The organism is Deinococcus malanensis, from assembly GCF_014647655.1.
GTDB classification, from domain to species: domain Bacteria; phylum Deinococcota; class Deinococci; order Deinococcales; family Deinococcaceae; genus Deinococcus; species Deinococcus malanensis.
Genome location: NZ_BMPP01000002.1, coordinates 113,066 through 227,266, shown reverse-complemented (window position 1 = coordinate 227,266; position 114,201 = coordinate 113,066). Strand labels below are relative to the sequence as shown.

Here is a 114,201-nt window from a genome sequence, read left to right as displayed (position 1 = left end):
ATGAACCGCGTGTTCTACGGTTGCCAGGGTGCGCGGCATGGCACGAGTCTACCCAATTTCCGGGTATTCCGGAAAACGACGTTGTGACAGCACTTGATCGGGAGGACGATGGGAACACCGATTCGACGGACCCACTTTTCCTCTCAGGAGACCTGCCATGACCCATACCGTGCCCGCCCTCGCCGAACCTGCTCCTGTCGTCCGTGCTCCCCGGGGGCCGCAGCGCACCGCCAAAGGCTGGATTCAGGAAGCTGCCAAACGTATGCTCATGAACAACCTTGACCCCGAGGTGGCCGAGCATCCCGAGACGCTGGTCGTGTACGGCGGACGCGGCAAGGCCGCGCGCAACTGGCCTGCGTTTCACAAGATCGTGGAGACCCTGGACCGCCTTGAAAACGACGAGACGCTGCTGATCCAGTCGGGCAAGCCGGTGGCTGTGCTGAAAACCAGCGAGTGGGCACCGCGTGTGCTGCTGGCCAACAGCAACCTCGTGCCGCACTGGGCGAACTGGGAAACCTTCGACAAGCTCGATCAGGCGGGTCTGATGATGTACGGCCAGATGACGGCTGGCAGCTGGATTTATATCGGCACGCAGGGCATTCTGCAGGGCACCTACGAGACCTTCGCCGGGGCGGCCCGCAAGCACTTCGGCGGCTCACTGAAGGGAACCATCACCGTCACCGCTGGGCTCGGCGGCATGGGGGGGGCGCAGCCACTGGCGGTCAAGCTGGCCGGCGGTGTGAGCATTACCATCGAGATCGACCCCACGCGCATTCAGAAGCGTCTGGAAACCCGCTATCTCGACGAGGTGGCCGCCAGTCTGGAAGACGCCATTGCCCGCGCCGAGGCGTATAAGGCAGCGGGCGAGGCCCGCTCCATCGGTGTGCAGGGCAACGCGGCGCAACTGGTTCCGCAGCTCGTGGCCATGAACTGGACCCCGGACCTGATTACCGACCAGACCAGCGCTCACGACCCGATGTGGGGCTACATCCCGGTCCTGACCCCCGACGAGGACGCCGCACTGCTGCGAGAGGCGCATCCGGAGCAGTACCGTGCCCGGGCCTACGAGGCCATGGCCGCTCATGTCCGCGCCATCCTCGACCTTCAGCGGCGCGGCGCTGTGGCCTTCGATTACGGCAACAACCTGCGCCACCGCGCCCAGGAGGCCGGGGTGGAGAACGCCTTCGACTACCCGGGCTTCGTGCCGGCCTTTATCCGGGATTCCTTCTGCGAGGGTCGGGGGCCATTCCGCTGGGTGGCGCTCTCCGGGGACCCGGAGGATATCCGCGCCACCGACCGGGCGCTCCTCGACCTGTTCCCGGACGACGAGCGACTGCAGAGCTGGCTGACCTACGCCGCTGAGCAGATCGCCTTCCAGGGGCTGCCGGCGCGCATATGCTGGCTGGGCTACAAGGAACGCGACCGGGCCGCGAAGCTGTTCAACGAGATGGTGGCCGACGGCCGCCTGAGAGCGCCTATCGTGATTGGCCGTGACCACCTCGACGCCGGCAGTGTCGCCAGTCCCTACCGCGAGACCGAGGCGATGAAGGACGGCAGTGACGCCGTTTCCGACTGGGCTCTGCTGAACTTCGGGGTGGGTATCGCGTCTGGTGCGGCCTGGATGAGCTTTCACCACGGGGGCGGCGTGGGTCTGGGCTTCTCCCAGCACAGCGGCCTGGTGGCGCTGGCCGACGGCACCCCCGAGGCTGCCGCACGCCTGAGCCGCTGCCTGGTCAACGACCCCGGCATGGGGGTGATCCGTCACGCGGACGCCGGCTATGACCTGGCCCTCGACGTGGCGCGCGACCGCGGCCTGGACCTGCCCAGCCTGGAGATCGCTGACCTTACCAAAGGCCAGCAGTGAACACTCCGGCCCACCTCCCCTACGGGGGAATTCCTACCTTCGCCCGCGCGCCTCAGGTTGAACCCGGGGGTAGCTGGCGCGCGGATGTGGCGGTGCTGGGGGTGCCGTACGACATTGCCCTGGGCTTCCGCCCGGGGGCGCGCTTTGCACCGCGGGCCCTGCGCGAGGCCAGTCTGCGCAGCGTGCCGCCGTTTACCGGCCTCGATGGCCGGACCCGTCTGGTGGGGGTGACCTTCGCGGATGCCGGCGACGTGGTTCTGCCCAGCCTGGAGCCCGAGCTGATGCAGTCGCGCACTACCACGGCGGCCCGGTCGCTGCGGGAGCGCTGCACTCTGCCGGTCTTCCTTGGGGGAGATCACAGTGTCTCCTTCCCGCTGCTGCGTGCCTTTGCGGACGTGCCCGATCTGCACGTGGTGCAGCTCGACGCCCACCTGGATTTCACCGATGTGCGCAATGACACCCGCTGGAGCAACTCCAGCCCCTTTCGCCGGGCGGTGGAGGCCCTGCCCAACCTCGTACACATCACCACCATCGGGCTGCGCGGACTGCGCTTCGACCCCGAGGCCGTGGGCGCTGCCCGTGCCCGCGGACACACCCTGATTCCCATGACGGACATTCAGGACGGTCTGGCCGGGGCCATGCAACAGCTGCCGCGCGGTCAGAATGTGTACATCAGCGTGGATGTGGACGGGCTGGACCCCTCGGTCATTCCGGGGACGAGCAGCCCCGAACCGGACGGCTTTACCTACGCCCAGGCCATGGCGGTGCTGGTGGCCACAGCCCGGCACAACCGCGTGGTGGGTCTGGACCTCGTGGAACTCGCTCCGAACCTGGACCCCACCGGGCGCAGTGAACTGCTGTGCGCCCGGCTGATCATGGAGACCGTGTGCGAGGTCTTTGAGGCGGCCGGCAATGGCTGAGACGCTCTTTACAGGGATTTCTGAACTCGTGACCCCGGCTACCAGTGTGCAGCGCGGAGCGGCCATGCGGAACCTGAGCCGGCTGAACGACGCGGCGATGCTGGTCAGAGACGGCGTGATTACGTGGGTCGGCACGCGTCGGCAGGCGCCTGCGGCCGCCAGCGTTCATGATCTGGGCGACGTGGCCGTGGTGCCTGGACTGGTGGACCCGCATACCCACGCGGTCTGGGCAGGAGACCGCCTGGCCGACTTCGAGGCCCGCATTTCAGGTGTGCCCTACGAGGAGATCCTGGCGCAGGGTGGAGGTATCCGGTCAACCATGCGGGCGACGGCGGCCAGTTCCGTGCAAGTCCTGGTGGAGCTGGCCCGGCCACGCCTGGCAGCGTTGCGGGCCTCCGGGGCGACCACCGTTGAAGTGAAGAGCGGCTACGGCCTGGACTTTGAGGCCGAACTGCGGATGTTGCAGGCGGTGCGGGTGCTGCAGGCTGAATTTGACCTGATGCCCACGCTGCTTATTCATGTTCCACCGCAGGACAACCGTGCGGCGTACGTGCAGGGTGTATGCGGGGACCTGATTCCGCAGGTGGCAGCAGAACACCTAGCAGCTGCCGTGGACGTGTTCTGTGAGAAGGAAGCGTTCAGCGTAGAGGAGACCCGGCAGATTCTTGCGGCGGCGCAGGCTCATGGGCTCCGGGTCAAGGTTCACGCCGACCAGTTTCACGCGATTGGCGGCACCGAACTCGCATGCCAGCTTGGAGCGCTCAGCGTAGACCACCTGGAGGCCAGCGGGCCAGCCCAGATCGGGGCTCTGGCCGCCTCGGACACGGTGGCCACGATTCTGCCCGGCGTCACCCTGCACCTGGGGCTGCCGGCGGCGCCCGGCCGCGACCTGATCGACTCGGGCGCTGCGGTGGCTGTCGGCACCGATCTCAATCCCGGCTCCTCGCCGGTGTTCAGCACCCAGCTGGCCCTGGCGTTGGCCGTGCGGCTGTGTGGCCTGACCCCGCCCGAGGCGCTGTGTGCCTGTACCGTCAATGCTGCCCACGCCCTGGGCCTGCGGGACCGGGGAGCGCTCGCACCCGGACAGCGGGCCGATTTTCTGGCCTTGCACAGTCCGGACTGGCGGGACCTGGCCTACACCCTGGGGGCCAGCCCGGTCCGTGATGTGTGGCGGGCCGGGATACAGGCCTGAACTCTGCCGAGCTCTATTCGCAATTTTTTTAAGGAGTTTCTGACGTGATACTGGACACCACCCTTTCTCTGGAGCAGTTCATGGCGGTGGTCCGTCACCACGAGCCGGTCGAGCTGTCTGACGCGGCACGCGGCCGGATCATGCGCGCCCGCGCGGTCATCGAGCAAATCGTCGATGGCGATCAGGCCGTGTACGGCGTGAATACTGGTTTTGGCAAGTTCGCCTCGGTGCGCGTGGACCGCACCCAGCTGGCGCAGCTGCAGCACAATCTGATCGTCTCGCACGCCATTGGCGTCGGTGAGCCGCTGCCAGCCGAGGTCGTACGCGGCATGCTGCTGCTGCGCGCCCAGTCTCTGTCCCTGGGGCATTCGGGGGTGCGGCCCGAGGTCGTGGACCTGCTGCTGGCCCTGCTCAACGCCGGGGCACACCCGGTCATTCCGGTGCAGGGCAGCGTGGGCGCCTCCGGCGATCTGGCGCCGCTGGCACACCTTGCGCTGAGCCTGATCGGGCTGGGACAGATCGACCTCGGGGGTCAGGTCCGTCCGTCCGCCGAGGTTCTGAGTGAGCTTGGGTGGCAGCCGTTGCAGCTCCAGGCCAAGGAAGGCCTTGCCCTGATCAACGGCACGCAGCTGATGGGCAGCCTGCTGGCGCTGGCCCTGCACGACGCCTGGACTCTGCTGGGCACTGCCAACCTCGCGGCGGCCATGACGGTTGAGGCGCTGTCCGGCTCGCACCGGCCGTTCGGGGCGGAGGTCGTGGGCCTGCGGCCGCACCCGGGAGCGGTGCACACAGCTGAAGAACTGCGCCGTTTTCTGCGGAAGTCCCAGATCGCACCGAGCCACGCGACCTGCGGCAAGGTGCAGGATGCCTACAGCCTGCGCGCGGTGCCGCAGGTTCACGGCGCCACCCACGACGCCCTGAGCCAGGCGGCCCGGGTGCTGGCGGTCGAGTTCGCGTCCGTGACCGACAACCCACTGATCTTTCCGGAGACCGGTGAGGTCGTGTCGGGCGGCAATTTTCATGGGCAGCCGCTGGCGGTGACCGCCGACGCGCTGAAAGTAGCCGTTGCGGAACTGGCCAGTATCAGCGAGCGGCGCTGCGAGCAGCTGCTCAACCCCGCGCTGTCCGGTCTGCCGGGCTTCCTCGCGCCCGAGGGCGGCCTCAACAGCGGCTTCATGATCGCGCAGTACACCGCGGCGGCCCTGGTCAGCGAGAACAAGGTGCTCGCGCATCCGGCCAGTGTGGACAGCATTCCGACCAGCGCCAACCAGGAAGACCACGTCAGCATGGGCGCGCACGGTGCCCGGCAGCTCCGGCAGATTCTGGACCATGCCCAGACGGTGGTCAGCATCGAGCTGATGTGTGCGGCCCAGGCACTGGATTTTGCCCGGTTTCCCGCCGGTCTCGGGGTCCAGGCCGCCTATGAGCTCATCCGGTCAACCGTACCCACCATGCAGGTGGATCGCTATTTCCAGCCGGATCTGCTGAAGCTGCGTGAGCTGGTGATGTCCGGCGAACTGCTGCGCCTTGCTCGGGAAGCCTGATATGCCGGGGAGAATGCGACAGGATAAGGACAGTCCTACCGGCAGTTTCACCACTTCGGTCCCGCTTTCCTGGACACTGTTGGTGAGGTCCAGCCCCGGTTTTTTACTGTATACGGGGTAAAATTCCGCCGATCCCCACTCTCTGCCCGCAGGTCTTTAGGCAGTCCGGAGCGGGCGGCCAAGGAGCGCCCATGACCCTCGAAGAACTGATGAATGCCCCTGCTCCAGCCAGTCAGTGGGTACTGGACCGTGACTGCCAGGAAACCGGCCTGGACCCCGAAGATATCCGTGCGGAGATGCTGCGCCGCATCGGAGAGATGCGTGACAGCATTCAGCGTGGCCTGCAAAGCGAGGCCAGGAGCATCACCGGCATGGTGGGCTGGAATGCCAAAGGTCTGTGGGACGCGCCGGATGTGCTGAACGCCCCACTGATCCGCCGCGTGCAGGCCTACGCCATGGCCGTCAACGAAGAAAACGCCCGTATGGGACGCATCGTGGCCGCGCCCACGGCCGGGTCGGCCGGTACCATTCCAGGTGCACTGCTGGGCGTGGCCGATCACCTGGGCATTCCCGATGAGAAGCTCGTGGATCCCATGATCCTGGCGGCCGGGGTGGGGAAGGCCATCAGCAAACGCATGTTTATCAGTGGCGCTGCCGGGGGCTGTCAGGCAGAGATCGGCTCCAGCGCTGCCATGGCTGCCGCCGCTGTTACCGAGCTTCTGGGCGGTACGCCTCGCGCTGCCGTTCACGCCGCGTCCCTGGCCCTGATGAATACCATCGGACTGGTGTGCGACCCGGTAGGCGGCTACGTGGAAGTGCCCTGCGTCAGTCGCAACGCGTTCTATGCCGTGCACGCGGTGAGTGCGGCCCAGCTGGCTCTGGCACAACTCGAAAGCTTCATTCCGCCCGACGAAGTGCTGGGAGCCATGGCCTCGGTCGGACGCATGATGCCGGCAGCCCTGCGTGAAACGGCCGACGGCGGGCTGGCCCAGACCCCCACCGGGCTGGCCGTAACCGCCCGCATGGAAGGCAAGGACGACAGTGACCTGCCGGGTGGAATGGTCGAACTTCCGATGGCCTGAGGGAGCCGTCAGAACCGCTGGAGAACAATTCCGGCGGCTCTTGCCGTCGCTCCGGCAGCAGGAATTTCCTCGCTGATTTTAGCGTGTTCTCTGAGAAATCAGGTTCTTGTCTGGAACCCGGACAGTGACAGCCCGGGCAACGTGATTGGTGGCGCCGAAGTCATCATGCTCACTCAGGCCAGTGCACGTAGCCCCAGCGCCGCGCGCAGTTCGGCGTGCGAACGCAGCACCCGCGCCGCGCCGAGGTCCAGCAACTGCGCCTCGTCGTCTGGCAGGATGTGACTGCCAGCCAGCAGGGCCCAGACGGTGGCCCCGGCGGCCACGCCAGCCTGGGCACCCGGCACGCTGTCCTCGACCACCAGACAGCGCTGGGGTGCTGCGCCAAGCTGCGCAGCGGCATACACGTACAGGTCCGGCGCGGGCTTGCCACGGCCATTGACCAGGGAAGGGTCGTAGGCATGCGGCTCGACCAGCTCCGCGAGTCCACCGCCACGCAGCTTCATGTGCAGGCGCCCCTTCTCGCTGTTGCTGGCCACAGCGAAGGGAATCCCCGCCGCTCGCAGCGCACGCAGCGTGTCTGCGGCACCCGCAATCGCCGGAACATGCGAGAACGCACCGTTGAAGCGCTGGTCAAGCATGGGCAGAAAGTCTTCTGGCGCCTTCCAGCCGCGCTGCTGCTCCAGGGCCTGCATGACACCCTCAAAGCGCTGGCCTGAGGTCAGGCGGGTGATCTCGGCCGGGGTCAGGTCCAGGCCCCGCTCACTGAAAATGGCGGCCCACAGCTCTCCAATAATGGTCTCAGTGTCCACTAGCACGCCGTCGAGATCGAACAGCACGGCGCTGAACTGGTCCGGCATCAGGCGCTGCCCGTGTCGTTATCGGGCCCGTGTTCCCAGCCGGCCAGGATGTGAACGTGGGTATGGAAAATCACCTGACCGCCGCCCCTGCCGGCGTTCACCAGCAGGCGGTAATCGTCCGCGTGCTGCCGGGCGACCTTGACGGCGGTCAGCCACAGTTCGCCCATCTCCCGGGCATCGGTAATCTCATCTACCCGCGCAGAGACGCGTTTGGGAATCACCAGCAGGTGAACCGGGGCCTTGGGAGCGATGTCGCGGATGGCGATGTAGTGCTCGTCCTCGTACACGATATCGCTGGGAATTTCGCGGGCGATGATGCGCTCGAAAAGAGTGGGCTGCGCGGTCATGCCTTCACTGTAGCCTCCGGCGGGCCTGTTCTTAGCCGTTCCCTTAGATGCCCCGCTGACCCGTCGGGCTGGGCGGCACACTGCAGCTATGGGACTTCCGAAACGATTGCTGCTCGCCGCCGGCATCGGAGCGGTCGCTGCGCGCCGTGCCTTCAACACGCCCTATGACCTTCAGGGCCGCTCGGTGCTGATCACCGGCGGATCTCGTGGCCTGGGCCTGATGCTGGCCCGGGAACTGAGTGACCGGGGCGCGGCCATGACGCTCATGGCCCGGCACGCCGACGCCCTGGAGCGAGCCGCGGCCGATCTGCGCTCGCGTGGCGCCCGGGTCCACACGGTGGCGGGCGACGTGACGGTGCAGTCGGACGTGGACCGCGCCGTTCAGGAAGCCGTGAACGCCCATGGAGGGCTGGACGTGCTGGTCAGCAACGCCAGCATTATCCAGGTGGGTCCGCTAGCCAACCTGACCGACGATGACTTTCACGAGATCATGGAGATCAACGCTTTTGCCACCCTGCGCCTGACACGCGCCGCCCTGCCGCACCTGCGGACCCGCAGGGGGCGGATTCTGATCGTGGGCTCGGTGGGGAGCAAGGTCGCTGTGCCGCACCTGACCTCGTACTGCATGAGCAAGTTCGCAGTAGGCGGTCTGGCGCAGGCCCTGCGGGCTGAGTTGGCGCGCGAGGGTGTGATCGTCACGGCCGTCCATCCCAGCCTGATGCGCACGGGCAGCCCCCGCCACGCCCATGTCAAGGGCCAGCATGCGAAGGAATACGCCCTGTTTGCCACCCTGGATAACCTGCCGGTGCTGTCGCTGGACGCGCCCACTGCCGCGCGCCGAATGGTCGCTGCGCTGGTTCGTGGAGACGCAGAAGCCATGATTGGCGGTCCGGCGCTGATGCTGCGCTATGCCCAGGCTTTGGCCCCGCAACTCACCGCCGACATCCTGGCCCTGAGCAACCGTCTGCTGCCGGCACCGGCTCCTCATGACCATATGGTCCCCGGCGCACACGCCGAGTCGGACCTGACGCGGCACAATCCCATCAAGCGCCGCGCAGAGGCCGAATTCAACGAGCTGTGAGGCCTTCTTCCCTCCACCAGGTGTCATAGGGTGTCGCGGGGAGCTGGCGTTTGTGCCGGGTGTTGAGAAACATCCCTTCCAGCCGCCGGGCTGCTTCCTCACTGACCTCGCGGCCTTCCAGATAGGCATCAATCTGCTCATAGGTAACGCCCAGCGCGACTTCGTCAGGTAAGCCAGGGCGGTCGTCTTCCAGATCGGCGGTCGGTACCTTGCGCCAGGTCGATTCAGGGGCGCCCAGGTGCTGCAGCAGCGCCGCTCCCTGTCGCTTGGTCAGACCGGTCAGCGGCGTCAGGTCCACGCCGCCGTCTCCGTACTTGGTGAAAAAGCCGGTCACCGCCTCGGCGGCGTGGTCGGTCCCCACGACCAGCAGCCCCTCCTGACCGGCCACGGCATACTGCGCGACCATGCGTTCACGCGCCTTGATGTTGCCCCGTACAAAATCGCGCAGCTCAAAGCCAAGTGCAGCGTGGGCGGCGGAAGCACTTGCGTCAGCAGCCGGTTGAATATTCAGGGTGAGGGTGCGGTCCGGTCCGATAAAAGCCAGCGCCGCCTGAGCGTCGGCCTCATCCGCCTGCAGGCCATAGGGCAGGCGCATGGCCACGAACGTCACCTCACGGCCCCGAGTCCGTAAGCGCTCGGCGGCCAGCTGGCAGAGCCGCCCGGCCAGGGTGCTGTCCTGGCCCCCACTGATGCCCAGCACGAAACCCCGGGCCGGGGTGCTGCTGAGGTAGTCGCACAGGAAGGTGACGCGGCATTCGATTTCGCCTTCGGGGTCGATGGCACTCTGCACGTGCAATTCGCGCTGAATTCGTTCACGCAGGCCTGCTGTCATGTCCCGGAGTATTCCATGTGCTCTGCACTCAGGAGCACGGGGTCAGGTGCGCTAGCCTCGGCGGAGCATGACAGCGCACCTGACCCCGGCGGCCTTGCGGGCAGCGGCCTTTTCTACCTTCGGACTCCGTGGAACGCTGCAGGGCGCGCTTGACCGGATGGGCTTCGTGCAGGCCGACCCGATCCGTGCTCCCGCCCGCGCCCAGGACCTCACCTTGATGCAGCGGGTGCGCGGCTACCGTGCCGGAGACCTGGAACAGCTCTATCCACAGCTGAACGCCGAGGAGGACATGCTGCCCAACTACGGCTTCGTGCCGAGGCAGGTGCAGGCCCTGCTGCATCCACGTGAGCCAACCCAGAGCCGGGTAGAACGTCAGTACCCGGAACTGCTTGCGCAGGTGCGCGCGCTGCTGCGTGAACGCGGCGAGCTGCATCCGCGTGAGGTCTCGGCGGCCCTGGGGTCCAGCCGGGTCATGAATGCCTGGGGAGGACAGTCCAGTGCCACCACCCGGGCCCTGGAAGCCCTGCATTACCAGGGAGGGGCCCGTGTGACCCGCCGCGCCGGCGGCGTTCGCCTGTACGCTCCTGCTCCGCACCTCCAGGCGCTGCGTGAAGTTCCCTGGCCGGAGGAGCAACGGCTGCGGGGCGCTGTTCATCTTCTGGCCCGCCTCTACGGTCCTTTGCCGGAAGCCAGCCTGGGTTATCTGATCAGCCTGTCCCGGTTCGGCTTCCCACACCTGCACAGCACGTTGCGTGCGGTCAGCAGGCAAATCGTGCGTGAGGAGCTGCATATGGCCGTTGTGGATGGCCTGCGCTACGTCTGGTTGCCCGAACAGCAGCTGGAAGGCGCCAGTGCGCCACGAGGTGTTCGCATCGTGGGACCTTTCGATCCACTCGTCTGGGACCGTCGCCGCTTCACGCACCTGCACGGGTGGACCTACCGCTTCGAGGCCTACACGCCCCCGGCGAAACGCAGCATGGGCTACTACGCCCTGCCGGTGTTCCAGGCTGAACGGGCTGTCGGCTGGGCCAACCTGCGCGTGGAGGCCGGTGGGCTACAAGCTGATTTCGGATTCGTACCGGGTGTGCGCCAGACTGCAGCGCTGCGCCGTGGGCTGGAGGCAGAGCTCGGCCGCTATGAGATTTTCCTGGGCCTGGGCGGGTAAACGCTCAGCTCTGTTCCACCCAGGCCTGGGCCACGTTGGACAGCGCCTCCTGGACCCCGCTGCCTGAAGACTGCCGCGCCTGCCGTGCCGTGGACAGCAGGTTCAGCGCCGTACCGGCCCGCTCCTGGGCTGCCAGGGCAGCAGGGGAAAGGACAAGGCCCTGATCTGCCAGGGTTTCCTGGTAGGTCGCTCTGAGTGCGGGACCAAGCCGCAGGCGTTCCACAGCGCTGAGGCGCACACTCAGCAGATGTGCCAAGTCCTCGCCAGGAAGCGAGGTGTGGACCTGCCCGTAATCAATCAGCACCGGGTGGCGGTCCGGCACACGCCACAGCACCTGTCCGGAGTGAATGTCACCGTGCACCAGCGTGATTTGGGGCGCTGCCTCCAGCAGGGCAGGCAGGGCCTCGGCAGTCGCCTGCACGGTCACCCATGCCGGATGATGAGGTGGAAAGTCCGAAGCGATGCGCCCCGCCTGGGCCAGCACATCCTGAGGGGTCCAGGCCCACCGCCCGGTCAGCAGTCCAGACCCTGGTCCGGCCCAGAAGGCATGAAGGCGGGCGAGCAGCCGCACGATTTCGTGCAGCGCGTCTTCCCGCTGCTCATCCGTGCTCAACGCTCCCCACCCTGTGGTCTGGTCCGTGAGATCGGGGGTCAGCAGGTGTGCGCGCAGTCGCGCACGGTCAAGCGCACCATGCAGCAGTGGCGCGTGGTCCACCGGCATCGCTGGTGCGAGGTCTCGCAGAAACCTGACCTCACGTTCCAGCCGGCGGTAGGCATTCCGGTCCCTCCAGCCGGCGGGCAGATATTTCAGAAACAGCGGCCCCTCGGCCGTGGCGTAGCGCGCGAAAGCGGCTCCTTCACCTGTCCAGGTTTCCACGAGCCGGCGCCGGCCGGGGAAAGCTGCACGCAATACCGGAGGCCACAGACGGGCCGCGCCTGCGGGACCGGTACCGTGTACCAGCGTCCAGGCGTCGTGCAGCGCGGCCAGCGGTGGATCCAGGATCAAGCGATCAGCGACACCAGGCCCAGCACCCCGGCTCCGGCCAGCCCGGCCATGACCAGAAAGGCGCCCAGGCATCCGCCAGAGCGGCGCCGTTTCACCTGACGGTAGTGGCCGCCCTGGGCATAGTGGCCGCGCCGCCCGCTGCTGTGGCTGTGGCCCATCAGGCCGCCGACCATCCCGCGGCGGTGGCCGCTGGAGCGTGAATGGGCGAAAAAGCCTCCGCGACCACGACCGCTGCGGCTGAACGAGAATCCTCCTCCAGAAAATCCACTCATGCCTCAGGGTACGCCCTGAAGGCCCAAGAAGTTGCGGCAAGATTGATCGGGAACTCGGGCAGTGAAGGATGCGTCAGCTACTCACGTCACTCATGGGCGTATGATGCGCGCAGCATGAGTGAACGCAAGTATTTCGGCACCGATGGGGTGCGGGCCGTGGCCGGAGAATTTCCCCTGACATCCGCCTGGGTCATGAGCCTGGGTGCCGCTGCCGGTGAGGTGTTGCGCCGCGTCAATCCGCAGGCCCGCGTCGTGATTGGCAAGGACACCCGCCAGAGCGGTGACATGCTCGAAGCCGCGCTCGCTGCCGGCCTGACCAGCCGGGGCGTCACCGTGATTCACGTCGGAGTGTTGCCTACCCCCGGCGTCAGTTACCTGACCCGGCACCTGAAAGCGGATGCCGGGGTTGTCATCAGCGCCTCCCACAACCCCTACGAGGACAACGGCATCAAGTTCTTCGGGGCAGATGGCCAGAAGCTCAGTGACGCCACCGAGCATCAGATCGAGGCCGCCATCGATGAGGTTCCTGGCTTCGAGCCGCTGACGGGAACGGCGATGGGCAGCGTGACCAACTACACCGAGGCTGAGCGCCTGTACACCGACTTCCTGAAAAGCCACGCTCCGGACCTGCGCGGCCTGAAAATCGCACTGGACTGTGCCAACGGCGCGGCCTACCGGGTCGCGCCCAAGGTGTTCCAGGCCGCAGGGGCTGACGTCTTTGCGGTCTACACCACGCCCGACGGGCGCAACATCAACCGGGGCTGCGGCAGCACCCATATGGACCATCTGCGCCAGATCGTACGCGAGGGCGAGTATGACCTCGGGGTGGCTTTCGATGGTGACGCCGACCGCGCGCTGTTCGTGGATTCACGTGGTCAGGTAGTGCATGGGGACCATATGCTGCTGCTCAACGCCCGTGCCCGTGGCGAGCAGGCGGTGGTGGCCACGATCATGACGAACATGGCCCTGGAGGCCAAGCTGCAGGACGCCGGAATACCGCTGGAGCGCACTGCGGTCGGCGACCGCTACGTGCACGAGCGCCTGCACGAGAAAGGGCTGAGTCTGGGCGGCGAGCAGAGCGGCCACGTGCTTTTCCTGGACATCTCGCCGACCGGTGACGGCGTGCTGACTGCGCTGCTCACGCTGGCCAGCATGAAGAAGCTGGGCACCACGCTCGACGCCCTGCACGACGACCTTGTGATGTACCCCCAGACCCTGGTCAACGTGCGTGTGCAGGACAAGAAGGCCATCGCCATGGACGATCAGGTCCAGCAGGCGGTGCAGCAGGCTCAGGAGCGCCTCTCGGGGAGAGGACGCGTCAACCTGCGCCCCAGCGGCACAGAAAACCTGATCCGCGTCATGGTCGAGGGCCAGGACGCCACCGAGATCCACGAGGTGGCCCGCGTCCTGGCCAGCGTGGTCGAGGCGCGCGGTCAGGCCTGAGCCGCGGCTACATCGCTTCGTTCCGGGACAGGGTACTTCCTGTCCCGGTTGCGTTCTGTTCTCAGAAGAATGCGGCGGCCCGGTAGAATGCCCGGTATGACCACGTCCCCCATCCCCGACACGCTGGTGCTGATTGACGGTCACGCGCTGGCGTTCCGTTCGTACTTTGCGCTGCCGCCCCTGACCAACAGCCGGGGCGAGGCGACGAACGCGATTCTGGGGTTCCTGCGCATGACCCTGCGTCTGGCCAGGCAGCGCACCAATCAGGTGATCGTGGTGTTCGACCCGCCGGTCAAGACCTTCCGACACGAACAGTTCGACGGCTACAAGTCCGGCCGCGCCGAGACCCCGGCGGACCTGCCGGGGCAGATCAACCGCATCCGGGCGCTGGTCGACGCCCTGGGTTTTCCCCGGCTGGAGGAACCTGGATACGAGGCGGACGATGTGATCGCCTCCCTGACCCGCAAGGCCGAGGGCAGCGGCATGCAGGTGCGCATCGTGACCAGTGACCGCGACGCCTACCAGCTGCTTGACGATCACGTCAAGGTGATTGCCAACGACTTTTCTCTGATCGGACCGGATCAGGTGCTCGAAAAGTATGGGGTCACCGTACGTCAGTGGGTGGACTACCGCGCGCTGACCGGTGATGCCAGTGACAACATTCCCGGCGCCAAAGGCATCGGACCCAAGACGGCGGCCAAGCTGCTCCAGGAATACGGCAGCCTGACAGGCATCTACGAGGCCGCCAGGGCCGGCACCCTGAAGCCCGACGGAACCCGTCAGAAACTGCTGGAGTCCGAACAAGCGGTTAAATTCAGCCACGAGCTGTCGTGCATGGTCACGAACCTGCCGCTGGAGGTGGATTTCGGTGTGGGCCGCCTCCCGGGTGACCCGGCCCGCCTCGACGAACTGCTGACCGAGCTGGAATTGCACTCGGTGAGGCGCGACATACTGGCCCTCAACTCGGCTTCCGGCGCCGATCTGAAGGTTCCGGACAGCATCCACGACGCAGAAGCTGTCGCGCGCCCCGAACCCGCCGGCCCGCTGGAAACTCCGGTCGAGGCTCCGTGGCGCACCCCAGCGGCAGGCGTGGTCTGGGGGTACGTGCTGTCGCGTGAAGATGACCTGACCGCTGACCTGACCGCCGCCGCGACGTTTGAGACCACAGAGGCCGAGGGGGCAGGTGTGGTACGCGTGGCGCCGGTCCTGAAGCAGGATCAACGTCAGACCGGTTCAGGTGCGGCGCAAGAGTCGCTGTTTGACGGCATGCTGGCCCCCGAAGGTGCCGCGCCTCCCACCAAGGCGCAGCTCAAGGCCCAGGAAAAGGCCCGGCGCGAGGCGGAAAAGGCCGCCGCGAAGCTGGCCGCAAGGTATCCCGACACCGTCAGCGAGGCCGAATTCATCGGGCAGCGGGCGGTCACGGCCGCCGGGGCCAAGGCGCTCGCTGCTCACCTCAGCGTTCGGGGAACCGCGGTGGATCCGGGGGACGACCCGCTGCTGCACGCCTACCTGCTCGACCCCGCGAACACCACCATGGCCACGGTCACGCCCCGGTATCTGGGGATGCCCTGGCCTGCGGACGCTGCCGGTCGGGCGACGGTTGCGGCGCGGCTGCTCCGGGACCTGCCTCCTCAGCTTGACGAGGCGCGCACGAAGCTCTATTCCGAAATGGAAAAGCCGCTCGCGGCGGTCCTAACCCGGATGGAAGTGCGGGGCGTGCGCCTGGACAGCGAGTATATCCAGGGCCTGGCAGGCGCCGCTGCTGCCCGCCTGGCGGCGCTGGAAGCCGAGATCTACCAGCACGTGGGGCATGAATTCAGCGTGCGCAGCCCATCTCAGCTCGAAACGGTGCTGTACGACGAACTCGGGCTGGCCAGTGGTCGCAAGACCAAGCTGACCGGTAAGCGGTCCACGGCCGTAGCGGCCCTCGAGCCTCTGCGTGATGAGCACCCGGTCATTCCACTGATTCTGGAATTCCGCGAGCTGGATAAACTGCGAGGCACCTACCTTGACCCTCTGCCCAGTCTGGTCAATCCGCGCACCGGACGGCTGCATACCACCTTCGCACAGACGGCCGTGGCCACTGGACGCCTGAGCAGCCTCAACCCCAACCTGCAGAACATCCCGATCCGAAGCGATATCGGCCGCGAGATCCGCAAGGGCTTTATCGCTGACCGGGGGTACTGCCTGATCAGTGCCGACTACTCGCAGATCGAGCTCAGACTGCTGGCCCATATCGCCGACGATCCCCTGATGCAGCAGGCCTTCCGTGAGGGCGCGGACATTCACCGCCGCACGGCCGCGCAGGTCCTGGGGCTGGAGGAACACAGCATTACCTCCAATCAGCGCCGCGCAGCGAAAACGGTCAACTTCGGCGTGCTGTACGGCATGAGTGCCCACCGCCTCAGCAATGAGCTCGGCATCCCATACGCCGAAGCTGCCGGCTTTATCGAGACGTATTTCAGTACCTACCCCGGCATTCGCGGCTATATCGACCGGACGCTGGAATTCGGGCGCACCCAGGGCTACGTCGAAACGCTGTATGGCCGGAGGCGCTACGTTCCGGAACTGGCGGCGACCAACCGGAATGTCCGCGAGGCTGGCGAGCGGCTGGCCTACAACATGCCCATCCAGGGCACGGCCGCGGACATCATCAAGCACGCCATGATCCGACTGGACCGCGAACTGGAGGCGCTGGGTGGGCGATTGCTGCTGCAGGTCCACGACGAACTGCTGATTGAGGCCCCCGAACACCGCGCCGAGGACGTGGCCCGGGTGACCCGCGAGGTCATGGAGGGCGCCGCGAAGCTCAGCGTGCCGCTGGCGGTAGAGGTGGGCGTGGGGCCCAACTGGTTCGACACGAAATAACACCCAGAACAGGACCAGGAAATCAGACGCGGCCGGGGCTCCATACAGCAGCCGGCCGCGCTTAGCTGGCTGTCTCAGACCTTGACGAACTCAGCGACATCCATCACGAACATCACGGCGCCTCCCACCGGAACCTCGACCGGGTCGCTGGCCAGCCCTTCATGCTGTTCGCCCATCGGTACGCTGGGGGCCACCAGCCGGGTGCGGGAGCGGCAGGTCTGCTGAACCCGGCGTTTGAGTTCGCCCAGGCGTTCTTCGGTCACCCCGATCATCAGGGTGGTGTTGCCCTCACGCAGGAACCCGCCGGTGCTGGCGAGCTTGGTGACCTCAAAGGCGTTTTCGGACAGGACACGCACCAGGGCGGTGGCGTCGGCGTCTTGAATCACGGCCAGCACAAGCTTCATGCCCCAGAGCATACCAGAGCGGTAGAAAGTGTCACAGGCTTCATTCCTTCTGGGCAAGGCAGAATATCCAGCCGCACTGTAGTCCGGGTAGGTTTTGGAAGCGCTACAATTCTGGATATATGAAAAAACTGGCGACCCTTCTGACGGTCGTGCTGGCAGCTTCGGCTGCGGCGCAAACCTCTTTGCCCGCCAATGTGGCCCGGGTGCATTACCAGCGCGCCGACAACGCGTATGCCGGTTGGGGACTGCATGCCTGGGAGGACACGGCGGTGACTGTCGATTGGGCCAAGCCTCTTGCGCCGGTCGGCCAGGACGACTGGGGTGCCTATTTCGATATCCCACTGAAAGCCGGGGCCCAGAAAGTCGGGTTCATCGTCCACAAGGGTGACCAGAAAGACCATAACGTGGACCTCTGGATCGACGTGACCAAGGGCCGCGAACTGTTTGTCAAATCCGGCAGCACGCTGGTCGCCTATGCCAAGGGCGCGCCACTGAACGTGGACGCTTCCAAGACGCCGGTGGCTCAGGCGGCGCCAGCGAAGGCAGCGGCCACGGCTCCGGCCCAGGGAGTGCCCCAGGGCGTCTTGCGGGTGCGCTACCTGCGCCCGGACGGCAAGTACGAGGGCTGGGGACTGCATGCCTGGGAAGACACCACCGCCACCGTCGAATGGACCAAACCCCTGGTGCCGACCGGCGTGGACGCTGGCGGCGCGTACTGGGACGTGCCTCTCAAGGCCGGCGCCGCCAGGGTGGGCTTTATTGTGCACAAGGGCGACGAAAAGGACCCCGGTGCTGATATGTTCGCCGACCTGACCAAGGGCCGCGAGGTACTGGTGACCAGTGGCAAGGCCGACTTTGCCTATGTCAGCGCCGACCCGCCTGTACCGGCCGGCATGACCCGCATCAACTACTACCGTCCCGACGGCAAATACGAGGGCTGGGGACTGCACGCCTGGGAAGACACCACCGCCACCGTCGAATGGACCAAGCCCCTCAACCAGACTGGCCGCAGCAGCTTTGGAGTGTACTGGGACGTGCCAATGAAAACCGACTGGAAGAAGCTGGGATTCATTATCCACAAGGGCGACGAGAAGGACCCGGGTCCAGACCTGTTCCTCAACCGCGAACAGGGGCAGCAGGCCTGGATTGTCAGCGGTCAGCCGACGCTTCACACCACCCGCCCGGATACCACCGTTCGCCGTGTGGGTGACCTGATGCGCCAGCAGGCGATCATGCTGTCACGCGACCTGATTGCCGTGAAGCCTGAGCTGGTGCAGCCCGGGGCCCTGCTGACCTTGCATGCCGCCCCGAATGCCGGACTGAGCCTCACTCCGGCCGGCATCCAGGGGGGCAGCACCCTGACTCTGGAGGAGGTGCCTGGAGGGCTCACCGCTGCACAGCGCACCCGCACGCCACATCTGGCGAATTACAAGCTGCTGCAGGTGCGGGCTGAGGACCGCGCCCGGCTGCCCGAGGCGCTGCGTGGTCAGCTCGCCGTGTCCTCGGTGATGCCGGACGGCATCGTGCTGGACGCCACCAGCGTGCAGACGGCGCGGGCGCTGGATGACCTTTACGCCTATAATGGGCCGCTGGGCGTGACCTGGCAGGGCGGGAAGCCCACGGTTCACCTCTGGGCTCCCACCGCTCAGAACGTGGCCCTGCGCGTCTCGAAGGCCGACGGCACGGGTGAGCGCACGGTGCCCATGACACGCAGCGCCCAGGGCGTCTGGACCGCCACCGGAGACGCGGGCTGGAAAGGCATGGGCTACCGCTTCGAGGTCAAGGTGTTTGCCCCGAGTACCGGGAAGGTCGAGACGAATCTGGTCACCGACCCTTATTCCGTGGGCCTGAGCCTCAACAGCACCCGCAGCCTGTTCGTGGATCTCAGCGACGCGGCGCATACGCCGGCCGGGTGGGCCGCGCTGCGCAAACCTGCGCTGCGTTCGGTTTCCGACCTCAGCTTCTACGAACTGCACCTGCGTGACTTCAGCGCGGCCGATGCCAGTGTTCCGGCGGCCCAGCGCGGCACCTACCTGGCCTTCACGCAGGCCGGCAGCAACGGCATGAAGCACCTCAAGTCCCTGGCCGATGCGGGGCTCAAGGCCGTGCATCTACTGCCCACCTTCGATATCGCCACCATTAACGAGGACAAGGGACAGTGGAAGTTCACCCCGGACCTCAGCCGGCTGGCGCCCAATAGCGAGGAGCAGCAGAAGACTATCACGTCCATAAAGGACGCCGACCCCTACAACTGGGGCTACGACCCCTACCACTTCATGGTGCCGGAAGGCAGCTACGCCGTTCGCCCGGACCAGCGCATCCTGGAGTACCGCCAGATGGTCATGGCACTTAACAACGCCGGGCTGCGGGTGGTGCAGGACGTGGTATTCAACCACACCAACGCCAGCGGGCAGGCCGAGCGCAGCGTGCTCGACCGGATCGTGCCGGGGTACTACCACCGCCTCAACGCGGACGGCGCCGTGGAGACCTCCACCTGCTGCGCCAACACCGCCACCGAGCACACCATGATGCGCAGGCTCATGGTCGACACGCTGGTTCTGATGGCCCGCGCCTACAAGGTCGACGGCTTCCGCTTTGACCTGATGGGCCACCACATGCTCGCGGACATGCAGGCCGCCCGACAGGCCCTGGACGCCCTGACCGTGCAGAAAGACGGCGTGGACGGCCGGCAGATCTACCTGTACGGTGAGGGCTGGGATTTTGGGGAAGTGGAGAAGAACCGACGCGGCGTCAATGCCACGCAGCTCAACGTGTACGGTCAGGGCATCGGCACCTTCAACGACCGTATCCGCGACGCCATCCGGGGCGGCAACCCCTTCGGCGGCCTGCGTGACCAGGGCTTCGCGACCGGGCTGTTCACCCTGCCCAACGGCCTGCCCCAGAACACCAACCGTGACGCGGCCCTGCGGCTGGCCGATCATATCCGCGTGGGCCTCAGCGGCAACCTGCGCGACTACCGCTTCACGAATGCCTCCGGCCAGACCATCAAGGGTGCGGACCTGGCCTACGGTGCCGCGCCGGTCGGGTACGCCTCCTCACCGCGCGAGACCATCAACTACGCCAGCGCGCACGACAACCAGACACTCTGGGATGCCGTGCTGCTCAAGGCTCCCGCTGCTGCCAACAGCGCCCAGCGTGTGCGCATGCAGAACCTGGCCCACAGCCTGATTCTGCTGGGCCAGGGTCTGCCCTTCAGCTACGCGGGCGACGAGATCCTGCGCAGCAAATCCTTCGACACCGACAGCTACAACAGTGGCGACTGGTTTAACACGCTGGATTTCACCCGCCAGACCAACGGCTTTGGCAAGGGCCTGCCGCCCGCCGAGAAGAACGCTGCGAACTGGGACCTGTACCGCCCATTGCTCGCCAACGCAGCTCTGAAGGTCACCCCAGCCGACATCACCCGGGCAGCAGACCACTACCGCGAGATGCTGCGCGTGCGTTACTCCTCCACGCTGTTTCGCATGGCGACCACCCAGGAGGTTCAGCAGAACCTGACCTTCCTGAACGTCGGTCCGCAGCAGACGCCGGGCCTGATCGTCATGAAGCTCAGCGGCGCCGTGTCGGCGACCAATCCCTACCCACACGTCGTGGTGGTCTTCAACGCCAGTGGGAAGGCCGTGACCTACACGGACGCGAAGCTCACCGGCCTGAATCTGCGCCTGCATCCGGTACTGGCGGCCAGCACGGACGCGACCGTCAAGAGCAGTCAGTCCTCAGGCAACAGTGTGACGGTGCCAGCGCTGACCACGGCAGTGTTTGTAGGACGCTAAACCCAGCAGAGAACCAGCCCGCCCGGTTGATTGGGCGGGCTGGTTCTCTATCTAGGCTATCCGAAAGGACCGCTCAGGCAACCTGTTTTTTCTTGGTGGCCTTCTCGGGAGCGCTCTGCTCCTGACCCAGCGCCTGGGTTTCCTTCAGGCGGAAAATCACCAGGCTGCCCACGAAGGTGCAGGTGATCATTCCGTGCGCGTTGAGCAGGCTCAGCGCGGTCATGATGTCCTCGCGGCTCATGCGCAGCTGCTCACTCATGTACAGCGCGCTGTCGGCACGGCCTTCCAGGTAGTCACGAATCCGCTTGGCATCAGCCGTCAGCGGGGTGGCGGGCACGTCGGCCAGACCAGGGTCAGCCAGACCATAGACCGCGCGCGTGCCGGTTCCCGGCAGGCGGCGTACACGGCCCTGGTCCAGCAGGCTGGCCAGTGCGGCGCGCAGGTGCGACAGGGCCAGACCAGTCGTCTTGGCCAGTTCGGTCTCAACCCATTCGGGTTTGCTTTCCAGCGCCTTGAGAACCAGTTTCTCATTGGCGCGACGGGTTTCTTGCAGGTCTTCCAGGGTAGGGGGGTTAAACATGAAAGCCTCCGGGGGACTACAGACCAGGCCACTGGAACTCGGCCCGGACGCAGAAAAAGGGGAAAAGAGAAGCGGGGACGCCGCGGGCTCCGGGAGTGGGGCCCGTGTGTGCAACTTTCCTATTATATTCAGGTTTTTTCTCATTTTGCATGAGGCGACGACAAGGACCGTCATCCAGATGCTCATGTAGTCGCCACATCCTGCGTCACCTTACTGAAACCTTCAGGGTGTCTGGCACGTAAAGGAAGAGGACGCAGATTACGATTTGTCTTCGCGCAAGGAGCCTCATGCTGGATATTCAGGACGTTACCAAGACCTACGGAAAGTTCACGGCCCTCAAGGAGGTGTCGTTCTCGGCCGGCGAAGGCGAGGTGTTTGGCCTGCTGGGTCCCAACGGGGCCGGAAAAACCACGCTGTTACGTATCCTCGCAACTCTTCTGAGCCCGACCTCAGGGCATGTCTGGGTGGGGGAGCACGATGTGGCCCGGCAGCCCGAAGCGGTCCGGCGCATGATCGGGGTGGTCAACGGGGGGATGGGCCTGCCTGCCCGGCTCACCGGCCGGGAGGTGCTACGCTCGTTTGCGGGACTGTACGGGCTGAACGGGAACACTGCCGAGGCGCGCATTGCCCAGCTGGACGACCAGCTGGAGTTGGGCCGCACGCTGGATGTGCGCGCCGGCGAGTACAGCACCGGCATGAAGCAGAAAGTGGTGATTGCCCGCGCGGTGATTCACGACCCGACGGTCCTGATTCTGGACGAGGCGGCCAGCGGACTGGATATCTTCGCCAGACGCACCCTGCTCGACTTCGTGCACGCCACACGGGCCCCCGGCCGGCTCACGCTGTATTCCACCCACGTCATGAGCGAGGCCGAGGAGGTGTGCGACCGGGTGGCCATCCTGCACCAGGGTCAGCTGCTGACGCTTGGAACCATTTCCGAGATTCTGGCCCGCACGGGCCAGAACAACCTGGAGCAGGCCTTTTTCACGCTGGTCAGGAGGGAGGATGCCTGTGCGGTCTGAGGCCCTGCGCTGGCCGATGGTCTGGCGGATTGCCCTGCGTGACCTGCTGTCCACCCTGCGCGACCGACGCACGTTGAACGCGACCATCCTGATGCCCCTGATCCTGATCCCGCTGTTCACCCTGGGGCTGCCCCTGATGCTGGGCAGTTTCATCGGCGGTCAGCAGCAGGAGCGGCAGAAGGTCGGGGTGGTCGGCGTCTTGCCACCGGGCCTGCGGGCCGAACTGGTGCGCGATGAGAAAGCTCCCGACGGTCAGGTAGTGCGTGCGGGCGTGACCCTGGTGCCGGTCAAGAACGCCCGACTGGCCGTGCAGGATGGCGATGTCGAGGCTGCCCTGCGTGCTCCGGCACCCCTGCCAACCCGGGCTGGAGAAAGCAGCGGTACGCTGGAGGTGTATGCCAAGCTGGGCAGCATCCGCGCACAGTCCGGCGCCCTAATCAAGGTGACTCAGGTGGTTGACCGGTACAACCGTCGGCTGACGCTGGAGCGCTTAAAGCCTCTGGGCCTGAGCGAGCAGGCCCTGACACCGGTCACGGTGCGGCCGGTAGACGCCAGTCTTGAGCAGGCACAGCGCAGTGGGCAACTGGCCTTTCTGGTGCCCATGCTGATGCTTCAGTTCATCCTGGCTGGGGCCATGGCGACTGCTGTAGATGCCACCGCCGGTGAAAAGGAAAGAGGCACCCTCGAAAGCCTGCTGGTGGCTCCGGTCCGCCGCTCCGAGGTGGTGGCGGGCAAGCTGCTGGCCACGACGATCACCGCGCTGACCAGTGCGTGCTTCAGTGTGGTGGGCTTTTTGCTGAGCGGTCTGGCGGTGCGGGCTTTTACCGGTCGTCAGGAAGGTGCAGGCGCTGAGATTGCACAGTCCATGGGGGGTCAGCTGTCCCTGACGCTGGGCTCCGCCGTGGCGCTGCTGGGAGTCGGCATCAGCGCCGCGCTCCTGATCAGTGCTGCCCTTATCGCCATCGGGATCTACGCCCGCAGCTTCAAAGAGGCGCAGACCTACATCGCTCCCCTGAGCATGGCGATCGTGATTCCCGCCGTCATGCTGCAGTTCAGCGAATTTCTGGACCTGCAAAGCGGGCTGTATGCCCTCCCGCTGTTTGGAGGCATGCTGGCCATCCTGGATACCGTTCGGGGGGCAGTCACAGCTCCGCACGTCCTGCTGGCCATGCTGGCCAACCTGCTGGGCGCCCTGATCCTGAGTGTGCTGGCGCTGCGCAGCTTTAACCGGGAAGAGGTCATTTTCCGCAACTGATCGGGGCTCCTGGCTGGCGCGCGGACCAGCGCACCATGGGGCGGACAGGAAAGGAGTCCGCGCTGGACGTAGAGCCCACTCATGGGCGTGTTGCCGTGGAGCCACCGAGATACTCCCGGCCTTTATGACAGTTCGGGTGAGGGTGGGGGCGCCGGTGTAGGTTTCCCCACCCTCTAGGCCCATTGTCTGCTCTTTGAGCCTGCTACCTTCAGCTGAGATGCGGCTGGCGATCATTGCAGACATTCATGGCAACGCCGACGCCCTGGGCGCCGTGCTGGCTGATCTCCGGCAGCACGGCGCTGACCGCCTGATCGTGAATGGCGATGTGGTCAACCGTGGACCGGATTCGGTCGAGGTCATGGAAACTCTCCTGGGGCAGCCGGGCGTGTCCTTCAGTCTGGGCAACCACGACGACCTCTTGCGCCTGTGGGAGCAGCGCAGCGAGACGCTGCCTTCAGACTGGTTCGCCGATCCCTTCTGGGGAGCCACCGACTGGAGTGCCCGTCAGCTGGACCGTGCAGGCTTGCTGCACGTGCCAGCAGACTGGCCGATGGCCCTGACCGTGTCTCACCCTGAGCTGCCCGACGTGCGGATCGCCCACGGCACGGCCGACCATTACCGCGAAAGCCTCAGTGAGAAGACCCCGGTGGACCGCGTTCAGGCTCTGCGGTCACAGGGGAAAAACGAAGCCGCAGTGCTGGTGGGTTCTCATATTCACCGCCCGGCGCAGGCTACGATCGACGGCACTCTGGTGCTGAACACCGGTGCGGTGGGCGCGCCGGCCAACCGTGACCCCCGCGCGCAGTACCTGCTGCTGAGCGTCACAGCGCAGGGCTGGGTGCCGGAGCTCAGAGCGGTGCCGTATGACCGCCAGGGGGTGCTGCGCCGGTTTGAGACCAGCGGCCTGCTGCGCACTGGACTCAGCGCACAGATTTTCCGGGACGAGGTGATTACCGCCCGCAGTCTGTACACCCCGTTCTGGCAGTGGACCGAGGAGGGTGACCTGCCGCGTACGCCATCGACCTGGGCCACGTTTTTGCAACTTTTTCAGTGAGCAGGCACAGCAAATGGTGCCCAGGCGCGCAATGCGTCTGGGCACCATTTGCTTTAGGGTTTAGCGGGGCATCAACACGGTGTCGATGCTGTAGATCGGGCCGTTGCTGGTTTCGATGGCACCAGTCATCAGCAGCGTGGCGTCGCCGATCCGGGTCACCGCGGGGGTTCCTCCGCGCTGGACCGTCAGGGTCGCGCCTCCGGAGGTCCTGAGCTCAGTGACGGTGCCCATGGCCGTGCCGGTCACGCGGCTGGGGATGATGTGGCCCATCAGCACCTGACGCAGGCGGGTGGGGTTGGCCCGCAGCGCCGTCAGGTCAGCAGCAGGAATACGGCCGAACGCCTCGTTGGTGGGTGCCAGGATGGTGTAGTCACCGCTGCTCAGCATCTGCTCGAGGCCGGCGGCACGCAGCAGGTCAACCAGGGTGGTGTACAGCGGGTTGGCCACCAGGCTCGCGAAAATGGGCTGGGTGCTGGTGGTGAAGGTGATGGTCGACGTGGTGGCCGTGGTCGTCGCAGGCGCCGTGGCCGTGGTGGCGGGGGCAGCTGGAGTGGTAGTAGTGGTCGTCGTCGCGGTGGTCGTGGTGGCCGTGGTCGCCTCGCCAGCCGGTGCCGTGGGGATAACCAGGCCCTGGGGCAGGAACACGCGGTTAACCACGTAGATGGTGCCGTTGCTGGCGGTCAGAGGCTGACCGCTGACGCCCTGAGCGGGGGTCAGGGTGGCGCCCTGCACGGTGGTCAGTGCCTGGTTGCCGGAGAGCTGCTCAGCGGTCACGCGGCCCTGGACCACGTGGTACTGCAGCACCAGGCGCAGGGTTTCGGGGTTGCTGGCGATCAGGGCCAGCTGATCCTGATCCAGAGCCTCAAACGCTTCGTTGGTCGGAGCGAAGATGGTGAACTCACCACTGGTCAGCATCTCGGTCAGTTCAGCGTCGCTGAGCAGGTCGCGCAGAGTGCTGAAGCGGTCGTCAGAGACGATCACGTCATACAGGGTGTCACCGGCCACGGCCGTTTCAGTGGTTTCGGTCGTTTCCGTGGTGGTTTCCGTCGTGGCGGTCTCGGTGGTCGTGGTTTCCGTCGTGGCGGTCTCGGTGGTCGTGGTGGCCGTCGTGGCCGTTCCGGTGGTGCTGACGGTTGCGCCACTCAGAGGCGTGGCGGGAATCTTGGTGATATCAAACGCCATCGGAGCCGTGGTCGTCACGGTCGTGGTCGTCGTAGTGGTGGTCGCAGGCGCAGCGGTGACAGGAGCTGCAGCAGGAGCAGCGGCCATGGGAGGCATCAGCACGGTGTCGATCACGTGGATGATGCCGTTGCAGGCCATGACATCAGCGCGAGTGACGGTGGCGCCACCAACCATCACACGGTTGCCGCTGGTCATGATGCTGACGTTGGCGCCCTGAACCGTTTTGCCGGCTTTCATGCCCATGACCTGCTTGGCGGTGACCTTGCCTGCCACAACGTGGTAGGTCAGGACACTGCGCAGCATCTCGGGGTCGTTCAGAACGGCAGCCAGTCGGTCACTGGGCAACTTCGCGAACGCGGCGTTGGTTGGCGCGAACACAGTGAACTGACCGCCCATCAGCGTCTGGGACAGACCAGCAGCTTCGACAGCGGTGGCCAGGGTGCTGAAGTTCGGGTCCGTCATGACAATCTGGGCAATGCTGCGGCACGCGGGCGCAGCGGCCTTGGTCGCTGGTGCACCGCCACCGCCGGCCAGGGCAGGCGTGACGAGCATCAGACCAAGAGTAATTAGGCTAGTTTGCTTTTTCATGAACTCACCTCGTGTAAAGACTGAATTGAAATGCCGGTCCTTAATCTTGCCTATGGTCCGTGGAATTGCAACATCAACCAGATTTCAGACAGATCTGCTAAATAAAAAGCCCCCCTAAGTTAGGGGGTAACTCATTCGATACTCATTTTAAGACAGGTCCGACGGTGCTGGATGCTACCGCCCGAAGTACTCTGCGAGGTCGGCTTCCGCAACCAGGATGTCGCGGGGCTTGCTGCCCTGATGTTTGCTCACGATGCCCATGGCCTCCAGCATGTCCATCAGCTTGCCGGCGCGGGCATGTCCCACACTGAGACGCCGCTGCAGCCTGGAAACACTGCCCTGGCCTTCCTCGATACAGATCTGGGCTGCCTGTCGCAGCAGTGGATCGCTGAAATCCATGTTGGTCTTGTCGGCGGTGGGCCCGCTGGCCTCGATGCCGCCCTCGAAGTCCGACCCGTACGCCTCGACGAACGCATCTTCAAAGACCTGGCGCCGCAGCTCATCGGTGATGCGGGCCGATTCCACCTCAGAGATGTATGGTCCCTGCAAACGGACCGGTTTGATCAGTCCAGGCTGATAGAACAGCATGTCGCCCATGCCGGTCAGCCGTTCGGCCCCCATGGTGTCGAGAATGGTCCGTGAGTCGTGGCTGCTGCTCACCGCGAACGCAATGCGCGCCGGCACGTTGACCTTGATCAGGCTGGTCAGAATATCCACACTGGGCCGCTGGGTGGCCAGGACCAGATGCATGCCGGTAGCGCGCGCCATCTGGGCCAGACGCATGATGGCCGACTCCACCTCCTTGGGAGAGGTGATCATCAGGTCAGCCAACTCGTCAATGATGATCACCAGATGCGGCAACTCGGTTTCGCCGGTCTGGCGCATCTTGGCGTTAAATTGCTCCAGGTTCTTGGCACCCACCTGCGACATCATCTTGTAGCGCCGTTCCATGTGGGCCACAGCGCCCAGCAGCACGCCTGCCGCATCCACCGGATTGGTCACGACACTGCGCACCAGGTGCGGAATTCCGTCATATGGCGTCAGCTCCACCATTTTCGGGTCGATCATCAGGAAGCGCAGTTCGGTGGGCAGGTACTTGAACAGCAGTGAGGTGATCAGCGTGTTGACACACACCGACTTGCCGCTGCCGGTGCTGCCGGCCACCAGCAGGTGGGGCATCTTGGCCAGATCGCCCACCATCAGTTCTCCGTCGATGCTCTTGCCCAGAATGATCGGCAGCTTGGCCCGGGTGGCGCGGAAACTGGGCGCTGCGGCTGCCTGGTGAAAGGTGACCGGCTCGCGCTCGGCATTCGGCACTTCCAGGCCGATCACGCTCTTGCCCGGCACCGGGGCCTCCACGCGCACGCCCCCGACGGCCAGGGCGCGTGCCAGATCGTTGCTGAGCCCGGAAATACGGCTGATTTTCTCGCCGGGGGCCGGCTCGATCTCATAGCGGGTCACGGTCGGTCCCCGGGCAAAGTCCACCACCCGCGCCTGCAGGTTGAAGTGCCGCAGGGTCTCGTCGATCAGCCCCGCCCGCTGCCGCGCAGAGCTATCAAGCTGTGCGGTGTTCAGGGCGGCGGCCGGCACGGGGTCGAGCAGGGAATATCCCGGCAGGGCCAGGTCTATGGCGCCGACCCTGGCGCGCGACTCGGGCTCGGTGCTGGCCCAGGGAGCGTCGCTGGTGGCCGGGCCATGGGCTGGCGCGCGCTGTACTGCCGCGCCCGTCGTGTCGGCCTCTGTAACGCTGGGCTGCACATTGCTGAGCTGCGCGGTGCGGGTCAGGGCCTCTACGGCCAGATGGGGAGCAGCCTGTGGGCGGGGTGGAGGAGAGCCCGACGGCCCGAATGGCAGGTCCTCGTCCTCGTCCAGGTCGGCGAACGGATCAAAGCCGGTGGACGGCTCGGTGACGGCGGTGCGGGTCTGGGCTGGTGGGGTCCAGGGAGCCAGCGGCACAGCTGCCATGGCGGCCACCCCGGGCAGGGCGGCCTCGGACACCGGCATGGCTGTGGCCAGTTCCGAACCTGTGGGGTCGCTGAAATCAAAGTCCAGGGTGGGCGGCGCGGGCACCGAAGCGGCCACGCTTGGCTGCGAAATCATGGCCTCGGCGCGCCGACGTGCCTCGTCCTGCGCGCGTGCCAGCCGGGCGCGCCATTCTTCCGGCTGTGACAGGGTGCCGTCCGGGTCAGCCGCGATGGCCTCTGCCAGCTGGGCGGCCACCTCGGTAGGGGCGCGGTCAAAGGCCGCGCTGAGGTCCGGCCAGCCGGGATAATCCTGGGCACGCGAGCGCCAGCTGGTGAAGTCCTCCGCCAGTTCCTGCCACGCCCGGACACGGTCGCGGTGGGCTGGATCCTCCCGGATCAGGATGGCAATATCGGGGTTCTGTAAAGCCTTTTCGGCCGCCTTGCGCTCGCGTTCCAGCTTGCCTGCGCGCTGCGCGAGCCTCTGGATATCCAGCACCATCGAGCGGCGTAGGCGTTCCAGAGCGGCACTGGCCATGGTGCTGGGCAGTTCGACGCTCAGCTCGTGTCGTCCGGCCCGTAACTCGTTGGCGACCGCTTCCGCGTCGGCACCGGCGTCGGGGGCCTCAGCGCTGACCTGTTCGCGCAGGTCGCGGGCCGCATTGCCCACGAAGGTCGTGGTGACCTCACGCCAGCCGGCCAGATCGCGTTCCAGATTTTTCAGTCCGGCCTCGTCCAGGGTGCGCAGGTCCCGCTGCGCGGCCTTGACCTCCTGGGCCTGGTCGCGCAGTTCGCGGGCCAGCGGATAGTGACGGCGCAGGGCCTCCAGGTCCCGGGCATATGCCGCGAGTCCCTGACGTACCCCGCCACGCGCGCGTGCCGACTCGCGGCCTTCCTGACGGGATTCGATGGCGCCCTGCACATTGGCGCTCGCGCCGCCCAGCAGCACACTGACCGCGCGGAAAAAGCCCTTGAGCATACTCAGAGGCGTCATGCGCAGCATGACTTCCAGACCCAGCGTGAGGGTCGCCAGCGGCAGCAGCGCCGCCGCGTAGCTCAGGGCGCGGAACAGCGGGGCCATCGCCTGGGCAGCCAGCTGACCCGCTGCACCCGGCTGCGCCAGTTCATGCAGCGCCAGCAGGGAGAACACCACCACCGCACCGCCCAGAACCCGCCGGGTCAGATTGCGCAGATCCCGGCCCAGAAACACCAGCACGCCAAACGCCACCGGCACGACCGGCAGCAGAAACGCTGCCCAGCCCAGTTGACCGGTCAGCATCTGGTTGGCCTGCGTCATGAACCCGCCTGCCTCACCCTGAGGCAGCAGCAGCGTTACTCCTAGAAAAATACCCAGCGCAAACAGCACCAGGCCCAGCGCTTCTCCATCAAATCTATTTACCGGAGGAGCCGCTTTTGTACGAGCCTTCGCCATGGGGCGCAGTGTACCTTATTGGCCGCCGCGCATCGGCCAGCACGAGGTTTCTCACGTTCGCCGGGCCGGGCGCGGCATACTGAGCGTGCACCTATGCTGGCTTTGAACCTGCCCGCCGCTCTGGCCGACGCCCTGTGGGCCCAGGCGCGTCAGGCGTGGCCGCACGAATGCGTGGGAGCTCTGGGCGGCAGGGTCGATACCGGGGTGGCCCACGCGAAAACCCTGTACCCGCTGGCCAACATTGCCGCGGACCCTGAACGCGAGTATCTGGCGGACCCGGGACAGCTGCTGCGAGCCCTGCGGGCCATGCAGGGAGAAGGCTTGAGTCTGGTGGCCCTGTACCACAGCCATCCGCGTGGCCCGGCTTCGCCCAGCCTGAGCGATACCCGGCTCGCGGCCTATCCGGTGCCCTACCTGATTGCAGACGTGGCCGGACAGGTACTGTGTGCCTACCTGCTGCCGGAAGGCAGGCGGGTGCCGCTGCATGTGGGCGGCGAGGAGGCAGCCGGTGGAAAGGCCATTCCCGAGCGGCCCTCCTAGAAACGCGAGAGCCGCTCGAGCAGCCGACTGAAAAAGGTCGGGTCATCCACGCCGACAGCCACACGGGCATTGGCGGGCTTTCCCGTCACGCCATACAGGTCGCACACGGTGCGGCCCAGGTCTGCGCCCTCGTGGGTATCCACTTCCACGTGCATGGCCTGCCAGGTCAGCAGGTCAGGCCACAACACAGCCGCCACTGCCAGCGGATCATGCAGGGCGCCGCCGCTCAGGTTGTAGCGACGTCGGTAGGCTGCCGCGTAGAACGTCAGCATCTCGGCGCAGGCAAGACCCACCGGCGTGCCGAGCTGACGCAGGGCCTCGACCCGGTCTGGCGTGGCCACGCACTGCATGGTGACGTTCAGTCCGACCATTCGCAGGGCTGCTCCTGACCTGAACACGACATCTGCGGCATGTGGATCGGCCAGCACATTGAATTCGGCTGCCGGGGTGCGGTTGCCATGGGCCGTGCTGCCGCCCATCCACATCACCTCACGCAGAAGCTGCGGCAAGGCAGGCTCCATGCGGAAGGCCAGCGCCACATTGGTCAGTGGCCCGGTGGCGATCAGTGTCACTTCCCCGGGCTGTTCACGGGCCGCTCGGATCAGATAGTTCACGGCGTGTTCCGCCTCTGGTTCACGGTACGGGTCGGGCAGTCCGTTGGCCGGCAGACCCGTGTCCCCATGAACCGCAGCCGCGCCCATCAGCTCGCGGATCAGCGGCCGGTCCGCCCCGGCATAGACGGGCACGTCGGTGCTTTTGCCTAGGGCCAGTGTCACTCCGGCATTTCGGGTGGTCAGCGACAGATCCACATTTCCGTGCACGGTGGTCACGCCCAGCACCTTCAGTTCGGGACTGGCCAACGCCAGCAGCCACGCCACAGCGTCGTCCAGGCCCGGGTCGCCGTCCAGAATCACGTGCAGGGGAGTTTTGGTCACCAGCAGAGTCTAGATGCTGACTGAGCCTGCGTGCTGACTGCGTCAGGGTGCTGAAGTGGCGGTTCTCGTTGGCCACGTAAATGTCTCTTGACTCCCCCCACACCCTGGCCCACGGGCAGGCAACCTAGGGTACCGACATGACTGGACGCCACAGCGACGAGTACCCCGACCGTCCCGAGGGGCAGCGCAGCACCGATTCGGAAGACATTGCCCACCTGCCCCAGAGTGACCGTGGAGTGGTCCAGGACAGCCCTGGGACCAGCATGACCACCGACCAGCAAGGCCTGTTGGACGAACAGGGAAATTACACGGGGAAGAGCGATTCGGACGAAGAGAGCCAGTAGGGCACAGACCCTCACCCGCCCGCAATGCGTGAGGGCCGGACAATGACGTCCGGCCCCCGGGTAATGGATCTGGTTTCCGCCTCTGGTGCTTAGCGGACGTCGACCAGCTCGACATCGAAAATCAGGGTCGCGCCACCTGGAATCACTCCGGGCACGCCTGCGGCTCCGTAGCCCAGGTGGGCGGGCACGGTCAGCCTGGCCTTGTCTCCCACCCGCAACTGAGCAATGCCCTGATCCCACCCGGGAATGACGTAACCGACGCCTAACGGAAACTCGATGGGCTCGCCCCGGTCGCGGCTGGAATCGAACTTCTGGCCGTTTTCCAGTGTGCCGGTGTAGTGCACCCGCACCATTTTTCCAGCCTGGGCGGCGGGTCCGGTGCCCTCATGGTACTTATCGACGATCAGTCCTTCGGCGGTCATGGGGGTCAGACTACCCGCCTCCCCAGGACGAACCGCCACAGTCTGAAGTGTGCATGAAGGTGCCGGCCTTGCTGTTTGAGGACAGAGTGGGTCCGCGCAGCGCCGCTCTCGGCTCTGCTAGCCTGCCTGCCGTGCCGGTCCCGCCCCCTTCCTCCTCTCGTGCGCGGCATGGTTTCGGTCACGAGCTGCGGGCCGCCTGGCGGACCTGGATTGTGGGCGCCTTGCTGCCGGTGTATCTGCTGACGACCTTTGTGGGCACCCTGGCGCGGGTGGACGGCGAAAGTATGCAGCGTACGCTACAGCATGGCGACCTGCTGGTGCTGCTCAAATATCCCCGCTGGCTGCAGGCCTGGGGAGTCCCCACCCCGTATCCGAAGCGGGGTGACGTTCTGATCTTCAAAGGACCAGCGGACAGTCCCTACAGCTACGAGACGCGGTGGGGAATCCGGTACCGCCCCTACAACATCAAGCGGGTGATGGGCCTTCCGGGTGACACGGTGGCGATCGAGGACAGCCGCCTGGTGGTCAATGGCCGGGTTGCGCCTGATCCTCACGGCAGCGAGGGTTTTATGAACGACCAGCCGCCGGTGACAGTGCCGCCCGGGAAGGTCTGGGTCCTGGGAGACAACCGCCAGCTTGGGGCGAGCCTGGACAGCCGCGCCTATGGTCTGGTGCACCTGCGGGACTCGGCGGGCCCGGCCAACCTGCGTCTGTGGCCTCGTCCCAGCCTGGTGGGACCGGACGCCTCCGGAAACTGACGGCGACCGCTGTGCAGGCCCAGGGCTCCGGGCGATCCTCACATTCGGCTGGTACGTTGCAGACCATGAAAGTGTGCCGAGTCCTTCTTCCTGTCCTGCTGCTAAGCGCGTCGGCCAGTGCCCAGACGCTGACGCCCTTCAAAGATGCCAAATTACCATTTACCGTCAGTCTGCCCAAGGGCTGGCTCGGGGTGAAATTTGACGATGGGGCCAGTGGAGTCAGCCTGGTATCGGGCAAGAAGCCCCCGGCCACCCTGATGCGGCTGCTATTCGTGGGCAAGGGTGGCATGGCGGTCACTCCCCAGCAGGAATTCCAGAAGTTCGAAGGCGGGATCAAGGGCGGAGGAATGACCCTCAAACAGACCGCCAGCCGGCAGGTGAAGTACGGCGGAGTCGGCGGGCTGGAGCGGGAATATCTGCTGTCCCATCCCAAAGGCAAGGTGCAGATGCGTGTCTGGTACGGCACCGGAGCCAAGAACCTGTATTCGTTCCAGCTGACCGATTCGCCAGCCCGCTACGCCCAGGCCAGCGCGCTGTTCAGCAAAGTGCTGGCCACGGTGAAATTCAAGTAACGGCTCCTTCCATGCGGTGGTTCTTGCCCCTTCTTGCGCTGCTTGTGCTGTCATCGGCTGTGGCGGGAAACCGGCTCGAAGTCCAGCGGGTGGCCTTCAATGCGGCGGGCACTCACGTGCTCGTGCTCACGGCTGGCAGCCTCGACGGAAGTGGTTTCAGTGCCGCTGAACTGCAGGTGCTGGAGACAAGGGGCGGGGTAACGGTGCTTCGTGCCCGGTTGCGCTCAGAACACGCCGGTGTGGGCCAGACCATCGTATCCCTGACCAGGCAGCACAGGACGACGCTTCAGCGCCTGGGGCTGTGGCCTGGCCGGACCTCGACGCCGGTATACCGCCGGACCTTCCCGGTGCTGGCCCCGGTCTGGTCTGAGGGGGTGGGCGCAGGCCACAGCCTGACGGTTCAGGCGCGGCTGTGGTCGCGGCCGGTGCCGGTGGAACTCCGCACCTTTATGCTGCCGTCCCGGTGTAGGTATCAGGACATGCTGCCGGTTGCTGGCCGGCCTTCCGGCATGGCCCTGCGGATCAATGGCCAGCTCCTGTATCAGGACCGCGCACTTCCTGAAGACCGGCAGTGTGCCGCCAGTTACGCCCTGGAACGACTGGATGTGCAGGGTAACCGGGTGGTCGCGGTCATCCGGGCCTATACCCCGGGGTTCGAGGGCCCGAATGCCGATGCGTTTGTGGTGGCCGGTCAGGTGCGTTGATTGTCAGAGGACGCATATGCGACTGGTGACCGTGTGCAGATGATGCAGGAGGTCCAGCCTAGCGGCACGCGCATCTCGAAAGTTCCGGCTGACTCGCCGATATGAGGTAGGGAGCGCAGTGAGATGACAAGCCCATGCCGCCCTGGCATGCTTTGGCCCGCATCTGGCGCGGACCCTCACGAAAAGGCCTATTCAAACCAGCAGGAAACGGAGGCTGATCAGGACCGCCGGCGTTGCACGACCGGGCGCTGAGTCGCCGTTTGCGAAGCCAGGCCCAGTTTGCGGGTCAGTGCCGTCAGCAGGGCCATCTCCTCAGGGCTCAGCACCTCGAAGACCTGCCGGATACCTTCCACATGGCGAGGCAGGACCCGCTCGATCAGGGCCTGTCCTTCGGCAGTCAGCGAGACCTTCATGACCCGGCGGTCCCTCTCGTCGCGTTCACGGCGGACCAGACCGTCGCGCTCCAGGTTGTCGATGACCATCGTGAGGTTTCCGCTCGAGCGCAGGATCTTGTCGGCCAGCGCCCGCTGGCTGAGCGGTCCCAGGTGGTACAGCGCTTCCATGACTCCAAACTGGCTGACCGTCAGCCCATCATTGCTCAGGTGCCGGTTGGCGCTGACTTCCACGGCGTGTGCGGCGCGCCACAGCTTGATATAGGCGTCCAGGGCGGCGCGTTCCTCGGGGAGACCTGCATAACGGGTGGGCATATCGACTGGGCGGCAGTGTAATACATTTCGACTTCACCGGTTGCAGATTTAGTGCTTCCCGGCGCGGTACTCCTCGGTGGCCAGGCGAATGCATGCCGCCACCCCCTGCATAGCGGTATACACCTCATCCAATGGCGGACGGGTCGGGGCCAGCCGGATGTTGCGGTTTTGCGGGTCCTGGCACGATGGAAACGTGGCCCCGGCGGGCGTCAGGCTGACTCCGGCAGCCTCGGCAAGTTCCACGACCCGGTCCGCGACCGGTGCGGCCGTGTCCAGGCTGATGAAGTAGCCCCCGCGCGGCGAGGTCCAGGTCGCGTACTCGCCGCTGTTCCCCAGTTCGGTGCTCAGCGTATCGTCAACCGCCTTGAATTTTGGGGCGATCAGTCGGCCGTGGTCGCGCATCAGGCCCTCCAGGCCGTCTGGGTACGACTGGAGGAACTTTACGTGCCGGGCCTGCTCCAGCTTGTTGGGGCCGATGCTCTGGGCGTTGAGATATTTACTCAGCCAGCGGATGTTATCTTCGCTGCTGGCCACGAAGCCCAGGCCGCCGCTGGCAAAGGTCACCTTGCTGGTGCTGGCGAACACGAACGCGCGGTCCGGAAAACCGGCGTCACGGCTCAGGGTCACAAAGTTGACCGGGGTGTCCTGCTGGTCGTCCGAGAGGTGATGTACCCGGTAGGCGTCGTCGGCAAAGATCGTGAAGTCACCGGCTGCAGCCTGAACGGTGGCCAGCCTCCGGGCCTTGTCGGCACTGATGCTTTCGCCACCAGGGTTGCTGTACGTGGGCACGAACAGCACACCTTTCACCGATTCATCGGAGGCGGCGAGACGCTCGATGGCGTCCACATCCGGCCCGTCGGGCTGCATGTCCACCGTCAGCAGGTCAAAGCCCAGCGTCTGCAGCAGAAGGAAATGCCGGTCGTAGCCGGGCAGGGTCACGATCATCTTCGGCTTCACTGCGCCTTCCAGGCGCGCCCAGGGCCGGTCACTGCCACGCACGCCGTGCAGCAGGGCAAAGGTCAGCACCATTCCCTGCAGCTCCAGGCTGCTGTTATTCCACACGATGACGTTCTCGGCCTTCACATCCAGGTACTGCGCGAACAGTGCTCGGGCGCTGGGCAGCCCGGCGACGCCTCCCGGATAGTTGCGCAGGTCCAGGCCGTCCATGTGCGTGTCCATTTCACCCAGCGCGGTCAGCAGGCCATTGCTGAGGTCGAAGTCCGCGTCGCTGGGCTGGCCACGCTGCATGTTGAGCTTCAGGCCACGGGCCTTGAAGGCGTCGTATGCGGCGCGGGCCTGGGTCAGGGCGTCACTGGTCATGCCGACCAGGGTAGCGCGCCTCACCCAGGCGGCTGGGCGGGTTGTTTGAGTCACCTGCCCGCAAAGGAGCCCGGTCGCTCAGCCCTTGATCCTGGCTGGCCCGGCCGTACACTTGGTGACGCAGGCTGGGGTTCGCCCGTCCTCATGGCTGGGCACGGTGCCCATCAACGGTGCTCATTGCCCCTGTCTCTTTTTGTCCGTCACCACTTTGTCCCTTTTCACTTTCGGCTCAGCCCAACAGGAGAACCTCAATGCAATATGTTGTCCACCGCCCGCGCGTGGGTCTTTTTGTAGACACGCAGAACCTCTACCATTCCGCCCGCGACCTGCTGGAACGCACCGTCAACTTCGAGACGATCCTGAATGTCGCCACCGAGGGCCGTGAACTGGTGCACGCCATCAGCTACACCGTGGAGCGCGAGGGAGAGGCCACCGCGCGCCCGTTTATCTACAAGCTTTCGGCGCTGGGTTACAAGGTGCGGCGCATGAACCTGACCCTGCACCACGTCACCGACGGCGGCAAGGCCATCTACGAAGGCAACTGGGACATGGGCATCGTGGCGGATATGGTGCGCCTGATGGACCATCTTGACGTGGTGGTGCTGGGGAGCGGCGACGGCGATTACACCGACATCGTGGAAGTGCTGCAGGAGCGTGGCAAGCGCGTGGAAGTCATTGCCTTCCGCGAGCACACCGCCCAGAAGCTGATCGACGCCGCCGACCGTTTCATGCATCTGCCGGATCTGGACGGTGCGCTGATGCCTGCCCGCGTCAAACCTGTCCCCAATCCCCCGAAACAGGGCGGCGATGACGCCTGATTCAGCCGACGCGGCCCTGGCACGGCTGAACTTCGATCTGCCCGAGGACCGGATCGCGCAGACCGGTGCAGAACCCCGCGACAGCTCCCACCTGATGCTGGTGGGGCAGACGCTGTCGCACCATATTTTCAATGAGCTGCCGGAGCTTTTGAGAAGCGGCGACCTGCTCGTCTTCAACGAATCACGGGTCATTCCTGCGCGCGTGATGGCCCGCAAACCGCTGGTGGGTGGCCTCGGCGGCGGCCAGGTTGAGGTGCTGCTGCTGCGCGAGGAAGAAACTCCGGACCTGGGGCAGCACGTCTGGAGCGCGTACCTGAAACCCGCCCGCCGGGCCGGCAAGGACTTATGGATGGGCGAGCACCACGCTGAGGTGGTCGGTCAGCTGGAAGACGGCGCCCGCCTCCTGCGCTTCGGGTACGACATCAAGCCGCACCTGGACGACATCGGGCGGCTGCCGCTTCCGCCCTACATCGACGCCGGCAGCAGCGATGAGGTCTGGCGCGAGCGGTACCAGACCGTGTACGCGCGGGAACCCGGCAGCGTCGCGGCCCCGACCGCCGGACTGCACTTCACGCCTGAACTGCTCTCCCGTCTGGAGGCGCGGGGCATCGAGCGGGTCAGCGTGATCCTGCACGTGGGGGCCGGTACCTTTAAACCCATCACCGGGTCGGTGGCCGACCATGTAATGCATGCCGAGCGGTATGTGGTAAGTGCCGAAGCGGCCAGCACCATCAACCGGGCCCGTCAGGAAGGGCGCCGTGTGATTGCAGTGGGCACGACCACTGTGCGTACCCTGGAAAGTGCCTGGGACGGCAGCGCCGTGCGCGCCGGCGAGGGAGACACCCGGATCTTCATCACTCCGGGAACGCCGGTCAACGTTCCGGACCTTCTGATTACCAACCTGCATTTGCCGGGAAGCACGCTGCTGCTGCTGGTGGCGGCGTTTGCGGGAGAGGAGCGGATCAGGGCGGCGTATGATGCGGCGCTTTCCGGGGGGTACCGGTTTTATTCGCTGGGGGACGCGATGTTGCTGGAGAACTTGCGGGGGTAGGGGAAGTTGTTTCGTTTGGTTCTGCCCCGCCCCCCGGCCCCCTACCCCGGAGGGGCAGGGGGTGCTTTCGTTGCACTGGGCAAGAGGTTTGACTGAGGTCGCAGAGTTGCTAAGTCCATTTTCGTTTCCGGCCTTGACGCCATCTTTCGTGCCCGTTGGAAGAGCCCGCGCGCTGCGCGCACGACGGCTTCCGTTGCTGGTTTTTTAAACGGGAAGGTGGGAAGGAAAAACGAGAGAGAAACCCTGCCTCTTCTTTTCAGTAGAACCTTGTTGGCCGCACCAGAACACCCTGCCCCTGTACCGTCATGGCAACCGGGGCCGTCGTGCGCGGAGCGCGCGGGCCATAGAGCGATCCCGGAGCATGGCGTCGAAGCAGGAACGCTGGAAGGCCCCAGCATCCCTACCACCTCCGCTCCCACCTTACCCAGTGCAACGAAAGCACCCCCTGCCCCTCCGGGGTAGGGGGCTGGGGGGTGGGGCAAACCAGAAATATCAAACAAAAAATCCGTCTAAATATCCTTCTTCAACGTCAACGTCGCCGCTTCCCGAACAAACCCCAGCCGGTCATTAATGGCCAGCATGGGCCGGTTAATGCTGTGATTGCTGGTCCGCGAATGCGTAAACCCCCGTGAAAGCGCCGCACGCGCTGCAGCCAGTTTCAGCGCCAGAGCCAGCCGGCGACCGCGCCAGCCGGGCAGAACTCCGGTCAGGCCGTTATGAAGCGTGCCCGGCCGCTGCGGGATGGGCATATGCAGTTCACTGACCCCCACCCACTGCCCATCCGGCACCACGGCGAGAAAAAGTCCTTCCGGATGCTTGAGCGTCGGCACATACCTCTGCTGCCAGAGTTCAAAAGGCCAGATTTTAATTGGAGTGGTGCTGGGCACGTCCCGCAGCAGCGCGGCGATCAGGTCGTACAGGCGGCGCTGCAGGGGCTCATCCAGCGGGCCAAAACTGCTCAGAGGAACAAGACGCACTCCGGTTGCTGCTGCCTGGACTTCTGCAGCCGCGAACGCCTCGAAGTTCAACGTGCGCAGGTCAAGTGTGCTGGGCCACAGCCGGTCGTGTTCGGTGTAGCCGCCCGATTCGAACAGCTCTCGTTCCGGCCAGTTCTCCTTGACCCGGGCCAGGAACGTGGCACCACCCTGGCTGACAGCATAGTTTTCGGCCAGTGCCAGCAGCGTACCAGGGAGGTCAACCCTTGCCTCGTCCGGCATCACGTTGACCTCCAGCAGCAGCCAGCCGGGGTAATTCTCGGAGCGCGGCACACTGACCTCGGCCAGGCCGACCAGATCCGCTCCACGGTAGGCGAGTGTGCGCCGGAACGCCTCACCAGACAGGCGGAAGCTGTCGGCGCGTTCCAGATCAGCTGTCACCACGGGGGAGTCTGGATGGGCGCGGCTCAGAAATGCTGCGACATGTGGCAGGTCGGCGGGCGTGGCTTCCAGAAACGTGATGCCGGCAAGATCAGCGAAAGGCAGCACTTGCATGGCGCAGGAAAGCACATGGTGGTGGCTTGCGAAATGCGCCAAGCGGCTTAGGAAGGCCTGTGCCAACGCGCCTATACTCGCAGGGATGACGAATTCAACTGTGCCGGGTGGCAACCCGCTGCTTAACGTGGGTTTCCGCATTCCTTTCGACCAGATCCGTCCTGAGCACGCCGAGGGGGCGGTGGACACGCTGCTGGCAGTGACCTCTGAGAAGCTCGAAGCCTTGGCAGGGGCCCAGGAGCGCGGGTTCGAGAACTTCATGCTGGACCTCGACACGCTGACGGAGCAGCTTGACACCGTCAACACCATCGTGCGGCACCTCAACAGCGTGATGAGCAGCGACGAGTGGAAGGCGGCTGTTGAGGCCATTATTCCCAAGACCAGCGAGTTCTACACCCAGCTGAGCCTGCATCCTGGCCTGTGGCAGGCGTTGAAGACCTTCGCCGACTCCGAGCACGTCCAGACGCTGGACCCCGTGCAGGCGCGCCACCTGAAGCTGACCATCGATGAATTCCGGCGTCAGGGTGCTGACCTGCCCGAAGACAAGAAGACCCGGCTGCTGGAGGTCAATACCCGGCTGGCGCAGGTCACCAACACCTTCTCCAAAAACGTTCTGGACGCCACAACCGCATATGAACTGTACGTGCCGTCCGAGCGCCTGGCCGGCGTGCCACAGCGTGTTCTGGACGCCACCCGGCGTGACGCCGAGAGCAAGGGCAAGGACGGCCACCGCCTGACCCTGCACCAGCCGGTGATTACCCCAGTGCTGACCTATGCGGACGACCGTGAGCTGCGACGGGAGCTGTGGGAAGCCCAGCTGATGGTCGGCCAGCAGGAGGGGCGTGACAACCGCCCCCTGGTCCGCGAAATTCTGCAGCTGCGCCGCGAGCAGGCCGAGCTGCTGGGCTTCCGCAACTTTGCCGACTACGTGCTGGAGGACCGGATGGCCGGCAGCGGCGAGAACGCCCTGAAGTTCGAGCGGGACCTCGACGCCCGTACCCGTCCTGCCTACGAGCGCGAGAACGCCGAACTGGAAGCCTACTACCGCGCCCACGCCGGGGCGGACGCTCCTGACCTGCAGCCTTGGGACGGCGCCTACTGGGCCGAAAAGCAGCGCCAGGAGAAGTTCGACTTCGACGAGGAAGCGCTGCGCCCGTACTTCCCTATGCCGCGCGTGCTCTCGGGCCTGTTCGAGATCTGCAACCGGGTCTTCGGTATTACCGTGACCGAGACTCAGGCACCTGGCTGGCACCCCGAAGTGCAGTACTACGACATTCATGATGAGGCGGGCGTACACATCGCCAGCTTCTACACCGACTGGTTCCCGCGTGACAGCAAGCGCGCCGGCGCCTGGATGAACGCCTTCGTCACCGGCGGTCCCCGTGAGAACGGTGTGGAACCCCACCTGGGCCTGATGTGCGGCAACATGACGGCCCCCAGCGGCGACACCCCCAGCCTACTGTCGGTGCGCGAGGTGGAGACCGTGTTCCACGAGTTCGGTCACCTGCTGCACCACGCCATGAGCCGCGTGCCGGTGCGCAGCCTGAGTGGCACCCAGGTGCCCTGGGATTTCGTGGAACTGCCCAGCCAGATCATGGAGAACTGGGTCATGGAGCGCGAGGCGCTGGACCTGTTCGCGGCGCACTACCAGACCGGCGAGAAGCTGCCGCAGGATCTGTATGACCGCCTGCGTGCTGCGCAGAACTACCGCGCCGCGAACACCGCCATGCGTCAGTACTCCTTCGGCCTGACCGACCTGAGCCTGCATGTCGAGTACGATCCGAACAGCGAGGCTGACCCCATCACGGTGGCCCGGGAAATCATGGGGACCTTCACGGCCCACCCGCTGCCGGAGAACTACGCCCAGGTCGCGCAGTTCGGGCATCTGTTCAGCAGCCCGGTTGGGTATGGTGCCGGCTACTACAGCTACAAGTGGGCCGAGGTCCTCGACGCCGACGCCTTCAGCCGCTTTGCCAGGGAAGGTATTTTCAATCGCGAGACGGGGCGCACCTACGTAGACACCATCCTGTCGCGCGGCAACAGTGATGACCCTGCCCAGCTGTACCGTGACTTCATGGGCCGTGATCCCGATGCGGACGCCCTGCTGCGCCGCAGCGGTCTGCTCGAAAGCTGAAGCCATTCATCCAGGGCGCCCGGCGATTGTGGCCGGGCGTCCGATTTTTCATATTTCTGAAAGCTCTGTTGAGCTAGCATGAACAGCACATGAAACTTCGCGGAGTACTGGGTGCTGTCATGGCTGGGGCCATGCTGCTGTCTTCTGCCGTGCAGGCGCAGTCTGCTGCCGAGGCCACGCTGATTTCTCGTCTCAACGAGGTCCGCGCACAGGGCGTCAACTGTCCGGGCAACGGCCGGCGCCCGGTGGCGGGCAGCCTGGTGCAAACCAACCAGCATGCACGGGCCGCGCAACTTCAGGCCCTGCACATGGGGAGCACCGGCAGCATCTCGCACACCGGGCCCGGCGGCAGCACGCCCAAAATTCGCGCCGCCAGTACCGGTGTGAATGCCGTGAGTGTGACGGAGATTATCTTCATGGGCCGCGGTGTCAACCCCGAAGCAGCGATGCAGTGGTGGCTCAGCAGCCCGGTGCACTGCTACTGGATGACTGAAGGCCGCTACACCCACGCGGGGGCCAGCATCATCCAGGGGGCACGCGGCACGGCTTACGTGATCGTGCTGAGCAGTCAGCCCCGCTGAGAAAAGGCTCTTGGGAGCTTCTCTCCTGTCGCGCGCAGGAGAGAGGCTCCCAGAATGCGTTCTGATATCAGCGGGCGGTCCAGCCCAGGTCCAGGTCCAGTACCGCTCCGGTCATGCCCCAGGCGGCGGGACTGGCGACGTAACTTGCCAGTGCAGCCACGTCCTCGGGGTCGAGCAGGCGCTTGATGGCGGCAGGTTCCAGCATCACCTTCTGCTCCACTTCCTGAGGTGTGATGCCGCGGGTGCGGGCCTGGTCGGCGATCTGGCCCTCGACAAGGGGAGTGCGCACATAGCCCGGGCAGATGGCATTGACTGTCAGCCCCTGCTCGCCGGCTTCCAGGGCCGCCGTGCGGGTAAATCCGATGACGCCGTGTTTGGCGCTGATATAGGCACTTTTGAACGGACTGGCCACGTGCCCGTGAATGCTGGCCACATTGATGATGCGGCCGTGTCCGCTGCGGGTCAGGTACGGCCATGCGTACTTGGACAGCAGAAAGGGCGCCGTCAGCATCACATGAATCATGGCGTCCCAGGTGTCCTCGGGAAAGTCGGCCACCGGGTCGATGTGCTGAAAGCCGGCGTTGTTCACCAGGACGTCCAGACCTCCCAGGGCCTCTACGGTGTCGGTGATAGCGCGGCGGCATTCCTCCCGGCGGGTCAGGTCTGCGGCGATATAAATCAGCCCATGCGTATCGGCCACTTCACGGGCATGCGGACGGTCGAGGTCCAGCACGGCCACCCGCATGCCGTCCTGCTGAAATCGCCGTGCGATGGCCAGTCCGATCCCACTTGTTCCGCCAGTCACCAGCGCGGTTCTGTCCTCTTGTGATGCCCGTCCTCCAGATGTCATGGGCAGAGTCTAGAAGCGGGGCGTGACAGGCCGGTTACGCGGCCGTCACGGGGTGCCGCCCAGCGCGCGGTACAGCGCGGCAGTCTCCGGCAGGGGTTCGAGGCCCAGCTCGGACAGGGCGGTGCGGAGGTTGCCGTATACGCGCTGGAGTGCTGAGGCGCCGCCCCGCAGGTGGCACACGCGCATCAGCACCCGGGCCGCCGGTTCATGGGCAGGGTCCAGGTTCAGGGCCCGCTCCGCAGCCCTGGCTGCACGGTCCGGCTGACCCTGCTCTAGGGCGTGCGTGGCCTCGGCACCAAGGGCTTCGGGCAGCCGGGCCGCGTAGCGTTCGGCCTCCTGCTGGACGGTTGCCAGTTCAGTATCGGCCAACTGACCGGGCAGCCAGATCAGCGCTTCAAGCCGTCCAGGGGTGCCTGTGGGCTGGGACAGCAGCGCCCGGGCCGCGTGCAGATCGATGTGCAGGTCTGGACCCTTCCGCAGCCGCAGCCACTCGCCGCGCTCCAGGAATGCGCCGCTGGGTGCACCCTCTTCCAGCACCTGTCCCAGGGCGTGCAAGGTCACGCGGAAGTTGCGCTCACCCACACCAGGGTCCGCTTCCGGAAACAGCGCTTCCTGCGCGGAGTCACGGGCCAGTCCTTCCTCGTGAACCGACAGCAGCGCCAGCAGGTCACGGGCCTTGGCGCGGCCCCAGTCGCGCGGTCTGGGATCGTCGCTGCGCGTGACGGCCAGCCGCTCAAGCACCTGCACACGCACCTCGAAACCCGGCGCCTCGGCAGGGAAGGGCACGTCCGCGTAACCCAGGTCACGGGCCGCACCGCGCAGTGCACCCATGGTGTCCGGCACGGCAGCAGCCAGCCGGGCCAGCAGAGCGGCGCGCCGGGCACGGTCGGGATACGGCGAGAGCAACGTGCGCCGTCCCAGCAGCAGGGGAAACTGCGCGGCCGCGTGGGCTGCTGCCCCCGCTTCCCCCTGGCCGGCGGCGAACGCGGCCAGCGCCACCGCGGCCAGTCCAAAGCGGTCCCCACAGGTCATGAAGGCCGCACGCGCCTCCTCCAGCTCCACGGCATCGGTCCGGCCAGCATGCAGAACACCCAGGGCAGACGTGAGATACAGCAGCCCCTGCATGTAACGGTCTCCAGCCGTGGGAAGCACCGCTTCGGCGCGCAGGGACGCGGCCCGGGTCACGTCTCCGGCCAGTCCGGCCAGATAGCTCAGTCCCATCAGGGGCTCGACCTGAAGGCGCCCGGCCACGCCACGTGCCAGGGTGCGGGCCTCCTCGTAGGCCTGACGGGCCTGCTCGGTCTGGCCGGCTGCCACCTGCGCGTGTCCAAGTCGTGCCCAGGCCAGCGCCTGCACGAACGGGCTTTCCAGGCGCGTGCCTTCGGCCAGACCCTCCCTGGCGCGGCGGACGGCCGGATCCGGCTCACCCATCAGGGCGTGCAGAAAGCTGGCCAGCAGCAGACCCTCGCGGTGGTTCTGAGCAGCCCGGGCACCTCCAGCCTCGCCCCGGGCGGCCTCCAGCGCCAGGGTCAGGGCGCCAGAGATATCGCCGGAGCGCAGCGCATACCGGGCTCCGCCGGCCAGGGACGGCGAGAGCTTCACTGCCTCGGTCAGCTGGCCCACGTTCAGCAGGTTCTCGGCGCGCAGGCGCCGGACCGTGTCCCAAAGTTCCGGAGGCGAAAGCCGCTCGGCGGTGTCCAGTGCCTCCCAGGCCAGTTCCGGCTGAACCGTGTCCAGGGCCACCTGCACCTCGCCCAGGGCACGTTCGAGCGGCGCGGCCTGGGCATAGGCGGCCAGCGCCTCGCCGTAGCGCGACGAAAGCCGCAGGGCGTCTCCGGCCAGGGCATGCAGGTCCGGGGTCCAGGCCGTTTTCGGCAGCCGTCCCAGGCTGCGTTCGACCAGGGTGACCCGGCCCAGACGCAGCCACAGCCGGCCGTGGGCCGAGAGCAGCTGCGCAGCCCGCTCGGCGTTTCCGGCCAGCAGATGCGCCGCCATGGCCCGGCGTGGCCGTCCCGTGGACTCGAAATAGGCTGCGCCTCTGGCTGCCACGGCTCTGACCTCTGCGGCAGGCAGGCCAGCGCGCAGGTGGGCCCGCAGCAAAGGATGAGCCCGGTAGCCCTCCTCGCCGACCCGAGTCAGGAAGATGCCGCTCCGAGCCAGCGCGTCCAGCAGCTCGCGGGCCTGCGGCTGGTCCAGCACCGCTTCCAGCAGTTCCGGTGTCAGCTCATCAAAGACGCTCGAGCGCGTGAGCAAAATCCGCAGCGCTGGGTCCAGCGGTCCCATCACCTCCTGAGCAAGATAGGTGAACAGGGTACCCAGCTGCGCCTCGCCACCGTCCAGATCGGCCAGCTGACGCAGGTGGACGCGGCCCTGGGCGGCAGCCTGGGCCAGAAAGCGCACGGCAATCGGCCAGCCTTCGGTCACGCTGTGGGCCAGCCGGACGTCTGCGCCTGTTGCCGGCACATTCAGCGCACCCAGCAGTTCCCCGACTTCGTCAGCAGTAAAGGCCAGATCCGTGGCTGACAGATGCTGGACGTCGCCCTGGGCTTCCAGCCGGGTCAGGTCCGGCAGCGTCAGCGGCACCCGTGAGAGCAGCGCCACCCGGCCTGCCCCGCCGGAGACCAGCTCGCGCAGCACGTCGCCCGTCAGAGGACCGGTCAGGTGCTGCGCCTCGTCCAGGACCAGCAGGGCCCCGCTGGCATCCAGCACGTCGGCCACGCGGGCGGCCACCCGCCGTGGCGACGCTCCGGCATCCAGCAGGGCAGCGGCCGCCGCGCCTCCCGGGAGGCCCTCCACCGCCAGGGCCAGGCCGCCGGCCAGCACCTGGGGATCGGCGTCGTCGGCGTCCAGGGTCAACCAGGCGCCGGGTCCTCCCAGGCCAGGTGCACCGGCTGCCAGCGCAGTGGTTTTCCCGAAGCCTGCCGGAGCGACCACCATCAGCACACGCGCTTGGACCAGCAGGGCCCGCAGGCGCGGCCGGGCCACAGCACCCTGCACGGTGGGCCAGCGGGCGCGGCGGCTCGAAGTCAGGTCACGCCAGTTCAGGGACATCTGAGCGGCATGCTACAGCCACCACAGGGGGCGCTGGGGTGTCACCCGCTGGGGGAGACAGGGCACCAGAACGGGAAAAGGCGTGCCCGCGGGCACGCCTATGGATCAACTTGTATTTTCAGTCGGCGAAGCGCTTGAGCACGTCGCGACTGATTACCAGACGCTGCACCTCGTCGGTCCCCTCCCCGATGCGGGTCAGGCGGTTGTCGCGCCAGAAGCGCTCCACCGGGTACTCCTTGATATAGCCGTAGCCGCCGAGCATCTGAATGGCTTCATCGCAGGCCTCGACGCCCACTGTGGTGGCAAACAGTTTGGCGCGGGCCACCGGCACCGTGAAGTTCTGGCCGGCATCTTTCAGATCGGCGGCCTTGCGGATCAGCAGGCGGGCGGCTTCCAGCTTGGTGTCCATGTCGGCCAGGCGGAAGGCCAGGTTCTGGTTGTGGCCAATGGGCTTGCCGAACTGCTCGCGGGTCATGGTGTACTTCGCGGCGTACTCGAACGCGGCGCGTCCCAGTCCCAGTCCCATGGCGGCGATGCCCACGCGGCCGCCGTCAAGCACCTTCATGACGTCCTTGAAGGCGTTGCCGCGCTCGCCCAGCAGCGCGTCTGCGGGAAGGTGAATGTCCTCGAAGATCAGCTGCGCGGTGTCGCTGCTGCGCAGGCCCAGCTTGTCTTCCTTCCGGCCGATCGAGAAGCCCTGCACCTCGTCGCGGTTGAACACGAAGGCGCTGATGCCGTCATTCTTGCCCTTGCCTTCGCGCGCGGCGTCGGTGCGTGCCAGCACCACGTAGGTCCCGCCCACGCTGCCCTGGGTGATGAAGTTCTTGGAGCCGTTCAGAATCCAGCTGCCGTCGGGCTGCTCCACGGCGCGCGACTGCATGCCACCGCTGTCCGAGCCGCTGCCGGGCTCGGTCAGGCCCCAGGCGCCGAGTTTTTTCGCGCTGGCCAGATCAGGCAGGAACTTGGCCTTCTGGGCCTCGGTGCCGCCGATCAGGATGTGGCCCTGGCACAGGCTGTTGTGCGAGGCGACCGTCAGGCACAGGCTGCCGTCAACCGCCGCAATTTCCTCGATAATCATGGCGAAGGTGGCGGTGTCGAGCCCGGTGCCGCCGTACTGCTCGGGGGTCTGGGCGCCCATGATGCCCATCTCGCCGAGTTCGCGCACGATCTCGGACGGGAACTCGCTGGTCTGGTCGCGCTCTGCGGCGCCGGGCTCCACCTTGTTCTTCAGGAAGCTTTTCAGGGCGCCGATGATGGTGCGCTGGTCGTCGTTCATGGGGCTGACGAAGGTGCTGTTTGGACGGTCAAGCGTGCTGGTCATGGGGAATCCTCCGGGAGATGGGGTGATGGGGCAGGGGAGTGGTCAGACCTGGAAAACGCCCACGCGCAGGGCTTCCTGCTCGGGGTTCTGGGCGCAGGCTTCCAGGGCGCGGATCAGGCGCTCACGGGTGTCATTAGGCTCGATGATCTCGTCCACCCACAGGCGGGCGGCGGCGTAGCGGGGGTCGAGTTCGGTGTCGTACTTGGCCTTGACCTCGTCATACAGGCGCTGCAACTCCTCGTCGTCCGGCTCGTGACCGCTGCGCTTGAGGGCCGCGAGCTGAATGTCGAGCAGGGTCTTGGCCGCCGCATTGCCGCTCATGACGGCGTACTTGGCACTGGGCCAGGCAAACAGGAAACGGGGACCGTAGGCCTTGCCGTTCATGGCGTAGTTGCCAGCCCCAAAGGAGCCGCCGGTTATGATGGTGATCTTGGGGACCACGCTGTTGCTCACGGCATTTACCAGCTTGGCGCCGCGCCGGATGATGCCTTCCTGCTCGCTGTCGCGGCCGACCATGAAGCCGGTCACGTCCGACAGGAACACCAGCGGCACCCCGGCCTGATTGGCATCGAGGATGAAACGCGCGGCCTTGTCAGCGCTGTCACCGTAAATCACGCCGCCGACCTCGATGCGGGTGCGCAGCCCTGGCTCGCCTCCGGCCTTGAGCTTCTTCTTGATCACGGTGCGCTGGTTGGCCACAAAGGCCACCGGATACCCCCCGACCCGCGCGAAGCCGCACACCAGCGTCTCGCCGTACTCGGCCTTGAACTCGTGGAACTCGCCCGCGTCGACAATAGAGGTGATCAGCTCGCGCACGTCGTAGGTCTTGCTGCCGTCAAAGCCCACGAGGTCGGTCAGGTCGCGGGCGGGGGCGCCTCGCACCTCAGAGCGCCGGCGGGCCCAGGGGGCCACTTCTCCCTGCGCGTACAGGTCAGCCAGAGCGCGGATGCGGGCCAGCGCCGCGTCGTCGTCGGGTTCCTTGTAGTCCACGGTGCCGGCGATGCTGGCGTGCATGCCCGCGCCGCCCAGATCTTCACCGTCCACGACCTGTCCGATAGCAGCCTTGACCAGCGCCGGGCCAGCCAGATACAGGCCCGAGCCCTCAGTCATGATCAGCGTGTCGCACATCACCGGCAGGTAGGCTCCCCCGGCCACGCAGTTGCCCATGATTGCGGCGATCTGCGGAATGCCCTTGGCGCTCATGCGGGCATTCAGGTAGAACACCCGCCCGAAGTCGTCCTGATCGGGGAAAATCTCGTCCTGCATGGGCAGGTACACGCCGGCACTGTCCACCAGATATACGATTGGCAGGTGGTTTTCCAGGGCGATCGTCTGGGCCCGGATCACCTTCTTGGCCGTGATGGGAAAGAAGGCCCCAGCCTTCACAGTGGCGTCGTTGGCGATGACCATCCAGGGACGGCCCGCGATGACACCGATGCCGGTCACGGTGCCGCCGCTGGGGCAGCCGCCGACGTCCTCGTACATGCCGTAGCCGGCAAAGGTCATCAGTTCGTCGAAGGGAGTGCCCGGGTCCACCAGGCGGGCAATGCGCTCGCGGGCAGTCAGGCGGTTCTTGTCATGCTGGCGTTGCTGCGCCTTGGGGCCGCCCCCCATACGCACACGCGCCTGATCCGCCTGCAGGCGCGCCAGGGCGTCGGTCCAGGCCTCAGAGCCAGGGGTGGAGGGCGCCGCAGCGCGGGTGTCAGGCTGGGTCATCTGTGACTACAGTCTAACAAACGCTCGTTTGGAATGGTGGGACGAGGGTGGGAAACCAGGGAGGGAAGCCGGAGGCCGATCGGGCGTCGTGGGAGTCCGGCAGCTCCTGGGAGGAAGACAACAAAACGCCAGGACCGCAGTGGGCCCTGGCGCTCGACGTTACGTTACTCGTCGTCGTTGCTACCGGGAAGAGGCGTGGTCCGCGGCGGACCTCCATCGAATGCGCCCGAGCCTCCAACGCGCGGTCCATGCACTTCCCCGCCCGCGTCAAAGCTGGGGTCGGCCAGCCGGGTGACGCCTCCGGGGTTGTCCGGGGTGATCACGCTGAAATCCGAGATGCTGTTGGGCACACCGTCATCGAAGCCGGGCTCGTCGTTGACGTTGCCGGCCGGCGCGTCATCGAGGTAGGCGACCGCATTGTCCAGCATCTCGGTGCGGATGGAAGGGTCGATGCCGTCGTCCAGGGCAATGCCGGCGCCAGCCAGCGCGTCTGTTCCTGGGCTGTGGTTGCCGCCTGTCACATCGCCTGAAACCGGGAGGTCATCAAGGTCATCCTGGGCTGCTCTGATCCGGTCGGCATTGGACTGATCGTCCTGGTTTTCTGGAAGATCGTCTTCGGGCAGCGAGAAGTCCACGGTCTCAGGAACTGCCAGATCACGGTCAGCAGAGGCCTGGGCCTGGTCGTCAGCTGCTGCCGGGTTACCGCTTGCGGAATCTTTATTGGCTTTTTTGGGCATGCTGTTCCTCCTGGCGCCGCTGCGCCCCTGGATCAGGCGCCGTGGCTGAGCACCCGAAGTAGACCGGCTGACCTTGCAGGGCCGATGAAAGCTTCCGGAAGGGAGGTTGGGGTCTCCCTTATGCATGTGCCGGGACTGCTGCTCATCATGAGTTCCCAGGCTGATGGCCGGCCCAGGCACTTAGTCAGCTCAGCCACTTAGTCAGCCCAGCCACGTGGCTTCCCCGCCGACTTTGGCCTCTCGACCTCACCCACAAAGGAGCCACACATGCCCGACGAAATTCAGCTCACCCGAGAAGGTTACGAACGCCTGGAGCAGTCCCTGGAAAAAGAACGCCAGCGCCTCGAAGAAACGGTGACCAGCATGGCCATCACCGTGGACGACGCCATGGATCTGGAAAACCGCAGCCTGAATGCCGCGCAGTTCCAGCAGGAGCTGCCCGCCATTGAGGCACGCATCCTGGAACTCGAAGACGTCCTGTCACGCGCCGTGATTGTCGAGGAAGGCGATCTGCCGCGTGATCAGGTAGCCGTCGGTTCCGTGGTGACGCTTCAGGACGCCGAACACGGCCGCGAGCTGCAGGTTCAGCTGGTCAGCGCGGTCGAGGTCAGCGCCCTGACCGAGGGAGTCACCCAGGTCAGCGACGATAGCCCTGTGGGCCAGGCCCTGCTGGGGCGGCGTGAGGGCGAGACCTTCGACGTCGAGCTTGAGGCTGGCCGCGTGCAGTACACCGTGCAGAGCATCAGAGCGCACTGAGGCGCATGTCAGCGTCCGTGGGCGTTGCCCGGTTCAGGTCCGGGGCCCCAGAGACGCACCGCACGTTTGCCCCCGTGCTTGGCCTCGTACATGGCGGTGTCTGCCTGCTTTTGCAGTGTGGCACCGTCAGCGCCATGCTGCGGATAGAGGCTGACTCCCACAGACGCACTGACCGAGACCTCCCGGCCGGCCAGCAGCACGGGCATTTCGATGGCCCTGAGCAGCTGGGAGGCGATGGTCAGTGCGTCCTGTGGCCCGCGCAGCCGTTCGACCAGCGTGAATTCGTCGCCGCCCAGCCGCGCCACGGTGTCGCTGGCCCGGACCGTGGCCTGTAGTCGGGCAGCGATGCGCCATGGCTTGCTGCGCGAGCGTCAGGGCCTGCTGAGGAGAGGTCTGCCGCGCGTGCTCGGCCCGCGACAGCAGGTCGTCTACCTGGCACTCCGCCGCACCGGTGGGCGGCAGGTCTTCTTGTGAAGGCGCTACATCTTGCATGACAGAAACCTCGGGACCCGGCGTCTGAATAGCCGTAGGGTCACTGTACGCAGGGACCGGCACAGCCGTCTTACTGGGCTGGAGGACTGCTGATCCGAATGCTGGGGGAGCCAGTATGTCAAGAAAAACGACCGGACGCGTTCGTGCCGTCCGGCCTGATCCTTGCAGTGCGGGGCTTACTCCCGGACGCTGGCTCCGGTCTTGGTGCGCAGTTCATCCAGCGTGACGCCTGGCGCGAGTTCCACGAGTTGCAGGCCCTGCGACGTCACGTCCAGCACACCCAGATCGGTGATGATGCGGTCCACCACGGCCTTGCCTGTCAGAGGCAGGCTGCACTCCTGGAGAATCTTGTGTGCGTCGCCCCTGGCTACGTGCTCCATCAGCACCACCACGCGCTGCACGCCGGCCACCAGATCCATGGCGCCGCCCATGCCCTTGACCATCTTGCCGGGGATCATCCAGTTGGCCAGGTCACCATTTTCACTGACCTGCATGGCCCCCAGGATGGCCAGGTTGACGTGTCCGCCGCGGATCATGGCAAAGCTGTCGGCGCTGGAAAAGAAGCTGGCACCCGGCAGGGCCGTCACCGTCTGCTTGCCGGCATTGATCAGGTCGGGGTCCACCTCGTCCTCGGTGGGAAAGGGGCCGATGCCCAGCAGTCCGTTTTCGGACTGAAGCATCACGCTGACGCCCTCGGGGATGTGGTTGGCGACCAGGGTGGGCAGGCCGATGCCCAGGTTCACGTAGTAGCCGTCCTGCAATTCTTTCGCGGCGCGGGCCGCCATTTCATCTCGGTTCCAGGGCATCACAACCTCCAGAGACGCGTAGTCCCTGTCAAGAAAAACGAGCTGCGCAGCGTCCGGAGCCGCCTCTGGACGCGCGGCAGGCGCGGGAATGGGCTGCCCCTGAGTTCGAGGCCAGTCATTTCAGACCTCCTCGCCGGTTCCCGCCGGTGCAGCTGCAGCCACCTGACGCACGGTGCGCTGCTCGATGCGCTTCTCGGGTGTGGCGTTCAGAACCACCCGCTGCACGAAAATGCCAGGAGTGTCAATGTCGTCCGGGTCCAGCTGACCGACCTCGACAATTTCCTCGACCTCGGCCACGGTGATCCGGCCACAGGTCGCGGCCATGGGGTTGAAGTTGCGGGCCGTCTTGCGGTACACGAGATTTCCCGACTTGTCGGCCTTCCAGGCCTTGACCAGCGCCACGTCCGCGCGGATGCCGCGCTCGAGGATGAAGGTCTCGCCGTCGAAGTCCTTGTGCTCCTTGCCCTCGGCGACCACGGTGCCCACACCGGTTTTGGTGTAGAAACCCGGGATGCCGGCTCCACCTGCGCGCATGCGCTCGGCCAGGGTGCCCTGCGGGGTAAATTCCAGCTCCAGTTCGCCAGCCAGGTATTGCCGCTCGAATTCCTTGTTCTCGCCGACGTAGCTGGAAATCATCTTGCGGATCTGCCGGGTTTCGAGCAGCAGACCCAGCCCCCAGCCGTCCACACCGGCATTGTTGCTGACGGCGGTCAGGTCGCGCTTGCCGCTGTCACGCAGGGCGAGAATCAGCTGTTCGGGAATCCCGCACAGGCCAAAGCCACCCACGGCAACGGTCTGGCCGTCCTGCACGATGTCTTGCAGCGCTTCACTGGCGCTCGGATACACCTTGTTCATGTGGTCTCCAGTGTAACTTAAGTCCCTAACGCTCGTTAGGCAGGTGATCGAGGAAGGGTTGCAGGTGGTGCAGGAAGGTCAGCGGGTCTTCCTGAGGAAAGCCATGACCCCGGCCTTCCACAATGGTGGCCGCGCCTCCCAGAGCGGCGGCCTGAGTCTGCACCATTTCAGGAGAGATCAGGCGGTCCAGCTCGCCGCCCAGCACCAGCACCGGCAGACCAGCCAGGGTGCCGGGATCGATCTTCCAGGCGGCCAGGGCGCGGGCATTCCCACTGTAATGGGCCGTGTTCATGCGCCCCGCGTCGTGCACCAGCCGGTCAAAGTTCGCAGGTCGGCCCGACGGAAACAGTGCTCCCAGGCTCATCTCCAGCAGGGCTGGATTGCCGCGCATCATCTCCAGGACCGGATAATTCTCTTCAGGCGTAACCAGCCCACCCAGAGGGGCGCTCGCTGCCAGGACCAGACCCCGCAACTCTGCCGGCCACCGCGCGGCAAATTCGAGGGCCACGGCGCCTCCCAGCGAGTGTCCCAGCAGCACCGGACGTTTCTGCTGCGCGTGCAGGCAGGCCGACAGCCAGTCGCGCAGCCACGCCGCGTAGGACGCGATGCTGGGTTCTCCCTCATGGGGACTGCCGGCGAAGCCCGGAAGATCCGGTGCCAGGACCCGCCAACCCACGGGCGGGTGAGCCATCAGATCGGACCACCAGGCACCGGACGCGAAATTCCCGTGTAAGGCGACCAGAACCCCATGTTCAGTGGGCTGGTCAGGCATGGGCGTTCTTCAGCGGGGTGCTCATGACCAGATCGGGTGGTGGGGTGTCGAGGAGAGCCTGCAGGTGGTGAGCGTATTCCCGCGTGTCCTGCAGACAGCCCAGGTGGCCATAAGGAGAGTCGAACTCCACGTGGGTGTGCGCGACTCCGGCGGCCTGGGCCGCCAGGGCAAAGCGGCGCATCTCGGCCACCGGAAAGAACTGATCCACCGTGACGTTCACGCTCAGCAGCTGCAGGCCAGTCTGTCGCCAGCGCTCGAACAGCTGTTCCTCCGGCACCACCTGTTTCAGATCGTGGGTGGCGACCAGCCGGCTCAGGTCCAGCACATGGCTCAGGCTGCACGTGCCCATGCGGGTGCGCAGATAGGTGCTGAAGTTTGCCTCCCGGAACTGCCGCTCCAGCCCGTCGGCCCCCAGGCCGAAAAACGAGATCAGGCGCAGCGCCCCCTCCACGCCACCGCTGGCCGCTACGTCACGCAGCAATGGCGCAAACGCGTCGCGCAGCACCGGTCCGGCCTTCGGGCTGGTTACCACGGCGGCCACGCGGGGGGCAAGTTCCGGTGTCCGTGCCGCCCAGTGCAGGGCCTGAATGCCGCCCAGGCTGGGGCCCACCACCGCGTGCCAGCGCGGGACGCCCAGCTGGTGCATCAGGTCCAGTTGCAGGGCGTGCAGGTCGCCGAAGTCCCAGGCCGGAAAACGGCTGCCCCAGAGCCGACCGTCAGGGTGCAGGGTGTCCGGTCCGGTGGTCACCATACCGCTGTCCAGGCACTGGGCGTTGGACGGCGTATTCATGCACACCACGAAAAACCGGTCCGTGTCGATGGCCTTGCCGGGGCCGATCAGCGCGTCCCACCAGGCGGGTGTACCGTCCGGATTGCGCCCGGCGGCGCGCATGGTGCCGGTGTAGTAATGGCACACCAGCACCGCGTTGTCGCGTGCGCTGCTCAGCGTGCCCCATGACTGCGCGCCCAGCCGCACCCGTACGCGCACGCCGCCCAGGAGCGCCTCCGTGTTCAGCACGAACACGCCAGGCGGTCCTTCCCCTGACCATAACCCCTTGTCTTGCATTGCGTCCCAGCGTAGGCGGGTTGCGTTACGCCGCGGTCACACCCGCAAATGTGGCCAGGGGTGTAACGCGGATGTGACGGCACCGCTCTAGACTCGAAACGTACATGAAAAAGATGCTATTGACAGGCGTTCTGATGGCGCTTTCCACAGCCGGTGCAGTGAAGGTCGGCGTCCTGCTTCCCCTGAGCGGGGGGAGCAGTGTGACCGGGCAGGCCGCACGGAACGGCTACCTGCTGGCGCTGGATGAAATCAACCGGGCCGGTGGCGTGCTCGGCAAACCTCTGGAGCTGGAAATTGCCGATGACGGCAGCGCGCCCGCCAAGGCCGTGCCCGAATTCGTCAAGCTGGTAACGGTCGAGAAGGTGGACTTCATGGCCGGAGGCGTCAGCAGCGCCACCAGCATTGCCATCAGCGGTCCGGCCAAGCAGTACAACACCTTCATGGCCTGGATCGGGGCCGCGGCAGTGCCGGTTGAGGACGCGTTCGCGGACCACAAGTACTTCTTCCACTACCACCCCTGGTCCTATTACAACTTCGAAGCCATCCTGGATTACTTCAAGCACCTGCGCGTGACCAAGAAGGCGCGCAACATCGCCATCGCCTACGAGGACGGTCCCTTCGGCAGCGCCGGCATCAACGACACCGTCGCCGGCTTCAAGAAGGCGGGCTTCAACGTGGTCATGACCGAGAAGTTCAAGACCGGCAGCGGCAGTTTCGGGCCGCTGGTCAGCAAGGCCAAGGCGGCCAAGCCCGACATCCTGTACTGGGTGGGCTACGACACCGACGCCCTGCCGCTGGTCACCGAGGCCAAGCAGCAGAACCTGAATGTGGGCCTGATCTACGGCACACCGCCGAGCTGGCCCGTGGGCTTCGAGAAGAACAATCTGGCCGACAACGTCGCGGGCCTGAGCCTGTGGCTGCCCAGCAGCCCCAACGCGCAGAGTCGCGCCTTCGTCAACGCCTACCGCAAGAAGTTCGGCACCGTGACCGAGGAATACTTCGCGCCGCTGGCCTACGTGAACCTCAAAACCCTGGCTGCCGCGATCAACCGCGCCGGCAGCACCGACAAGGACAAGGTCGCGGCCGAAATGGCCAGGACCAACACCCCCACGCCCTTCGGTCCGCTGACCTTCACCAAGAGCAACAAGACCCAGTACCAGGGCTTCAAGGCCGGCAGCTGGCTGAGCTTCCAGTACCTCAAGGACGCACGCGCCCCGGTCTTCCCGCTGAGGTTCGCCAAGAACACCACCGTCTGGGCCCGCTGAGCCCCCTTTCCCGCCGCGCCTGACGGGAGACCACGGGCCGCCCGAGTGCCACAGGGCGGCCCGTGGTCTGCCTCCTGAGAGGCGCGCCGAATTCCGGATCACCTGGAGGTGACATGGAGCTTTTTTTACAAACCCTGCTCAACGGTCTGCTGCAAAGCGGCATCTACGCGCTGGTCGCCTCGGGTCTGGCCCTGGCAGTGGGGGTGGTCGGCATCGTGAACTTCGCCCACGGCGAGTACCTGATGATCGGCGCTTTCCTGGCCTGGGCCGCCAGTGCCTTTCTGGGGGTGGACCCGCTGCTGTCGCTGCCGCTGGTGGCGCTGGCCGTCTTCGCTATCGGTGGCCTGACCTACCGCGTCAGTATCCGCCACGTGCTGCTGGCCCCTGAACTCAACCAGATGCTGCTGACCTTCGGGCTGGGCATCCTGCTGCAGAACCTCGCGCTGATGCTGCTGGGTGGCAACACCCGCACGGTCAGCACGCCGTATCAGGCCGCCAGCTTGAACCTCGGCGAACTCAGTGTTGGCGGGCCTAAGGCCATCGCATTCGGCCTTGCTGTCGCCATTCTTGCGGCGCTGTACTTCGTGCTCTACCGCACCACCCTGGGCCGCCAGATGCGCGCTGTGGCGCAGAACCGTCGCGGCGCCCAGCTGATCGGCGTCGATGTGGACCGGGTGTATCTGCTGGCGTTCGGGGTTTCCTGCGGACTGGCTGCCATTGCCGGTGTGCTGGTCAGCGTGCTGCTGTTCGCCAGCCCGACGGTGGGACTGGTGTTCGCCCTGAAGGCCTTCGCAATCATCGTGATGGCGGGCCTGGGCAACCTGACCGGCGTATTGTGGGCCTCGGTCATCCTGGGCGTTTCCGAGGCACTGGTCCAGACCTACGTACCGGGAGGCGGTGGCTGGAGCGACGCCGTGTTCTTCCTGATGATTTTCGGCACGCTGGTCTGGCGCTCGTACCGGGAGGCCAAATGAGCCACATCCGAAATGCTGCTGACACCGCCCTGGCGGACGTGGCCGAAAAAGGCGTGCTGGGCCGGACCATGACCCGTCGCCCTGACTTCACCGTGGCCAAGCTGTGGCCGCTGGCCGTGTTTTTTGCGCTGGCCCTGATTTTCCCGTTCCTGCCGCTGGGAGACAAACGCGAATTCCTGCTGCAGATCGGCTTTTTCACGCTGGTCGCCGGCATTATGGCGCTGTCATGGGACATCCTAGCGCGCAGCGGGCAGGTCAGCCTGGCCCACGCGGCCTTCTACGGCCTGGGCGCCTACAGTTACGCCCTGCTGATCAAGGTGGGACTGCCGTGGGTGGCAGCCATGCCGGCCGCCGCCCTGCTTGCCGGTCTGTTCAGTCTGGTGCTGGGCGCAGTGACCATGCGCCTGAGCGGCATGTACTTCGCGATTGCCACCCTGGCCTTTACCGAGGTGGTCCGCACCGTCATCCAGAACCTTCCCGAAAGCGTGGCTGGCGGTGCCAACGGCATGCTGGTGCCGGCCCTGCTGGGAGGCAACTCGCGCGGACAGTACCTGCTGGCGCTCTCGCTGCTGCTGCTCACGGTGGGGGTCAGCCTCATCGTGCGTTTGACCCGCCTGCACCACGCTTTCGCGGCCATCCGTCAGGGTGAGGAAACCGCCCGGGTACTGGGGGTGTCGATCGTGCGCTACAAGCTCGCGGCCTTCTTCATTTCCAGTGTGCTGGCGGCACTGGCGGGCGTGCTGTACGCCGGCAAGACCTTCTTTATCAACCCGCTGGAGACCTTCAGTCTGGCCAATTCGATCGCACCGCTGACCACCAGTATCTTCGGTGGGCTCTACACCACCCTGGGCCCCGTGCTGGGCGCCACAGTGCTGCGTGTGGCCGAGGAAATCCTGCACAGCAACGTCAAGAACGGCTATCTGGTCGTGTACGGCCTGGTCCTGATGCTCAGCATCCTGTGGCTGCCACGCGGGCTGATGGGCCTGCTGCGCCGCGGCAAACATGGAGGTGACCTGTGACCGCTGTGATGCCTGCTTCGACTACACCTGCCCAGGGGAAGGTCGTGCTGCGCGCTGAGGGCCTCAGCAAACGCTTCGGTGGCCTGCTGGCCGTGCAGAACGTCTCGTTTACCCAGTACGCCGGCGAGATCCTGGCGGTCATCGGCCCAAACGGTGCTGGCAAGACCACACTGCTGAACCTGCTATCGGGCGTCTACCGGCCCACCAGTGGTCAGCTATGGCTGCTGGGCAACGACGTCACCGCTCATGCCATGGAAGCGCGCTGTCACGCCGGGCTGGGCCGCGCCTTTCAGATCGTGCGTCCCTTCCCGGAAATGACCGTGCACGAGAACGTCACTGTGGGCGCGCTGTTCGGCAAGCGCGGCATGAATCTTCCTCAGGCCCGCGAAAGGGCCTACGACCTGCTGGAACGCACGGGTCTGGCTGCCCACGCCGATAAGGCGGCCCATGAACTCACCCTGCTGCAGGACAAGCGCCTGGAAGTCGCACGAGCCCTGGCCACCCAGCCGCAGGTGCTGCTGCTGGACGAGGTGATGGCCGGCCTGCGTCCCGCCGAGGCACAGGAAGCGGTCGCGCTGGTGCGCAGCGTGCAGGAGAGCGGCGTCAGCGTGCTGTTTATCGAGCACATCATGCCGGTCGTGCGGGATCTGGCCGACCGCGTGGTGGTCATGGATCAGGGACAGGTGATCGCCGAGGGCACTTACCGCGAGGTCACCGCCAATCCCCAGGTGGTCAGCGCCTATCTGGGTACCGAAACGGAGCTGCACGCATGAGGCCGAATAAGCAGCACCTGCTTTTTCCCGGCGGAGCGAGCGGACATGTGCCAGGAGGTCTGGCAGTCGAAGGGCGGCCCGTGAACATCGGGACGGCCTGGAACAAAGGGGCAGCCTGATGACACAACACACGAAGGGCCAGGAACTGGTGATCGAGAACCTGGCGGCCGGCTACGGCAAGGTCCAGGTCCTGTGGGACGTTAGCGTACGCGTCGGCCCCGGCGAGTTCGTGGCTATGATCGGGGCCAACGGGGCGGGTAAGACCAGCACCCTGCGCGCGGTTAGCGGCGTGGTCCGGCCGACCGCAGGGCGGATCCTGCTGGGTGGACAGGACATCACCAGCGCCACGCCCTCGCAGATTGTGGGAATGGGGCTGGCCCACGTGCCCGAGGGCCGTGAACTGTTCGCCCTGATGACGGTGCGCGAAAACCTGGAACTGGGGGCAGCCATGCGCCCCGAGGCCCGCTCCGCACAGGCCGAGACTCTTGAGCGGGTCTATACCCTCTTTCCGCGCCTGCGTGAGCGCTCGGGTCAGCTGGCCGGGACGCTGTCGGGTGGCGAGCAGCAGATGGTCGCGGTCGGTCGCGCCCTGATGGCCAAGCCCAGTGTGCTGGTGGTGGACGAGCCCAGCCTGGGCCTGTCCCCACTGATGACCCAGACGGTGTTCGGTGCACTCAAAGCCGTGAATGCCGAGGGCGTGAGCGTGCTGCTGGTCGAGCAGAACGTGGGCCTGAGTCTGAAGCTGGCCAGCCGTGCCTACGTGCTCGAAAATGGCCAGGTGGTCAATCAGGGCACGGGCGCTGTCCTGCTGGCCGATCCGAGCGTCCGCGAGGCCTATCTGGCATTGTGACCCTTTCCCCTTGAGGTAAACATATGGTCAGCGTCGTGCCATATCCGTCAGACTTCAGGTCCTAAAATAGATCCATGAAGGGCCTCGGAGAATTTATCGAATGGCTCCGTGAAGTGCTCAAGGGCGCGTCGCAGCCACAGCCTCAACCGGTGCCTGTCCGCGTGCGTCAAAGGCGTTAACGGGCCCCCTCTTCAATCCACCTGCTTTCCGTCCACCCCCTGGGGTGGATGTTTTTGTGGGACGACGAGGCCTGGAGGGAAAGTACCCCCAAAGCAGCGCAGATGGCCACGGTGTCAGACGGGGGGCAGGCGCTATTCTGGCGGTCGTGCCGGAAGCGTCGGATCATGGAATGAGCGAACTCAGGGCGCTGGTCAGCGGGCGCCCGCAATCTGACCGCGACCGCGTTGACCTGGCCTACGAATTTGCTCGTGACGCCCACAAGGGAGTCAACCGCAAGAGTGGTGAACCCTACATCACCCATCCGGTGGCGGTCGCGGTCATTCTGGCCCGCCTGGGCATGGACACCGACAGCGTCATGGCCGGGTTGCTGCATGACACCGTGGAGGATGTCGAGGGCGTGACCTTCGAGAGCATCGAGGAACTGTTCGGCCCCGACGTGCGGCGCATCGTGGAAGGGGAGACCAAGGTCAGCAAGCTCTCCAAGCAGGGCAGCCAGCAGGCTGAGGTGGCCCACACCGGGCGTGACATGCAGGCCGAGAACCTACGCCAGATGCTGATCGCCATGACGGCCGATATCCGCATCATCGTGGTCAAGCTGGCCGACCGGCTGCACAACATGCGGACCCTGGGCTCCATGAAGCCCGAAAAACAGCAGCGTATTGCGCGGGAGACCATGGAAATCTTCGCGCCGCTGGCCCACCGGCTGGGCATCGGGAAGATCAAATGGGAACTGGAGGACCTGAGCTTCCAGTACCTGCAGCCCGACGACTATGCCTACCTGCAGTCGCGCCTGCGCACCCGCCAGGAAGAACGTGACGCGCTGATCCAGGGCGCGGTCAAGCAGCTGCGCGAAGCGCTGGAAGACGACCTGGAACTGCCCGAATGGGTCGGCGAGATCGACATTGCCGGGCGCAGCAAACACCTGTGGAGCATCCACACCAAGATGAAACGCGAGGGCAAGGCGCTGGAGCAGATTTTCGACCTGCTGGCCATCCGCGTGATCCTGACACCCAAGGACCTGATCGTGCCGCCCGGCACCGACGAGAAGCGCCGCGAGCGGGCCGAGGAGACCCGCGAGAAGCGTATCTGTTACCACACCGTCAGTATCGTGCACAGCATGTGGACGCCGCTGCCTGGGCGCTTCAAGGACTACATTGCGGTGCCCAAACCCAACGGCTACCAGAGCCTGCACACCACCGTGATCAGTCAGAGCGGGCAGCCTATCGAGGTGCAGATCCGCTCGCGGCGCATGCACGAGGTTGCCGAATACGGGGTGGCGGCCCACTGGATGTACAAGCAGGGCGCGCAGCTGGCGGCCCGCGACCGCGAGAACTGGATCTCGCAGCTCAAGGAACTGCAGAACGAGATCAACGACGCGTCCGACTACATGGACGCCGTGAAGTCCGACATCCTGTCGCAGCGCGTGCGGGTGTTTACGCCCAAGGGGCTGGCCATCAGCCTGCCGGCCGGCAGCACCAGCATCGATTTCGCGTACCACATCCACACCCGCATCGGCGAGACCACCGTGGGGTCACGGGTCAACGGCAGCATCGTGCCGCTGTCGCATCATCTGAAAAACGGCGATATGGTCGAGATTGTCACCAGCAAGAACGGCAAGCCCAGCAAGGACTGGCTGAATTTCGCCGTGACCCGCTCGGCCCGGGCCAAGATCCGTCACCATTTCCGTACCCAGGAGCGTGAGGACGCCCTGAAACGCGGCCACGACCTGCTGGAGCGCTACCTGCGTAAGCGGCACCTGCCGGTCCGTCAGCTGATGCGCACCAAGCTGCTGGAAGACGCGACTCACAAGCTGGTCGGCACCCGGAACCCGGACGACCTGTACCTCGCGCTGCATGCGTCCAAGACAACCCCCAGTGCGGTGGCCCGCGTGTTGTCTCCCAGCCTGGCGCAGGAACAGGCCTCCGTGACCCCGGGCCGCCGCGCCCCGGTGCCGCGTCCCCCGGAGCCCGGTGGCGTGTATGTCGAGGGTTTTACCACCAACTCCAAGCTCAGCCAGTGCTGCAATCCCATCCGCGGCGACCAGATCATGGGTTACCTGACCCGGGGGCGTGGGGTCAGTGTGCACCGCATCGACTGCCCCAACATGATCCGGCTGCTCAAGGACGAGCCCGAACGCTGTGTGGCGGCGTCCTGGAACAGCGGAACGCCCGGCAACGTGATCATGGATCTGGACGTCATTGCGCAGGACCGCAGCGGTCTGCTCGCCGATGTGTTGGGGGTTCTGGCGGCCGAGAAACGTAGCCCCATGAAGTTGGAGGCGGGTGTGGCTGCCGACAATACTGCGACCATTCACCTGCGTCTGGCAATGGCGGGCAACTCCGACCTGGAACGCCTGCGCGCCGCCCTGATGCGGGTTGACGGTGTAACGGATCTGGTGCGGGGTGGCAAAAGCCGCAACGGTGGACGCGCCCGCAACGGAGCCAGCGCGTGAAGCCCATATCGATCTGTAGGTCCGGGGAGATCATATGAACCTGCTGCTGGCTCCTGACCTCGGGGACCTGCTGCGCCTGCATCCGCAGTACAACGCGGGCACTGTGGTCGAACTGCTGCGGTATCTGGGCGCGTCCGGGGTGCAGTGGGCCACGTCCAGCGACCCGGACCATCCGCTGCGTGACGCATTGCCGGCCGCGCGCATCGGCATTCATGACCTCGAACAGGCGGACTGGAGCTGGGCCGAGACCGAGCATGAGCAGCTGCGTAGCTTCCTCGGCCAGTATCCGCAGGGCCGTGAACGACTCAATGCCGCCGCGCGGGCTGAACGGGAATATGCCGCCCACCTGCAAGGGCCACTGACGGCTGCGCAACTGCTGGGTCCGGGGTTTCTGGAACTGGCCCGTCGGTATCACGATGACCTGCGTGCCGCGCTGGATGAAGGTCCGGGCACCCGCTGGCAGGCGCGCCGCCTCGACGAGGTCGCGGCGCAGCTGCAGGGTCAGGATGGGGTCGTGATCGCGCCGCTCGATGACCTGCCCGGTCTCCTTGACCGCCTGCCAGGGGCCCAGGTGCCTGACGTGTCGTCCTTCAGTGCCGGTGAGATGAGCCGGGTCCGCGCGCTGGCCGACCGTGCCTGGCAGCTGCGCGAGGAGGACGACCTGAGTGCACTGCTCTCGGCACTGGACCGGGAGCCCGGCGACGCCGTGACACCGCGCGCAGAATTGGACGCGGCGGCAGCCAGCATCTATCTGGCTGTCGGTCAGCTGGGCGACGCCCGGACCCTGCTGGAGCGCGCTGTACACGCCCTCAATGACGATCAGCCACGCAGTCTGGCCGGGCTGACCCTGGCGCGGCTGGGTCAGGTTCGCGACGCCATGGGTGACCGCGACCTGGCCCAGAGAACCTACCGGGCGGTTCTGGCACTTTCCTATGCTCCCCGGATTGCCCTGGATACGGCGAAAGCCGGGCTGGAGCAGCCGTTTGAACTTGTGCGGGACACTCCAGAGTGACCTTTCCGGTCTGATTCAGAGTGCGGCATTGAGATGCGCTTTGAGGACGCCTGGCATGACAACTCGCATAATCTGGTCCATTGCCGGTGAATGTATGGACACGGCGGTCTGTAGGCGTCCCCCGTCGCCGCTGGGATTGCTTGTGGCCGGACTAACCTCTGGTATGACCAGCGTGCAGGAAAACCGGAGCCTGACACTGCAAAACTTTGCCTGCAGAACGGGCGCGTAGCACCATGTTTGATCGGCCCCGGTCTGAGTTGCGCCGCCACGGGTCCCAGTTATGCCCACTGATAACCCCCTCTAACCCCATTGCGATGAATTTCGATCCTGTTCCCTTACACGGGGAGTCTCCTGGAAGGAACGGCTCCTGCCTTGGATGAACCGCAACTCTGGTGCAGAAGGGAAGACTGGCTATGCGTTGTCACGTTTGCGGTAGTGCCTCGACCTGAATATTCACTTGCAGGAATATTCCCAGAATGGTATAGTTGGATCGGGCGAGAGTTACGAACAGGGCCAGGGAGGAGTTGCCTACATGAATGCCGTCACCTTCAGTGCTTTAGCGGAACCGCACCGTTTCCAGATTGTCGAGCTGCTGCTCGAGCAGCCCCTGACTGTCGGTGAAATCGCCACACGCCTTGATATCCGTCAGCCTCAGGCGTCCAAGCATCTGCGCGTTCTGAGTGACGCGGGGGTCGTGGAAATGCAGGCGGTGGCCAACCGGCGCATCTGCCGTCTTCGTCCCGAGCCTTTTCAGGACCTCGACGGCTGGCTCAGCACCTACCGGCACCTCTGGGAAGACCGTTTCGACCAGCTCGACACTTATTTGCAGCAGCTTCAGCAGACGGACCAGGATTCCGGGGTGCCCCGGACCGGCCCTACTGAGAGCACACCTGACGAGTAACTCCCGGCTTCACGCAGGAGGCCTGGTATGACGCATTGAGACAAGATTGGCCACAACAGTACCCGGCAAGTCAGGGCGTCCCCATCCCCCTTCAGGAGGTTTTTTATGACCAGCACCGCAACGTCCCCCATGATCTCACGAGTCGAAGCTGGAAGGGAACTTGTCCTCGAACGCGTCTTCAAGGCCCCTCGCCAGCTGGTATTCGATGCTTTTTCGAACGCTGAGCATCTGAGCAGATGGTGGGGTCCCCGGGGATGGGAGGTTCCTCACTGCACCGTCGACTTCCGTCCTGGCGGCAAGTGGCACTACTGCATGAAGTGTGTCGACCGGGCCCAGGAAAACTTCTACGGCATGGAATCGTGGGGCCTGGGCATCTACCGCGACATCGAGGAGCCAGCACGCATCGTCTACACCGACTATTTCTCTGATTCCGAAGCCAACATCAACGAAACCATGCCTCCCACGCTTTCGACGCTGACCTTTGAAGAGGTCGAGGGTGGCACGAAGGTCGTGAACCGGGCCATGTACAGCTCGGAAGACGGGCTGAAGACCGTCATGGACATGGGCATGCTGCAGGGCATCACCGAAACCTGGGACCGTCTGGCCGAGCATCTGGAGTCGCAGCAGGAACAGCGGAGCTGAGGCCCTGGTGCTGGCTGCGGCGCAGGGCGCTCAGGGTGGGCAACCAGACCAGAACAGCGCCGCCCGCGAATGTTCGCGGGCGGCGGCTGCATAGCGGCTCTGGTCAGCTGCGCTTGCGGCGACGCAGACGCTCCATGGCGGCTTCCAGGCTCAGACGCATGCGTTCCAGGGCGTGTGCCAGGTCACCGATCTCGTCGTTGCGCTCGGCCCGCACGGGGTGGGTCAGGTCACCCATGCTGATTGCGTCGGCCACCTTCACCAGACGCTCGATCGGCTCAACCACGCGGCGCGCGGCACGCAGGGCCAGGGCAGCGGCCAGACCCAGGGCCAGCAGCGAGACGGCCAGCACCAGCAGCAGCGTGTTGCGCAGGTTGGCTGCTGCCTGGGTGTTCGGCACGCCTACCGAGATGCGGTACAGCAGATCCGCGCTGTCCGTCGCGCCCGTGACCGTGGAGCGGCTGCCGTCTTCGGTTTCAATCACGCCCAGACGGCTGGTGACGTAGGCGGTGCGGTCATTTTTGCTGTTCGACGGCTCCTGGATGGCGGCGCGCAGTTCCTGGGCCTGGGTGCTTTCTCCTGCGCCCACGTCCTCAAGCTGCTTGAGCTGCTCGCGGTAGGCGTCGGCCGCGCTGCCGCTGGACTGGAAGGTCCCGCTGTTGGGGTTATCGCGCACGAACTCGGCCACGCGTGCCTGCATGATGCTGTCCACGGCCGGATTGCGGCTGCGGAAGTAGGTCGTGCCGTCAGGCAGTTCCACACGCACGAAACCCACGGCCGAACGGGACAGCAGCGTGTCGAGCTGCGAGTTCACCGACTCCTGGTTGCGGGTATCGAGGCTGGTTCCCACGGCCACGGCGACGGCCTGTGCGTTCTGCTGTACCAGCTGGCGCTGCAGTCCCGGCAGGATCAGGCTCAGCAGGCCCAGCGTCAGACCGGTGGACAGCAGCAGCGGCGTCAGGGTGCTGACGGTGAGCTGCTGTGCCAGGCTGCGGCGGCGCTTGGTGGTGACGGCGCCCGGCTCCTCGTTCAGGGCCGTGATGACGGCTGCTGGTTCGGCCGCCGTCTTGGCCGGCGAGCTGTCCGTGATGGTCAGTGCGCCGGTGAAGTCGGACCACACGTCTGCTTCAGGAGCAGCCGTGGCGGTGATGACCTGGGGCTCGGCTGCGGTCTGGCTGGCAGCGGGGGTGGTCACCAGCGGCACCTGGTCAGCGCTGCCAGCGTCAGGCAGGAAGGGGGCGCTGGGCATGGCGGTCACGGAGGTGCTGAACGGGTCAGCAGTGCTGGACGGTGCGGACGCTTCGGGCCAGGCGCTGACCGCTGCCTTACCGCCCGGCTCTTCGTTCCAGCCGGCCACCGATCCGGCGGACGGCGCGGCACCCCAGCTGGGAGCGGACATGCCTGACGCCGGCGCAGTGGCCAGTGGGGCGTCGTCCAGAACAGCGGTACTGCCCGACGTGGCACCCGCCATGGCGAAGGCGGAAGTGGCAGCGGGCCGGCTGGCCACACCCTGGAACGGCTCGCTGAGCAGGCCGGTTTCCTCGCGGACTTCTTCGAGAACCACCTGAGCACCGATGCTTTCAAACACGCTGAGCAGCAGCTCGGCGCGGGCCCGGCCGGTGGGTTTCATCAGACGACCGGCGCGGCGGGTGGCCAGACGCTTGGCCTGTTCAGGGTTCAGTCCGAACCGTTCGGTAAGCTGCACTTCCAGTGCGGGCAGCGATTCTTCGGGCACAGGCTGCCGGATGACGACCGTGTACTTCATGCGTTGACTCCCTTATGACCGCGCGGCGCGGCGTGAGTTGAGATGTGAGGGGCGGTGCGCAGGCTCACAGAAAGCCCCGGGCGCGGACCTGCCGGACAAACGCGTCCATCTGGCTGGCATCCAGTTCGCTGGCCAGGGTCGAGAGCAGCGCACTGAGTGTGGCGGTCTCGCCCAGGTCCTCCATGGCGTCGTCCATCATCAGTGTGGCCATCGGGCCTACCACACTGACCAGGATCTTGGTGAGCTCGGCCTCCAGTGCGGCCGATACTGGCCGCTGCTGCGCGGTGGCCCGCTCGACCCACTGTTGCGACTGCTGCACGGCCGTCAGCACATCGGCGTCGCTGACGGCCGCCATCCTGGCCACCTGAGCGCTGTCGCGCTCGCCGTTGACGTGCGTCATGATCTTCCACACGCCGTAGGGCAGCGGAGTCTGATCGCTCAGGCCCTCGGGCCAGCTGACGACTGCCATCTCAACTCACCTCCAGTTCGGCAGCAAGCCACTCGGGCCGCTGCCTCAGCGCGCCAAGCGGCAGGTCCGCCAGGCGCACTCCAGCGCGGTTCATCATCTGACGCAGGGCGGCGCTTAGCGCGGGGCGCAGTTCCTGCAGCTCCAGCTCGGGATCGACCTGCAGTATGCCGTTGGTCAACACGACCTCCTGTGCAAACGGATCGAGGCAGGGATGCTCGTCGGACAGGGCCACGGTGGCCTGCCGCCACGGCTCGGCCAGGGGAACCTGCGAGTTCACGGTGCGCAGCAGTTCCTGCCAGAAGCTCAGGGTGCCTTCGCGGTCGTTGGCACGGTAGGTGGAGACCATCTGGCACGCTGCTCCGCTCTGCGGGAGGGTGCCCTCAAGTAACTGACCCGCCTTCCAGTAGCTGCAACTGCCACCGGAGATCAGTGCGCCGGTGAAATGCACCCGCTGAAGCTCATGCTGGGCGGCTGGCCACGGCACTTTGAGAGGGGTCGGCTCGTCTGCGGCGCGCAGGGCCCAGATCAGGTCGCTGATCACGCCGTCCATTCGGGTCAGCGTGACCTGCGCGCGTGGCATGGCCTGCATCGCGGCCGCCCAGCTGACCTCGTGGCCACCCTGTGTGAAGCCGGCGCGCGCAGCGCCCTGCACCAGCGCAAAACGCGCCCATCGCTCGCCTTGCCAGATATCCAGCATTCCGCTGAAGCTTTCGTCCTGACGGGCCTCGAAGTCGGCGCTGATTTCGGTCCAGGGATAGTGGTCGGTCGACAGGTCACGGTACACCGCGCGGTCTGCCGGGAGCGGGAAACGGCTCAGGGAGGGGGGAAGAAGGGTAGTTTCAGCCATGCGTGGGTAGCGTCCAGGGTCGTGAAGAGGAGGTGAGGAGATCACGGGCTCGTCGTATCGCGCCTTCATCTGACTCTTTTGACTCTTACCGCACGCTTACATACATCGAAAAGATCACGCCGCCTCCCAGATAAAGGAAGGCGGCGCAGTGGAAATCGGGTGTCGCTTAGCCAAGCTCCTGAAGCAGTGCCTGGACGCGGGCACGCAGGTCTCCGCGGTCCTGTGGGGCGCCCAGCTGGTGCAGGCCGCCGTGGTAGGCGTCCGGGTCACCGAACAGGCGGGAGAGCAGCTCGAATTCGCGCTGGCTGCGCAGGCTGGCGTCGTCACGGAACATGGTCACGTACTGATCCTGGAAGGCCCATTCGTTCAGGCGGCCGTCCACGAAATCACGCATCAGGCGGCGGTAGGGCTCCACGTTGTCGTCGGTAGCGATCGCCGCGCTGCCCGTGCGCTGAGGCACCTGGGTATCGAAGATTGGCCGCAGCGCCTCGGGAGTGATGTCCCAGTTGTTGACCTCGAACTGGACCTCGCCGTCGCGGAACAGGATGAACTGCGGGCTGTGGTGCACGATGCCGGTGCGCTGGGCCACGTGGTTGCTGGCCGGGCGCCAGTCCACCACCCGGATAAAGCCGACCGGCAGCTCATGCCGCTGCAGGAAGGTTTCCAGCACCCCAAAACCCTGCATGGTCTTGTGGCAGGTTCCGGCCTTAAAGACAGCAGCAAGCGGGTATTCGGTCAGGAACTGCTCCACCTCTTCGGGGGTGGTCAGGGGTACGAGCACCTGTTGGTTCTCAGCTGGAGTGGCTTGTGTCATGCCCACAGCATACCCGCCGCTTTAGAAAACGAAGTGAGGCGAGGCACGAACCCCGCTGTGAGGTCCTGACTAGCGGCTTCTCAGGCCCCTGCTCAGTCCAGGGTCCAGGCCTGAATTTTCAGGTGACGCGCGCCGGGATAATCTTCCCCCGCTGTCAGGCGACTGGTGACCCGCCCGGAGCGGCCCGCCTGACCCAGCCCGGTCTGAATCATGCGCCCGAATGCTTCTGTGCCGACGCCCCCGTGGTTGAGCAGGGCCAGCACCCGCCCGCCCGGCGCTACTACCGCGGCGGCCAGGGCCACCAGACGCCCGTAATCCTTCTCGGCCCGCCAGATGCCGGTCTTGCCGCGCGCAAAACTGGGTGGGTCCAGCACCACCAGATCAAACCGGTCTCCGCGCCGCTGAAGGCGGGCGAGCCATTCGAACACGTCCCCATACAGAAAGTCCGTGTCCGGGGCACTCAGACCGCTCAGGTCATAGTTGTCCTGACCCCAGCTCAGGACCCTCCGTGACAGGTCCACGTTTTTTACCGTCTCGGCCCCGCCCAGCGCCGCACTCAGGCCAAAACCGCAGGTGTAGGCGAAGGTGTTCAGCACCCGGGCCGGCGCCGAGGCACGTACATACTCACGGGCCGGCCGGGCATCCGTAAACAGACCGGTGCTCAGGTCGCCTCCGGGCCGGATCAGAAAAGGCACGCCGCTTTCAAGCGCCGTGACCTCGGATCGGGATTCTCCCCAGACCGGGTTTGGAGGGGACAACCACTCGCGCGCCACATTGGCGGTGTGGCGGGCCTCGACCGGCCGCCGCTTGAGGTACACGCCCGCCAGCCCGGCCGCCTCGGCGCAGCGCGTGGCAAGCTCCGTTTCTTCCTGCGCGCTCAGGTCCTGATAGAGGCTGAGAACTCCAGCGTCACCGGCGATATCCAGCGCGAAGGCTCCACCGGTTTCGGTGGTGTGGACGCCCCGGTAGATGGTCGTGCCCTGGGCACTCAGGTGGGCTCGGTGGCCAAGCAGGGAGACCAGATCTGGAACTTCGGGGATGAGCACGCTGCCGAGTCTACGCCTGCAGAACACTCGGCCCACGAAAAGGAACCGGGCCTGAAGATCATCTTCAGGCCCAGGACATCTGTGGGGTGCGCTAGGGCCGGGCGCCCAGCAGCCACCATACGGCTGCCGTCGCCACGGCTGTGATCACCCAGAACCGGATCGTGACGTGGGTTTCGGGCCAGCCGCTCAGTTCGAAGTGATGCTGGATGGGGCTCATCCGGAAAACGCGCTTGCCACGCGTCTTGAACGAGATGACCTGAATCATCACGCTCAGCACCGCAACGACCGGAATAATCGCGGCAATGGGCAGCAGCCAGATGTCTGCATACAGGATGTAGGCTCCAGCCGCCACCGCACCTATGGCATGTGACCCCATATCACCCATGAATACCCGGGCCGGATGCGCGTTGAACCACAGGAAGCCCAGCAGGGCCGCGACCAGCAGCGCCGAAACCGGCGAGAACGCCAGCAGCGGCAGCAGCACGATGATTGCCACGCCGCCCAGCAGGCCGTCGAGACCATCGGTGAAGTTAAAGGCATTGACGCTGCCGACCATGACCAGCGCCACCAGGATCACGTCAAGGACAGGGCCCAGGCTGGGCACAAGCTCGTGGCTGGCCAGAGGCGCTGCCAGCCACGCAAAGACCAGGGCAACCAGAAACTGCAGCGGAAACTTCTCACGGGCCAGCAGTTCCTTCTTGCCGCTGCCCCGCATCCGCGACTGTATTTTCAGCCAGTCATCGACGCCACCCACCACGCCCATGGCCAGTGCCGTAAGCATGATCAGCAGTTCGCGTTCACCGCCCCCGTTGCCACTCAGGTACAGCGGAAAGAACACCAGAGCCATGGCCAGCACAAACGCCACCCCGCCCGCAGTCGGCGTCCCCTCTTTCACCAGATGGGTCTGCGGGCCGTCCTTGCGAACCGGCTGACCCCAGCCACGCGCCTTGCTGACGCGGATAAACAGACCCACCAGGAACCACGACAGCAGCGCGGTGACCATCAACACTGTGTGGTCACCTGCGTCGCACCTTCGAATGCATGCCTCATCTCAATCGGCGAGGTTACCACGCCCCACCGTCGTGCGGATGCGCCCGGTCCGTGTCCGGGACGATGGCCCGTCTCATCCTAAAGCTTCTTCCTAAGTAGTCAACCGTGGCTGACTATCAGCTCGTGCATGTGCGGCCTCTGGAAGTCTGGCCTGACGTGCTTCTGGCGGGCCTGGAATGCCGAGTACCTGTCAGGTCAGGCCCCGCCGTGCCGCACGGCCCGGTCAAGCGGAGCGCCCCATTCAGACTGGACTTGCAAGCAAACAGCCTCTGACTGGGCAGAGGCTGCATCGATACCGCCTAAGCTCAGTTCGCCATGTAACGGATAAAGTCGCGCATGCTGTTCACACACGAGCTGGCTTCATGCTGGGCGCTGCTTCCGGTAACGGTGCGCAGAATTCCCTTGTCGCTGAGGTACAGCTGGGAGACCCGGTACTTCACACCGGCCGATTCAAAGCTGTAGGCCGCCAGAACACTCCAGACACCGGCTCGGTCCACCGGCTGCGCCACCACTTCGCTGAGCCTCTGGGCGCTGCCCTGACGGATCAGCGTGGTCTGCAGTTTTTCGGCGAACGTGCGCGCCTCTGCTACAGAACGGAAGACAGGAAAAGCCTGACCATGGCGTTCCTCGCGCAGGACGCAGGCTCCTGCCGGGTCAATCCACTCCTGGGCGTTTCCATTGACAGGTGTCCAGCCATTGAGAGGAACAACCAGGGCGCCGGCCACACCGGATATACACAGAAGCGCGGCAGACACAAGGGCAGTCAGGGTGCGGCTCACAGGCATCACCTTCTCAGGCTATCAACTGGACTATGGCAATCTTGTGGTGAATTTCATTTTCGGCTCATGATCTGGGACACCCGGGTGTCAAGTCCTGCGCGGATAGCCGGCCACTCTGCCTGCAAGACGCTGAACACCACGCTGTCGCGGCCCAGACCATCGGGGCGGACCTGATACTGCCGCAGCGTACCTTCGCGCACCGCGCCCAGCTTTTCCATGGCGCGCAGACTCCGCTCGTTGCGCAGATCCACCTTGAACTGCACCCGACCGGCACCCAGTACCTCAAAGGCCCGGGTCATCATCAGCAGTTTGGCCTCCGGATTCACGGCAGTGCCCTGCGCGGCAGGCAGCAGCATGGTTCCTATCTCTGCCCAGCGGTCGGCCACCCTGATCTCGCTGTAGCTGATCCGACCCACCACTTTGCCCCCATCGTTCAGGCGCACGGCAAAATTCACCCGGTTTGGCAGGGCGTTCAGGCGACCTATGAATGCGGCCCAGGCCTCGTCTGTGGCGGCCTCCGGACCTCCACGCGCCAGAAACCGCAGGGTGTCGGCGTCAGCCCCGGAATTCAGGTCTGGGGCGTGCTCCTCACGCAGGGCTTCCAGGGTGATGACCCGGCCCGTAAGGACCGGCGTGCGGAACCATTCCTCGGCGGGTGCAGGGGCTGCAGGAAAGACCGGGGCGCTTGTGCTCATGCCGACTACTGTAGCCAGCCGGAAAGGGGAGAAGACGCAGTTCGCTGGTTCTTTTTGCCGGGTCACGGGAGTTTCAAGTTTCATTCTGGATAGACCGCCTGCTCAGGCGCGGGCGGGTCAGCGGTGGTAGGGTTCGCCCGCACTGATGGTCGCCGCGCGGTAAAGTGCCTCCAGGAGCACCACCATCGCGAGATCATGTGGCAGGGTCAGCTGCCCCAGACCCCACAGCAGATGAGCGCCAGAACGCAGTTCATCGGTGTGGCCGTCCGGTCCCCCAATGGCAAACGCGAGTTCTCCCACGCCTCCGACCGCCTGGGCGTCAAGGTAGGCGCTCAGGTCCGGGGACGCGAACTGCCGGCCACGCGGATCGAGCAGCACCAGGGGGGCTTTGCCGGCCGCGCGCCGCACCGCCTCGCTTTCCAGGGCCTGCGTCCGGCCCGCGACGCGTGTGACCTGCAGCTTGTGGTAACGCCGCAGCCGTTTCTCGTATTCGTCCCATCCCAGCCGGGCATAGGCGAGTTTGGGTTCTCCTACAGTGATCAGGTGCAGCCGCACATGCTGATGCTATAGGAAGCCTTGAGCCACCCGGGGCTGCCCCGCCGTTAAACTGTGCCGTATGAAGACTGCCACCTGCATCTGGTGCCCGGCCCCGGGCCGCGGCGCGGCACGCCGGAGGTGCCTTTGAACTACGCGGCGACTCTGGCGGTGCTGGTGGTTCTGGCCTTCTGCTTTCCCCTGACCGTCCGGCTGGGGGCTCAGGTCGGGGTGCCGGAGGCCATTATGGCCACCACGCTGGGAGCACTGCTGACCTTTACCTCGACCGCTTACCTGGTCCGCTGGCAGGTCCGCCATCACCGTTTCCAGCTTGAGCAGCTGGAGGCCGCCCGTTCGCAGGTCCGGTCCGACCCGGACAACCCACGGTCCTATTTTGTGCGTGGTGAGCATCTTGGGGCTATGCTGCTGCGCCAGGGCAGGCGGAGGGAAGCAGCCGAGGTGATCGACCGCTATGCGCGGCTGGGTGGAGCGCGCGAGTCAGAAATTGTTGCACTGCACGAAGCACTGTCACGCGCCGAGCGTCGGCAGCGCCGCGCGCAGGGGAGGGAAGCATGAGGGCATACAAGGGCATCGTGGAAAATGGCGTGGTCGTGGTGGTCGGCGCACGTCTCCCGGAAGGCACAGTCGTCACGGTGACCGTCGGCGAGGGTGAACTGCTGCGGGCCAGAATCACCAGTGTGCTCAAGCGTCCCCGCAAGATCAGGGTCCGGCTCAAGCCGACCCCGGGCCTGGCCATGGAAGCCGGGCTGGACGGCAGCGCAACGCACACAGACCATGACTGAGCCCGCAGGCCGTGATCCAGACACGGACCAACCTGAACTGGAGTGGCCGGAACCGGACCCACCGGACCAGGGGCTGGCTGATTCCCAGTGGGCTCCACAGCTGCCCGAAGCGACCTCGCCCATTCCGGACGGTCCCCGGGTGTGGCTGGTGCCCACGCCGGTCGGCAATCTGGGTGACATCACCCTGCGCGCCCTGAACGTCCTGCGGGCTGCCGACGCCGTGGCCTGTGAGGACACCCGCCGGACAGGCGCCCTGCTGTCCTACCTGGGCATCCGCCGTCCCCTGGTGCGCCTTGATGCCCATACCATGCACCGCGCGCCTCAGGTCCTGGAGCGCCACGCCCGTCTGGCCTATGTCAGCGACGCCGGGACGCCGGGAATCAGCGACCCGGGCGCCGAACTGGTGCGCGCCGCCCTGGATGCCGATATTCCCGTGGAGGTGCTGCCAGGGGCCACGGCATTTGTGCCGGCCCTGATCCTCTCGGGACTGCCCGGTGCCCGGTTTACCTTCGAAGGCTTTGTGCCGCGGTCGGGCCGGGAACGCAAGGCGCGCTTCGCCCTGATCGCGGCCCGCGCAGAAACCAGCGTGCTGTATGAAAGCCCTCACCGGCTGCACGCCACGCTGACGGATCTGGCGGCCGCCTGTGGCCCCCGGCGCCCCGCCAGCGTGACCCGGGAACTGTCCAAGCGCTTCGAGGAAACCCGCCGTGGTCCCCTGGAAGACCTCGCACAGCACTTCTCCGGCCCGGTCAAGGGAGAACTCGTCGTGGTTGTCGAGGGCCGCCCTGAGGGAGCAGCTGAACTGACACAGCCGGTCACGGACCCCGCGCAGCAGGCACGGGAATGGGCCCAGGCTGGACTGGGGGTCAGGGATATACGTGACCGCCTGACTGCCCAGGGTTTGCGTAAGAATGACGCTTACGCCCTGGCCCTGCAGGCCACCCAGAACTGACTGCTGCACCGCACGAGTGGCGTCCTGTTTGTTCCCGTAAGCCCACCCCTGAAAAGAGAGTGTCACCATGACAGAGCATCCGACATCCCCCAACCCCACCGCTGTCCCTGGCCAGACCGCCCGCCCTAACCCTGCCGGAGTGCGCCGGCTCGCCGTGCTGACCAGCGGCGGTGACGCGCCCGGCATGAACGCCGCCATTCGGGCCGTCGTGCGGACCGGCACCCAGCAGGGCATTGAAATGATCGGCGTCCGCCGTGGATTCTCGGGTCTGCACCGCGGCGAACTTTCCGTAATGGGCGCGCGCGACGTGGCTAACATCATCCAGCGGGGCGGGACGGTTCTGCTGACCGCACGCAGCCGGACCTGGCGGACACCTGAAGGCCGCGCCAGTGGGGCCCAGGTGCTGCGCGACTGGGGCGTGGACGGCCTGATCGTGATCGGTGGTGACGGCAGCTTCCACGGTGGCCACTACCTGCAGGAGGAACACGGTATTCCTGTTATCGGCATTCCAGGAACCATCGACAATGACCTCTACGGGACCGACCATACTATCGGGTATTTCACGGCCGTGGAAACGGCGCTTGACGCCGTGGACAAGCTGCGCGACACCGGAGCTTCGCATGAACGCATCTTCGTGATCGAGGTCATGGGCCGGCACGCCGGGCATATCGCACTGGACGTCGCCGTGGCAGGAGGCGCCGAAGAGGTGTTTATCCCCGAGGACGAAAAACCGGTCGCGGGCGTCGTGGAGATCGTCAAGGACAGCGTGGCCAAAGGCAAACGTGGCAGCATCATCATCGTTGCCGAGGGCTATGAGGGCGGCGCGCAGGGAGTGGCAGACGCCATCGAGGCCGGCACCGGCCTGGAAACCCGGGTGAGCATTCTGGGTCACATCCAGCGTGGCGGCTCGCCGGTGTCCAGCGACCGGATTCTGGCCAGCCGCCTGGGAGAGGCCGCCGTTTACGCCCTGATGGAAGGCCGCAAGGGTGTCATGGTGGGCCGCGGAGCCAGCGGCATCATCTACACGCCACTGCAAGAGACCTGGGAAAAGCGCAAGGACGTGAGCCGTGACCTGTACCGCTGCGCGATGACCCTCAGCATCTAGGCCCCCTGGGATTCAGGCTCAGAGAAAGCAGAATGGGCCCGGCGACCAGTGCCGGGCCCATTCTGAAAATCAGGACTTGCCTGGTTTGACAGCAATGGACGTGCTGAGCTTGACCTTACCATCGCCGACCTTCATGACGTACAGGGTTGCTGCCTTGCGGTCACCCACGCTGTTGAAGCTGGTTTTACCCGACAGCAGGCCGCTGAAGGTGCCCTTGCGGACCGCCCGCTCCACCTGGGTACGGCTGGGCAGCTTGTTGCCGTTGCTCCGGGCCGCATTCAGGACGCCCTGCAGGGTGACCTTGGCGGCGTCATAGCCAAAGACCGCGAAGCCCTGGGCCGGCTGCTTGAAGGTCTTCTGGTAAGCCGCTGCAAACGATTTGGCCGCCGGCAGCGCCTCGACCGGAGCCGCACCCGTGGTGAAAAAGACATTCTGGGCGCCCTTGCCGGCGATCTGCAGAAGTTCCTGGCTGTCCAGGCCGTCTCCGCCAACAACCGGGACCGTGACCCCGGCTTCGCGCAGCTGCTTCAGGAACACGCCTACCTGGTTGTAGATGCCCCCGAAGTAGATGGCGTCGGGCTTCTGAAGCCGGATCTTGGCCACAATGCTGGAGAAATCGCTCTTCTCCTCGGTGCCTTCGTTGGTGATCACGCGCACACCACTGGCCTTGAGGGTCCTCTCGACTTCCCTGGCCAGACCTTCGCCGTAGGCGGTCTTGTCGTTCAGGATGTAGACCTTCTTGGCCTTCAGCCGGGTTTTCAGGAACTGGGCGCCGGCCGGACCCTGGGCGTCGTCACGGGGCACGATCCGGTTCATGTTGCTCAGGCCACGGTCGGTGACGTTATTGGCGGTACTGGCCGAGCTGACCATCGCCACGTGGCTGGCCTGCAGGGCGGCGCTGGCAGGAATGGTGACACCACTGTTGAGCGCGCCCACAACCGCCAGGACCTGCCGGTCCGCAGCGATCTTTCGTGCAGCGGCAGTTCCAGTGGCCGGATCCGCCTGGTCATCGAAGGGAACGAACTGCAGGTCAAAACCCAGCTTCCTGAACTGGGGCTTGTACTCGGTGACGGCCAGCTGAATGCCGTTGCGGGCCTGCATCCCGATGGCACTCTGGCCGCCGGACAGGGGAGCGAGGCTGGCGATTTTGATGGTGGTCAGCGCATTGGCACTGCTAAGGCTCAGGGCACTCAGCAGAAGAAGCGTCAAAGGTGTGCGGGGCATGGATCCTCCAAAATGAGGGCGGTAGGTCGGGTGGCGATTGTTGCCCGGGCGGCAACGCTGAACAGAATGAGGGGCTTGTTCCTGCAGGCAGCCGTAACGTCTATGCATCATCCCCTAGCAGCCGACGACGGGAACAGCCAGGGTAGACGACAGGCCTGTCTGCAATCTGATGCCGGGGTCTCCATCTCGCTGCCCGCTCCTGCTGCCAATGGTCCGGACGTGCCGGGCCACCCGGAACAACTTAGCGGCCACGCATCAAGGTGTGGCCGCTTTTGGTGTCTGTCAGGATTCAGTCGATGTTTCGCAGAAACGCCGGGATATCGTAGTCCTTGGGGTCATAGCTGCTGCTGCCACCGCGCTTGGCAGTCACGATGGTTTCCAGACTGCTGCCCCGACCGCCAATACCGCTGGCAATGCTCACCGGCGTGTCGTTGAAGCCTGTAGCGATCACCGTGACACGCACTTCGTCTCCGGCGGCTTCGTCCGGCGTGATCCCGAAGAGGATGTCGGGCTCCTCGAAGCCGGTGGCTTCCCGGATCTTCTCGACGATCTCGTTGGCGTCGGTCATGCTCAGGTCGTAGCTGCCGGTCACATTGACCAGGATGCGCCTCGCCCCCTCAATGCCGCGCTCCAGAAGCGGGCTGTGGATCGCGCTCATGGCCGCCTCGTCGGCGACTTTCTCTCCGCGCCCGGCGCCGATGCCCATCAGGACAGTGCCGCTGTTGGCCAGCAGGTTACGCACGTCGGCAAAGTCGAGGTTAATCATGCCCTCGACATTGATGACATCGCTGATGCCCTTGACGCCGTAGTACAGCACCCGGTCGGCAATCAGAAACGCTTCGCGGAACGAGACTTTCTTGTCCACTGCGGTAAGCAGTTTTTCGTTGTTCACCACAATCATGCCGTCGACGCGCTCAGCCAGCTTGCTGATGCCTTCCTCTGCCACGCGCAGGCGCTTGGGCCCCTCGAACTTGAAGGGCCGGGTCACAATCGCCACCGTGAGAATGCCCATTTCTCGGGCAATCTCGGCGACCACGGGGGCGCTGCCAGTACCGGTGCCGCCGCCCATTCCGGCGGTGATAAACAGCATGTCAGTACCGTCGAGGTACTCCTTGATGCGTTCACGGTCTTCCAGGGCAGCTTTCTCGCCCACTTCCGGGTCGGCACCGGCGCCCAGACCACGGGTCAACCGGTCTCCCAGCTGAATGCGGATCTCGGCGTGGCTCTTGGCGAGCACCTGAGCGTCCGTGTTCCCGGCAATGAACTCCACACCTTCGAGTCCCGATTCAATCATGCGGTTCACGGCGTTATTGCCGGCTCCGCCCAAGCCAATCACGCGAATTCTGGCCGCTTGCATCATGTCTCCTTCGTCACAGGGGCACCCTGAAAAGGAGCCCGCCGGATTTCAACTCGGGGTAGTTTAGCGCACGATACCCTACCTGCCGAACTGACTCCTGCCGGGTTACTCCATAAAACGCAAAAGCCCCTGACCGGCGGAGGTCAGGGGCCTTGGAGAGGCGGACTTTACATCCAGTCCTTGAAGGCATTCCGAAGGCGGTCTACCAGGCTCACGCCTTCTTTCTTGGGGGCCGGCGTGCCTGTGGCAGCGGTGGCAGGAACAGCCGGCAGCGGAGCGGGAACATCCACCGGAGGCGCGCTCTTGGGCTCTTCCTGAAACACGATATGAGGCACCTTGCCGTCCTCGCCGATGCCGTACAGCACCAGTCCTACACTCGCGGCGTGGGTCGGCCCGTTGACGATATCGGTCAGGCCGCCAATGCCACGGGGTCGGCCGAGTCGCACCGGCAACCGGAACCGGTCCCGCGCCAGATCACTGGTGCCGCGCAGCAGCGCGGCGCCGCCGGTCAGGACCACGCCCTGGGCAACCAGTTCGACCGGACCCAGCGTGTGATCGATTTCGTCGCGGATCAGGCTGAAAATCTCCGAGAGGCGTGGCTTGATGATCCGCGACAGTTCAAAGGCGCTGATGGCATGGGTGCTGCCCGACGCCGTGGTGATCTCCAGGGTCAGGTCCTGATCGGCCAGCTCAGGAATGGCCGCGCCGTATCTGCGCTTGACGTTCTCGGCTTCCTCCATGGGGATCTTAAGGATCTGCGCCAGGTCAGCCGTGACGTGCTCCCCCCCGATGGGGATGCTGGCGCTGTGGGCCAGGTTGCCGCGCTTGAACACCCCGATATCGGTGGTGCCGCCGCCCATGTCGACCACGATGACCGTCTGAGACTGTTCGGTGGCTTCCAGCGTGGCCAGCCCCGAGGCCAGGGCATGCAGCACGAAGCCCTCGACCTGTACCCCGGCTTCCTGCACGCAGCGGCGCAGGTTCAGCAGGGGTCCGGCGGTCCCGGCCACGATATGCACATCCACTTCCAGACGGACCCCGTGCATGCCGACCGGACTCTTGATGCCCTCCTGGCCGTCAACGACATACTCCTGCGGCAGGGTGTGGATGATCTCAAGATTTGGATCGAGCGGGACTGCACGCGCATTCTCGATGGCGCGGTCCACGTCGGAAACATTGATTTCCTGATTGCGGCGGATGGCAGCCAGACCATGACTGGTGATGGCCTTGGCATGGTTGCCGGCTACCGTGACATACACCGAGTCGACCTGCACACCGCTGACGCGTTCCGCTGCGGCAATCGACTGCCGGATGGCGTGGGTGGCCCGCTCCAGGTTGACGACGCTGCCACGTTTCATGCCTTCACTGGGAACGGTGCCTTCGCCGATGATGTCGACACCGCCGCCCTCGGCAAGCTCGCCGATCACGGTGGTGATTTTGGTGGTGCCGATGTCCAGGCCCACGATGATCGGATTGTCTTTCATTCCTGGACGCTCACCCCCCAAGGGTAGATGTTAAGGTTCTTGTCTGGGTACATGCTAATGCTTCCAGCATACTTCAGGAGCGCCTGCACGTCGCCACTCCACACTGATCCGGCCGCGAAATTCACTTTCAGGCCGGAAGGCGAATACATAACCGATTTCACATTGTAGCGGCCGAGTGCCCGCATCACCGTCAGGGCGTCGGTAAGGCGCGCGGGTCCCCATCCCTGAATGACGGGCAGGCTCAGCGGGGCACCGGTCTGGGGCAGAGCTGTGCCGTCTGTTGCCACCATTACCGTCTTTGCGTCGGGGCGTTTCCAGATGGCCACCGGCTTACGTTCGGTCACCTGAATTTCCACCTGATCCGGGAAGCGGCGGGTGACCACCGCCGACTGGACCCATGGGCTGGCCAGCAGGCCACGCGCGCGCCAACTGCCGTAATACAGCCAGCCGAACTCGGGGGCTATGCCGGCCAGCTCACGCACCTGCGCGGCACTCAGGCGCTCATTGCCGCGGACGGTAATCTGCCGGACCGGAAGCAGCATCCAGGAGGCCACCAGCGCCGCGGCCAGCGTCAGCCCCCCCAGGAAAAGTGCCCAGGGAGGCCGCCGACGTGGTGAGCGAGACAGGAGCTCGTCCGGAGGGGACTCGACGGGACTGGCCACCAGATCTGCTTGTGCCGGTTCGTCCGAGGCCGCTATACCTGGAGTTGCTGATCCCGGGGATGACGATATGCGGCGGTTGCCCCGGCGCCCCGAGGGCCCGCCCGGCGGTTGGGTGGTCACGCGGGACTCCTCAGGGTCAGCGGCATATCAGAGTTGCTCCGGCCACAGCTCGTACTCCAGTTCCATGGGCACGCCCACCCGTCCCCGGATCACGTCCAGCAGCGCGTGGACGTCCGCCGCAGTGGCTCCGCCCAGATTCACGATGAAGTTGGCATGCTCCGGCGCGATCATCGCGTCCCCAATGCGGGTGCCCTTGAGTCCGGCGTCATCGATCAGTTTGCCGGCGCTCACCCCACCTGGATTCTTGAAAGCACATCCCGGCGTCTTCATCTTGGGCTGGCCCTTGCGCGCCTGGTCGGCCGCGTCCATCTTTTCCAGCACAGCGGAGGGGGTGCTGCGCCGCAGCTTGAGACGTACCCGCGAGACCACGTGGCCGCGCGGAATGCCGCTGTTGCGGTAGCCCCACTGCAACTCGTTAGGCGAGACCTGACGCATACCCTGTGGCGTGACGATCTCGATGGTATGCAGGCCGTCGAACATTTCGCCGTACCGGGTGCCGGCATTCATCCACACCGCTCCGCCGACCTGAGCGGGAATGCCGACGGTACCTTCCAGGTTGGAGAGGCCAGATTTCTGCAGGGTACGGATCAGGCCGGGAAGCGGGACGCCGCCCCCGACCCAGCCGGTCACGACGCCGTCACCTGCGCTGAGGCGCGGGTCCGGTTCCAGGTCACGCTCGGCCAGTGGGCCCACCAGGCGGATCACCCGTTCGGATACCCCCTGATCTGCGATCACCAGATTGCTGCCGCCGCCCAGGACGCGGTAGGGAGCTTCCATCGCCTCGGCCAGCTGGGCGTGATCCCCCACGAACCAGACCTCCGCTGGGCCGCCGACGCCCAGGGTGGTGTAGCGCGCAAGGGCCTGCCGCTCCACGCGGGCCCCCGTCCGGCTGAGAGACACAGCGCTCACAGCGCCACTCCGGCCAGTTCGCGCGAAAGCTTCCAGACGTCGCCTGCGCCCATGGTCACGATGATGTCCCCGGATGTAGCGGTGTCGCGCAGCGCTCGCAGCACGTCCGTGCGGTCCGGCAGATAATGCACACCCCGGTGCCCCTGCTGGGCCATGCGCTCAGAGATCAGGGTGGCGTGAATGCCCTCGATAGGGTCTTCGGACGCCGCGGCGATATCCAGAAGCAGCACCTCGTCTGCATCCATCAGGGCGTCGGCCAGCCGGGGCCAGCTTTGCTGGGTCCGCAGATACCGGTGAGGCTGGAAGACTACCCGGACGCGCCGCCCGGTCTGCCGGGCGGCCTGCACCGCGGCCGCGACCTTGGTGGCGTTGTGGGCATAGTCGTCGATGACCAGTGCACCATTCAGCTCGCCTATCCTCTGCCAGCGGCGTCCGGGGCCGCTAAATTCAGCCAGGGCGCGCGCAGCCGGGGTGAACTCGCCGCCGTACAGATGCGTCACCGCCAGCGCCGCCAACGCGTTGAGCACGTTGTGCACCCCTGGAAGGCCCACCCGTGCTTCACCCAACGCCGCGCCGCTCCAGAGCACCGTAAACGAGGTGCCGTCAGGGTCGGGGCGCAGGTTCACCGCCCTGTAATCGGCGCCGTCGGCCTGACCATAGGTGAGGCGCTCTTCGGCCCCCTGACACAGCGCGTCCAGGCCCGGCCAGTCCGCGCAGTACAGCACCCGGCGGGATTGACCCACGAAGCGTGCGAAGCCGGCGTGCTGCTCCTCGACCGTTTCCCAGTACGTGGCCTGATTTCCGCCCACGTGGTCGTCCTCTGCATTGGTGAATACGGCGGTCTCACAGCCGAGTTCGGCGAAGGCCCGGTCGGACTCATCAACCTCAGCCACAAAGGGCCCAGCGCCCACCCGGGCGTTGCTGCCAAACTCCGGGACAATGCCGCCCACAAAAGCAGACGGGTCCAGCCCGGCTCCCTGCAGGGCCACCGCGATCATGCTGGTGGTCGTGGTTTTACCGTGCGTGCCGATCACCCCGACACCGGGCCCGGCACGCAGCAACTCTTCAAGCAGGCCCATCCGGGGGCGTACCTGCACCCCGGCCTCACGCGCGGCGACCATCTCAGGGTGGCTCTTGGGCACCGCCTCGGAGGCGACCAGCACGTCCACATCGGCCACGTGGGAGGCGTGGTGCCCCACCGCCACAGTGATGCCTTCATGCTCCAGTTGCCGGGTCAGATCAGAGGCGGCCTCGTCGCAGCCGCTGACATGGTGGCCGCGGGCTTTCAGCAGACGCGCAAAGGCGCTCATGCCAATGCCGCCCACGCCCATCAGGTGGTAGTGCAGGGGAGTTTGGGTCTGTGAAGAGGGCGGCCCGGTCACCGCCGCCGCAGCGGATTGGGAGGTCCCGGGCGCACCGGACATGGTGGGCTGCTGGGAATCGGTCTGGTTGGTGGGAAGGTCAGTCATGGGTAGGGGGGTGAACTCAGGAGTGGGGCAGGTGCTGCTCGATCAGGTCCGCGAAACGCGCAGCGGCCCCCATCTGGGCACGCGCCAGTGCTGCATCGCGCATGGCCATGCGGGCCCCCGGCTCGGCACACTCTAACACCGCTGCCCCCAGGGTCTCCTGAACGTTCTTCTGCTCCACCACGCGGCCCGCGCCGGCCTGCTGAACACTGATGGCGTTGTGGTACTGGTGGTTTTCCGACGATTCCGGAAGGGGAACCATGACCAGCGGGACCCCATGAAACGCGGCCTCGGCCAGTGTGCCGGTGCCAGCGCGGGTGATGGCCAGATCAGCCGCCACCCAGGCCGCCACGGTGTCCACGTAACCGACCGCGTGATACCACTCCAGGTCGCGGACCCGCGGAGCGACGTCCGCCAACCAGCGGGGCCCGGTCGAGTGCAGCACCTGCACGGCGGCGCCGCCGGCCTGGGCGTGGGTGAAATCCAGGTCGATCTGTCCGGGCTCCATGCCCAGGCCGCTGAGCAGCCCCTCGTTGCCGAGAATGTTGCGCAGCGTGTCGGGCACGTTGTTGTTCAGGAACAAAGATCCCTGCGAGCCGCCCATCACAAAAATGGTCAGCGGTCCGGCTTGCAGCCCCAGGCGCCGCTGCGCTTCCTGACGGGCCAGGCGCTCCTCGCGGACCGGCATGCCGACCAGCGTGCCCTTTCCCGCCGGCAGCCCCAGCACCTGTGCGTAGGCGGTTCCCACCGCCCGGGCGCGGCCCACCGCTACGCGCTGGGTCAGGCCGAGTCGGGCATTCTGCTCGTGCAGCACCGTCGGTATTCCCAGGCTCTGTGCCGCCAGGACGCCGGGCAGGCTGGCAAACCCGCCGTAGCCGACCACCAGCGCCGGGCGCCGGGCCTGCAGCACCCGGCGGGCCTCAACCACGCCGCGTACCGCCCGGAGCAGCTCACGGGGGTCGGGGCGGCCCTGTCCGCTGCGGGCCAGCTTTCCGGCATCCACACCCTCGAACGGCAGGCCCTGCTCAGCCGCGACCCGCTCCTCCATGCCGCCGCGCTGGCCCAGCAGCAGCGCTTTGTGTCCCCGTGCCATCAGTTCCCGCGCTGTGGCCACCGCCGGATAGATATGCCCGCCGGTGCCTCCCGTTGCCATTACGACCAGACTCATTGAGCCCGAGTGTAGAGTCTGGCTGTTGAGGGGATACGCGAAGGGGGCGCAGCATGCAGATGTGCTGCGCCCCCTCGCAAACAGGTGTTCAGTCGAAGATGTCGCCGATGGTGCGGCCGATGCCTCCGCCGCTGTGACCGTCGCTGTCGCCACCCAGGCCCTGGTCGAACTCCTCGTAGGGCTGCACCACCACGAACCCGTCGCCCTGGAAGACCATCTGGTAAGTCTCGCCGCCGCCCCGGCCGAACATGCTGCGCAGCGAGGCGTCCATGCGCAGCTGGGGCTGCAGGTTGCCGCTCCAGGCGATGGTGGCATTGGGATCGGTGAAGACCGGCTCGTTGGGGGTCACGCGCAGGGTCAGGGGTTTGCCGTGGCTCAGGATAGCCACCAGGCCGTTGCCCTGGACCCGCACGCTGAACAGCCCGCCGGCCGCCATGCCGGCAGCGCGGCGCTGCATGGTGATGTCGTACTGCACGCTGTCCTCGAAAGCCAGCAGGTCGTTGCCGTTGACGTTCAGGCTGTCTCCGGCCAGGCGCAGAATCTGGACTTCCTTGCCCTGATCCGCCAGATAGGCCACGCCACGTCCCTCGATCTTGGCCAGCGGGCTCATCTCCTGACTCACGGCGCGCTTGAGCGCTTTCATCAGCCCGCCTTCCAGCGTGCCCTCACGCTTGAAGCTCAGGTTGCCCTTGTAGGCCACCATGGCGCCCAGCTTGCTCCAGATGCGGCCATTGACCTTGACCTCGAGCATCTTGCTGCTTTCGAGCTCAAACACCTCGCCGGGATTGTCCCGTTCGGCGGTCTGCGCCAGAAATTCGCGGAGGCTGTACGTGCCGTCACTGCCGGGTTGCATATTTGTCATACGTTCCCAGAGTACGCGCATCCGGCGAATGAGGTTCCGTGGCAGTCCCGACGGGCTGGAGGGCCAGTGGGGCGTGCGACTGTTCTGCAGACTGTAGCTGACTCATGACTTCATCGGCGTGCGGCGCAGCGCGGGGCTCCTGCAGACGGGCATGGATACAACAGCTGCCTCCCTGGTATGCAGGGGTTCGGTCCAGCGCGTAGATGCCCAGTGCGTGAATACAGTGCCAGAGCGCGACCAGACACATCATCGGACCCGGTTTGCCACCTCCCCAGACCGGTAGGTAAAGGCTGGGGGCACCCCGTGTACATCTTTTCAGTCAAGTGATACGTCTCCCGTCTGACCCGCGCATGGACCTGACGAAAGGCTGGAACGGCAGAACTGTCTTGGTCGCCCCGGGAAGGGTTGAACAGTGTGAGTTTGCCCAGGGTGAATCTGATGACCATGACTTCGCCCAGAGGACCGGCGGACCTTGAGATCCACAGTGCTCGCCGGGCTCGCAGAAATCGTGAATCCCCACGCCGACCTTGTTATGTCAGGGTGCCCAGTCGGCGCAGCACCTCGTGGATGTTCTCCAGGCTGGTGGCGTAGCTCAACCGGACCTGACCCGGCGCGGCAAAGTCGGTGCCGGGCACCACCGCGACCCTGGCCTGATCCAGGATGATGCGGGACGCTTCCAGTTCGTCAGCATGGATGGACGTGGTGTCGGCCATCACGTAGAAGGCTCCCTGTGGCGTAGGGGTGTGCAATCCCAGGCTGTTGAGCCCGTCGACGATCACATCACGTCGCTCACGGTACGCCCGCCGGGCACTCTCGACGAACTGACTGGTCAGCTCATGCTGCACCAGAGCCGCCAGAGCGGCAGCCTGGCTGACACTGCTGGCGTTGCTGGTGCTCTGGGACTGCAGGGCATTCATGGCCGCGATAACCCTTTTCGGTCCCCCTGCATACCCGATGCGCCAGCCGGTCATGGCGTAGGCCTTGCTGGCGCCGTTGACGGTCAGGGTGTGCTCCGGGGCATAACGGCCGATGCTGACCTGTTCGGCGTCGTACACCAGATGTTCGTACATCTCGTCCGTGACGATACTTAGGTTGTGCTGCTGGGCAATGTGTGCGACGGCCTGCAGCACCTCAGGCGAAAACACGGCGCCGGTCGGGTTGCCAGGACTGTTCAGCACAATCATGCGGGTGCGGGGGGTGATACAGGCTTCCAGAGCTTCCGGGTCCAGCAGAAAGCCACTGTCGGGCGAGGTCGGCACGAGCACAGGCACCGCACCGGTCAGCGCGACCATCTCCGGGTAGCTGACCCAGCAAGGCGCAGGGATCAGCACCTCGTCTCCGGGGTTGAGCAGTGCAAAGAAGGCATTGAACAGGGCCTGCTTGCCGCCGCTGGTCACAGTCACAGCGTCCGGGGCGTGGTCGAGCCCGTTTTCGCGGCTGAATTTCTGGCTGATGGCCTCCCGCAGTTCCGGAGTTCCACTGACCGGGGTGTACTTCGTCTGCCCGCTGCGGATGGCCCGGATCGCCGCCTCTTTGATGTGCTCGGGTGTGTCGAAATCCGGTTCGCCTACGCTCATGCTGATCACGTCCACGCCGGCCCGGCGCAGCTCCAGCGCGCGGCTCGTGACGGTGACCGTGGCCGAGGGCTTGAGGCTCAGGGCACGCTGGGATAGGGCAAAAGGGCCGCTCATCCTCTGAAGGTACAGGTACCGGTAGACATGGCAGTGCGCCTGGGCTAAGTGTCTGGTCAGCTGCGCGGCGCGGGGCGGTATGAAACAGGATTTCCCGTTCCTTGCCCGGGTGCCCTGAGCAGAATCTTCGCGCCTCCTGACACCTGCCCGCGCATGCTGCCAGAAAGAGACTTATCGAGCTAGACCGTGGCTCCACCCAACGGCGTCGGATTCTCAGCGGCGAAAGGCTTTGAGACACGTCGCACCGTAGGGAGCGGTCGGATCATGGGTCGGCTGGTCAACCTCAAAACCGCCTGCTGTCAGCAACGTCATGATCTGCAGGTCCGTGTACAGCCTGAAACCATGAGCCTGCAGGTCTTCCATGGTTTCGGCCGTGTGATAACCCAGAAGAAGCCGGCCTCCAGGCTTTAAAACCCGGTGAATTTCCTTGATGGCCTGTTGCGGGTCAGGCCAGAAATAGATGGTGTTGACGGACAACACGGCGTCAAACCGGCTGTCTGTGTACGGAAGGTCAGAAACGTCTCCCTGGATTACCTCGGCACGGCCCCTGCGGATCCAGCGGCGGCATCTGCGGCCGGCCTGCGCGACTATCAGTCCGGACGGATCTATACCCGCCACAGCCCCGCACTGAGTCTGGCCGGAAAGATGTGCAAGGGTTCTGCCGGTCCCGAACCCGACTTCCAGGATCTGTTCTTGCCCTGCAGGTGCCAGCTGCTGGACCACCAGCTGATTGAGCCGGTGATTTTCCCATTCCATGAGCAGGCCGGTCAGCCTGCCAAGTATCCCTGCAGGGTGGCTGAACTGACGGGCCACTTTTTCCTTAAGCCCAGGCATGGGCCCTCCAGGCACACGCCCCCCATGGCTGCACCATCCGGAGGCAAAAGCATTTGCCCAGCCCTTCCGGAAAGGCAGCGCCAGGTGGAGCGTCCGGGCCATCTGGCGCTTCAAACTGGCCAAGGGGACAAGGTCCGGCGAGCTGCTTGGACTCCACACCAGCGGTCCTCATAGCGCCCGCGGCAGGCCCACTTGCTCCTGAGCATGCCTGAAGGCGACCTGTTTTCTTACTCTGCCCACAACAAGCAACAACCTTACCCTGTCCTTGCTACGCAAGCATGGCGAGGGCACGGGTGAAGAGTTCGTGCCAACCACAGAATGAGGGTATCAGCGCTTCAGTTGGGGACTTATGGGTCCTTATCTGGCCACACTTCTGACGAACAGTCACTGGGCCAGCGCCCCGACTCAGTTGCCCTGGGCGGCCGCCTTATGGGTAGTCCGCCGGTCCGTTCGGCGCGAGGGAGAAGGCCCTGACCGCGCTGACTTAGCCTGATACATGCGCGTGTCGGCCAGCCGCATCACATCACTGATGGTCGTGTCCTCGTGACGCCAGGCTATGCCAATACTCGCGCTGACCCCATCGACAAAAGGAATCTGCAGCCGTTCGTGGGCCCAGACCTGGAAATCTTCAGGAGACCCCGGAAAATCTGTCATCAGCAGCAGGTATTCGTCCCCGCCCATGCGGTAAACCCGGCCCCAGGGACCGGTCACGCGGGAAAGCCACAATCCATACCCCTTGAGCAGCGAATCGCCCAGCGCATGGCCATAGCGGTCATTGATGGCTTTAAAGCCGTCCAGATCGATAAATACCACCGCAAATGGGGCGCCTGCGGCATCAATGCGCTTCAGGTCCATTTCCAGCGCATGACGGTTGGGGAGTCCGGTCAGGGCGTCTGTTTTGGCGGCAGCAGTCAGCGTGGCCAGGTTATTGCCCAGGAGGACACTCGTTTCCTGAGCGTCCAGATAAAGAAGGCGCAGCTCTGCGACTGCGAGGATTTCAGGTGGAAAATTGATGACCGGAACCGTGCTAAGCCAGTATTCAGGGTCCGGGGAAAGCGGCACCCGGTCTGCGGTCTGTTCCTGCCGCTCTCCTGCCCATGCCATGAGCATGGTGCCCTCCTCTCCCCATAAGGTCAGTCCCCGCAGGCCGGGCATACCCTCCAGAAGCTGGTCAAGCACGTCCTGTCGAGAGCCAGCAGCCACCAGCCGCAGCAGCAGCCCCTTCTCAGGCTGCGGGGATGGTCCTTCACGGGGCAACAGCAGGGGCGTCATACGTGTACCTAGCAATACCAGAAGCCCGAACTCCGTTTGTTATGCAACTTCTCAATGTTGAGGAACACCTCAGGCCTATTAAGGAACTCTTCAAAACCGGCCTCATGAGTTCGGGCGCGAGTTGGTGATGGAGCCAGTTTTCTTATCCTGCTCATTGAATCAGGAGTCCGCCCGTCAGTTTTGCCTACCTTCTTATACTGAGAGCGCAGACACCTGAAGCGTCAGATCTTAGCCATACGTTCAAAGATCTCATAGGACGCCTGGGTAGGGTAACGGCCATGTCGGGTGAGCGTGACGAGGTCACCAATTCAGAGGTGGCCGAACAGAGTGCGGGTGAGTTGAGTAGGTTGTACACCCTGGTCGCAGCCCACAGGCAGCGGTTACAGGAACTGCATCTACTCGGTCTGCATCTCGACGGCAACATGGTGGCACCCGCTCATGAAGAACAGAGCAGTTAATCAGTCCTTCATGTCGCGTCAGTAGGGCCTCAGCAGGATCACTGTTCAATATTGCCGTATGCCGCATTCCCTCACCAGATGTGTTGGGGATGCCATTCCTACATATAGGGGCTGGGAGGGCCTGTGCAGGCCCTCCCAGTGTTAATGGCCACTTCCCTCAGCTCAGCAGGCCGATACTGCGCGCCCGACTGACAGCCTCGGTGCGGTCACCGGCATCGAGCTTGGAGTACAGACGCGCCAGATGATCCTTGACGGTATCCGGGCTGACTCCCAGGTTCTTGGCAATTTCCTTGTTGCTGTAGCCCAGCGCCAGCAGGGGAAGCACCTCGGATTCACGGGGGGTCAGGCGCGGCACGTCCACGTGAGGCAGGCGGTCGATCTCCGGGTGCATGACGATGTCACGAACCTGGCGGGCCAGGCTTTCGGGGTCCGTTTCCTTGCTGACGTAGCCGCGGGCCCCGGCGCTGCGGGCGGCCTGCACGATAGCCGGCTCGGAAAAGGTGGTGATCAGCACCCCCACCACTTCCGGGTGGGTCAGGCGCAGCTTCTCGCAGACCTCGATGCCGGTCATGCCCGGCATCTTGACGTCCAGCAGGGCCGCGTCCGGCACGAAACGGCGGCAGGCTTCCAGGGCACTGACGCCGTCGGCCGCTTCGGCAACCACGTCGAATCCCTGCTGAATCAGGGCGTATTTAAGGCCCATGCGGAACAGGGGATGGTCGTCGGCAATTACTAGTCTCATGGCAAAACCTCCGGGAGAACGATGGACAGAGCGGTGTGACCCGCTGCAGGCGAGGGCAGGGATGCGGACGTGTCGGAGCCGGGCAGGGGATGGTGGTGGCGTTCGTAAAGCAGCTGCCCACCGTGGGCTTCTGCGATCCGGCGGGTGATGTACAGCCCGAGGCCAGCAGTGCCGGCGGTGTACTGCTGCCCGGCGATGGTGGTGGGCTGGGAATTGAAGGGCTGGGCGAGGTCCTCCAGCGGGGCCTGCAGACCGGGGCCGTCGTCCAGCACGGCAATGCCCTGCGGCGCGATCCGCAACTGCACCCGGGTCTGGGCAAAGCGCACGGCGTTGTCAGCCAGATTGGTCACTGCGCGTTCCAGAACGGCGCTGTCCACGCAGGCACTCCCGGTGCCGTGCACACTGAGAGCTACGCCTCGGGAGCGGGCCTGCGATTCAAGGCGCTGGACCACCCCACTGAGCAGCCCCCGCAGATCGGCCAATTCCGGCTGGATCTTGACGTCCTCGCGCTCAAACCGGTGGGCATCGGCCATCTGCTGGACCAGCGCCAGGAGCCGGCCAGTTTCGCTCTGAATGAGCTCGCCCACCTCGCGCCGCTCCGCTTCGGGCAGAGGCAGCGTGGCCAGGGCCCGGGTCAGATGCCCGGTCGCAATCAGGGGAGTCTTCAGGTCGTGCACCAGGGTAGCCATAAAGGCGTTGCGGCGTGTCTGCTCAGTGCCGAGGCGGCCGATCAGCTGCGAGAAGGCTTCCCGCAACGCTCGGATTTCCGCCGGGTCATCGTCGTGGATATCGGTCAGCCGGCCACGCTCCAGTTCCTTTTCCAGCCGGCTCAGGGGCCGGAGCAGCGCGCCACTGAGCAGATACCCCAGTAGGCCGCACAACCCTGCCACCAGCAGCATCCAGGCCAGCAGCGCAGGGCTGGGGGTAGCAGGGCGTGCACTAAAGGTCAACACCAGATTGGGCAAAAAAGCCAGCAAAAAGATCACCAGCGTGAACTGGGTGCGCAAGGTACTGAGCCGCACGACACCCGTCTGTGGGGCCGGGCGCACCAGAAAAGGCAGGCGGCTCATGCTTCTCAAGCTACGTGCTGACGTCTGACAGAACCTTTACATGAGGCATCGCAAAGCTGGTGTCAATCCCCACCCCCGGAGCAGCAAGAACACCCCCGGAGAGGAGCGGGGGTGTTCTCATGGAGCCCGGGAGCTTATTCTTCGGTGCTCAACACGGCCAGAAAGGCTTCCTGCGGCACTTCCACGGTTCCGAACTGCTTCATCCGGGCGCGGCCCTTTTTCTGTTTGTCCAGCAATTTCTTCTTGCGCGAGATGTCGCCGCCGTAACACTTGGCCAGCACGTCCTTGCGGAAGGCCTTGACGGTGGCCCGCGCGATGATCTTCGCCCCGATCACGGCCTGCACCGGAACCGGGAACATCTGCCGCGGAATCACCTCGGCCATCTTGTCCACGATCTTGCGGCCCAGGCTGTAGGTCTTGGTCTCATGGACAATGACGGCCAGCGCGTCGATGACCTCGTTGTTGACCATGATGTCGACCTTGCGCAGGTCGCCCTCGCGGTAGCCGATCTGTTCGTAGTCCATGCTGGCGTAGCCACGGCTGATGGACTTCAGGCGGTCGTGGAAGTCGTACAGGATCTCGCCGAAGGGCACCTCGTACAGCAGCTCCACGCGCTTGCCCATGTAGTTCATGGTGATCATCGAGCCGCGGCGTTCCTGCAGCAGCTGCATCACCGGGCCCACGTAGTCCTCGGGCAGCATGATCGAGAGCTTGATATACGGCTCCTCCACACTGGTGATGCGGTCACGGGTGGGAAATTCGGCCGGGTTCTGGGTCTCGAAGATCTCACCGTTGGTCAGGGTGACGCGGTAGACCACGGCCGGCGCGGTGGCGATCAGGTCCAGGTCGTATTCGCGCTCCAGACGCTCCTGGATGATTTCAGCGTGCAAGAGGCCCAGGAAGCCGCAGCGGAAGCCGAATCCCAGCGCCTCGGAGGTTTCGGGCTCAAAGGAAAACGCGGCGTCGTTGAGCTTGAGCTTCTCCAGGGCGTCACGCAGTTTGCGGTAGTCCTCGGTGTCGGTGGGGTAGAGGCCCGAGAACACCACCGGCTGCGCCGGCTTGAAGCCCGGGAAGGGCTCGGTGGTGGGATTGTCGCTGCCGGTCAGCGTGTCCCCGACCTGGGCGTCGTGGATGTCCTTGATCCCGGCCGCGACCCAGCCGACCGCCCCTGCAGGCAGCGAATCACCCACGACCAGTGCAGGGCTGAAGGTGCCGACCTTGTCTACCTCAAAGTTCTTGCCGGCGTTCATCAGGCGGATCTCGTCCTTGGGCTTCAGCGTCCCTTCCAGCACCCGTACCAGCAGGATCACGCCCTGATAGGCGTCGTAGAACGAATCGAAGATCAGCGCCTTCAGGGGCGCCTGCGGGTCCCCGGGAGGCGCCGGAATCCGCTCGACCACGGCTTCCAGGATCTCCGGAATGCCGATCCCCGACTTGCCCGAGGCGAATACGGCTCCGTCTGCCGGAATCCCAATGACTTCCTCCAGTTCTTTGGCTGCGCCTTCAGGATCGGCGGCGGGGAGGTCAATCTTGTTGATCACCGGAATGATTTCCAGGTTGTTGTCGATGGCCAGGTAGGCGTTGACGATGGTCTGGGCCTCGACACCCTGAGACGCGTCCACCAGCAGCAGCACGCCTTCGCACGCGGCCAGCGAGCGCGAGACTTCGTAGTTGAAGTCCACGTGCCCAGGAGTGTCAATCAGGTTGAAGACATATTCCTCGCCGTTTTCACGGCGGTAGACCAGTCGGATGGGGGTGGACTTGATGGTAATGCCGCGCTCGCGCTCCAGCTCCAGGGTGTCAAGCGTCTGGTCGCGCTTGTCACGTTCACCCATCGCGCCGAGCCGCTCCAGGATGCGGTCGGCCAGCGTGGACTTGCCGTGGTCCACGTGCGCGATGATGGAAAAATTCCTAACGTTCACACCTTGCAGTCTAGCGGGGTGGCGAAGGAAACGCACGGCTGGCCTGTGGCGGGACCTCTCCGAAACCTGGCGCCTGACGGGCGTGTCAGAAGTGCTCTGAAGCACCGGCGCCGGGCCCATCCTCCGTGAGCCGCGTGTCTTTACGCGAGTGCCTTTGGTGTTCAGGGGAAGACCGACGTCTGGCGGCTCCTTTCTGTGCCCTGCTCGGCGAAAGCTATACGCTCCGCTCGGTCAGAGGCGTGGCCCCCGTTGACCTGCTCTAGACCCGGTCGAGCGGGACATGTGGTCCTGCTGGCCGCGTCACCTTAACCGGGTCGCTGGGGCGTACTTCGCCGCCAACCAGGACCATGCCCATCACGCCAGCGCGGCGCACCAAGGCCCCGTGGACGTCCTGCCTCAGGACGGCCCGCAGAAGTCCGGGCCTGAACGTCTCGATCTGGGCGCAGGGGTTGCGCAGGCCGGTCAGCTCCACGACAGCCTGGATACCCAGCTGCAGGATACTTCCGCGTGGGAGCGCCAGCAGGTTTACCCCACGCGTCAGAATATTTTCTCCCAGGTCGCCGGGGCTCAGGTCAAATCCCGGTGCCCGCAGTTCGTCAGGCAGTTCGCCTTGAATCAGGTGGACCTGCCGCAGGTTGGGTTGCGTAGGATCCTGCCGGACGCGCGAGCGGTGCTGAACCGTGATCCCGGCGTGGGCATCGCCCTCGACACCCCAGCCGGCCCTCAGCCGGATCATGGGCTGCGGGCATTTGCTGTAGTGGTGCCCGGCAGCCGAGCTGACCGTGTAGACCCAGGAGCTCATCCGGGTTCCGGGAGGAGCGGCGCCGGTGCTTCCAGCAGGGCCCGGATTGGGGCGTAACTGCGCCGGTGCACCAGGCTGACGCCCAGTTCCGCCAGGGCGGCGCGGTGCGCTGGGGCGCCGTACCCCTTATGCCCCGCAAAGCCGTAGCCAGGGTGCTGGAGGTCCAGGTCTTGCATGATGCGGTCACGCTCGGTTTTGGCCAGCAGGCTGGCGGCGGCGACAGTGTAACTCAGGGCGTCGGCCCTGGGAGGAGCGGAGAGCGGCAGGCTCGTGCGCAACTTCAGGTAATCCGTGACCAGGGCCTGCGGCGCCGGATCCAGCCGGGCCAGGGCCCGCTCGGCTGCCGCGTGGGTCGCCCCCAGGATGTTCAGCCGCTCGATCTCGTCGGGCCAGGCGTGTTCGACGGCGTAGCTCAGGGCCACGCGGCGGACCTCCTGCGCGAAGGTCTCGCGCTGCGGGGCGCTGAGCTGTTTGCTGTCGCGAAAGGGGTACTCCTGGGCGAGCCCCGGCAGGATCACCGCGGCCACCGTGACCGGTCCGGCCCAGGCACCTCGCCCGGCTTCATCCACCCCGGCAACACGGAAATAGCCCCGGCGCCAGTGTTCACGTTCATAGGCCCAGTCGGGGGTGACGGAAGGAGAGGCCATAGGGCGAAGGTACCAGAGCTCGGCGGCGCGGGCTTCAAGGGGCCAGGTGCGCCGACGTCTCCGGTTGCCCCAGAATGCGCCCACGATCCTCGCGTTTTCCGAGCAGCAGGGTGCCAGTCAGGGCCCCATTGGGGCAGCTCACCACCCCAGCTGTGAAGGACAGGCGCAGGGAAGAGGACAGGGCTGGAACATCCACGTCATCCAGGAGTGTCCTCAGGTGTCCCAGCAGGCCCCAGGCCGGAACCCTGCGCAGCGTCCGACACCTCGTCCAGCAGGGCCCGACAACGTGGCGGGTCGTATTCGCGCCACCGCCACGCTTCCTCCAACACTCTCAACAGAAGGCCGGACATGTCACGTAAAGTTTCCGCCCCGTTTGGACCGGGAGCTGTCAGTCGGCGGGCTGAACCCCAGGCTTGTCACGGACCTGGGCACGCAACACATGCTTGAGCACCTTGCCGCTGGCGGTTTTGGGCAGCTCGGGAACCAGCTGCACCCGGCGGGGCAGAGCGTGAGCAGGCAGATGCGGCGCACAGAACCCCAGCAGTTCGCGGCCCAGAATCTGCGCGCCGGGGTGCAGGGTGACAAAGGCTACCGGCAGGTCCCCCTCGCTGCTGCGGGCGGCCACCACGACCGCCTCGCGCACGCTGGGATGCCGGTACAGCACCGCCTCGATCTGGGCACTGGAGACTGGCTGCCCCTGGACTTTCAACAGGTCCCCCTCGCGGTCGAGAATCTCCACCCGGCAGTCGGGATGCACGACGGCAAGGTCACCGGTGTGGAGCCAGCCCTGCTTGATGGCGCGCCGGGTGGCGGCGCGGTTTTTGTAGTAGCCCTTCATGACCAGGTTGCTGCGAATGATGATCTCGCCGGGAGTCTGGCCGTCGTGAGGGACGGCAGCGCCGCTGTCGAGCACGACCTCCAGCTGGCCCCCGAAGATCATGGGATGGCCCTGCCGCGCCAGGACGGGCGTCACGTCAGGAAGGTCCGGGAGATCGGCCTGGTCGGTGACGACCATCACGGCGCTGGTTTCGGTCAGACCGTAGCCATGCAGCACCTCGAACCCCTGCTGCTGCAGGGTGCGCAGCACCCGCGGATGGGGACTGGTACCGGCCAGCAGCAGCTTCACCGGGCGGGGCAGGGCGGGTGACGCAGCCAGGTCCGTCAGGGGAGCCAGCAGAGAAGGGGAGGCGTACAGGTGGGTGATCCCCTGGCCCCGCAGCGCCTCGCGCAGTTCCGTTGGGTCCGGCAGGGGCACGTGGGTGGCGCCGGCGGCCGTTATGGCCCAGACAAAGCCCCATCCGTTGCCGTGCGCCAGCGGCAGGACATGAAGCAGCACGCTGTGTGGGCGCAGATTCAGGTGATACAGCAGGTTGCCCAGGGACAGGAACGCGTTGCGGTGCGTAAGCATCACGCCCTTGGGATCGCTGGTGGTTCCGGAGGTGTAGTTGATGCTGATCGGAGCGTCCTCGTCAAGGTTCTCCGGCAGCCTCAGCGGGGCGGGGATCAGGACACCCAGCCGTGCATGGAAGTCGGAACCGCCGGTCAGAATTACTGGGATATCTAGGCTTTTCAGCGTGTCCTGAACCCGGTGAAGGTGTGCGGTATCTACCAGGGCCACCACAGGATCGGCGTGAACACTCAGAAAATTCAGCGCGTCGTCCCCAAACGCCGGATTGAGGGGCACGATGACGCCTCCGGCGAGGGGCACTGCATGAAAGGCCAGCAGTGCGTCAGGGGTATTTGGGGAGATCAGCAGGACATGACCACCGGCTTGTAATCCATGCTGGCGCAACAGCGTTACCAGCCGGGCTGTCCGGTAAGCCAGTTCTGCGTAGCGGACGAAAGTTCCACCCTGAACCACGGCGGTCCGGTCCGCAAAGACGGTAAAGGCGCGGAGCATCGGCTCCAGAGGCGTGAGCGGCGTATTCAATTCGCGTCCTGTCGGGAGAAACGAGGTATGAGGCGGGTGCAGCCAGTCTGGAGAAGCACAGGCCTTCAATCTCCCTTTCTGTCTATACAACAATGCGGCATTTCACCACCAGCCGTTGACTTAGCTAGACAACTCAGAAAGGCCAAATATGGTCTGCCCTTCATAATCGGGATACCCACAACCTGACTTTCTGTTCGCCCAGGCGACCGCCGGGGTTGACCCCGCTTCCGTCCGTCCCTGCTGGAGGTGCAATGCCGCAACTACATGTCGAACATGTCACCCTGGCCTTCGGTGGCCTCAAGGCGCTTACGGATGTGAGCCTGGTCGTGCCCGAGGGCGAGATCGTCAGCATCATCGGGCCCAACGGTGCAGGCAAGACCAGCCTGCTCAACTGCATCAGCGGCTTTTATCACCCAACACAGGGCCGCATTACCTTTGGCGCTCATGACCTGAGCCGCTCGGCGCCCAACGTGGTGACCAGTTACGGCATTGCCCGCGCTTTCCAGAACCTGGAACTGTTCCGCGGGCTGTCGGTGGTGGAAAACCTCCTGCTGGCGCGCCATACCCACCTGCGCTACAGCCTGCTCGACAGCCTGGTCTATTACGGCCGGGCCAGCCGCCAGGAGGCCGAGAACCGCGCTTACGTGGAGCGCGTGATCGACTTCATGGAGCTCGAGGCGCACCGGCATCATCCGGTCGGCACGCTCGCGTACGGCATTCAGAAGCGCGTGGAGGTGGCGCGTGCGCTGACCCTGGCGCCACAGCTGCTGCTGCTGGACGAGCCCATGGCCGGCATGAATGTCGAGGAGAAAGAGGACATGGTGCGCTTCATCCTGGACATCCAGCGCGAGCAGGGCATCACGGTGATGTTGATCGAACACGACATGGGCGTGGTGATGGACATTTCCGACCGGGTCTATGTGCTGGATTTCGGGCTGAAGATCGCTGAGGGAACTCCAGCGGAAGTCAGTGCCAACCCGCGCGTGATCGAGGCCTACACCGGTGTCGCTGAGCATCCGCCTGCCCCGGCCCTGCAGGGGGTGAGTGCATGAGTACCCCGGCACGTACCGCCACGCATGAGAGTACGAGTCTGCTCGGCGACGTCACCACGCTGACGATTCCGCAACTGCTCACCCGCCGCGCCGAACTGTCTCCGGACGGTGTGGCACTGCGGCACAAGGAATACGGCATCTGGAACGAGACCACCAATGCCACTTACCTCCAGCGGTCCCGTGAAGTTGCCGCCGGCCTGCACGCCCTGGGAGTCCGCCGCGGGGACAAGGTGGCCATCATCGCAGAGAACATCCCGGCCTGGGTATTCACGGAAATCGGGGCGCAGGCGCTGGGTGCTATCAGCGTCGGGGTGTACCAGAGCAGCGTGGCTGCTGAGGTGCGCTACGTCGTGAACTACACCGACGCCGTGGTGGTTCTGGCCGAGGACGAAGAGCAGGTGGACAAGCTGCTCGAGCACCGGCATGAGCTGCCGCAGGTCCGCAAGGTGGTCTACGAGGACCCACGCGGCATGAGCAAGCATGCTCACGACGAGTGGTTCATCAGCTTCGAGGAACTGATGGAACTGGGACGCCAGCAGCCCGGAGATATTTTCAGTCAGGAAGCCGCGCAGGGCCAACCTGATGATGTCTGCCATTTCAGCCTGACCTCGGGCACCACCGGACAGCCCAAGGCCGCCATGCTGTCGCACCGCAACCTGCTGTACATGGGCCAGTCGCTGGGCCGGGTCGAGGGTTTCAAACCCGGCAGCGACTACCTGAGCTTCCTGCCCATGGCCTGGATCGGCGAGCAGATGATGACCATCGCCGTGGCGCTGTCCAATGGCATCACGGTCAATTTTCCGGAGAGCACCGAGACCGCCATGCATGATCTGGTCGAGGTGGGTCCGCACTTCATGTTCGCGCCTCCGCGCATCTGGGAAGGCATCCAGAGCCAGATGTTTATCCGCATGCAGGAGTCCTACGGCCTGAACCGGGCGCTGTACCGCAAACTGCTGTCCTGGAGCACCGACGCCGCCGACGCCTCGCTCAGCGGGCGCAGGCCCAGTGGCGTGGCGGCCTTCAAGCGCTGGGTGGCCTACTGGGGCCTGACCCGGCCGCTGCTCGATCAGCTGGGCTTCCTGCGCCTCACACACGCCTATACCGGCGGCGCGGCGCTGGGACCGGACGTGTTCCGCTTCTACCACGGCCTGGGCGTCAACCTGAAGCAGATCTACGGGCAGACCGAGAACATCGGCATCGCCTACGTGCACCGCGACGGCGACGTACGGTTCGACACCGTGGGTAAGATCCTGCCTGGCGGGGAGGTCCGCATTACTGAGGAAGGCGAGATCCTCAGCCGCAGCCCAGCAGTGTGCCAGGGGTATTACAAGAAGCCCGAAGCAACCGCCGAGACCATCCGCGACGGCTGGCTGCACAGCGGGGATGCCGGGCGCCTGACCGCAGACGGCCACCTGCAGGTGATTGACCGCCTGAGTGACGTGATGCAGAACGCCCGGGGCGACCGCTTCAGCCCGCAGTTCATCGAAAACCGCCTGAAGTTCAGTCCCTATGTCAAGGAAGCTGTGGTGCTGGGGGATGGCCGCGACGAGGTCACCGCCATCCTGAACGTGGACCCGCTGACTGCCGGGCAGTGGGCCGAGAAACACAAGCTGGCCTACAGCACCTACATGGACCTGAGCAGCAAGCCTGAAATTGCCGAGCTGATTGCCCATGAGGTGCAGGAAGCCAACACCCGCCTTGAGCCGCACGAGCGCATCAAACGCTTCGTGCTGCTGTACAAGCTGCTCGACGCCGACGACGACGAACTGACCCGTACCGGTAAGGTCCGCCGCAAGACCATCCGCGAGAAGTACGTGCCCATCATCGAGGCGCTGTACGACGGCAGCCGCACCCGTGAGGTCGAGGCGGTCTTCAAGTACCAGGACGGTCAGGAACAGCGCGTGCAGACCACCGTCGAGGTTCACGACGTGCCGGGCGAGACCGGGGCCAGCGCGTCCCCGCCGGCCAGGTCTCCGGGTACCCCCGTCAGCGCCTGAACCGCTCTGCGGCTTCCTTCGCAGAACCCCAGCCTCTCACCCAGAAAGGACGTGCACGTGGATCTTCTCCCTCAACTTCTGATCGCCGGCGTGGTTATCGGCAGCATCTATGCCCTGGCTGCGCTGGGCTTCGTGCTGATCTACAAGTCCAGCCGCGTGATCAACTTCGCGCACGGACAGATCATCGCCACTGGCGCATTTATCGCCTTTGCCCTGACGCAGAGCGGACTGAACTTCTGGCTGGCGGGACTGATCGCCATGATCGCCACCTTCCTGCTGGGCATGCTGATCGAGCGGGTGTTCCTGCGCCGTATGGTGGGTGAGCCGATCATCTCGGTGATCATGGTGACCATCGGGCTGAGCAGCGTGATCGAGGGCCTGATTCACCTGACCCCTTACGGAGCCGGCAATTTCAGCTTCACCACGCCTGCGGCGCTGGCTGGAGACGGCGTGAGCGTGCTGGGCACCCAGCTGTCCCGGACCCAGATTGCCGGGGTGCTCGCGGCGCTGGGGCTGCTGGCCGGCTTCACCTACTTTTTCAACAAGTCCACCCTGGGCATCACCATGCGCGCGGTGGCCGACGATCAGATGGCCGCCATGTCGGTGGGCACCAGTGTCGAGCGGGTCTTCGCTCTGGCCTGGGCGGCAGCCGGACTGAGTGCCGCCGCTGCCGGCGTGATTCTGGGGCTCATGAGCGGCCTGACCCTGGGCGGCCTGGCGGGGATTGGCCTCAAGGTCTTTCCGGTGGTCATTCTGGGCGGACTTGACAGCGTGATCGGGGCCATTGTGGGCGGCATGCTGATTGGCGTGCTGGAAAATCTGTCAGCCGGCTACCTGGACGGCCTGGTTCCGGGGGGCGGCACGCGAGAGGTGTTTCCCTTCATCATCCTGATCGCGGTGCTGCTGCTGCGTCCCTACGGCCTGTTTGGTACCAGGGAGATCGAACGTGTGTAAGCCTGATGCCCGCACCGGGGGGGCCTGCTGATGCCCGCTTCACGCTTTACCCAGACCGGCAACTACCGGGTCCGCTATCAGCAGGACCAGACGATTTTCGCCACCTACGCCGAGCAGGCCAGCCTGATCGTGGGCGTCCTGCTGCTGCTGGCGCTGCCGCTGCTGATCCCCAAGACCATGCTGCGCGACGTGGACATGATCATGATCTTCGCCGTGGCGGTGCTGGGGCTGAACGTGACCACCGGCTATACCGGGCTGATCAACATCGGGCAGGCGGCGTTCATGGGTGTCGGGGCATATGCCACTGCGCTCGCCGCCACGCGCCTGAATCTGCCGTTCTTCCTGGCCATTCCGCTGGGGGGGCTGGCCGGCGCCCTGGTCGGAACCTTCGTGGGTCTGCCCAGCCTGCGCCTGAAATACCTGTATCTGGCGGTGGCCACGCTGGCCTTTCAGATTATTTTCGAGTGGACGGTGGGACACTCGCCGGTGCTGGCACAGGGTGGGGCGATCAGCATGCCCACCGTGCAGATATTTGGCGTACGGGACACCTTCCTGAACCACAACATGTTCTGGTACTACATCATCCTGCCGGTCCTGGTGGCTATGGCGCTGCTGTGGCGCAACGTGCTGCGTACCCGGCACGGCCGCGCCATGATTGCCGTGCGCGACAACGACCGCGCGGCGGCGGCCATGGGCATTAATCCCGGCACGGCCAAACTCACGGCTTTCATGATCGGCAGCTTCTACGCCGGCATCGCGGGTGGACTGTTCGCGTACTTCCAGAAGGCCGTGGTGATCGAGGATTACGGGCTGCACACCAGCGTGCAGTTGCTGGCCATGGCCATCGTGGGCGGCCTGGGCAGCCTGCCGGGTTCCTTCCTGGGCCCGATGTTCATCGTGGCGCTTGACCGGTTCATGGGCAGTGCCAGCGCCTGGCTGGGCGAGCAGGACATCTTTCCGCAGGGCATCGACGTGGCCACAGCCCTGAGGCCCCTGGCCTTCGGTCTGGCCATCATGCTGTTCCTGATGTTTGAGCCGCGTGGCCTGGCCAACTGGTGGCGTCTGGTCCGGATGTACTTCAAGAAGTGGCCTTACAAGTTCTGAAGCGCCTTCCTGATCTGGAATCCGCTTCAGAACTGTCCCAACCATTGTTTTCTCCCTTTGCCAATCCGCCTCGTTGCCGCCCCTTTCCTTACCCCGGAGGTAAGCCCATGAAGAAACTTCTTGCCCTGACTGCCCTCGTCTCCCTGGCCTCCTTTGCTACGGCACAGAGAAACACCACCCTGGTCTGGTCAGGCGCCATCACCGGTCCCACCAGTGACGCCGGTTCCAGCTACGCCGCAGGTGTCGAGGACTACTGCAAGTACGCCAACAGCCAGAAGATGCTCAGCGTGACCCTGAACTGCGTGGTGCGTGACGACCAGTACAACAACGCCAACACCCAGCGCAACTTTGAGGAATTCGTGGGGGGTCAGAACGTGCCGGTGTTCCTGGGCTACGCCACGGGGGGCATGCTGCAGATCAAGGGCGTGGTGCAGGAGACCAAGGTGCCCACCCTGCCCGCCAGCTACCACATCGGACTGATTGATCCCCCGAACAACCAGTACATGTTCCTGCCAGTCAGCAGCTACAGCGAGAACATCGTGGCGCTGCTCGAATACGTGGCCAGCAAGGAACGTGGGGCCAAGGTCGCCCTGGTGGTCAACCCGAGCCCCTTCGGCCGTGACCCGGTCGTGGATGCCCGCAAGGCCGCTGCCCGGCTGGGCCTGAAGATCACCGACGTGCAGGAAGTCGGCGGCAACAACCTTGACAACACGGCGCTGCTCAAACGCCTGGAAGCGCAGGGCGTGAAGTACGTGATCAACCAGAATACCGCCGGCCCCGTGGCCAACATCCTCAAGGATGCCAAGCGGCTCAACCTGCTGGGCAAGATGCAGTTCCTGGGGGCCCACTACACGGGTGGGGAAGACCTGACCAAGCTGGCCGGTGACGCGGCCAAGGACTTTATCTGGGCCACCAGCTACTACATGTTCGATGAGGGCGACCGCCCCGGGATCCAGCTGGTCAAGAGGATCGGCGCCCAGAACGGACGCAAGGCCGACACCATCCGCAGTGTGCATTACACCAGCGGCATGCTGGCCGCCGCCATTGCCATCGAAGCCATGAAACGCGGCGGCAGGGACATCAGCGCCGCCAGCGTGTACAAGGGCCTGACCAGCATGAACGGCAGCCGCTCGTTCAATCCCGGCTTCACGGTGGGCCCGGTGACCTTCAGCGCCAAGGACCACGTCGGTGCCGAAAGTCTGCGTCTGCTCCAGGCCGACGCCACCGGCAACTTCAAGGCCATTACCGGGGCGCAGCGCAGCCGCATGTTCCAGCTGGTCCACCCCCTGAAGTAAGTCCCCGGGAGGGAGGAGGCCATTTCCTGTGGCCACTTCCCTCCCGTTGCCCACTAAAGGAGGGCTCCGTTTGACCTCAATCCTTCAAACACAACCCCACGCCACCCCGCCTCCGGTGGGCACGGCGATGGGCAGCGACCTGACCATCAACAACGTGGAGGTCGTTTACCACGACATCGTGCAGGTGCTGCGCGGTGTCTCGCTGAACGTCCGGGCCGGACGAGTAACCAGCCTGCTGGGGACCAACGGCGCGGGCAAGACCACCACCCTGCGCGCCATTTCAGGACTGCTCAAGCCCGAGAACGGCAAGATCCGCGAAGGCACCGTCACCTTTGAAGGCCGGGTGCTGTCGGGCATGAACGGCACCGATGTCGTCAAAAGTGGCGTGGTGCAGGTACCTGAAGGCCGCCGGGTGTTCAAGCACCTGAGCGTCGAGGAGAACCTGCGCGCCGGAGCGATCCTGGGCCGCGGCAACTGGCAGAGTGACCTGGAGCGGATCTACACCTACTTTCCCAAGCTCCGGGCGCTACGCAACAAGCAGGCCGGCTACACCTCGGGCGGCGAACAGCAGATGATCGCCATCGGCCGCGCCCTGATGGCCCATCCCAAGGTGCTGCTGCTCGACGAGCCGTCCCTGGGACTGGCCCCGCTGCTGGTCGCGGAGATCTTCGACAACGTGCGGCAGATCAACCGTCAGGAGGGCGTTGGCGTGCTGGTGGTCGAGCAGAATGCCAGCATTGCCCTGCGCAACAGCGATTACGGCTACGTGATGGAGGGGGGCCGCATCGTGATGGAAGGTGAGAGTGCCGAACTGGCCAGCAACCCGGACGTCAAGGAATTCTATCTGGGCGTCACCGAGCAGGGCAGCCGCAAGAGCTTCCGCGAGGTCAAGAGCTACAAACGTCGCAAACGCTGGATGTAATCGCCGCCGCGGGCACCTGACAGTTCACGTCGGCTGCCCTGCCCGGCCATGACGGAGATTTTCATGACGAATACCCTGTCTTCCCCCCGAACTTCTCCGCCGGACCTGCCTGCCCTCCTTTCGCGCCTGCGGGCCCTGCCGCTGTACAGCGAGGCCCTGCGGGACGTACCTGATACGGCAGACTGGACGGCCCTGCCGTTTCTGACCCGGGACCGGCTGACGGCCGCGTTTGAAGCCGGGGAACTGCAGCACCCGGACTCGGTGCGGGTCCACCTCACGCCGCATCCGGGGGGCGGCTGGCTTCCGGAGTACGCCACGCGCGCTGATATCGAGGCACATGGACGCGCCAGCGCTCAAGCTTTTGCCTGGGCGGGTATACGGCCCGGCGACCACGTGCAGGTGGCATTTGGTTACCACCGGTTTGCCGGTGGCTGGTTGATGCAAGACGGCCTCGAAACCCTGGGGGCCAAGACCATTCCCTTTGGCCCAGGCGAGACCGAGGCGCAGCTGGACACCCTGCGCCGACTGAAGGTCCGGGTCCTGGTCAGTGCCCCGAGTTTTGCGCAGAAGCTCGGGGAAGCCGGCGCAGGGGTCGAACTGCTGATCGCCGCCGGCGAGCCCATGAGCAGCATCGAGGGCCGGCGAGAGCGCGTCCAGTCTGCCCTGAAGTGCAGCGCGCTGGACTGTTACGCCACCAGTGAAGCCGGCCTGATCGCCCTGGAAACCCCCGCTCAGGACGGCATGAAAGTGCTGGATGACTGGGTGTATGTCGAGGTGGTCGATCCCGAATCCGGTCAGCCAGTGCAGGACGGCGCCCGCGGTGAGCTGGTGGTGACCCACCTGAGCAAGCAGGCCATGCCCCTGCTGCGCTTCCGTACCGGAGACCTGACCCGGCTGGAGCGGCGCATGGACGGCACCTATCTCCCGGGCGGCGTCTTCGGGCATGTCAGCGGGATGCTGAAGGTCAAGGGCGTCAAGCTGTTCCCGCGTGAGGTGGCCTTCTGGCTGGCAGGGCATGGGCTTGATCACCTGCAGCACACCCTGCGTATTTTCACGTCCGGCGGCACCGACCGCCTTCACCTGAGCGTCCGGGGCGAGCCGCGTGCAGATCTGGCAGGGTTACAGACAGATTTCCAGAACCGCTTTGCCATTCGCGCCGACGAGCTGACCATTGAGCCCGACCACCAGGGCCAGGGCGTGCAGGACCAGCGGCGCTGAGCCAGATGGCAGTGCCGCCGATACTCCATAAAAAGCCCCGCCTGTCGTGCGGGGCGGTAAAACCGACTTCACCCGGTCGGCAATAATTGTGGGACATCTTCAGCTTAGTCCTGGACTTCTAGGATTCATTGGATGCCTGTAAGGCCGCCTTTACCTTCCTGGCCCTGCGTGTCTGTGACCCGGCCCATGCACCTGTGATAAAGGAAAGAGCAGATGACGGGTGGACGCAGACAGAAAATCAGAATCTCGCGCAGTCAGGACGCGCCGCCGCGCCATACTTCGGTCCGGCCCGTGGAACCAGTGCCGGCCGAGGGGTACTTCACACCGCGCCCGGCCCTGCTGCCCGGCCGGCTTGAACATCTGAGAGCCATGACCAAACCCGGGGTGCGCGGGTTTCCGGAGGTAGACGGGGCACAGGCCCTGCTCGCGCAGACCATGCGCAAGGACAAGGTGCGTGGTGACGTGCTGGACCTCACGGCCATGGGGGGGCTGATCGGCAGCCTGAGTGGTGTGACCCTCCGCGCGGTGGAAGGCAGCGCTGCGGCACTCAGTGTCCTGACTGCGGCGGGCTACGACACCTGTGCTGCGGTACCTGGTGACGCTCTGCCGGAGCGCTGGCCCATCCGGGCCCGCACCATCGCAATGGTTCTGGCGGGCGACCGTGGCAACGCCTACGCCCTCAGTCAGGTGGCCTGGGCGCACGCCTGCACGCCACCTGGCGGGACCCTGTATCTGGCGGGCGACCGGGATAAGGGCTTTGACCGCTATGTGCGGGCTGCGGGCAATGCCTTCGGCTCGGGCGAGACCATTGCCCGCGATGGTGGCATGCGGGTGGCGCGCCTGATCCGCCGTCCCGGGCCGACTCCGGTGTATCCGGAGCCCGAAGGGTACGAGGCCTACGGCGTCAAGGTGGTGGGCCTGCCTGGGGTGTTCAGTGCGGCGAAACCCGACAAAGCGACCACCCTGCTGCTCGACCACCTCTCGGAACTGGAACTGCATGGCCGCCGCGTCCTGGACCTGGGCTGCGGTGCCGGCCTGATCGGGGCCTGGGCAGCCCTCCGCGGGGCGCAGGCGACGCTGGTGGACGGAGACCTGCTCAGTGTGCGCAGCGCCCAAGCCACCCTGGTGGCCAGCAGCCTGACGGGTGAGGTCGTGCACAGTGACGTGGACGCCGAGCTGGGTGAGCGGACCTTCGACGTGATCCTGACCAATCCGCCTTTTCACGTGGGCCGTGGGGTCGTGCTGGACGTGGCCCGGGAATTTATCGCGGCTGCTGCCCGCCGGCTGAATCCTGGAGGCACCCTGTATCTGGTGGCCAATGAGCCGCTGCCCTATGAGCCGGCCATGCAGGGCGTCGGCCAGACCCGTGAACTGGTCCGGGCCGGAGGGTTCAAGGTCCTTTCCTCCACCCGGCCCGCCTGAGTGCCGGGAACCCGCAGGGGCCAGACCGCGTATAAAGCTTGTTCTGGACTTATGAGCTCCAGGCCTGTGGTGAACCGGGCGGGTTTGCTAGAATTACGCGCTCCGCTCCCCGGCCCCTATATTTGCGTCCAGAGACCGCCGAGGCACCGAAGTTCCGATCATATCCCGTTCCGCAGGAGGCCGCATGGCAGATTCCACCAAACCTCGCACGCGTACCAAGGTCGCTGCGACCGCTGACGCCCCCAAGGCGGAGCCCGTTATCAACACCCCGGACAAGCCGCGCACGCGTGTGAAGGCGGCCGGTACCGCAGCGGTCGCCGAACTTCCTGAGGCGCAAAGTGCCAAGACCAGCCCCAAAAAGGCCACCGCAGACAAGGCAGTTCCCGAAAAAGCTGCTAAACCCGCAGCCAAGAAGGCCGCTGCCAAGCCTGCCGCCGACCAGCCCGACACCGAGGAGGCAGCCAGCAAGCCAGCCAAAGCGGCCAAGCCCGCTGCCGGTAAGGCAGCCAAGGCTCCGGCCAAGAAAGCAGCAGACAAAGGGGAAGGCGACGCCGAACCGGCTCCCAAGGCAGCCAAAGGTGCCAAAGCCACTGCGGCCAAGGCAGCTGCGCCCAGGGCGGGCAGCCCCAGCGACAAGCCGTACTACGCGCACGCCAGCATTCAGGACATGCTCAAGGCCGGACGCGCCGCAGGTGTACTGTCCAGCGAAGAAGTTGCGGCGGCGCTGGGTCTGGCCCTGGAAGCCAGCGGCCTGGACCCGGAAAGCCCCGACGCCTTCGAGGATATGCAGCTTTACCTTGCCGGGCAGAACATCGAAGTGCAGGACCTCGACGAGGATGAAGACGAGGACACCGACGACGATGCCGAGGTCGAGGAAGTTCCTGGTGCCCGCGCGGCGACCGATGACGACGAAGAGAAATACTTCGACGACATGCCCCGCGCGGTCAGCAATGACCCGGTGCGCCAGTACCTGCACGAGATCGGCCGCGTCTCGCTGCTGACGCTGGAAGAGGAAATCGCGCTGGCCCGCCGGATCGAGGAGGGCGAGGAAGCCCGTAAGCTGCTCGAAGAGGACATTGAACTCGACGACCGTGGCCGGCGCCGGCTTATGCGCCAGATGGAAGACGGCGCCAATGCCCGCCAGGGTCTGATCGAGGCCAACCTGCGTCTGGTGGTCTCGATTGCCAAGAAGTACACCGGGCGTGGCCTGGGCTTCCTGGACCTGATCCAGGAGGGCAACCAGGGCCTGATCCGTGCAGTGGAGAAGTTCGAGTACCGCCGCCGCTACAAGTTCTCCACCTACGCCACCTGGTGGATCCGTCAGGCCATCAACCGCGCCATTGCCGACCAGGCCAGGACCATCCGTATTCCGGTTCACATGGTCGAGACCATTAACAAGCTCACGCGTACGGCACGGCAGCTGCAGCAGGAACTCAGCCGCGAGGCGACCCACGAGGAGATCGCCGAGGCGATGGGCCCGGGCTGGGACGCTGCCAAGGTCGAGGAAGTTCAGAAGGTCAGCCAGGAGCCTGTATCCCTGGAAACGCCGATCGGTGACGAGAAGGATTCCTTCTACGGGGACTTTATTCCCGACGAGAATCTGGATTCCCCGGTCGAAAACGCGGCCAAGACCCTGCTCTCTGAGGAACTGGAAAAGGCCCTGAGCAAGCTCACGGAGCGTGAGGCGATGGTCCTGAAATTCCGCAAGGGCCTGGTCGACGGCCGCGAACATACCCTTGAGGAGGTCGGCCAGCGCTTCAGCGTGACCCGCGAACGCATCCGCCAGATCGAGAACAAGGCGCTGCGCAAGCTCAAGTACCACGAAAGCCGGACCCGCAAACTGCGCGATTTCCTGGACTGAGCTTTCCAGCTCCACTCTGTCTGCCCCGGACACTGCGTCCGGGGCAACATTGCTTCTGGGAGGGCAATGCAGCCGCTAAACTGCGGGGAATGCCCCTGTGTCTGCCGCCCCCCGCCTGCCGGGAAGCCTCGCCATGACGGCCGGCGCCTTTTCCACTACTGAGGAAACCTCTGCCATCAGGCACTGGCGGGCTTACGGTCTGGCTCTGCTGCCCCTGGCCCTCCTGGGCATCATGCCGGTCTGGACCTGCCTGGCCCTGTGCTTGGTGTATGCACTGGGTGTGCGCAGCCCCATGTGGGCCCAGCTGCGGCTGATGCTGACGCTGCTGTTAACGGCCATCACCGCTATAGCTGGCTTTCCTGTTGCCTTGCAGGGGGGTCTGGCTACCCTGGTCGTGCTGGCGGTGTCCTACATCATCTCGACCCTGGCTGGTGTGGCCCTGAATCTGGGAGCGCAGACCCTGCAGGATGGTGGACGCCGGGGCTTATGGCCAGTGCTGGTCACTGGGCTGCTGGCTCCACAGCCCCTCTTGCTGCTGGCCCTGGCTGGTGGACTTGCCGCGCGTCCGGGACCGGATGACCGGCGCCCGGACCGGGTCCAGGACCGGCGGGTGTGGTCGTGGGGAGTGGCAGCGCTGGTCGCCGGCCTGTTGGTTGCCACGGCGCTGCCGCAGGCCAATTCCTCCTGGCTGACCAGCCGCCTGGCCGGGAACCCCGGTGCGGCCGGGTCCGATGCGCCTCAGGGCAGGCCCCAGACCACCGCTCCGGATGCCTCCGGGGCAGCATCATCAGCCATAGAGGATGTGGCCGAAAAACCTTTTGAGCTTCGGCTCGAGACCTCCAGACTGCTTACTCCGCTGACCTTCCTGAGTTTCGCGGGAGCCCTGCTGGCCCTGGGCCTGGCCCTGTTGCTGCGCCCTACGTTGCGTGGGTCGGGCCAGCGCCGCCATCCGGCCGAGGTACTGATGGCCCTGAGCCTCCTGCTGACCGGGGCTGTGTGGCTGGTTGTCGCCGTCCTGCTTAACCCTGGAGGCGACGCGACAGGAGCAGGGGGCATGGATGTCTTTGAAAAGTTGGGCCGTATGGCTGACAGCATGTCCAGAGCGACTCCAGCCCGTTCCCTCGACCTGACCCGGGTGATGCAGTTTCAGCTCTGGCTGGCCCTGGCCTTCACTGCCTTGCTGCTGGTGGCTGTCGTTGCACGCCTTCGCCGTGGCTTTGGCACGGTTGGCTCCCAAAGCAAGCCCTTTCCGGACGATGACGCCGGGGCCACAATGCCGGCAGCGCAGCAGGAAGCCCTTCACCGTGTTCGAATTGCCTACCGCCAAGCGGAAGAAGCCCTGAGCTTCTCAGGTCGGGGCCGAGGACCTGCCGAGACCCCGGCAGGCTATGCAGCCCGGTTGGGAGCCCGCGACCCTGTCATGGCCGGCGCCCTGACGACGCTGGCCAGCGCGTATGAACCGGTGCGCTACGGCGGACGCGTGACTGAAGAGGACGCGGATCAGGCTGAGGCGGCCGTAGCAGAACTGACCCGCGCCCTGAGTACCCTTCCCCAGCTTGGCCCGGATGACCTCACTGACCTGCCCCCTGAACTACCTACCAACTCCAAGGAGTCCCTATGACCATCCAGACATCTACCTTCGCTTCCCGTGTGCTTGACAATGTTGCCCGTGTGCTGGTCGGCAAGGACGAGGTCACCCGCCAGGCACTGGCCGGCGTCCTGGCTGGCGGTCACGTGCTGCTCGAAGACGCCCCGGGCACCGGCAAGACCATGCTGGCCCGCGCGCTGGCCGCCAGCCTGGGCCTGACCTTCCGCCGGGTGCAGTTCACCCCTGACCTGTTGCCCGGAGACGTGACCGGCGTCAGTGTCTACCGCCCGGCCACGGGAGAGTTCGACTTCGTGCCTGGCCCGATCTTTACCGGAGTCCTGCTGGCCGACGAGATCAACCGTGCCACCCCCAAGACGCAGTCCGCGCTGCTTGAGGCCATGGGTGAAGGACAGGTCACCGAGTCTGGCGTCACGCACCGGTTGGCCTCACCCTTTGTGGTCATCGCCACCCAGAACCCGGTGGAACACGAGGGCACCTACCGTCTGCCGGAAGCGCAGCTCGACCGTTTTCTGCTGCGGCTCTCGGTGGGGTATCCCACGCTGGAGGAGGAAGTCCGCCTGCTGGACCGCCTCCAGGGTGAGCACCCCATTCACACGCTTGGTGCAGTAACGACCCCCGCCGAACTGCTGCAGGCTCAGGCGCAGGTCCGTGAGGTGTTCGTGTCCGGGGATCTGCGGCGCTATATCGCCGGATTGGTGCGCCGCACCCGCGAGCATCCTGTGGTTGCGCTGGGCGGGGGTCCCCGTGCGAGCCTCGCGCTGCAGGGCGTGGCCCAGGCGTTCGCCTGGCTGGAAGGTCGCCAGTTCGTCACTCCGGACGACGTGCAGCGTGCTGCCCCCGGTGTGCTGGCCCACCGCCTGAGCCTGAACATCGAGGCGAGGCTGCAGGGCCATCCTGCAGAGCGGGTCGTGCAGGATGTGCTGAAAGCCGAGCCGGTGCCTGTCGAGAATCAGCAGCACGAGGGCCAGACCACTGCCCCTGTTTCTGCCCGGGGCTGAGCCGTGTCCCTCGTGCTGACCTGGGCGCTGTGGGCTGCGCTGCTCTCTGCCCTGGCAGGCCTGCTCTGGGTCCTGTACCGCACTCCGCCGCTGGTGACCCTGACGCGTGTGCTGCCGCCCAGCGGGTTTCAGGGGACGCGGGTCCGGCTGGACCTGCAGGTGCTGGTCAGAAGCCGTCTGCCGATGCGCTATCACGTCGAAGACGCGCTGCCCCGCAGTGTGGTTCCCGACCTGCTGCCAGTGTTCAGTGGTGAACTGCTGGGTACCCGTGAACACAGCTGGGAGACCACCCTGACCCTCAATTCCCGTGGGGTGTATGACTGGCCTGTCGTGACTGTACGCTGGGCCGACCCGTTGGGGCTGTTCTGGCGTCAGGTGACCCTGAGCGTGCCGACCCGCCTGGAGGTCTTTCCCGGAACCCACGGCCTGATGCTTCCCGACCTGCTGCGGCCACTCCTCAGCGAAGGGCACCTGAGCCGCACCCTGGGGCTCGACGACCCGATCAGCCTGCGGGGCGCGCGGGAATACCAGACCGGCGATTCGCCAGGACGAATTCACTGGCGCCTGTCCGCCCGTACCGGGACCCTGACCGTCCGTGAACTGGAGCGGACTGCCGCGAGCAGCCTCACGGTGTATCTGGACACCACCTTCGGGGGATCCACCTACACCGAGAGCGCCGTGCGTCTGGCCGCCAGTCTGGTGCGGGAAGCTGTGTCGATGGACCTGCCCATGGCGGTAGCTTCGCAGGCAGGCATCACCGTGGCGGGCCGCGGCGCGGATGCCCAGCATGCGGCATTGCTGCATCTGGCACGGCTCCAGCCCGAGGCGGGCCCCCCCGTGATTCCGGCCACGCGTCCCGGTGGCAATCTGATCATCCTGACTGCAACAGCTGGCCCTGCCCTGGTGGAACAGGCCATGCGGGCCCGTGCCACGGCCAGCCGGGTCGTTATCGTGGCCATGCCGGAAGGTTTTTACCTGGAACCCGGTGAAAAACCGCGCCGGCAGTGGGCCGGAGCTCCTGAAACCATCCGGGAGCTGGAGCGCCAGGCTGGAGTGCTGGCCGGAGCTGGGGTACTGGTTTATGTGCTGCGCGGAAATCAGAGTGTGCTGCGGCTGGGTGCCTGAACCCGCAGGCGAGTGAAGGTAGGTGAAAGCCGCCCGCAGCAGGCATAAAGGAAGTGCTCAGGTGGCTGTGACAGACCGCTGCTACCGTACAGGCATGACCCACGACGACGACCAGAAACCGCAGACATCCCGTTCCGAGGACGAGATCAGCAATGTGGACCTGCAGTTCATGGGACGCACCGACACGCGCCGTGAAATGCGTGCCGAGGAGAAGGCCGAGGCCCGGGTGGCCGACGAGTTCCAGGATCTGGGCCTGGACGCTCAGGATGTCGCCTCGAACGGGAGCATGATCACCAGCGACCCCGCCAGTACCCATATGCCGGCCGACGACGCGACGAAGCACGAACATTGAGGTCAGTAAGACCCCAGGTACCCGGGCACCCGTGGCTGCGGGTGCCTTTTTTCAATAAAGGTCCTACATGTGTCTGATTGGTGGCCGGACCGGAGCTTGGGGTTGACCGACCGCTGCGCAGGCCCGGACCATCATTAGCGGAGCACTGGAGGCAGACCATTCAGAGAATTGCTTTAGCTTTCGGGTGTTCCCCTGTTGCTGTCGCGGGTCAGGCCCCGGATCAGTGGCTGATATGCCACCTTGATGGTGTGACTGATCATGGGTGAACTTCAATGAGTGCCTTTGACGAACTCCAGGCCGCGATCCGCCGTCACGCGGCTGACCGACAGGCCGAACAGCAGGCCTGTGAAGCCGTGCTGACCGGCCTGTACCAGGCACTGCGCACAGCGGGTGGGCCCGGCATGCCCCTGAACAATGTCATGCTAGACGTGGTGCAGGATCCGGAGGGCCGGTTGCGTCCCCTGCCCCTGGGCGCGTTCCACGCTGGATGGCTGCGCCTGGGCGTGTGCGAAGTGCTGGTGCGCATCCGCTGGACAGGCACAGCCTTTCATGGGGAGTTCGGGCCGAGCGGCACGTTTCAGCTCACCAGCGTGTCTGACGAAGCACTGGCGGTGTTGGCCCGCCAACTGCTGCGCGAGCTCACCGCGACCTACGCCAGCGAGGACCTTCCCGTTGGTCCGGCCACGCTCAATTGACCGCCTGTACCCTACACGGTGGCAGGCGGGCTCCAGTAGGCTGACAGCGTGCGTCTCCTCTCTGCTCTGGCAGCTTCGCTGGCCCTGTGTGCTGTGCTGACCCTGACACCGGGCAGTGGGGCCAAAGACACTTCGGCAATCTGTCCTCCTGAACCCAAGGAGTCGGCAGCCCGTGAGGCCGACTGGGACCGCGCCCTGAAGAATCTGGCGGTCCTGGGGCGCACGCTGCCTGCCGAGCCTGACTCCAGGCTGCTGATGCCCGTTGATGGCGTTCGGGTCCGCGATATCGAAGACACCTGGGGAGCGCCGCGTGAAGGCGCCCGCGAGCATTCCGGTCAGGATGTGTTTGCCGCTCCGGGCACCTTCGTCCGGTCCGCAACAGCGGGAGTGGTATGGCGCATTGGCAACAGCAACAACGGCGGAAACTGGGTCTACGTGCTGGGTGCCGGTGGACGGCGCTACTACTACGCCCACCTGGGCCGGGTGAACCGCGAATTACGTGAGGGGCAGACGGTGAATGTCCGCACCATTTTGGGCACAGTGGGCAACAGTGGCAACGCGGTGGCCACCCCGGCCCACCTGCACCTTTCGGTGTTTACCGCTTATGACCCGGGCACGAGTTGCCGCTTTCTGGCCATCAATCCGCTTCCCCTACTGCGGGACCGCTGAAGATCAACCCTGTGGGCTCAATGTCGACCGCTACTGGTCTCCGCGTGATTCTTGGTGCTGGCGGGCAGGCGTGGGATGGCTGGACCCCGACACAGCGGGAACACCTCGATCTGCGTGACCCGGCCAGTTTTGAAAGGTGGTTCGGGGAGCGGCGGGCCGACGCCTTTCTCTGTGAGCACGTCTGGGAACACCTGACCGAACAGGATGGCCAGGAAGCCGCCAGACTGTGTTTCTCGTATCTCAAACCGGGTGGCTTCCTTCGGTGCGCTGTGCCTGACGCCCACTTTCCCGATCCTGATTATCAGCAGATGGTTCAGATCGGGGGTCCTGGGCCGGCGGATCACCCGGCGGCCGATCATCAGGTTGTGTACGGCTACCGCGAGTTCGTGGCGATGTTCGAGGCGGCCGGCTTCGAGGTTGACCTGCTGGAATACTGCGATGAGGCAGGCCGCTTTCACTACCACGGCTGGGATGTGGCCACCGGTCCCATCTACCGCTCGTTCCTGCTTGATCACCGCAACCGCGACGGGAACCTGGGCTTTGTTTCCCTCATTGTGGACGCATACAAACCCGAAGTGGCAGGGTCAGAGAACTGAAAGCAGTGCGGAGGTAGCCCCATAGCTGGCATCGTTCTGGAAGCCAGGCACGTGAAAAGCGTCCTACACTGGTAGGCCAGGACATTCAGGCCGCAGCCTGAAGTGCCGGTTCAGTTGCCCATCTTGACAGAGAAAAGGCCTGCCAGACTCTCCATCGTCAGGCAGGCCTTTCCTGACTTTCGTCAGCCTTTGACGGCCCCGGCAGTCAGACCAGAAACGATATTGCGCTGGAAGACCAGCACCAG

105 protein-coding genes (2 of these 105 only partly in view) are annotated in these 114,201 nt (G+C 65.3%); 53 read left to right on the top strand and 52 right to left on the bottom strand.

What is annotated here, in order from left to right:
* On the bottom strand, positions 1-39 hold the beginning of the coding sequence (locus IEY49_RS03495; protein WP_189004593.1) for an IclR family transcriptional regulator. It extends 726 nt beyond the left edge of the window; the window shows 39 of its 765 coding nt (coding positions 1-39); it begins with the start codon at positions 37-39; its stop codon lies beyond the left edge, outside the window.
* Between the two features lie 118 nt (positions 40-157).
* On the opposite strand from IEY49_RS03495, the gene hutU reads away from it, so the two are divergent.
* The 5 genes from hutU to sdaAA all read left to right on the top strand — a co-directional run bounded on the left by hutU (position 158) and on the right by sdaAA (position 6,602).
* Positions 158-1,864 carry a urocanate hydratase gene (gene hutU / locus IEY49_RS03490; RefSeq protein WP_189004591.1) on the top strand — a complete coding sequence of 569 codons (1,707 nt, stop codon included), beginning with the start codon at positions 158-160 and terminating at the stop codon, positions 1,862-1,864.
* Positions 1,861-2,784, top strand: a complete 924-nt coding sequence (locus tag IEY49_RS03485; protein WP_189004589.1) for an arginase family protein — start codon at positions 1,861-1,863, stop codon at positions 2,782-2,784. Before hutU ends, IEY49_RS03485 begins: the two co-directional genes overlap by 4 nt.
* A complete protein-coding gene (gene hutI, locus IEY49_RS03480) occupies positions 2,777-3,976 on the top strand; it encodes an imidazolonepropionase (protein WP_189004587.1) in 1,200 nt (399 codons plus the stop codon). The genes IEY49_RS03485 and hutI overlap by 8 nt, the downstream gene beginning before the upstream one ends.
* A 44-nt stretch (positions 3,977-4,020) precedes the next feature.
* Positions 4,021-5,520 carry a histidine ammonia-lyase gene (hutH, locus tag IEY49_RS03475; RefSeq protein ID WP_189004586.1) on the top strand — a complete coding sequence of 500 codons (1,500 nt, stop codon included), beginning with the start codon at positions 4,021-4,023 and terminating at the stop codon, positions 5,518-5,520.
* Between the two features lie 191 nt (positions 5,521-5,711).
* Entirely contained in the window at positions 5,712-6,602 is an 891-nt protein-coding gene (sdaAA, locus tag IEY49_RS03470) for an L-serine ammonia-lyase, iron-sulfur-dependent, subunit alpha (RefSeq protein WP_189004583.1), read from the top strand.
* 173 nt (positions 6,603-6,775) lie between these two features.
* On the opposite strand, the gene IEY49_RS03465 is transcribed toward sdaAA, so the two are convergent.
* Together IEY49_RS03465 and IEY49_RS03460 are read right to left on the bottom strand one after the other, a co-directional pair.
* The gene (locus IEY49_RS03465; RefSeq protein WP_189004581.1) at positions 6,776-7,459 is read right to left on the bottom strand and encodes an HAD family hydrolase; all 684 of its coding nucleotides are present in this window, start codon (positions 7,457-7,459) and stop codon (positions 6,776-6,778) included.
* Complete coding sequence (locus tag IEY49_RS03460; RefSeq protein WP_189004579.1) at positions 7,459-7,806, bottom strand: histidine triad nucleotide-binding protein; 348 nt, start codon at positions 7,804-7,806, stop codon at positions 7,459-7,461. The genes IEY49_RS03465 and IEY49_RS03460 overlap by 1 nt, the downstream gene beginning before the upstream one ends.
* An 88-nt stretch (positions 7,807-7,894) precedes the next feature.
* Between IEY49_RS03460 and IEY49_RS03455 the strand changes: the two genes are divergently transcribed.
* Positions 7,895-8,887 carry an SDR family NAD(P)-dependent oxidoreductase gene (locus IEY49_RS03455; protein ID WP_189004577.1) on the top strand — a complete coding sequence of 331 codons (993 nt, stop codon included), beginning with the start codon at positions 7,895-7,897 and terminating at the stop codon, positions 8,885-8,887.
* Here IEY49_RS03455 and nadE read toward each other — a convergent pair.
* Positions 8,874-9,719, bottom strand: a complete 846-nt coding sequence (gene nadE / locus IEY49_RS03450; RefSeq protein WP_189004576.1) for an NAD(+) synthase — start codon at positions 9,717-9,719, stop codon at positions 8,874-8,876. The two genes, IEY49_RS03455 and nadE, sit on opposite strands and share 14 nt — an antisense overlap.
* A gap of 67 nt (positions 9,720-9,786) precedes the next feature.
* On the opposite strand from nadE, the gene IEY49_RS03445 reads away from it, so the two are divergent.
* Complete coding sequence (locus IEY49_RS03445) at positions 9,787-10,884, top strand: DNA glycosylase AlkZ-like family protein (RefSeq protein ID WP_189004575.1); 1,098 nt, start codon at positions 9,787-9,789, stop codon at positions 10,882-10,884.
* Between the two features lie 4 nt (positions 10,885-10,888).
* Here IEY49_RS03445 and IEY49_RS03440 read toward each other — a convergent pair whose 3' ends face one another.
* Together IEY49_RS03440 and IEY49_RS03435 are read right to left on the bottom strand one after the other, a co-directional pair.
* Positions 10,889-11,890: a phosphotransferase family protein gene (locus IEY49_RS03440; RefSeq protein ID WP_189004574.1), complete on the bottom strand. Its 1,002-nt coding sequence runs from the start codon at positions 11,888-11,890 to the stop codon at positions 10,889-10,891.
* A complete protein-coding gene (locus IEY49_RS03435) occupies positions 11,887-12,162 on the bottom strand; it encodes a hypothetical protein (protein ID WP_189004573.1) in 276 nt (91 codons plus the stop codon). The genes IEY49_RS03440 and IEY49_RS03435 overlap by 4 nt, the downstream gene beginning before the upstream one ends.
* A 114-nt stretch (positions 12,163-12,276) precedes the next feature.
* Here IEY49_RS03435 and glmM point away from each other — a divergent pair, with 114 nt between their 5' ends.
* Positions 12,277-13,605 (top strand): phosphoglucosamine mutase, encoded by a 1,329-nt coding sequence (glmM, locus tag IEY49_RS03430; protein WP_189004572.1) that lies wholly within the window; start codon positions 12,277-12,279, stop codon positions 13,603-13,605.
* A 96-nt stretch (positions 13,606-13,701) separates the two neighbouring features.
* Positions 13,702-16,473 (top strand): DNA polymerase I, encoded by a 2,772-nt coding sequence (gene polA / locus IEY49_RS03425; RefSeq protein WP_189004571.1) that lies wholly within the window; start codon positions 13,702-13,704, stop codon positions 16,471-16,473.
* A gap of 74 nt (positions 16,474-16,547) precedes the next feature.
* Here the strand turns inward: polA and IEY49_RS03420 are convergent, their stop codons facing one another.
* Positions 16,548-16,877 carry a cyclic-di-AMP receptor gene (locus IEY49_RS03420; RefSeq protein WP_189004570.1) on the bottom strand — a complete coding sequence of 110 codons (330 nt, stop codon included), beginning with the start codon at positions 16,875-16,877 and terminating at the stop codon, positions 16,548-16,550.
* Positions 16,878-16,996: 119 nt separating this feature from the next.
* On the opposite strand from IEY49_RS03420, the gene pulA reads away from it, so the two are divergent.
* Entirely contained in the window at positions 16,997-20,671 is a 3,675-nt protein-coding gene (gene pulA, locus IEY49_RS03415; protein WP_189004568.1) for a pullulanase-type alpha-1,6-glucosidase, read from the top strand.
* A 73-nt stretch (positions 20,672-20,744) separates the two neighbouring features.
* On the opposite strand, the gene IEY49_RS03410 is transcribed toward pulA, so the two are convergent.
* Positions 20,745-21,251, bottom strand: a complete 507-nt coding sequence (locus IEY49_RS03410) for a transcription initiation factor IIE subunit alpha family protein (protein WP_012693589.1) — start codon at positions 21,249-21,251, stop codon at positions 20,745-20,747.
* A 287-nt stretch (positions 21,252-21,538) separates the two neighbouring features.
* On the opposite strand from IEY49_RS03410, the gene IEY49_RS03405 reads away from it, so the two are divergent.
* From IEY49_RS03405 to IEY49_RS03395, 3 genes are all read left to right on the top strand, one after another.
* Positions 21,539-22,273 carry an ABC transporter ATP-binding protein gene (locus IEY49_RS03405; RefSeq protein ID WP_189004566.1) on the top strand — a complete coding sequence of 245 codons (735 nt, stop codon included), beginning with the start codon at positions 21,539-21,541 and terminating at the stop codon, positions 22,271-22,273.
* Positions 22,257-23,528: an ABC transporter permease gene (locus IEY49_RS03400; protein WP_229780606.1), complete on the top strand. Its 1,272-nt coding sequence runs from the start codon at positions 22,257-22,259 to the stop codon at positions 23,526-23,528. Before IEY49_RS03405 ends, IEY49_RS03400 begins: the two co-directional genes overlap by 17 nt.
* Positions 23,529-23,745: 217 nt before the next feature.
* Positions 23,746-24,582 carry a metallophosphoesterase family protein gene (locus tag IEY49_RS03395; RefSeq protein ID WP_189004564.1) on the top strand — a complete coding sequence of 279 codons (837 nt, stop codon included), beginning with the start codon at positions 23,746-23,748 and terminating at the stop codon, positions 24,580-24,582.
* 60 nt (positions 24,583-24,642) lie between these two features.
* On the opposite strand, the gene IEY49_RS03390 is transcribed toward IEY49_RS03395, so the two are convergent.
* Positions 24,643-26,316 (bottom strand): fasciclin domain-containing protein, encoded by a 1,674-nt coding sequence (locus IEY49_RS03390; protein ID WP_308424633.1) that lies wholly within the window; start codon positions 26,314-26,316, stop codon positions 24,643-24,645.
* A 210-nt stretch (positions 26,317-26,526) separates the two neighbouring features.
* Positions 26,527-29,745, bottom strand: a complete 3,219-nt coding sequence (locus tag IEY49_RS03385) for a DNA translocase FtsK (protein WP_189004560.1) — start codon at positions 29,743-29,745, stop codon at positions 26,527-26,529.
* Between the two features lie 93 nt (positions 29,746-29,838).
* On the opposite strand from IEY49_RS03385, the gene IEY49_RS03380 reads away from it, so the two are divergent.
* Complete coding sequence (locus IEY49_RS03380; RefSeq protein ID WP_189004558.1) at positions 29,839-30,285, top strand: M67 family metallopeptidase; 447 nt, start codon at positions 29,839-29,841, stop codon at positions 30,283-30,285.
* On the opposite strand, the gene IEY49_RS03375 is transcribed toward IEY49_RS03380, so the two are convergent.
* Positions 30,282-31,220, bottom strand: coding sequence for a nucleoside hydrolase (locus IEY49_RS03375; protein WP_189004556.1), 939 nt, complete (start codon positions 31,218-31,220; stop codon positions 30,282-30,284). The two genes, IEY49_RS03380 and IEY49_RS03375, sit on opposite strands and share 4 nt — an antisense overlap.
* Before the next feature lie 137 nt (positions 31,221-31,357).
* Here IEY49_RS03375 and IEY49_RS03370 point away from each other — a divergent pair, with 137 nt between their 5' ends.
* A complete protein-coding gene (locus IEY49_RS03370) occupies positions 31,358-31,564 on the top strand; it encodes a hypothetical protein (protein ID WP_189004554.1) in 207 nt (68 codons plus the stop codon).
* A gap of 89 nt (positions 31,565-31,653) precedes the next feature.
* On the opposite strand, the gene IEY49_RS03365 is transcribed toward IEY49_RS03370, so the two are convergent.
* A complete protein-coding gene (locus tag IEY49_RS03365) occupies positions 31,654-31,986 on the bottom strand; it encodes an FKBP-type peptidyl-prolyl cis-trans isomerase (protein WP_189004552.1) in 333 nt (110 codons plus the stop codon).
* A gap of 131 nt (positions 31,987-32,117) precedes the next feature.
* Here IEY49_RS03365 and lepB point away from each other — a divergent pair, with 131 nt between their 5' ends.
* The 3 genes from lepB (at position 32,118) to IEY49_RS03350 (ending at position 34,020) form a co-directional block, all read left to right on the top strand.
* Positions 32,118-32,744, top strand: a complete 627-nt coding sequence (lepB, locus tag IEY49_RS03360; protein WP_229780605.1) for a signal peptidase I — start codon at positions 32,118-32,120, stop codon at positions 32,742-32,744.
* Between the two features lie 65 nt (positions 32,745-32,809).
* Positions 32,810-33,316: a hypothetical protein gene (locus IEY49_RS03355; protein ID WP_189004548.1), complete on the top strand. Its 507-nt coding sequence runs from the start codon at positions 32,810-32,812 to the stop codon at positions 33,314-33,316.
* A gap of 23 nt (positions 33,317-33,339) precedes the next feature.
* Positions 33,340-34,020 (top strand): DUF2259 domain-containing protein, encoded by a 681-nt coding sequence (locus tag IEY49_RS03350; RefSeq protein WP_229780604.1) that lies wholly within the window; start codon positions 33,340-33,342, stop codon positions 34,018-34,020.
* Between the two features lie 218 nt (positions 34,021-34,238).
* Here the strand turns inward: IEY49_RS03350 and IEY49_RS03345 are convergent, their stop codons facing one another.
* Together IEY49_RS03345 and IEY49_RS03340 are read right to left on the bottom strand one after the other, a co-directional pair.
* The gene (locus IEY49_RS03345; RefSeq protein WP_189004544.1) at positions 34,239-34,727 is read right to left on the bottom strand and encodes a MarR family winged helix-turn-helix transcriptional regulator; all 489 of its coding nucleotides are present in this window, start codon (positions 34,725-34,727) and stop codon (positions 34,239-34,241) included.
* 48 nt (positions 34,728-34,775) lie between these two features.
* Entirely contained in the window at positions 34,776-36,047 is a 1,272-nt protein-coding gene (locus tag IEY49_RS03340; RefSeq protein ID WP_189004542.1) for an aspartate aminotransferase type Ic, read from the bottom strand.
* A 251-nt stretch (positions 36,048-36,298) separates the two neighbouring features.
* On the opposite strand from IEY49_RS03340, the gene IEY49_RS03335 reads away from it, so the two are divergent.
* Entirely contained in the window at positions 36,299-36,865 is a 567-nt protein-coding gene (locus tag IEY49_RS03335; RefSeq protein ID WP_189004541.1) for a LabA-like NYN domain-containing protein, read from the top strand.
* A complete protein-coding gene (gene queA / locus IEY49_RS03330) occupies positions 36,855-37,916 on the top strand; it encodes a tRNA preQ1(34) S-adenosylmethionine ribosyltransferase-isomerase QueA (RefSeq protein WP_189004539.1) in 1,062 nt (353 codons plus the stop codon). Before IEY49_RS03335 ends, queA begins: the two co-directional genes overlap by 11 nt.
* 509 nt (positions 37,917-38,425) lie before the next feature.
* Here the strand turns inward: queA and IEY49_RS03325 are convergent.
* Positions 38,426-39,406, bottom strand: coding sequence for an N-acetyltransferase (locus IEY49_RS03325; protein WP_229780603.1), 981 nt, complete (start codon positions 39,404-39,406; stop codon positions 38,426-38,428).
* Between the two features lie 85 nt (positions 39,407-39,491).
* Between IEY49_RS03325 and IEY49_RS03320 the strand changes: the two genes are divergently transcribed.
* Positions 39,492-41,540 (top strand): M3 family metallopeptidase, encoded by a 2,049-nt coding sequence (locus IEY49_RS03320; RefSeq protein ID WP_189004537.1) that lies wholly within the window; start codon positions 39,492-39,494, stop codon positions 41,538-41,540.
* Between the two features lie 89 nt (positions 41,541-41,629).
* Positions 41,630-42,121: a CAP domain-containing protein gene (locus tag IEY49_RS03315; protein ID WP_189004535.1), complete on the top strand. Its 492-nt coding sequence runs from the start codon at positions 41,630-41,632 to the stop codon at positions 42,119-42,121.
* Between the two features lie 67 nt (positions 42,122-42,188).
* On the opposite strand, the gene IEY49_RS03310 is transcribed toward IEY49_RS03315, so the two are convergent.
* The 5 genes from IEY49_RS03310 to IEY49_RS03290 all read right to left on the bottom strand — a co-directional run bounded on the left by IEY49_RS03310 (position 42,189) and on the right by IEY49_RS03290 (position 49,796).
* Positions 42,189-42,971: a 3-hydroxybutyrate dehydrogenase gene (locus tag IEY49_RS03310; protein ID WP_189004533.1), complete on the bottom strand. Its 783-nt coding sequence runs from the start codon at positions 42,969-42,971 to the stop codon at positions 42,189-42,191.
* Between the two features lie 45 nt (positions 42,972-43,016).
* Complete coding sequence (locus IEY49_RS03305; protein ID WP_189004531.1) at positions 43,017-46,022, bottom strand: AfsR/SARP family transcriptional regulator; 3,006 nt, start codon at positions 46,020-46,022, stop codon at positions 43,017-43,019.
* Positions 46,023-46,140: 118 nt separating this feature from the next.
* A complete protein-coding gene (locus IEY49_RS03300; protein ID WP_189004529.1) occupies positions 46,141-47,343 on the bottom strand; it encodes an acyl-CoA dehydrogenase family protein in 1,203 nt (400 codons plus the stop codon).
* A 42-nt stretch (positions 47,344-47,385) separates the two neighbouring features.
* The gene (locus IEY49_RS03295; protein ID WP_189004528.1) at positions 47,386-49,059 is read right to left on the bottom strand and encodes an acyl-CoA carboxylase subunit beta; all 1,674 of its coding nucleotides are present in this window, start codon (positions 49,057-49,059) and stop codon (positions 47,386-47,388) included.
* Between the two features lie 164 nt (positions 49,060-49,223).
* On the bottom strand, positions 49,224-49,796 hold the full coding sequence (locus IEY49_RS03290) for a hypothetical protein (protein ID WP_189004527.1): 573 nt from the start codon (positions 49,794-49,796) through the stop codon (positions 49,224-49,226).
* A gap of 267 nt (positions 49,797-50,063) precedes the next feature.
* Here IEY49_RS03290 and IEY49_RS03285 point away from each other — a divergent pair, with 267 nt between their 5' ends.
* On the top strand, positions 50,064-50,552 hold the full coding sequence (locus IEY49_RS03285; protein WP_189004526.1) for a GreA/GreB family elongation factor: 489 nt from the start codon (positions 50,064-50,066) through the stop codon (positions 50,550-50,552).
* An 8-nt stretch (positions 50,553-50,560) separates the two neighbouring features.
* Here IEY49_RS03285 and IEY49_RS03280 read toward each other — a convergent pair whose 3' ends face one another.
* The 5 genes from IEY49_RS03280 to IEY49_RS03260 all read right to left on the bottom strand — a co-directional run bounded on the left by IEY49_RS03280 (position 50,561) and on the right by IEY49_RS03260 (position 54,543).
* Positions 50,561-50,899, bottom strand: coding sequence for a diguanylate cyclase domain-containing protein (locus IEY49_RS03280; protein WP_189004833.1), 339 nt, complete (start codon positions 50,897-50,899; stop codon positions 50,561-50,563).
* Between the two features lie 321 nt (positions 50,900-51,220).
* Entirely contained in the window at positions 51,221-51,850 is a 630-nt protein-coding gene (locus IEY49_RS03275) for a CoA transferase subunit B (protein ID WP_189004524.1), read from the bottom strand.
* 120 nt (positions 51,851-51,970) lie between these two features.
* Positions 51,971-52,705 (bottom strand): CoA transferase subunit A, encoded by a 735-nt coding sequence (locus IEY49_RS03270; RefSeq protein ID WP_189004522.1) that lies wholly within the window; start codon positions 52,703-52,705, stop codon positions 51,971-51,973.
* Positions 52,706-52,730: 25 nt separating this feature from the next.
* Positions 52,731-53,477 (bottom strand): alpha/beta fold hydrolase, encoded by a 747-nt coding sequence (locus IEY49_RS03265; RefSeq protein ID WP_189004520.1) that lies wholly within the window; start codon positions 53,475-53,477, stop codon positions 52,731-52,733.
* Positions 53,470-54,543: an alpha/beta fold hydrolase gene (locus tag IEY49_RS03260; RefSeq protein WP_189004518.1), complete on the bottom strand. Its 1,074-nt coding sequence runs from the start codon at positions 54,541-54,543 to the stop codon at positions 53,470-53,472. Before IEY49_RS03260 ends, IEY49_RS03265 begins: the two co-directional genes overlap by 8 nt.
* A 104-nt stretch (positions 54,544-54,647) precedes the next feature.
* Between IEY49_RS03260 and IEY49_RS03255 the strand changes: the two genes are divergently transcribed.
* The 9 genes from IEY49_RS03255 (at position 54,648) to IEY49_RS03215 (ending at position 64,611) form a co-directional block, all read left to right on the top strand.
* Positions 54,648-55,808 (top strand): ABC transporter substrate-binding protein, encoded by a 1,161-nt coding sequence (locus tag IEY49_RS03255; RefSeq protein ID WP_189004516.1) that lies wholly within the window; start codon positions 54,648-54,650, stop codon positions 55,806-55,808.
* A 113-nt stretch (positions 55,809-55,921) separates the two neighbouring features.
* Positions 55,922-56,782, top strand: coding sequence for a branched-chain amino acid ABC transporter permease (locus IEY49_RS03250; protein ID WP_189004514.1), 861 nt, complete (start codon positions 55,922-55,924; stop codon positions 56,780-56,782).
* Positions 56,779-57,801 (top strand): branched-chain amino acid ABC transporter permease, encoded by a 1,023-nt coding sequence (locus IEY49_RS03245; protein WP_229780601.1) that lies wholly within the window; start codon positions 56,779-56,781, stop codon positions 57,799-57,801. The genes IEY49_RS03250 and IEY49_RS03245 overlap by 4 nt, the downstream gene beginning before the upstream one ends.
* Positions 57,798-58,574: an ABC transporter ATP-binding protein gene (locus IEY49_RS03240; RefSeq protein ID WP_229780600.1), complete on the top strand. Its 777-nt coding sequence runs from the start codon at positions 57,798-57,800 to the stop codon at positions 58,572-58,574. Before IEY49_RS03245 ends, IEY49_RS03240 begins: the two co-directional genes overlap by 4 nt.
* A 118-nt stretch (positions 58,575-58,692) precedes the next feature.
* Complete coding sequence (locus IEY49_RS03235) at positions 58,693-59,424, top strand: ABC transporter ATP-binding protein (RefSeq protein WP_189004513.1); 732 nt, start codon at positions 58,693-58,695, stop codon at positions 59,422-59,424.
* A 349-nt stretch (positions 59,425-59,773) separates the two neighbouring features.
* Positions 59,774-62,056 carry a RelA/SpoT family protein gene (locus IEY49_RS03230; RefSeq protein ID WP_189004828.1) on the top strand — a complete coding sequence of 761 codons (2,283 nt, stop codon included), beginning with the start codon at positions 59,774-59,776 and terminating at the stop codon, positions 62,054-62,056.
* A 34-nt stretch (positions 62,057-62,090) separates the two neighbouring features.
* Positions 62,091-63,068, top strand: coding sequence for a tetratricopeptide repeat protein (locus IEY49_RS03225; protein WP_189004511.1), 978 nt, complete (start codon positions 62,091-62,093; stop codon positions 63,066-63,068).
* 532 nt (positions 63,069-63,600) lie between these two features.
* Positions 63,601-63,969 carry an ArsR/SmtB family transcription factor gene (locus IEY49_RS03220; RefSeq protein ID WP_189004509.1) on the top strand — a complete coding sequence of 123 codons (369 nt, stop codon included), beginning with the start codon at positions 63,601-63,603 and terminating at the stop codon, positions 63,967-63,969.
* Positions 63,970-64,074: 105 nt separating this feature from the next.
* Positions 64,075-64,611, top strand: a complete 537-nt coding sequence (locus IEY49_RS03215; RefSeq protein WP_189004507.1) for an SRPBCC family protein — start codon at positions 64,075-64,077, stop codon at positions 64,609-64,611.
* A 103-nt stretch (positions 64,612-64,714) separates the two neighbouring features.
* On the opposite strand, the gene IEY49_RS03210 is transcribed toward IEY49_RS03215, so the two are convergent.
* The 9 genes from IEY49_RS03210 to IEY49_RS03170 all read right to left on the bottom strand — a co-directional run bounded on the left by IEY49_RS03210 (position 64,715) and on the right by IEY49_RS03170 (position 72,628).
* On the bottom strand, positions 64,715-66,373 hold the full coding sequence (locus tag IEY49_RS03210; protein ID WP_189004506.1) for a HAMP domain-containing protein: 1,659 nt from the start codon (positions 66,371-66,373) through the stop codon (positions 64,715-64,717).
* A gap of 64 nt (positions 66,374-66,437) precedes the next feature.
* Positions 66,438-66,842, bottom strand: a complete 405-nt coding sequence (locus IEY49_RS03205; RefSeq protein WP_189004505.1) for a DUF8082 domain-containing protein — start codon at positions 66,840-66,842, stop codon at positions 66,438-66,440.
* A gap of 1 nt (position 66,843) precedes the next feature.
* Positions 66,844-67,689 (bottom strand): hypothetical protein, encoded by an 846-nt coding sequence (locus IEY49_RS03200; RefSeq protein ID WP_189004504.1) that lies wholly within the window; start codon positions 67,687-67,689, stop codon positions 66,844-66,846.
* Positions 67,690-67,855: 166 nt separating this feature from the next.
* A complete protein-coding gene (abxC, locus tag IEY49_RS03195; RefSeq protein WP_189004503.1) occupies positions 67,856-68,503 on the bottom strand; it encodes a monothiol bacilliredoxin AbxC in 648 nt (215 codons plus the stop codon).
* Positions 68,504-68,595: 92 nt separating this feature from the next.
* The gene (locus IEY49_RS03190) at positions 68,596-69,549 is read right to left on the bottom strand and encodes a class I SAM-dependent rRNA methyltransferase (protein WP_189004502.1); all 954 of its coding nucleotides are present in this window, start codon (positions 69,547-69,549) and stop codon (positions 68,596-68,598) included.
* Between the two features lie 91 nt (positions 69,550-69,640).
* Entirely contained in the window at positions 69,641-70,558 is a 918-nt protein-coding gene (locus IEY49_RS03185) for a phospho-N-acetylmuramoyl-pentapeptide-transferase (protein WP_189004501.1), read from the bottom strand.
* A 346-nt stretch (positions 70,559-70,904) separates the two neighbouring features.
* The gene (locus IEY49_RS03180) at positions 70,905-71,384 is read right to left on the bottom strand and encodes a hypothetical protein (protein ID WP_229780615.1); all 480 of its coding nucleotides are present in this window, start codon (positions 71,382-71,384) and stop codon (positions 70,905-70,907) included.
* 47 nt (positions 71,385-71,431) lie between these two features.
* Entirely contained in the window at positions 71,432-72,073 is a 642-nt protein-coding gene (locus IEY49_RS03175; protein ID WP_189004498.1) for a GNAT family N-acetyltransferase, read from the bottom strand.
* Between the two features lie 117 nt (positions 72,074-72,190).
* Positions 72,191-72,628, bottom strand: coding sequence for a 23S rRNA (pseudouridine(1915)-N(3))-methyltransferase RlmH (locus tag IEY49_RS03170; protein ID WP_189004496.1), 438 nt, complete (start codon positions 72,626-72,628; stop codon positions 72,191-72,193).
* 126 nt (positions 72,629-72,754) lie between these two features.
* Here IEY49_RS03170 and IEY49_RS03165 point away from each other — a divergent pair, with 126 nt between their 5' ends.
* From IEY49_RS03165 to pfkA, 4 genes are all read left to right on the top strand, one after another.
* Positions 72,755-73,183 carry a hypothetical protein gene (locus IEY49_RS03165; protein WP_189004494.1) on the top strand — a complete coding sequence of 143 codons (429 nt, stop codon included), beginning with the start codon at positions 72,755-72,757 and terminating at the stop codon, positions 73,181-73,183.
* Positions 73,180-73,410, top strand: coding sequence for a hypothetical protein (locus IEY49_RS03160; protein WP_189004492.1), 231 nt, complete (start codon positions 73,180-73,182; stop codon positions 73,408-73,410). The genes IEY49_RS03165 and IEY49_RS03160 overlap by 4 nt, the downstream gene beginning before the upstream one ends.
* Complete coding sequence (rsmI, locus tag IEY49_RS03155; protein ID WP_229780599.1) at positions 73,403-74,362, top strand: 16S rRNA (cytidine(1402)-2'-O)-methyltransferase; 960 nt, start codon at positions 73,403-73,405, stop codon at positions 74,360-74,362. Before IEY49_RS03160 ends, rsmI begins: the two co-directional genes overlap by 8 nt.
* 67 nt (positions 74,363-74,429) lie before the next feature.
* Complete coding sequence (gene pfkA / locus IEY49_RS03150) at positions 74,430-75,467, top strand: 6-phosphofructokinase (RefSeq protein WP_189004491.1); 1,038 nt, start codon at positions 74,430-74,432, stop codon at positions 75,465-75,467.
* A 69-nt stretch (positions 75,468-75,536) separates the two neighbouring features.
* Here the strand turns inward: pfkA and IEY49_RS03145 are convergent, their stop codons facing one another.
* The 11 genes from IEY49_RS03145 to IEY49_RS03095 all read right to left on the bottom strand — a co-directional run bounded on the left by IEY49_RS03145 (position 75,537) and on the right by IEY49_RS03095 (position 88,516).
* Positions 75,537-76,691, bottom strand: a complete 1,155-nt coding sequence (locus IEY49_RS03145; RefSeq protein ID WP_189004489.1) for a branched-chain amino acid ABC transporter substrate-binding protein — start codon at positions 76,689-76,691, stop codon at positions 75,537-75,539.
* Between the two features lie 289 nt (positions 76,692-76,980).
* A complete protein-coding gene (ftsZ, locus tag IEY49_RS03140; protein WP_189004824.1) occupies positions 76,981-78,048 on the bottom strand; it encodes a cell division protein FtsZ in 1,068 nt (355 codons plus the stop codon).
* Between the two features lie 167 nt (positions 78,049-78,215).
* Positions 78,216-79,532, bottom strand: a complete 1,317-nt coding sequence (ftsA, locus tag IEY49_RS03135; protein ID WP_189004487.1) for a cell division protein FtsA — start codon at positions 79,530-79,532, stop codon at positions 78,216-78,218.
* The gene (locus IEY49_RS03130) at positions 79,529-80,314 is read right to left on the bottom strand and encodes a cell division protein FtsQ/DivIB (RefSeq protein ID WP_189004485.1); all 786 of its coding nucleotides are present in this window, start codon (positions 80,312-80,314) and stop codon (positions 79,529-79,531) included. The genes ftsA and IEY49_RS03130 overlap by 4 nt, the downstream gene beginning before the upstream one ends.
* A gap of 27 nt (positions 80,315-80,341) precedes the next feature.
* Positions 80,342-81,223, bottom strand: a complete 882-nt coding sequence (locus tag IEY49_RS03125; RefSeq protein WP_189004483.1) for a UDP-N-acetylmuramate dehydrogenase — start codon at positions 81,221-81,223, stop codon at positions 80,342-80,344.
* Positions 81,220-82,647, bottom strand: coding sequence for a UDP-N-acetylmuramate--L-alanine ligase (gene murC / locus IEY49_RS03120; RefSeq protein WP_189004822.1), 1,428 nt, complete (start codon positions 82,645-82,647; stop codon positions 81,220-81,222). The genes IEY49_RS03125 and murC overlap by 4 nt, the downstream gene beginning before the upstream one ends.
* Positions 82,648-82,708: 61 nt before the next feature.
* Positions 82,709-83,857, bottom strand: a complete 1,149-nt coding sequence (murG, locus tag IEY49_RS03115; RefSeq protein ID WP_189004481.1) for an undecaprenyldiphospho-muramoylpentapeptide beta-N-acetylglucosaminyltransferase — start codon at positions 83,855-83,857, stop codon at positions 82,709-82,711.
* Between the two features lie 88 nt (positions 83,858-83,945).
* A complete protein-coding gene (locus tag IEY49_RS03110) occupies positions 83,946-84,719 on the bottom strand; it encodes an AIM24 family protein (RefSeq protein WP_189004479.1) in 774 nt (257 codons plus the stop codon).
* Between the two features lie 530 nt (positions 84,720-85,249).
* Complete coding sequence (locus tag IEY49_RS03105) at positions 85,250-86,410, bottom strand: pyridoxal phosphate-dependent aminotransferase (protein WP_189004478.1); 1,161 nt, start codon at positions 86,408-86,410, stop codon at positions 85,250-85,252.
* A 213-nt stretch (positions 86,411-86,623) separates the two neighbouring features.
* The gene (locus IEY49_RS03100) at positions 86,624-87,244 is read right to left on the bottom strand and encodes a class I SAM-dependent methyltransferase (RefSeq protein WP_189004476.1); all 621 of its coding nucleotides are present in this window, start codon (positions 87,242-87,244) and stop codon (positions 86,624-86,626) included.
* Between the two features lie 405 nt (positions 87,245-87,649).
* Positions 87,650-88,516 (bottom strand): GGDEF domain-containing protein, encoded by an 867-nt coding sequence (locus tag IEY49_RS03095; protein ID WP_189004474.1) that lies wholly within the window; start codon positions 88,514-88,516, stop codon positions 87,650-87,652.
* A 278-nt stretch (positions 88,517-88,794) separates the two neighbouring features.
* Here IEY49_RS03095 and IEY49_RS03090 point away from each other — a divergent pair, with 278 nt between their 5' ends.
* The gene (locus tag IEY49_RS03090) at positions 88,795-88,974 is read left to right on the top strand and encodes a hypothetical protein (protein ID WP_189004472.1); all 180 of its coding nucleotides are present in this window, start codon (positions 88,795-88,797) and stop codon (positions 88,972-88,974) included.
* Positions 88,975-89,131: 157 nt separating this feature from the next.
* Here the strand turns inward: IEY49_RS03090 and IEY49_RS03085 are convergent, their stop codons facing one another.
* The 6 genes from IEY49_RS03085 to IEY49_RS03060 all read right to left on the bottom strand — a co-directional run bounded on the left by IEY49_RS03085 (position 89,132) and on the right by IEY49_RS03060 (position 96,087).
* A complete protein-coding gene (locus IEY49_RS03085; RefSeq protein WP_189004470.1) occupies positions 89,132-89,716 on the bottom strand; it encodes a response regulator transcription factor in 585 nt (194 codons plus the stop codon).
* Positions 89,713-90,786, bottom strand: coding sequence for a sensor histidine kinase (locus IEY49_RS03080; RefSeq protein WP_189004468.1), 1,074 nt, complete (start codon positions 90,784-90,786; stop codon positions 89,713-89,715). The genes IEY49_RS03085 and IEY49_RS03080 overlap by 4 nt, the downstream gene beginning before the upstream one ends.
* Before the next feature lie 134 nt (positions 90,787-90,920).
* Entirely contained in the window at positions 90,921-92,708 is a 1,788-nt protein-coding gene (gene lepA, locus IEY49_RS03075) for a translation elongation factor 4 (protein WP_189004466.1), read from the bottom strand.
* Between the two features lie 259 nt (positions 92,709-92,967).
* Positions 92,968-93,510, bottom strand: a complete 543-nt coding sequence (locus IEY49_RS03070; RefSeq protein ID WP_189004464.1) for an MOSC domain-containing protein — start codon at positions 93,508-93,510, stop codon at positions 92,968-92,970.
* Positions 93,507-94,157, bottom strand: a complete 651-nt coding sequence (gene rnhB, locus IEY49_RS03065; protein WP_189004462.1) for a ribonuclease HII — start codon at positions 94,155-94,157, stop codon at positions 93,507-93,509. Before rnhB ends, IEY49_RS03070 begins: the two co-directional genes overlap by 4 nt.
* 388 nt (positions 94,158-94,545) lie before the next feature.
* Positions 94,546-96,087, bottom strand: a complete 1,542-nt coding sequence (locus IEY49_RS03060; protein WP_189004461.1) for an AMP-binding protein — start codon at positions 96,085-96,087, stop codon at positions 94,546-94,548.
* 251 nt (positions 96,088-96,338) lie between these two features.
* Between IEY49_RS03060 and IEY49_RS03055 the strand changes: the two genes are divergently transcribed.
* The 16 genes from IEY49_RS03055 (at position 96,339) to IEY49_RS02980 (ending at position 113,956) form a co-directional block, all read left to right on the top strand.
* The gene (locus tag IEY49_RS03055) at positions 96,339-97,139 is read left to right on the top strand and encodes an ABC transporter ATP-binding protein (protein ID WP_189004459.1); all 801 of its coding nucleotides are present in this window, start codon (positions 96,339-96,341) and stop codon (positions 97,137-97,139) included.
* Positions 97,136-99,136 (top strand): AMP-binding protein, encoded by a 2,001-nt coding sequence (locus IEY49_RS03050; RefSeq protein WP_229780598.1) that lies wholly within the window; start codon positions 97,136-97,138, stop codon positions 99,134-99,136. The genes IEY49_RS03055 and IEY49_RS03050 overlap by 4 nt, the downstream gene beginning before the upstream one ends.
* 57 nt (positions 99,137-99,193) lie before the next feature.
* Positions 99,194-100,090 (top strand): branched-chain amino acid ABC transporter permease, encoded by an 897-nt coding sequence (locus tag IEY49_RS03045; RefSeq protein WP_189004457.1) that lies wholly within the window; start codon positions 99,194-99,196, stop codon positions 100,088-100,090.
* Positions 100,091-100,120: 30 nt separating this feature from the next.
* Entirely contained in the window at positions 100,121-101,194 is a 1,074-nt protein-coding gene (locus IEY49_RS03040; protein WP_189004455.1) for a branched-chain amino acid ABC transporter permease, read from the top strand.
* 107 nt (positions 101,195-101,301) lie between these two features.
* The gene (locus tag IEY49_RS03035) at positions 101,302-102,489 is read left to right on the top strand and encodes an ABC transporter substrate-binding protein (RefSeq protein WP_189004453.1); all 1,188 of its coding nucleotides are present in this window, start codon (positions 101,302-101,304) and stop codon (positions 102,487-102,489) included.
* Between the two features lie 70 nt (positions 102,490-102,559).
* Positions 102,560-103,411, top strand: coding sequence for an ABC transporter ATP-binding protein (locus IEY49_RS03030; protein ID WP_229780597.1), 852 nt, complete (start codon positions 102,560-102,562; stop codon positions 103,409-103,411).
* 63 nt (positions 103,412-103,474) lie between these two features.
* Positions 103,475-104,629: a phenylacetate--CoA ligase family protein gene (locus IEY49_RS03025; RefSeq protein WP_189004452.1), complete on the top strand. Its 1,155-nt coding sequence runs from the start codon at positions 103,475-103,477 to the stop codon at positions 104,627-104,629.
* Between the two features lie 213 nt (positions 104,630-104,842).
* Positions 104,843-106,051, top strand: coding sequence for a class I SAM-dependent methyltransferase (locus tag IEY49_RS03020; protein WP_189004450.1), 1,209 nt, complete (start codon positions 104,843-104,845; stop codon positions 106,049-106,051).
* Between the two features lie 184 nt (positions 106,052-106,235).
* Positions 106,236-107,912: an RNA polymerase sigma factor RpoD gene (rpoD, locus tag IEY49_RS03015; RefSeq protein WP_189004448.1), complete on the top strand. Its 1,677-nt coding sequence runs from the start codon at positions 106,236-106,238 to the stop codon at positions 107,910-107,912.
* Positions 107,913-108,009: 97 nt separating this feature from the next.
* Positions 108,010-109,533 carry a DUF4129 domain-containing protein gene (locus IEY49_RS03010; protein WP_189004446.1) on the top strand — a complete coding sequence of 508 codons (1,524 nt, stop codon included), beginning with the start codon at positions 108,010-108,012 and terminating at the stop codon, positions 109,531-109,533.
* Positions 109,530-110,519, top strand: a complete 990-nt coding sequence (locus IEY49_RS03005) for an AAA family ATPase (RefSeq protein WP_189004444.1) — start codon at positions 109,530-109,532, stop codon at positions 110,517-110,519. The genes IEY49_RS03010 and IEY49_RS03005 overlap by 4 nt, the downstream gene beginning before the upstream one ends.
* Positions 110,520-110,522: 3 nt before the next feature.
* Complete coding sequence (locus IEY49_RS03000) at positions 110,523-111,644, top strand: DUF58 domain-containing protein (RefSeq protein WP_189004442.1); 1,122 nt, start codon at positions 110,523-110,525, stop codon at positions 111,642-111,644.
* A 94-nt stretch (positions 111,645-111,738) separates the two neighbouring features.
* Positions 111,739-111,996: an M-like protein gene (locus tag IEY49_RS02995; RefSeq protein WP_189004440.1), complete on the top strand. Its 258-nt coding sequence runs from the start codon at positions 111,739-111,741 to the stop codon at positions 111,994-111,996.
* Positions 111,997-112,268: 272 nt separating this feature from the next.
* On the top strand, positions 112,269-112,691 hold the full coding sequence (locus IEY49_RS02990; RefSeq protein ID WP_189004439.1) for a hypothetical protein: 423 nt from the start codon (positions 112,269-112,271) through the stop codon (positions 112,689-112,691).
* Positions 112,692-112,739: 48 nt separating this feature from the next.
* On the top strand, positions 112,740-113,360 hold the full coding sequence (locus tag IEY49_RS02985) for a M23 family metallopeptidase (protein ID WP_189004437.1): 621 nt from the start codon (positions 112,740-112,742) through the stop codon (positions 113,358-113,360).
* Positions 113,361-113,380: 20 nt separating this feature from the next.
* Positions 113,381-113,956, top strand: coding sequence for a class I SAM-dependent methyltransferase (locus tag IEY49_RS02980; RefSeq protein ID WP_189004435.1), 576 nt, complete (start codon positions 113,381-113,383; stop codon positions 113,954-113,956).
* A gap of 182 nt (positions 113,957-114,138) precedes the next feature.
* On the opposite strand, the gene IEY49_RS02975 is transcribed toward IEY49_RS02980, so the two are convergent.
* On the bottom strand, positions 114,139-114,201 hold the 3' end of the coding sequence (locus tag IEY49_RS02975; protein ID WP_189004433.1) for a carbohydrate ABC transporter permease. 789 nt of this gene lie beyond the right edge of the window; 63 of the gene's 852 nt are visible here — the last part of the coding sequence; its start codon lies beyond the right edge, outside the window — the gene reads right to left on this strand; the stop codon is at positions 114,139-114,141.

Excerpts from the sequence above, each read along its gene's own strand:
- hutU (WP_189004591.1), top strand. The coding sequence starts at position 158 with ATGACCCATACCGTGCCCGCCCTCGCCGAACCTGCTCCTGTCGTCCGT.
- hutI (WP_189004587.1), top strand. The coding sequence starts at position 2,777 with ATGGCTGAGACGCTCTTTACAGGGATTTCTGAACTCGTGACCCCGGCT.
- sdaAA (WP_189004583.1), top strand. The coding sequence starts at position 5,712 with ATGACCCTCGAAGAACTGATGAATGCCCCTGCTCCAGCCAGTCAGTGG.
- IEY49_RS03465 (WP_189004581.1), bottom strand. The coding sequence starts at position 7,459 with ATGCCGGACCAGTTCAGCGCCGTGCTGTTCGATCTCGACGGCGTGCTA.
- IEY49_RS03460 (WP_189004579.1), bottom strand. The coding sequence starts at position 7,806 with ATGACCGCGCAGCCCACTCTTTTCGAGCGCATCATCGCCCGCGAAATT.
- IEY49_RS03455 (WP_189004577.1), top strand. The coding sequence starts at position 7,895 with ATGGGACTTCCGAAACGATTGCTGCTCGCCGCCGGCATCGGAGCGGTC.
- nadE (WP_189004576.1), bottom strand. The coding sequence starts at position 9,719 with ATGACAGCAGGCCTGCGTGAACGAATTCAGCGCGAATTGCACGTGCAG.
- IEY49_RS03445 (WP_189004575.1), top strand. The coding sequence starts at position 9,787 with ATGACAGCGCACCTGACCCCGGCGGCCTTGCGGGCAGCGGCCTTTTCT.
- IEY49_RS03435 (WP_189004573.1), bottom strand. The coding sequence starts at position 12,162 with ATGAGTGGATTTTCTGGAGGAGGATTCTCGTTCAGCCGCAGCGGTCGT.
- glmM (WP_189004572.1), top strand. The coding sequence starts at position 12,277 with ATGAGTGAACGCAAGTATTTCGGCACCGATGGGGTGCGGGCCGTGGCC.
- polA (WP_189004571.1), top strand. The coding sequence starts at position 13,702 with ATGACCACGTCCCCCATCCCCGACACGCTGGTGCTGATTGACGGTCAC.
- IEY49_RS03420 (WP_189004570.1), bottom strand. The coding sequence starts at position 16,877 with ATGAAGCTTGTGCTGGCCGTGATTCAAGACGCCGACGCCACCGCCCTG.
- pulA (WP_189004568.1), top strand. The coding sequence starts at position 16,997 with ATGAAAAAACTGGCGACCCTTCTGACGGTCGTGCTGGCAGCTTCGGCT.
- IEY49_RS03410 (WP_012693589.1), bottom strand. The coding sequence starts at position 21,251 with ATGTTTAACCCCCCTACCCTGGAAGACCTGCAAGAAACCCGTCGCGCC.
- IEY49_RS03405 (WP_189004566.1), top strand. The coding sequence starts at position 21,539 with ATGCTGGATATTCAGGACGTTACCAAGACCTACGGAAAGTTCACGGCC.
- IEY49_RS03400 (WP_229780606.1), top strand. The coding sequence starts at position 22,257 with ATGCCTGTGCGGTCTGAGGCCCTGCGCTGGCCGATGGTCTGGCGGATT.
- IEY49_RS03395 (WP_189004564.1), top strand. The coding sequence starts at position 23,746 with ATGCGGCTGGCGATCATTGCAGACATTCATGGCAACGCCGACGCCCTG.
- IEY49_RS03390 (WP_308424633.1), bottom strand. The coding sequence starts at position 26,316 with ATGCTCGTCACGCCTGCCCTGGCCGGCGGTGGCGGTGCACCAGCGACC.
- IEY49_RS03385 (WP_189004560.1), bottom strand. The coding sequence starts at position 29,745 with ATGGCGAAGGCTCGTACAAAAGCGGCTCCTCCGGTAAATAGATTTGAT.
- IEY49_RS03380 (WP_189004558.1), top strand. The coding sequence starts at position 29,839 with ATGCTGGCTTTGAACCTGCCCGCCGCTCTGGCCGACGCCCTGTGGGCC.
- IEY49_RS03370 (WP_189004554.1), top strand. The coding sequence starts at position 31,358 with ATGACTGGACGCCACAGCGACGAGTACCCCGACCGTCCCGAGGGGCAG.
- IEY49_RS03365 (WP_189004552.1), bottom strand. The coding sequence starts at position 31,986 with ATGACCGCCGAAGGACTGATCGTCGATAAGTACCATGAGGGCACCGGA.
- IEY49_RS03355 (WP_189004548.1), top strand. The coding sequence starts at position 32,810 with ATGAAAGTGTGCCGAGTCCTTCTTCCTGTCCTGCTGCTAAGCGCGTCG.
- IEY49_RS03345 (WP_189004544.1), bottom strand. The coding sequence starts at position 34,727 with ATGCCCACCCGTTATGCAGGTCTCCCCGAGGAACGCGCCGCCCTGGAC.
- IEY49_RS03340 (WP_189004542.1), bottom strand. The coding sequence starts at position 36,047 with ATGACCAGTGACGCCCTGACCCAGGCCCGCGCCGCATACGACGCCTTC.
- IEY49_RS03335 (WP_189004541.1), top strand. The coding sequence starts at position 36,299 with ATGCAATATGTTGTCCACCGCCCGCGCGTGGGTCTTTTTGTAGACACG.
- queA (WP_189004539.1), top strand. The coding sequence starts at position 36,855 with ATGACGCCTGATTCAGCCGACGCGGCCCTGGCACGGCTGAACTTCGAT.
- IEY49_RS03325 (WP_229780603.1), bottom strand. The coding sequence starts at position 39,406 with ATGCAAGTGCTGCCTTTCGCTGATCTTGCCGGCATCACGTTTCTGGAA.
- IEY49_RS03320 (WP_189004537.1), top strand. The coding sequence starts at position 39,492 with ATGACGAATTCAACTGTGCCGGGTGGCAACCCGCTGCTTAACGTGGGT.
- IEY49_RS03315 (WP_189004535.1), top strand. The coding sequence starts at position 41,630 with ATGAAACTTCGCGGAGTACTGGGTGCTGTCATGGCTGGGGCCATGCTG.
- IEY49_RS03310 (WP_189004533.1), bottom strand. The coding sequence starts at position 42,971 with ATGACATCTGGAGGACGGGCATCACAAGAGGACAGAACCGCGCTGGTG.
- IEY49_RS03305 (WP_189004531.1), bottom strand. The coding sequence starts at position 46,022 with ATGTCCCTGAACTGGCGTGACCTGACTTCGAGCCGCCGCGCCCGCTGG.
- IEY49_RS03300 (WP_189004529.1), bottom strand. The coding sequence starts at position 47,343 with ATGACCAGCACGCTTGACCGTCCAAACAGCACCTTCGTCAGCCCCATG.
- IEY49_RS03295 (WP_189004528.1), bottom strand. The coding sequence starts at position 49,059 with ATGACCCAGCCTGACACCCGCGCTGCGGCGCCCTCCACCCCTGGCTCT.
- IEY49_RS03290 (WP_189004527.1), bottom strand. The coding sequence starts at position 49,796 with ATGCCCAAAAAAGCCAATAAAGATTCCGCAAGCGGTAACCCGGCAGCA.
- IEY49_RS03285 (WP_189004526.1), top strand. The coding sequence starts at position 50,064 with ATGCCCGACGAAATTCAGCTCACCCGAGAAGGTTACGAACGCCTGGAG.
- IEY49_RS03275 (WP_189004524.1), bottom strand. The coding sequence starts at position 51,850 with ATGCCCTGGAACCGAGATGAAATGGCGGCCCGCGCCGCGAAAGAATTG.
- IEY49_RS03270 (WP_189004522.1), bottom strand. The coding sequence starts at position 52,705 with ATGAACAAGGTGTATCCGAGCGCCAGTGAAGCGCTGCAAGACATCGTG.
- IEY49_RS03265 (WP_189004520.1), bottom strand. The coding sequence starts at position 53,477 with ATGCCTGACCAGCCCACTGAACATGGGGTTCTGGTCGCCTTACACGGG.
- IEY49_RS03260 (WP_189004518.1), bottom strand. The coding sequence starts at position 54,543 with ATGCAAGACAAGGGGTTATGGTCAGGGGAAGGACCGCCTGGCGTGTTC.
- IEY49_RS03255 (WP_189004516.1), top strand. The coding sequence starts at position 54,648 with ATGAAAAAGATGCTATTGACAGGCGTTCTGATGGCGCTTTCCACAGCC.
- IEY49_RS03250 (WP_189004514.1), top strand. The coding sequence starts at position 55,922 with ATGGAGCTTTTTTTACAAACCCTGCTCAACGGTCTGCTGCAAAGCGGC.
- IEY49_RS03245 (WP_229780601.1), top strand. The coding sequence starts at position 56,779 with ATGAGCCACATCCGAAATGCTGCTGACACCGCCCTGGCGGACGTGGCC.
- IEY49_RS03235 (WP_189004513.1), top strand. The coding sequence starts at position 58,693 with ATGACACAACACACGAAGGGCCAGGAACTGGTGATCGAGAACCTGGCG.
- IEY49_RS03230 (WP_189004828.1), top strand. The coding sequence starts at position 59,774 with ATGAGCGAACTCAGGGCGCTGGTCAGCGGGCGCCCGCAATCTGACCGC.
- IEY49_RS03225 (WP_189004511.1), top strand. The coding sequence starts at position 62,091 with ATGAACCTGCTGCTGGCTCCTGACCTCGGGGACCTGCTGCGCCTGCAT.
- IEY49_RS03220 (WP_189004509.1), top strand. The coding sequence starts at position 63,601 with ATGAATGCCGTCACCTTCAGTGCTTTAGCGGAACCGCACCGTTTCCAG.
- IEY49_RS03215 (WP_189004507.1), top strand. The coding sequence starts at position 64,075 with ATGACCAGCACCGCAACGTCCCCCATGATCTCACGAGTCGAAGCTGGA.
- IEY49_RS03210 (WP_189004506.1), bottom strand. The coding sequence starts at position 66,373 with ATGAAGTACACGGTCGTCATCCGGCAGCCTGTGCCCGAAGAATCGCTG.
- IEY49_RS03205 (WP_189004505.1), bottom strand. The coding sequence starts at position 66,842 with ATGGCAGTCGTCAGCTGGCCCGAGGGCCTGAGCGATCAGACTCCGCTG.
- IEY49_RS03200 (WP_189004504.1), bottom strand. The coding sequence starts at position 67,689 with ATGGCTGAAACTACCCTTCTTCCCCCCTCCCTGAGCCGTTTCCCGCTC.
- abxC (WP_189004503.1), bottom strand. The coding sequence starts at position 68,503 with ATGACACAAGCCACTCCAGCTGAGAACCAACAGGTGCTCGTACCCCTG.
- IEY49_RS03180 (WP_229780615.1), bottom strand. The coding sequence starts at position 71,384 with ATGCCTGTGAGCCGCACCCTGACTGCCCTTGTGTCTGCCGCGCTTCTG.
- IEY49_RS03175 (WP_189004498.1), bottom strand. The coding sequence starts at position 72,073 with ATGAGCACAAGCGCCCCGGTCTTTCCTGCAGCCCCTGCACCCGCCGAG.
- IEY49_RS03160 (WP_189004492.1), top strand. The coding sequence starts at position 73,180 with ATGAGGGCATACAAGGGCATCGTGGAAAATGGCGTGGTCGTGGTGGTC.
- rsmI (WP_229780599.1), top strand. The coding sequence starts at position 73,403 with ATGACTGAGCCCGCAGGCCGTGATCCAGACACGGACCAACCTGAACTG.
- pfkA (WP_189004491.1), top strand. The coding sequence starts at position 74,430 with ATGACAGAGCATCCGACATCCCCCAACCCCACCGCTGTCCCTGGCCAG.
- IEY49_RS03145 (WP_189004489.1), bottom strand. The coding sequence starts at position 76,691 with ATGCCCCGCACACCTTTGACGCTTCTTCTGCTGAGTGCCCTGAGCCTT.
- ftsZ (WP_189004824.1), bottom strand. The coding sequence starts at position 78,048 with ATGCAAGCGGCCAGAATTCGCGTGATTGGCTTGGGCGGAGCCGGCAAT.
- ftsA (WP_189004487.1), bottom strand. The coding sequence starts at position 79,532 with ATGAAAGACAATCCGATCATCGTGGGCCTGGACATCGGCACCACCAAA.
- murC (WP_189004822.1), bottom strand. The coding sequence starts at position 82,647 with ATGTCCGGTGCGCCCGGGACCTCCCAATCCGCTGCGGCGGCGGTGACC.
- murG (WP_189004481.1), bottom strand. The coding sequence starts at position 83,857 with ATGAGTCTGGTCGTAATGGCAACGGGAGGCACCGGCGGGCATATCTAT.
- IEY49_RS03110 (WP_189004479.1), bottom strand. The coding sequence starts at position 84,719 with ATGACAAATATGCAACCCGGCAGTGACGGCACGTACAGCCTCCGCGAA.
- IEY49_RS03105 (WP_189004478.1), bottom strand. The coding sequence starts at position 86,410 with ATGAGCGGCCCTTTTGCCCTATCCCAGCGTGCCCTGAGCCTCAAGCCC.
- IEY49_RS03100 (WP_189004476.1), bottom strand. The coding sequence starts at position 87,244 with ATGCCTGGGCTTAAGGAAAAAGTGGCCCGTCAGTTCAGCCACCCTGCA.
- IEY49_RS03095 (WP_189004474.1), bottom strand. The coding sequence starts at position 88,516 with ATGACGCCCCTGCTGTTGCCCCGTGAAGGACCATCCCCGCAGCCTGAG.
- IEY49_RS03090 (WP_189004472.1), top strand. The coding sequence starts at position 88,795 with ATGTCGGGTGAGCGTGACGAGGTCACCAATTCAGAGGTGGCCGAACAG.
- IEY49_RS03085 (WP_189004470.1), bottom strand. The coding sequence starts at position 89,716 with ATGAGACTAGTAATTGCCGACGACCATCCCCTGTTCCGCATGGGCCTT.
- IEY49_RS03080 (WP_189004468.1), bottom strand. The coding sequence starts at position 90,786 with ATGAGCCGCCTGCCTTTTCTGGTGCGCCCGGCCCCACAGACGGGTGTC.
- IEY49_RS03070 (WP_189004464.1), bottom strand. The coding sequence starts at position 93,510 with ATGAGCTCCTGGGTCTACACGGTCAGCTCGGCTGCCGGGCACCACTAC.
- rnhB (WP_189004462.1), bottom strand. The coding sequence starts at position 94,157 with ATGGCCTCTCCTTCCGTCACCCCCGACTGGGCCTATGAACGTGAACAC.
- IEY49_RS03055 (WP_189004459.1), top strand. The coding sequence starts at position 96,339 with ATGCCGCAACTACATGTCGAACATGTCACCCTGGCCTTCGGTGGCCTC.
- IEY49_RS03050 (WP_229780598.1), top strand. The coding sequence starts at position 97,136 with ATGAGTACCCCGGCACGTACCGCCACGCATGAGAGTACGAGTCTGCTC.
- IEY49_RS03040 (WP_189004455.1), top strand. The coding sequence starts at position 100,121 with ATGCCCGCTTCACGCTTTACCCAGACCGGCAACTACCGGGTCCGCTAT.
- IEY49_RS03035 (WP_189004453.1), top strand. The coding sequence starts at position 101,302 with ATGAAGAAACTTCTTGCCCTGACTGCCCTCGTCTCCCTGGCCTCCTTT.
- IEY49_RS03025 (WP_189004452.1), top strand. The coding sequence starts at position 103,475 with ATGACGAATACCCTGTCTTCCCCCCGAACTTCTCCGCCGGACCTGCCT.
- IEY49_RS03020 (WP_189004450.1), top strand. The coding sequence starts at position 104,843 with ATGACGGGTGGACGCAGACAGAAAATCAGAATCTCGCGCAGTCAGGAC.
- rpoD (WP_189004448.1), top strand. The coding sequence starts at position 106,236 with ATGGCAGATTCCACCAAACCTCGCACGCGTACCAAGGTCGCTGCGACC.
- IEY49_RS03005 (WP_189004444.1), top strand. The coding sequence starts at position 109,530 with ATGACCATCCAGACATCTACCTTCGCTTCCCGTGTGCTTGACAATGTT.
- IEY49_RS02995 (WP_189004440.1), top strand. The coding sequence starts at position 111,739 with ATGACCCACGACGACGACCAGAAACCGCAGACATCCCGTTCCGAGGAC.
- IEY49_RS02990 (WP_189004439.1), top strand. The coding sequence starts at position 112,269 with ATGAGTGCCTTTGACGAACTCCAGGCCGCGATCCGCCGTCACGCGGCT.
- IEY49_RS02980 (WP_189004435.1), top strand. The coding sequence starts at position 113,381 with ATGTCGACCGCTACTGGTCTCCGCGTGATTCTTGGTGCTGGCGGGCAG.